This window comes from bacterium (genome assembly GCA_035505375.1).
Taxonomy (GTDB): Bacteria; Hydrothermota; Tepidihabitantia; order Tepidihabitantales; family Tepidihabitantaceae; genus UBA2258.
In genome coordinates this window covers 1-115343 of record DATJQV010000075.1, presented here as the reverse complement: position 1 = coordinate 115343, position 115343 = coordinate 1, and the positions used below count along the sequence as shown (strand labels likewise).

Sequence of the window (115343 nt, the reverse complement as noted above, 5' to 3'; positions counted from 1 at the left end):
ACTGGAAGCAGGTAGCGACCAAACTGCGCAAAGACTTCGACAAAGGCCGCGTCGCCTCGCCGGCGGTGAAACAGTTCTCGGACAGCTTGAGCGCGGGCAAGACAAAGGCCGAAGCGGCCAAGGCCATCTTCCTCTACGTCACCCAGAAGGTGCGCGGCGTCGATCTCGGCTACGGCGACGCCGGTTACGAGACCCACAAAGCGGCCGATGTTCTCACCTGGAAATACGGCGACTGCCGGGACAAGAACCGGCTCCTCATCAGCCTGCTCGACGCGCAGGGCATCCCGGCGACGCCCATCGCCATGAACACGAAAACTGATGTGCCCGTCGGCGTGCCCTCGCCAGACGCCTTTGACGGGCTCGCCACGTTGGCCACCGTTGATGGCAAGCCGATGCTGCTCGACCCCTTCGCCGAGTACCGTATCTACGGCAGCGTCCCGGACGACGACGCCGGAGATGACGCGCTGCTCCTCGACTCAACCAGCACGCAGCTTGGCAAATGCCCGGGCGCAGGCCCGAACCCGAGCGACCTGGCGGTCACGACCGCCGAGATGTCGCTTGAGCTGAACGGCGACCTCAGCGGAACCGTGACGACAGTGACCGGCGGCTGCTACGACAACTCCCTGCGCGACGAGTGGCGCGACCTGACTCCGACCGACCGCAAGCGGGACATGGCCGGGATCGCCTCGTCCATCAAGACCGGCGCAAGAATCGACTCCTTCTGGTTCTCGAACCTGGAGGACCTGACTGAACCGGCGACCGCGGGCTTCCACTTCACGGCACCGCGCTACGCCGTGACCCAGAAAGGCGAACTCTCGATGCGAGCGCCCACCCCGGCCGTGGTCACCGAAGAGCTGTTCGGGATCGCGTCGAACTCACGGCGCACGAACCCGGTAGAGACCAAGCCGGCGCGCGGCTACGAGTACACGTGCACCATCAAGCTGCCGCCCGGCGTGAAAGTGGATATCCTGCCGGACACCGTCGCCACGGTTGGGGCCGGTATCTCGGCGCAAGGCGGCTGGGCGAAAACAGCGGACGGCGTGAGCTTCTACTACACGGTGCATCTGATGAAACCGGACTACTCGCTCTCCGAGTTCAAGCAACTCAAGTCCGCAGCCGACGCCCTCAACCGCCCGCAACTCCGCGAGGTGTACTTCCTGCGCACCAGCGAACGGACACGCCCCGAACCAACGTTACAGCATTCTAAGCCCGCCACACCGACCTCTAAGCCGGAACAAGCGGGCACCCAGGGGAAACCGATCAAGTAGCAGTCCCATGACTACACGCGGCCGGCAGCTTCCCTGCCGGCCGTTTCTGTGCGTGGACTCCCGGTTCCGCCGCGCCAATCCGCAATCCGGCGCCTGGAATCTCAAGTCACTGCCGCCCGCCTCCCCTCCGAGCCCGAGTCCGGCGACCGGGACTACAGAGTCTGACCGTGCTGAGGTTGACTCCTGCCTCCATCAGCAGCATACTATTACGAGGATACATGAAGGCCTACGCATTCTCAGCCAAGGTTACACCCGAGGGCCAGGTCGAACTGCCCGAGCGGCTGCGCCGGCTGCTGGCCGCGGACAAGACGGCAAGACTGCTGGTCCTGATGCCCGAAACCCCTGACGCGGACGAACTGGCCGCGTGGGACGAACTGACCTCCGAACAGTTCCTTGCCGGCTACGCCGCGGCGGATGCGGTGTACGACCAACACTAAGCCATGGCACAATACGCGGCGGGCGACATCGTCCTCCTGCGGGTTCCCTTCTTCGACACACCCAATCCCAAACGGCGGCCGGCGATGGTGATACTGGACACCGGCGGCGACGACATCGTGGTCGCGCGAGTCACCGGACAGCTCTCGAACACCCCGCAGGACGTCACGCTGGAAGAATGGCACGTGGCCGGATTACTCGTCCCGTCGGTCGTCCGTCTTCACACGGTCGCCACGCTGCCGCGGAAAATCGTTGATCGGAAGCTGGGGCGACTCACTCCCAGCGACTGGTCGCTTGTTGTCCTGACCCTCCGGCAGGTCTGCAGAAACCTCTAGCCCGGTCCCGGTACTTCTTCACTCTCGGGACACAGGCCGAAGCCCGTCACGCTCACCCGCTCCCTCATGTCCCAATCCACTCCCCTTTTCCTCTTCTCTGCCTTCCAGCTTCCGCCTTCGCCGCTCCTCTTGACTTCGTGTCTTTGTGCCTTTGCGGCAATGTTCCGGCCTCTGCAACTCTACTTTCTGGTCTGTGCAAGGCTCTGTACCCACTCCCGCCTGCGCCACAGGGCGCAGCCGCCGCGGGTTTCCTTCAGTTCGTCGTGGTTGTCGCGAATCGCTTTGAGCAGGCCGGACGCGAGCGCCTGTTCGAGCGGCATGTCGGTCACGTTCGTGTCCGAATAGGGCGCGAACGGGCAAGGCTCAAGACTGCCGTCCGGCCCGACGTGGACGAAGCCACGCCCCGCGGCCAGGCAGCCGCCGAACTGCTCTTCGTCTCCCGGGAACACGATGAATACCGGACGCGACCGCACCTGCATCCCTTCGGAGAACTCGACCAGTTGCTGCCGCTGTGCGGGCAGGAGCGTCAGGTCTTCAGTGCCTGGCTCGGCCGGCGTGTACTCGACGAAGATGAACAGGCTGCACCCGTTCCCGATGAGCGCTTGGACCAGTCCTTCGGCCGTCACAGCCTCGAAATTCCGGCGCGTGACCGTGAGCGACACCCCGAAGAAGAGCCCGGCGGCCCGCAGCTTCCCGGCGGCAGCAGCCACGGACTCAAACACGCCGCTGCCCCGCCGCGTGTCGGTTTCCGGTTCCCAGCCCTCAATGCTCAACACCGGGATGACCTGCGGCTGGCCTCGGAACCGGGCGACAATCGCATCGTCCTGCAGCAGCCCGTTGGTGAAGAGCGGGAATGTGATGTCCGGGAACTGGCGCGTGACATCGAGGATTTGCGGCTTCAGGAGCGGTTCGCCGCCCGCGAGCATTATGACCGAGACACCCAGCTTCTGCGCCTGCGAGAAAAGGTCGGCCCACTGCTGGTCGGTGAGCTCGGGCCGGCGCGAGCCGTGCCGGGCTCGAGCATAGCACCCGCGGCAGTGGAGGTTGCAGCGGCTGGTGATGCTGGCGATGACGAGCGGCGGCACCTGAATGCCGCGCTCGCGCTGCTTGTCGCGCCGCCGGGCCGAGCGCGCCTGGGCGGCCTGGGTGCGGGCGAAGAAAAGCGCCTGCTTCGGGTTATTCCACGCCGCGCGCGCCGCGTACTTGAATACCCGCGCGACCTGGCTATCGAATCGACCCAGGAAGTCCGTGGCCATGTGGAGTCGGATAATACCTCAGGTGAAGCCGGAAGGCAAAGGCAGGGCAAAGCTCGAAGTGCGAAGTTCGAATGACGATTGAGTGAGGGCAAAACCCGAAGCTCGAAGACTGGGATCCGACTTCGTCATTTGCCTCCATTCTAGCTTCAATCGAGCCTCGGTATTCAAGCTTCGGCCTTTTCCTGCGCGCGCATGTCCTTGAATCCCTCCGGTTATTTGGCAATATCAGAGTGTGATGATAGACCGGCAGGCATGCTTACCAGGAGGAATCCCATGAAGACGGCAGTGCGCGTCGTGACGGCAGCCCTGCTTGCGCTCGTGCTCTTGGGCTGCGGTCAGAACGTCGTGGTCTGGCAGAAACTGATCGACCTCGGCGGAGATGAAACCGCCACCGCCATCGCCAGTGATGGCTCCAATTACTACGTCAGCTTCATCGCCACCAAGCCGGGTGGCTCGGACCACGCCGGCTGGTATGTTACCAAGCTGGACAAGAACGGCCAGGAAGTCTGGACGCAGAACTACAAGGGCTCGGCGTGGGCGGAATGCCAGGACCTCTGGTGCGACAGCCTCGGACACCTATACGCCGTGGGACGCACACGCGTGGATGGCAAGCAGCTCTGCCTGGTCTGCCGCTACGCCCCGGACGGCAATATCGCCTGGCAGAAGGCGCTGAGCGTCGGCGACAGAACCTGGGGTATGGGCATCTGCCCGGTCCCCGGGGACAAGATTGCAGTCTGCGGCGCGGCCGGCTCCGACACGAACACCGACTACATGGTCGCCGAACTCGAAAGGAGCGACGGCCGGACCGACTGGGTCAGGAACTACGACCAGAGCCACAACGACGTCGCCGCTCGCATTGACTGCGACCCGAAGGGCAACCTCGCGCTGGTCGGGCTGCGCAGCGACAACGCGGCCGGCGCGGACGTCACCCTCATGATGTTGAAACCGGATGGTGACACGCTCTGGTCCAGGCGCTACGACTCGGGCGGCGACGACGAGCCCGGGGACATTGTCTTCGACCCGTTCGGGAACATCCTCGCGACCGCGACCGCGGCCGTCGGCGACTCGGTACGCTGCGTGATACTCGAGTATGACGCTGCCGGCGGCGCGATAAGAAAGGCCGCCTACGGCGCTCAGGCGCAGGCGACCGGCAAAGGCATCTTCGTCACCAGGGACGCAGACGTCTTCGTCTGCGGCAAGCTCTACGCCGGCAGGCCGGTAGCCGGCAAGCAGGAGCCGGGCAAGCTGCTCGTGTTCCAGTACAAACCCACGGCGTTGTCGGTCTGGGAACGGCAGTACGCTGCCGGCTCGGATGCGGAAGGCGTCGACCTGGTCGTCAACGGCGACGCATACGTAGTCGCCAACGTCAAGAACAAGACGAACGACGTCCTGGTCTGCCGCATTGCCCGTCCGGCCGCGGCATCATGGCCTCCGGGCAGATGATCATCAAGCTTCAGGACTGGACTCCGCAGGTCGACCCGACCTGCTTCGTGGCTCCCAGCGCGACGATTATCGGCCAGGTTTCGCTCGGCCGCGGCGCAAGCGTCTGGTTCAACACCGTCCTGCGCGGCGACATGGCCCCGATAACCGTGGGCGAAGAGACGAACGTGCAGGACCTCTCGATGGTCCACGTTGACTACAACACGCCCACCGTCATCGGCAAGCGGGTCGTGGTGGGCCATCGCGCCATCATCCACGGCGCGACCGTCGGCGACGACTGCATTATCGGGATGGGCGCAATACTGCTGAACCGTTCCAAGGTCGGCCGGAACTGCATCGTCGCCGCCGGCGCCGTTGTTCGCGAGGACTTCGAGGTGCCGGACGGCTCGCTCGTGGCCGGGGTGCCGGCCGTGGTCAAGCGGCCGCTTACTCCCGACGAGACCGAACGCATCCGCCGCAACGCGACCGACTACGCGGCCCGAGCTCAGTTCTATCTAAGACAGAGTCTTGGGCAGCAAACGACCTGACGGGACCGGGCGGCGCACTCAGACCGCCGTCGCCGGCCACCATCGCCTTTTCCTGCCGTTGCTGCTGGGAATCTACGTGGTGTTCTCGCTCCTCTTGTTCGACCCCAAGCCGGCGACCTTCGGCGATAACGCCATCTACCTGACGCTCGGCAAGTCGCTGGCCGCGGGCAAGGGCTACCGGGACCTTTACCTGCCGGACGCGCCGGTACACACCCAGTACCCGCCCGGATTCCCGCTGATGCTGGCCGGCATCACGCTCCTCACCGGGGGTAGGCACAGCCCGACCGGGGCCACCCCGACCACCGTGCTGTTCGCGAAGCTCTTCGTCCTCCTCACCGGCGTGGGGGCGATGTTCTTCATCTACCGCCTCTGCCGGCTCACCTTCCAGGAGAAAGCCTGGCCGATCATGGCCGTTTTCGCCTCGATGCCCGCGTTCGTCGTGAACAACCACTGGGTACTCTCCGAGCTTCCGTTCATGCTCGCTACTTTTGCGGCCCTGTACTGCCTGGTGCTGGCCGAGGTACGGCCGAAAGCGACCGCGGCCCGGCTGCGGATTCTGGCCGGAGGACTGGCAGTGGCAGCGTGCTACATCCGGACGGCGGGACTGGCGGTGGTGCTCAGCCTGCTGCTTCTGTTCCTGGTACGCCGCCAGTACCGCGACCTCGTCATCCTGCTGCTCCTGTTCGCCGCCACGGTCGTTCCCTGGCAGGTCCTCAACGCGCGGGCCGGGCGCGGCCAGCCCTACCTTGAGCAGCTGCTGGCCAAGCACCCCTACTTTCTGGAACTGGGCCGCGCCGGTTTCGGTGACTGGGCGTCGCGCATCTGGCTGAACCTGCGAGACTACTCGAGCCGGGCCGTGCCGCGCCTGCTCTGCCCGACTTACGAGGGGAGCAACTACGAGGTCGTCTGCGGCATCATCGTATCGCTCGTGTCCGCGGTCGGGTTCGGGCGCGCGGTCCGGCGGATGGCGGCGAGGGGGCCCGGACAGCTTGGACCGCTCACGGCCTGCGCACTCTGCGCCATACCGCTGCTGCTCGGCTGGCCCAACACCTGGGCGTCCGAACGTTTTCTGCTACCTTTCCTGCCGCTGATCGTCATCTTCTTTTTCCAGGGTGTGGAATGGTTCGGGGCCAGACTCCGGTGGCGCTGGCTCGGCGCCACGGTCGTCGGCGTGCTCGTCTTCGCCAACACGGTCCAGATGACCTCGCTCGCGCACAAAGCCGTCAGGGACAACCTCGGCTACCTGCGCGGCGACCGGTACTCCGGCTATCCGGAAGACTGGCGCCGCTACTTCGAAGCCATTGAGTGGATCAAGTTACAGACGCCTCCGGACGCGGTCGTGATGGCGCGCAAGCCCGAATTCGTCTATCTCCTCTCCGGCCGGCGCTCCTTCTGCTACCCCATCACGCCCGACCACGCGAAGGTCAAGTCCGCCATCGAGCGGTCCCAGTACGTCCTCGCCGACAACTTCCGGTGGACCGAGACCACTCCCATGCTGCTCAGCCCCGTGCTCCAGGAAAACCAGGGCCTCTGGTCGCTGATCTTCTCCACTCCGCCGCCCGAATTCTACGTCCTCAGTGTCAAACCTGGCGCGCCGGCCGTAAGCCAACCGACGTCAGCGGGCCGCTGACCCCCGAAGAAACCGGCCATGACTGCCGCAACGCCGACCAGCAGGCTGCCCGGACCCGGATACTCCTCAGGCAGAGCTTCGGGGACCAGAAAGCCTGGCGATACGAAGCACGGACGTCACGCCCGGACAGCCGACAGCGGGCAGTCCGGAGCCTCACTCGCCGGGCGACGTCGGACCGCCGACCCTGGCCGCTTCCTCCTGCCCGCACTGCTCGGCCTCTACGTGGTGTTGTCGATCCTGCTGTTTGACCCCAAGCTTGGGACGTTCGGCGACAACGCTATCTACCTGATACTCGGCAAGTCGCTGGCCGGGGGCAACGGCTATCGGGACTTGTACCTGCCGGGCGCGCCCGTGCACACCCAGTACCCACCCGGATTCCCGGTCATACTCGCGGGCATCACACTACTTTGCGGCGGCGTCAACGTTCTGGCCGCGAAGCTCTTCGTCGTCCTCACCGGTATCGGGGCGATGTTCTTCATCTATCGCCTTTGCGAGCTCACCTTCCCGAAAAGGGCCTGGCCGATAATGGCGTTGTTTGCCTCAGTGCCCGCACTGGTCGAGAACAACCACTGGGTCCTGTCCGAGATGCCATTCCTCCTCGCTACGGTGGCGGCCCTGTACTGCCTCGTGCTTGCGGACCAGCGGTCAAGGGCAACGGCGGTCCGCCTGCGGGTGGGAGCCTGCGGGCTGGCGGTCGCAGCCAGCTTCATACGGACGGCGGGTGTGGCGGTAGTTCTCGGCGTGCTCCTCTTTTTTCTCGTGCGCCGCCGATACCGCGAGCTTGTCCTGCTCGTGCTGCTCTTTGCCGCCGCGACCCTTCCCTGGCAGCTCCACAACACCGGGGCCGGCCACACGCAGCCCTACCTTGAACAGTTGCTGGCCAGGCAGCCCTATTCGCTTGAACAGGGACGTGCCGGCATCTCCGACTGGGCGCTGCGGGTGTGGCAGAACCTGCGCGACTATGCGGCAACAGTCATCCCCCGAATGCTCTTTCCTACCCGCGACGACTCCTGGTACGAGATCATCTCCGGCATTATCCTGTCCCTGCTGGCGGCAATCGGGTTCCTCCGCAGCTTCAGAAAGCCGGCCTCGCAGACCCCTGTCGGACAGTTGGCCTCAAAGGCCCCTGTCGGACGGGTCGGCGCACTCCAGTCCTGTGCGGTCTTCGCCGCGCCGCTGCTCCTCTGCTGGCCCAATATCTGGGTGAGTGAACGGCTTCTCTTGCCCTTCCTGCCGCTGGTCATCGTTTTCCTGTTCTACGGGTTGGATTGGCTCGGGGCGAAGCTGGGCTGGAGACGGTTCGCGCCCGCATTCATCGGGGCGCTTGTGCTTGCCAATACGGTTCACATGGCCTCGCTGGCCGGCAAGGCGGTGAGCGACAACCTCGGATACCTGCGGGGTGATCGCTGCTCCGGCTACGAAGTGGACTGGCGCCGCTACTTTGAGGCTATTGACTGGATCAAGGCGCAAACGCCCGCAGACGCGGTGGTGATGGCCCGCAAGCCCGAATTCGTCTATCTCCTCTCCGGCCGGCAATCCTACTGCTACCCCATCACGACGGACAGCGCAAAGATCAAGTTATCCCTCCGGCGGTGCCAGTACGTCTTGGCCGACAACTTCCAGTGGACCCGAACCACTCCCATGTTGCTCATGCCCGTGCTCCATGACAACCCAGGTCTGTGGTCGCTGCTCTTCACCACGTCGCCGCCCAAGTTCTACGTCCTCAGTGTCGTGCAGGGGACGCAGGTCAGCCGACCGACCCCGGCCTACGGCCGGGAATAGTAAACAGAAGAGGGTGAAGGGTGAAAGACGGATCCGGGTTTCACTGTTCTGACTTCACTATTCACTCTTCCGGCGCGGCGGGTCTTGCCGCTAGCCGATGTTGACTTTGTGCTGCGCGACGGTTCCGCCGGAGATGATGACGAGCAGATACGTGCCGCGCTTCTGCCGCGCGCCGTCTTCGCCGGTCCCGTCCCAGACTACCGTGTGATAGCCGGATGACTGCTGCTCATTCACGAGCAGCCTGACCGGCCGACCGAGCATGTCGTAGACCTGGGCCCTTACCTGCCCGGCCTGGCTCAGCCGGTACTCGACCTGCAGGCTGCTTTGGCGCATCGCCGACTGCGCCCGGACGATGGTGACGACCCCGGCCGCCGGACCGCGCTGCGCTGCGCCGGCTCCGGCTTCGCCGACCGCGAAGACCAGCGCCGGAACGTGGCCGTCGGGCAGTTGGAGCGCCGTGACAATGTCCCTCCGCTCGGCCCGGCTGAGCGGCACCACGAGACACCCGGCAAGTCCGAGCGCCCTTGCCTGCGCGAGCAACTGGAACCCGGCAAACCCCGCCTCCATCAAGGCCGATTCCGATGTTGTATCCGGCACGCAGACCACGAAATAGGTCGGCGCGCTTCCGGGAATCCGGGTCGAGGCTGCCCGCAACTGCGGCCGGCGGTCGCCTATAGTCACCGGCTCCAGCCGGTGGTCGCGCGTCGTCACTTCGGTGTCGGCGAGCCGGTTATGATACCGGCCCACCTCGTCCTGCCCGACCACATAGATGCGGTCCGTGAGATAATAGTCGGCCATCGCGCTCGGCACGGTCAGCCCCTGCCGGCGATTGTAGGTGGCGTGCGGGGTCACTCCGTAGGCGGCCCAGCAGAGCTGCGACAGGTTCTCCTGTGAAAGCTCAACCGGGCTGAACGAAGAATCCTGACCCAGGTCGGCGACCACTGCCTCGAACGTATCGGGCCCGACCACGTGCGGCAGCGGCAGGCTCGAGTCCGTTGACCGGGCCACGCAGACGGTATCCAGCGGTGCCGCCGGGGCGCTGCCGAACACGTTCACCATCCGAATCGGGTGGGCGGGATTCCAATCGGCCGCGGCGTGGTCTGCCGCCCACTCCATCGGGCAGCTCACCACGTTGATTGCTGATTGTCCGCCATTCGACGTTCGACCTTCGTCATTCGTCATTCTCCGGAACGCGGTTCCGGCGAGCAGCCCGGCCTGAATCGCCATGCCGGTCTCCTCCGGCCGGCCGGCGGCGACACCGACCTCGAACGCCGAGCCGGAATTGTAGCGGTGGTCCCCGGCGCGGTACAGCGTCAGGAGAAGATTCGAAGGGTCGTACCGATACACATTCTCCGGCGTGGCCACGTAGAACTCACGGTACTCGCTGCCCGCGCGCGGCGCCCGGCTCATCGCCCACAGGACGTTGGCCATCACCTGAGCCGGCAGCGAATCGTCGAACCCGGCGTGGACCGAGTACCGGCTATTGGAGAGCTGCTCGAACGAATAACCGTGCCGGACCGGCGCGGGCAGGCTCTCCGCCTGGCCCGAGACAGGCAGCGGTGCGGAGAACACCACGGCAAACACTACCGCGCACAGGGCTCCGAACATACTCCTTAAAGCCTACCGGCCTCTCCACCTCAGTCAAGCCGCCGCAGACACCCTGAATTCGAAATAGATGGCCGGGGAGACACTTTTGTACCAAGCTCGAAGCTCGAAGGTAGAATGACGATTGAAACCCGAAGTGCAAAAGGCCCGATTTCGCACTTGAATCGGGCTTCGAGCTTCGGACTTCGGGTTTGATGCGTTCTTTCGTGCCTTCACTCTCGGGTCTGGGGAGACAGTCGCCGGAATCCGGCATGGGAGTCCAACACAAGGGCACAGAGTGGGTAAACCGCAGATGACGCAGATGTCGCAGATAGCTCAGACGAAGGACGGGGGACGAGGAGACGGGCGGACAAGGAAGGGACATCCACCGATTTCACAGATTACACCGATTGCCGGGCAGCGCTGTCCGACAGGGGCCGCCGCGGCCAACCTCGAATCCTGGACCCCTGTTTGTATTAGTCAAGTATTAGTCAAGTTATCAGTCAAGCAGGCCGCCGTCCGCAGCCAGAACAACCTCCAAGCTCGCCAAGGCAGTGGACTACTGCGTTCGGATGTCTTGCAGTTCCGCCCGCAATTCTGAATTCTGGTTTCTGGTCTCTGAATTCTGACTTCTGAGTTGTCCGGTGGCCGCCACTCTATCCCTCGATCCCTTCTTCTCTCCCGCTTCCGACGCCTGCCTGATCCGAACTCATCCACTGGACCACTAGACCACTTGAACCCCCGACCCCTCTTCTACCACTTCTGAATTCTGGTCTCTGGATTCTGAATTCTGGATTGTTCCCCGTCTCGCGTTTTGGTTTCTGATTTCTGGACTATCGGGTGCCCGCCACTGGATCCCTCGACTCCTCGACTCCTCGACCCCTCTTCTACCACTCCCGCATTCTTGTCTCTGGTTTCTGAATTGTCCGATCCTTCGCGTCTTGGTGGTGAATACCTGTCCCGTGCCCGCGTTTCGGCGACGCGCCTACTGCGCCAGCGTGTACTTGCCCGACTTCCTCGTGCCGATGCGCTTCACCAGCCCGGCCGCAAGCAGCGGTCGCAGCAGGTCCATCGCGCCCTGCCGGGAGACGCCCAGCCCTTCCCATATCCGGCGCGGGGCCAGCTGTCCCTCGTCGCGCAACATGCGCAGCAACTGCTCCTGCCTCGGACGGAGCAGAATCGGCTCGCTCCCGGACTCAGCCGAGATCGCCTGAATCCGGTCCCGCGCATTGCCGAGCGCCTTAAGCAGACCTTCGGCCGTGTACTCAAGCCAGCCGGTCAGATTGCCGCCGTGCTTGCGCACGTCCGCCAACTGCCGATAGTAGCGCGGACGGTCATGCCAGTAGTACTCGTCAACCGCGAAGATATGGTGGGTGTCGAAACCCCGCCGGTAGAGTTCCCACAAAGCCAGCAGCCGTCCGACCCGGCCGTTGCCGTCGCCGAACGGATGGATCTCCTCGAACCGATAGTGAAGGACCGCGGAGGAAATGACCGAAGACAGCTTACGCGCCGGCCCGTTCCACCAATCCAGGAGCGCGGCCATGAGTTCCTCCACCCGCTCCGGCGGAGGCGGCACGTGCCCGCCGACCCAGACCTGGATCCGGCGGAACTCGCCCGATTGTCCCTGGTCCATCACGCCGTGCGCCGCAATCGCGTGCAACCGCAGCACGTCTCGGCGCGTGACCGTCTTCTTCTTCGCGTGCGTCTCGATCAACCGCAGCCCGGCGAAGTAGTTCAGCACCTCCTGCCGGGACCGGTCCGCGATCGCCGGGACCTCGCGGCCCTCAGCCAGCGCCCGGACCTGGGCCTGGGTCAACGGATTGCCCTCGATGGCGGTCGAGCTGTGCGTATTGCGCACCCGTGCCTCCTGCTGCAGCCGGGGAATCCACGCCACCTGCACGGCCGAAGAGACCACCTGCTGGCGTAGCGCCGCAACCTCCTCGACCAGCGTCAGCAGTCGGGCCGAAACCGTGAACTTCGGCTCAAATGTCATCGGACAAGTCTAATAATCAGTCAAGTATTAGTCAAGTTATTGGTCAAGTCGCGGTCCGCAGCCGCCACCTGCAAACTGGTCACTGGAAACTCGCGGCGCAGCCGCGTGTATTAGTCAAGTTATCAGTCAAGCAGTCCGCCGACCGCTCTCCGCTTCGGATACCGGTCCGGCAATCTGAAATCGGCAATCGTCAATCGAAAATGGATTAACCGCCAGGCCGGAGAAGACTAACCGCAGATTGCGCAGATGACGCAGAGAGCTCAGACGAAGGACGAGGAGACGGACGGACTATGGACTGTGGACAGTAGACTCAGGACGAAGAACGATGGACGACGTACGAAGGACAGTGTCTCGCGGCCAGCGCCCGGCTGCTAAGTGCGGCTTCGCCGCCTGGGTGAACGTGTGGCCGGCCGGTCTGAAACGCTGAACCCGCCCGAGGCCGACTCCGCGCCCGCTTGCACGTCCTCCCACGGAATGGCCTTCCCGGCCCGGGCACTACCCCGCGCCCTCGCGATCCGTGCGACAAACCGCGGATCGTTCTCCAGCCGGTAGTCGAACCAGTCGTCCTCGCCGGCGAAGCCGATGAGCACACCGGCCGGACGGCCATGTCGGGTGATGACGACTTCCTCCTCTGCCGCCTCGTTCAGATACTCGGAAAGGTGGTCCTTTACCTCAGCCAGCGCTACTCTCTTCATCGAATTCTCCAGTCTTCTCAAGCCATTCCGCAGCGCGCGATTTCTCAACAACAGCCAGCACCACCACCTCATCCTCTCGCACGTCGTAGAAGACGCGCACGTCCCCGACGCGCAGGCGGTATTGCGGCTTCCGGGTCCCACGCAGCCGCTTGATACTGCTTCGGCTCAACCGGGTCGGCTGGTGCAGCAGGTGCCGGTTGATGGCATCCCTGACTTCGGCCCTGGTTCGGGCCGAGAGGCGGCGGTAATCATCGAGGGCTTCGGGCGCGAATGCGACCCGGTACTTCATTCTGGCCAGATGATAGCCAGATTCTCTCCGATGGCAAGCCGCGCACCCTCTCCCTCGATCTCTCGATTCCTTTCCTGGGCAACTCTGAATTCTGGTTTCTGGATTCTGGATTGTTCCCCGTCTCGCGTTTTGGTTTCTGACTTCTGAACCATCCGGTGCCCGCCACCCGCCACTAGATTCCTCGGATCCTTGAATCCTGGACCCCCTTCTGCGGGAATCGCCTATTGCGTCGCCGGGAATTCCCGCGCCGCGCCTTGACTCAGCACCCTTCGCCGGTATCCTAGGCCCGTGACCGCGCCCAAAGACTCCGGATACCTCATCCCCGCCGAGCGAATAGACAGTGCCATTCTGGAGATACGTGGCGAACGTGTCATGCTGGACGTCGACCTGGCCGAAGTCTACGGCGTCACGACCCGCCGACTGAAGGAACAAGTCCGGCGCAACCGGGAACGATTCCCCGAAGGTTTCATGTTCGAGTTGACACTCGATGAGAAGGATGAACTGGTCGCAAAATGCGACCGGTTGGTGGCGCTCAGGCACTCGTCAAGTCGCCCCTACGCATTCACGGAACATGGAACTGTCATGCTCGCGAGCGTCCTGCGATCCAAACGGGCGGTCGATGTCAGCGTCTTTGTGGTGAGGGCGTTCATACGAATGCGTCGCATGCTGGCCGACCAGCGACAGCTCGCCATCAAGCTCGCCGAACTTGAACGCAAGCTGGCCACGCACGACCGGAACTTCCAGGTGGTCTTTGCCACTATCAAACAGCTCATGCTGCCGCCTGCGCCAAGGAAGAAACGTATCGGATTCATCACCGACGACGACAAACCCGGCCACACCGGCTCAGGCTCGGACTTCGTCGCTCGCGATCGGCGCCGACGCAGGCGCTGAACCGCCATCCTGGCTCTTCGTCAGCGTATCTGAATTCTGGTTTCTGGTCTCTGAATTCAGCTCTATCCGATGCCGTATCCGTGTTCATCTGTGTCCATCCGTGGTTTCCTATTCGAACTTCCCCGGCCGGGCATTCTGAATTCTGGTTTCTGGTCTCTGAATTCTGATTTCTCCCATGCCTTCGCTAGGGGGCAGGCCCCGGGACTGCCCGGGGAATAGCCCGGTGTCTGAAACGGATTTCTCATCGGTCATTAACCAACAATGCCGGACAGGACTCCAATGTCAACACCTATCTGTAGTGGTGTGGATAACTCGGTGGATACAATAGGTGGTATCTGGCCGGAATGGCCAAATGGTGGATGAATGTGGACAGGATGTGGATAACTATGTGGATAATCAACCACTAGTGGTAGTGTACAGTGGTTGATACTACTAATGGTAGAAATTGTGAGTTATCCACATTATCCACATCCCAACAGCAGCAACAGGTTCTTTTGCTAATAATTGCTGTTGTACCGGAAGCGCGTGGATAACTGCGAAATGCAAACCTCAAACGCAGGTTGCAGGCTTCGGGCAGGGGGGGGTGACCGAGAGCCGCCAACGTCGACCATCGTGCTTCCGCAGCGGCCGGCGGAGGCGCATAGCATTGGGCAAGATGTCCTGCCTGGAGTTCCGAAGAGGCTAGCCCCCAGGCCCAATGCTTCCGCTCAACTTGCGGGCTAAGGCACTACACCACTCTGGTACACTCCACGTGATCAGCGAAGGTGTCCAAACCAGCGGACCTGGCTAGCCGGCCATTTCATGGCGGGCCCACACGAATCCACAACTCCGATGTTGACATCTAATACTAAGGGTAGTATCATGGGACGTTGTCCAGCGTCAAGAAGCTCGTCGCTCGACTTCTTTCGAGGCCTGCCGAGATGGCATGCCAAGACGTACGAGCGATACTCAAACACTTTGGATGGACTCTGCGAAGAACAAAAGGCAGTCACGAGATTTGGGGCGATAATGGTCGCCGGCTCGTCTTGGCCACACACAGCAAATCCTACAAGAAATCGTACTTAAAGGACATTATCACGACGCTGGACCTGGAGGCAACAGATGAACCGCAGGAATGAGAAGGACTTGGCCTACTACGTGAACCTGAAGTATCCCGTGCAGGTGCATGAGCAGGAGGAAGGCGGGTACTTCGTGTCAGTGCCGGACCTGCCCGGCTGTATGACTCAAGGCGAAACACTAGAGGAGGCAATGGCCAACATCAAGGAAGCGCGAGAACTCTGGCTGGAGGAAGCCTACCAGTCAAACATCGAGATACCACTGCCCGAGGAAGCAAGGGAATTCTCGGGCAAGTTCGTCGTTCGCCTGCCGGCCGCTCTGCATCGCCAGCTTGCGAGACAGGCAGAGGAGCAAGGAACGAGTCTAAACCAGTTTGTGGCTGTCGTACTCGCTCAGGGCGTAGTGACGCACGCGCTTGACGTTCGTCTGTCCAGAACTCTGTCCACCGCTGACCGTTTGAGAGATGACCTCGAAGAGATAGTGCTTCGTGATCCATGGAACGCCCGCAAGCAGCTCAGGGGTTTGGCCGGTGTATCATGCGGGGGCAGCGAGTTCGCACTCCCTGACCCCGGCAACATAAGTTTCCACAGGAAGGCGGCAATATGAGTGCAACCGCGGTCAAGCGGCCCGCACGCCCGAAAGTAAGCCCCAGGGAGTATGCCGAGTTCATTCGGGGGCTCGATCTGCTGAACATCGCGGCTCGGGCCCTATCCGCAGAGCTTCTCGTAGACAAAGTCGACTTCAAACGTGAGATGGACCTGGGGATCGAAGACAAAGTCTCATTCCAGATGGAGGGCGAGGCAACATGCAAGGTTATTCAGACCTGCGTTTTCATGGCGGCGTACAAGGATGAACCCAAGATACCTCTACTGCGAATCAGCTGCACATTCGAGGTCGTATACCGAGTCGCAAAGCCGATGACCAAGGACTACTTCCAGATCTTCTGCACGAACAACCTCCCCCTGAACACTTGGCCATACTTCCGCGAGTACGTACAAAGCACTGTCGTGCGCATGGGCCTTCCGCCGCTTGTCCTCCCGGTGGTACGTCGCTAGCGAGGACGCCTAATCGACGAATCTGCCACAGAGCGACAGCCCTGCCGCTCCCGGCGGCACTGACGACTGCTAGGTTCTACGGCACGCGCCTGACTGCGGCGAGCTTTCCGGCTATAACCTCCGCGTGATTGACTGGCCTATCGGTAAGAAAGAGGGTTCGTGATGGAACCGACACAACTGGACTGGATTGCCAACTTCATCTGGGGCATCGCCGATGACGTGCTCCGCGACTATTACAAACGCGGCAAGTACCGCGACGTCATCCTGCCGATGACGGTCATCAGGCGGCTGGATGCCGTGCTGGAGCCAACCAAGAAGGCCGTGCTCGACATGAAGGATCGCCTCGACAAGTCGAAGATCTCCAGCCAGGAAGCGCCGCTGCGACAGGCAGCCGGGCAGTCGTTCTACAACGCCTCTGCGTTCATGCTTCGCGACTTGCGCTCCCGTGGCCGGGCGCAGACACTCAAGGCCGACTTCGAGGCGTACCTCGACGGCTTCTCGCCTAACGTCCAGGAGATAATCGAGAAGTTCAAGTTCCGCAACCAGGTGCCGACTCTGGTGGAAGCCGACATCCTCGGCGGCCTGATTGAGAAGTTCCTCGACCCGTCCATCAACCTCAGCCCCAAGCCTGCGCTGAACAGTGACGGCTCTGAGCGCCTGCCCGGACTCGACAACCACGGCATGGGCACCATCTTCGAGGAACTCATCCGCCGGTTCAACGAAGAGAACAACGAAGAAGCAGGCGAGCACTTCACGCCCCGCGACATTGTAACGCTCATGGCCGACCTTGTGCTTAAGCCGGTGGCGGACAAGGTCGTGTCCGGCGCGTACCTCGTGTACGATGGCGCGTGCGGGACCGGTGGGATGCTAACCGTGTCCGAGCAACGTCTGCTCGATATGGCCAAGGACCACGGCAAGGACCCCTCGATTCACCTCTACGGTCAGGAAGTCGAACCCGAGACCTATGCCATCAGCAAGGCAGACCTGGTGCTCAAGGGCGAGGGTGAAGAGGCCGACAACTTCGTCTTTGGGTCCACGCTTTCCCATGACGGGTTTGCCAGCCTGAAGTTCGATTTCATGCTCTCCAACCCGCCCTACGGCAAGAGCTGGAAGAACGACATGGAGAAGATGGGCGGCAAGGACAGCATCAAGGACCCGCGATTCATCATCACTCACGCAGGCGACCCGGAGTATTCGCTCGTGACCCGTTCCAGCGATGGCCAGATGATGTTCCTTGCCAATATGCTCAGCAAGATGAAGGTCGGCACCAGGCTCGGCAGCCGCATCGCCGAGGTCCATAACGGTTCGTCGCTCTTCACCGGCGACGCGGGACAGGGCGAGAGTAACATCCGGCGTTGGATAATCGAGAACGACTGGCTGGAAGCGATAATCGCGCTCCCACTCAACATCTTCTACAACACCGGTATCGCCACTTACATCTGGCTCCTCTCCAACCGCAAACCCGAGCATCGCAAAGGCAAGGTTCAGCTTATCGATGCGACCCAGTGGTTCGAGCCTCTGCGAAAGAACCTCGGCAAGAAGAACTGCCGGCTCTCGGATGCTGACATCAGGCGGATCGCCGACACCTTCCTTGAGTTCAAAGAGACCGAGCAGTCCAAGGTCTTTCCGAACGAGGCCTTCGGCTACTGGAAGGTCACGGTCGAGCGTCCGCTGAGGCTCAAGGTCGAGTTCAACCACGCCAGCCGAGCGCGGCTCAAGTTTGCCTGCGCCAAGGCCAAGGACGAGGATCTGCCTGCCTTTGCCGACAAGCTGGCCGAATCACTCGGCTCAGGGCCGCACATGGACTTCAATGCCTTCCTGACAGAAGCACGCAAGGCAGCACTGAAGGAAGATTTCTACTTCCCCGTGAAGCGAGAGAACCTGCTCAAGAACAACCTGGCTGAGCGCGATGAGAACGGGGTGCCTGTCGTCAAGAAGGCGTACCCGCTCTTCAAGACGAAGGTGGATCCTCTGCGCGGTCTGTTCGAGGCCATGGTTGTCGGCAGGCAGTATGCCGTCGAGTACGAACCGGATACGGAGCTACGCGACACCGAGCAAGTGCCTTTGCTTGAAGACGGTGGCATCGAAGCCTTCATCCAACGCCAGGTCCTGCCTTATGCCAAGGACGCCTGGATAGACGAATCCAAGACCAAGATTGGCTACGAAATCAGCTTCAACCGCTACTTCTACAAGCCCCAGCCGCTTCGGACTCTTGAAGAGATCAAGGCCGACATCGCGGCACTGGAGAAGGAGACCGAAGGATTGCTCAAGGAGGCGTTGGAGTGACGCCGCGCCGGTTCTTTGCAGGCACGGTCTCAATGTACGCTGGCCCGCCGCCCCATGAGCTAGACGAAGCCCGAAAGCGGAGGAAGAGATTGCGGAGATGACGAAGGAGGCAACGCAATGGAGATTCTAGACGCGGCCCACGAAGTGCTGTCCCAAGCGCGAGTCGAGCTGCACTACCGAGAGATCGCCAAGAGGATTGTGTCGCAGAAGCTCTTTCTGCCAACCGCCAAGGACTTCGGGCATGTCGTGGGGTCGAGGCTATGCGCGGACACGAAGAGCAATGGTTCCGCCTCGCGCTTTCGGCACGGCTCACGAGGCGGCTTGTTCAGGCTGGCGTCAGAGCAGCCTGCCGACAGGGAGGCGGTCACGACCGTGCCACGCGGGCCGATGAAGATACTCGGTGCCGTAGAACATGTGTTGCGGTCCGTTGGACATCCTATGACGGCGAAGGAGTTGGCTGCAGAGATCACCAGCCAGAAGCTGTTCTCCTCGCGGAGCGGGAAGTTTGAGAACATGGTTCTTGGGCGCGTCTATCAGGACACCCGAGACCGCGTCGCGCGCGGCGAGAAACCCCGGTTCGTGCGTCTTGCCGGGGGAGCAGTGGGTTTGGTCGGCATGTCCACGCCCAGCCCAGCTTCACAGGCAGGCGCTCCTGCCACACCAATGGCTCCGGCCGGATTGCGCAGCCTGTCGCCAACGCAACTTGAACAACTGGTGGGAGATCTCCTTTCGGCAGTTGGCTACGATCGCGTCGTCGTGACCCCAGCGACGCACGACCGCGGAGTAGATGTCGAGGGACACCGTCCGCTGGATTCGGGCGGCACGGTCGCCGTCAAAGTGCAGGTGAAGCACTGGAAGGCCAAAGTGCAGGCTCCAGATATACAGAAGATCAGAGGGGCCGCAGGCCCGGCCGAGTGCATGGTTGTTACGTCTGGGGAGTTCAGCGCGGGGGCCATCAAGGAGGCCAACCGCCCCGAGATGAAAATGGTCAGGCTCATCGATGGTCGGCACCTTGAAAGCCTGCTTCTTCAGTATGGCGTTCCGATAGCGAAATAAACAGGCTTGAAAACACCCTACCCATCCTACAAGCCTTCCGGCGTGCCGTGGCTGGGAGACGTGCCGGAGCATTGGGATGTGTTGCCTAACCGCGCCCTCTTCGCCGAAGTCAAAGAGCGCGACCATCCAGACGAACCGATGCTGTCCGTGACTATCACGAGGGGCGTGATTCGTCAGCAAGCATTGCTGGCAGATAGCTCGAAGAAGGACGGCTCGAATCTGGACAAGTCCGCCTACAAGCTCGTTCGTCCCGGAGACATCGCTTACAACAAGATGCGGGCATGGCAAGGTGCGGTCGGAGTGTCCGACCTACGTGGAATCGTTAGCCCTGCATACGTCGTGCAGCGCCCGCGCGAGGGATCGAGTCCGCGCTATTTCCACTACCTCATGCGAACTCCGGTTTTCGCCAAGGAGGCGGAACGTTGGTCCTACGGCATCACGTCAGATATGTGGAGCCTCAGGCCCGAGCACTTCAGGATGATCGTATCGTGCAAACCGCCTCTGGCGGAGCAATCCGCCATCGTGCGCTACCTTGACCACGTTGACCGGCGGATTCGGAAGTACATCCGGGCGAAGCAGAGGCTGATTGCGCGGCTGAACGAGCAGAAGCAAGCCATTATCCACCAGGCCGTGACCGGTCAGATTGACGTCCGCACTGGGAAGCCGTATCCAAAGTACAAACCGTCCGGGGTCGCTTGGCTGGGAGGCATACCTGAGCATTGGAGAATTGCTCGGCTCAAAGACGCGGCGACCGTGCAGACCGGACTAACACTTGGGAAGCGCTACGAAGGAGTCACCATTGAGTCACGACCCTACCTCCGCGTGGCTAACGTTCAAGCCGGCCGCCTTGACCTCGGACATATCAAGCACATCAGCGTCCCTGTGAAAGAGGCATCCGGCGCGACGCTGCGTGCTGGAGACGTTCTGATGACCGAGGGAGGAGACATCGACGAGCTCGGCCGCGGTTGTGTGTGGCATGACGAGATTCCGAACTGCCTGCACCAGAATCACATTTTCGCCGTCCGTTGCAGACAGGACATCATGATTCCCGAGTTCCTTGAAGGCCTCATGGTGTCCATGCATGGGCGTGCCTACTTCCAACTGACAGCTAAGCAGACCACGAATCTCGCCTCTACAAACAGCACAACCTTGCGCGCGTTTCCGATTCTGCTGCCGGGGATTGCGGAACAGAAGAGCTTGCTTGAGCACATAGCGGCACAGACCGCTGCGCTGGATGCCGCAATAGCCCGAGTGGAGGCTGAGGTGCTCCTTCTACGCGAGTACCGGACTCGGCTTGTGGCGGACGTGGTGACAGGCAAACTGGACGTGCGCGAAGCCGCCACGAATCTGCCGGATGAGACGGAGGAAGTTGAGGAACCGGAGGCGGAAGCGCCGGAGGAATTGGAGGAGGCGAACGAGGAAGCTCTCGCAAGCCATGATGCGGAGGGCGAGGAGTGATGGAGTTCACTAGCGGGGACATCCTCCACGAGGATGCGGAGACGTTGGTGAATCCGGAGAACTGCGAACGGGCGGCTGTATGCGGAGATGAAGTAGATGACCGCTGAGCAGTTGAACGAGTTGCTTCTGACGGAGGAAGACGAGCATCTTGAGTTCAAGAAGGCCGAGCACGACTTCAACATCGAGAAACTGCGGAAGTACTGCTGCGCCCTGGCCAACGAGCGTGGCGGCAAGCTCATCCTTGGTGTTACGAACCTCAAGCCGCGCCGCGTGGTCGGTACTGATGCTTTCCGCGACTTGGAGCACCGCAGGTGCGACCTGACTCAGATACTGCACCTGCGGATTGACGGCGTCGAGGTTCAGCACCCACACGGACGGGTGGTCGTGTTCGATGTACCGTCCCGGCCGATCGGCGTACCGTTGCGGTACGACGGTGTCTACTGGATGCGCTCAGGTGATAGCCTGACCGCCATGACGGAAGACATGCTGCGGCGCATCTTCGATGAGACCGGGCCGGATTTCTCGGCAGAGATATGCCCCGGGGCGACGCTGGACGCGCTCGACCAGGTTGCCATCGAGCGACTGCGCGAGCGGTGGAACCGGAAGTCGGGACGCGCCGACCTGCTTGGCATGTCCACTGGGCAGCTTCTGTCGGACGCGGAGCTTCTGGTGGACGGACGCGTGACCTACGCGGCGTTGATCCTGCTGGGTACTCGCATGGCCCTCGGGCGGGACCTTGCTCAAGCGGAGATTGTCTTCGAGTATCGTTCCAGCGATGCGACCGGGCCTGCGCAGGACAGGAAGGAATACAGACAGGGGTTCTTCTCGTTCGATGACGAGTTGTGGAAGACCATCAACCTGCGTAACGACAGCCAGCACTTCCAAGACGGGCTGTTCATCTGGGACATTCCGACGTTCAGCGAGCGCGTGGTACGCGAGGCACTGCTAAACGCCGTGAGTCATCGCGACTACCGAATGGCCGAGTCGGTGTTTGTGCGACAATACCCACGGCGACTGGAAGTAGTCAGCCCGGGCGGGTTTCCCAGCGGCATCACCCGCGACAACATCCTCTACAGGCAGAGTCCACGCAACCGACGCATTGCCGAGGTGCTCGCGAAGTGCGGCCTGGTCGAACGTTCTGGGCAAGGGCCAACGTTATGTACGAGACTGCCATCCGCGAGAGTAAGCCTCTGCCCGACTTCAACGGCACCGACGAGCACCAGGTCATGCTTACGCTTCAGGGTGCAGTGCAGGACGAGGGATTCCTACGGTTTCTGGAACGTGTAGGCGCTGAACGTGTGCGTTCGTTCCAGACGGAGGATCTGTTGGTGCTCGACCTTCTGCGCCGCGGCGAGGTGGTTCCCGCAAACCTGGCACCGCGCCTGGCCGGACTCAGGGAGATGGGGTTGGTTGAGACTACAGGACGCGCCCGGGGCATGAAGTACCTGTTGGCAAGGAAGCTCTACGCGGCAATGGGTGATAAGGCCGGCTACACAAGGCGTCGGGGACTGGACCGGGCGCGGTTGAAGGAGCTGGTACTACAGCATCTGGAGGCCTTCAAGGGGCAGGGCAGCCCGCTCCGCGAGTTGCTCGGCGCGCTGAATGACCCGAGCCTGTCGCGCGCCCAAATGCAGACATTGCTCCGCGAGTTGAAGGCCGAGAACCGCGTTCATTGCCGGGGCAAGACCAGATCCGGACGGTGGTTCATTGGTCCGGACCCAGATGCAATCGAACAGCAATCCGGACGGCAATGACCCATGTACGGCGGCCCAGCCGCGATTCGGTAAGTCATCTTGCTTTAGGATGTTACGGCATATAGCCAATCCACGAGCGCGAGTGCTCTGGATGCAATTCGGATGCAATTCGGTAACGCAATCCCGACTGAGCGAGGCCGGATTAGTGGATGGCGACTCTAGTCGAAGCCAGACGCAGAACTTGATACTCATCCTGACGGCGGCAGTCTGTAGAAGCATGTCTATGGCCATGAGTGTCTATGAGTCAACGCATTGGTTTGAACTAGCTCTACTTGATGGTCACTTGATGGTGAGGTACTAATGCCTACCGATACCAGCGAAAAGGGCCTCGAGAGCCTGATTGTCGCGGCCATGACTGGCCGGCGCATGGATAACGCCGGCGGGGAACTGGTTGCTACCGAGGTCGGCACCATCGGCGGGACTGGGTATGTGCAGGGCGACCCTGCGCACTATGACCGCGAGCACGCGGTTGACCTTGTTCGCTTGCTGGAGTTCCTGAACGCAACCCAGCCCAAGGCGGTTGAGACGCTGGGTCTGGCTGAGGATGGCCCGAACCGGCTGAAGTTCCTTGACCGGCTGCGCGGGGAGGTCGCCAGGCGCGGCGTCATCGATGTCTTGCGCAAGGGCATCCAGCACGGTCCTGCTTCGGTGAACCTGTTCTACGGCACTCCGTCACTGGGCAACAGAGAGGCAGTGAGGCTGTTTGAGTCCAATGTCTTCAGCGTCACGCGCCAGTTGCGCTACAGCCGCGACGAGACGCAGCGCGCGCTCGACCTATGTCTGTTCATCAATGGCCTGCCGATAGCGACATTCGAGCTGAAGAACAGCCTGACCAAACAGACCGTGGACGATGCCGTCGTGCAGTACCAGCGCGACCGGAACCCGCATGAATTGCTGTTTGAGTTCAGCCGGTGTCTGGTGCACTTCGCGGTGGACGACCAGCAGGTGATGATGTGTACGCACCTGAAGGGCGAGGCCTCGTGGTTCCTCCCGTTCAACAAGGGCTGGAACGACGGAGCCGGCAACCCGCCCAACCCGAACGGGCTTAAGACTGCCTATCTCTGGGAAGAGGCGCTGACGCGCGAGGGCCTGACCAACATCATTGAGAACTACGCACAGGTAGTCGAGGAGAAAGATGAAAGGACTGGCCGGAAGAAGCGCAAGCAGATCTTCCCGCGATACCACCAGTTGGATGTGGTGCGCAAGCTGCTGGCGGCCGCTCTGGCGGACAGCGTCGGCAAGCGCTACTTGGTTCAGCATTCGGCGGGCTCGGGCAAGTCGAACTCGATTGCCTGGCTGGCCCACCAACTTGTCGGCCTGGAGCGGGAGGGGAAGCCGGCTTTCGACTCCACCATCGTGGTCACTGACCGCCGTCTGCTCGACAAGCAGATACGCGACACGATAAGGCAGTTCGCGCAGGTGTCTGCGATCGTAGGCGCTGTGACCGAAGGTTCGCAGCAGTTGCGCCAGTTCATCGAATCGGGCAAGAAGATAATCATCACCACGGTGCAGAAGTTTCCGTTCGTGTTGGAGGAAATCGGCAGCGAGCATCGCAACCGCCGGTTCGCCATCATCATTGATGAAGCCCACTCCAGCCAGGGCGGTCGGACCTCGGCCAAGATGAACATCGCGCTCTCGCCCGAGGGCGAGGAACCGGAAGAGGAGACGTACGAAGATACCATCAACCGCATCATCGAATCGCGCCGGATGCTCTCCAATGCCAGCTACTTCGCCTTCACGGCCACGCCCAAGAATAAGACTCTTGAGATGTTTGGCGTGCCATACGCCGAGGGCGAGGAGGTCAAGCACCGGCCGTTCCACAGCTACACAATGAAGCAGGCGATACAGGAGGGCTTCATCCTCGACGTGCTCAAGGGCTACACGCCGGTGAACAACTACTACCGTTTGGTGAAGACCGTGCCGGACGACCCCGAGTACGACGTGAGGAAGGCCGCAAAGAAGCTCAGGCGCTACATCGAAACCCACGAGCATGCCATCGAGAAGAAGGCCGAGATCATCGTCGACCACTTCCTGAACCAGGTATACTCACGGCACAAGATAAGCGGGCAGGCAAGGGGGATGGTTGTCACGGGCAGCATCGTGCGGGCGATCGAGTACTACCAGGCAATAGCCGGCTACATCAGCGAGATGAAACTGCCGTTCAAGGCTCTGGTCGCATTCTCGGGAGAGCACGAATTCAAGGGTGCGAAGTTGAGCGAGACATCCATGAACGGATCCCCCGGAAGTCAGATTGCCGAGCGGTTCCGCGAAGACCCGTACCGGTTACTGGTCTGCGCCGAGAAGTTCCAGACCGGCTATGACGAGCCGCTGCTGCACACGATGTACGTGGACAAGATTCTGTCGGGCGTGAAGTCGGTTCAGACCCTCTCGCGTTTGAACCGGGCGATGCCCGGCAAGTACGACACGTTTGTGCTCGACTTCACAAACACCACCGAGGGAATCCAGCGCGACTTCGCGCCCTACTACCGGACGACGATTCTGAGCGAGGAAACCGATCCCAACAAGCTGCACGATCTGAAGGCAAAGCTGGATGCAGCTCAGGTCTATGATTGGAGCCAGGTTGAAGACTTGGTGAAGCTGTACCTTGGCGGGGCTGAGCGCGACCGGCTCGACCCGATTCTCGATGCCTGCGTCGCCGTGTACAAGCTGAACCTGGATGAGGACGGGCAGGTTGGCTTCAAGGGCGGAGCTAAAAGCTTCGTCCGCACCTACGCATTTCTGGCAACCGTGCTACCCTATACCAATGCTTCGTGGGAGAAGCTGTCGATATTCCTGAACTTCCTGATACCGAAGCTGCCGGCGCCCGAGGAAGAAGACCTGGCCAAGGGTATCCTCGATGCCGTTGATATGGACAGCTACAGGGCGGAGATGCAGTCGACGCGGACCATTGCACTGCCTGACCAAGATGGCGAAGTCGGCCCGGTTCCAGTCGAACAGGGCGGACACAAGCCTGAACCGGAGATGGACAAGTTGAGTAACATCCTCAAGGCATTCAACGACCTCTTCGGCAACATCGACTGGAAGGACGCCGACAAGATTCGGGCCGTCATAGCACAGGAGATTCCGGCCAAAGTCAGCGCGGATAAGGCGTATCAGAATGCAATGAAGAACTCGGATAAGCAGAACGCCCGCATCGAGCACGACAAAGCCCTGAAGCGGGTGCTGGTTGAGCTTCTGTCCGACCACACCGAGCTGTTCAAGCAGTACAGCGACAACGACGACTTCCGCAAGTGGCTGGCCGACACCGTTTTCGGCCTGACCTACAAAGAGGACGCAGCCTAGCTGGGCATCGGACAAGTCCCCGGCGACGCAACCGGCGATTCCTGACGCGCGGCCTCGAATTTGACTCGCCCGCCAGCCCTCTCTAGAATCCGCCCATGACTCGGTTTCTTCCGAAGGGCCGCATCGATGAGAGGTCACTACAGGAGGCCTAGATGGCAGACAACGATCAAAAGAGCTGGGTCGAGTCGATTCCGCGCGAGGAGTTGACCAAGCTCCTGAAGTCCACGGAGAAGAGCGGGTACGAGAGTGGAGGTGTCTCCATGTTCGGGGCAGCGTTCCAATTCGCGAGTGCGGAAGGCGTTGCAGATAACGAGTCTGACGTTGGCACCGGTGGCGTCGTAGGACCGAAGTCGCTCTCCGAAATAGACGAGGATTGCGAGCCCGAGTTGCGCAAGGCATTTGTGGCAAAGGGACTCGGCCCCGAGACAAAGGCATACTACTTCACGTACTACGACAAGGCAGAGGCCGACGACTACACCATCGAGACAGACTCTGATGCCGCCGAGAAGGCGTTTGTCGACGCCTTCATCGCCTTCTGTTGGCCGCAATGGCAACCTTGGGAAGACCAGGATGACGAAACACTGAGGTTCTGGGCAGAACGGCTGTGCGAGCAACCGACGAAGCCTGCCGCGTCCACGTCGTCCGCGAAGCCAAAGACGAAGAGGCGAGGCAAGTAACTCAGCCGATCGCCCGCAGGATTCCCTGTCCGCCCGCCCATTTGACACGCCACGCTCCCTTGGCGCAAGTCAATCAGTCCTTGGTCCATAGACTCCGGTTCCGAGTCCCAATCCCTGCTGCCCGCCCCACGCGGTTCATTTAAGTGAACCCTCTCATTCTGGGTCCAAGATCGTCGATTGCAGATTGGTCGCAGGGCGACTAGAGATCGATCCGCCTATTTAACACGCCCGCCGCCTTGACTTCATTGTCGCGGCCATTACGATGTCCGCGATGAGGATGGCTGACTGTCGGCGTCGTCAGGAAGACGCGCGGCACGCGAAAGAAGTGACGCTGTGGACGGTTCAAACGGTCGGCGCATGGTCCAAGCTGCAGAAGGACGGTGTATTGCGGGCAGATGCTCGGCGGGTTCGAGGGAGACATCGGCAGGCCTACGAGTGGCTGGCGCGACAGATGGAAGAACGCCTCGGGTATCGTCCTTCGGGGTAATTCCGGGGACGCGATAAGACATTCCTGACGCCATAGAAACGCCAAAGGCCGAACCACGACCGCCGAATTGCCTGACACCGGTAGCTAGCTGATAGGACGAGGCTCCCAGGATTGGCCGCAGCGACCCCTGTCTGACAGTGCAGGATTCGAGGGGCCGAGTGGCGGTTAGCGGAGAGCGGGTAACGGGTTACGAGCGAGCGGTCAGCGGAAGTCAGAAGCTAGATGCGAGAAGCTAGAAGTACGGACGGTGGGAGAAGGATGGCGGAGAGCGGTTAGCAGAAGCGGGGCTATCGGGCGGGCGGACGGTCAGCCGGCGAGGAGTTGTACTACTTGGCGCCGACCAGTTGGGACAGGGGGATGACGTGGACGTTGGTTCTGTGCTGGACCACGGACATCCGACACCATGAAAATCCCTCAGTCAATGAAGGAATTTCATGGTTCTCGGCAGTCAGGTGAAGCAGAAGAGAGAAGCTAGAGGCGAGAAGTGCGGACGGCGGAGGCGGACGCAAGTCAAAGGTCAGAAGCCAAAAGCCGACAGCCAAAAGTACCAAGGTCCCGAGGGAATCAACCACAGATGAACACAGATGAACACGGATACGGCACCGGATAGAGATGAATTCAGAGTCCAGAGTCCAGAATTCAGAATGCCCGGCCGGGGAAGTTCGAATAGGGAACCACGGATGAACACTGATGAACACGGATACGGCATCGGATAGAGCTGAATTCAGAGACCAGAATGCAGGCAGACGAAGTCAGAAGCGAGAAGCTGGATGCGAGAAGCGAGAAGTTGGGGAAGAAGGACTTGGGGGTGGGGATTAGGGACGAGGGGCGAGGGACTGGAGACTAGAGATCGGGGGTCAGGACTCGGAGTCGGGGCTGGAGGGCTTGGACTTTGGGACTTTGGGGCCTTTGGCCGCGGCGCGGATGAACCGTTTCACCGGAGCGGCCTTTTTGGTGTTGACCTCCATCCATGCCGCGATGTCTTCGTCCTGCTGCAGAGCCGCGCGCGCGCCTTCGTCGCGCTCGACCGCCGCGGTAAGGTCCTGCAGCGCCTGCGGCACTTTGCCCTGCCAGAGCCGGGCGACGCCGGCGAGGAGTTTGGCCGCGCCCTGCGCCCGTGCGGCGTCGACGTCGCCCGCATCGGCCGAAGCGAAAGCCTCGATCGTGGCGGCATCGGTCAGCACCGCATCAAACTCACGCTGCCGGAGGTTGGCGAGCGCGCGGTTGTGGAATGCGTGGAACCGGAGTCCCGCGTCTTCGACTCCGCTGCCTTCGAGCGCTTCGAGGCACAGCGAGTAGGCCCGTACCGCCGCCGGGTACTCCCGTTTGGCGAGTTTCTCGTCGGCGGCGCGCAATGAGTCCCTCGCCGCGGCCCGCTTTACAATGGCCTCGGCACGGTCGGCTGCGGCCTCGGCCGCGGCTTGTGCCTGGCCCGCAGCCCGGGCCATCTTTTCAACCGCGGTCTGCGACTGGCCCGCGGTCCGGGCCATCTTCTCAGCCGCGGCCTCCGACTGGCCTGCGGTACGGACCATCTTCTCAATCGCGGCCTGCGACTGACCCGCGCTCTTGACCAATCCTTCGACCGCGTCTTGCGACCGGCCTGCGGTCCTGACCAGTTCCTCGACCGCGGCCCGTTCCTGCTGCGTCACCACGGTATGGTCGGCGAACGCATCGAGCTTTTCCTCGGCCCGGTCGAGCCGCTCGCGCAGCGCCGCCAGTTCGGACTGGACCGCCGCCACCTGGTCTTTCACGGCGTCGGGCCCGTCCGGACGCAGGGAGGCGATGTCGATCTCGAGCCGCTCGGCCCTGCTTTCGTCATCGGCCAGTTTTCGCTTGAGCCGCAGCACTTCGTCGGTCGTCCCGGCAAACCGCGTATCCCACGCCGCCCGCAGTTCATCGACTCGCGCCAGGCGCCGGCCCAGCGCCCAGATGCGCCACGCGACGAGCACGGCCGCGAACAGCACGGCGATGATAATCATCGTCAGCCAGTGCCCGAAGCTGCGGTTTGCGGCATCGAGCGCCTGCTTTGCCGCCGCCACTACGTCGGCCCGCGGGAACGTGTCCACCGGCGCGGCCGGCCGCGGCTGCGCCGCCGGTGAAAGTCCAAAGGACAAGGTACAAAGGACAAAGCAAGTCCGAAGTAGAAAGACCCAGTTCTCGCCCTTTGTCATTGCCGGCTTGCCTGATCCTTTGTCCTTACTGCTTTGTCTTTGGCTCGCGTGGCTCATGGAGTGACGTCAGGTCGTGCTGAGTCGCTGGACATACACGCTGCCCCGGACGCGATCGAGGTACTTCGTGAGCCGGTCGTTCAGCGTCTTCTGATACAGGTAGTTGCGGATATTGTCCTGCAGTTCGAGGTAGGAGAGCGTCCGGTCGGGCTGTTTGGCCAGCACTTTGATGACGTGGTAGCCGTGCTCGGACAGCACCGGTTCACTGACCGCTCCCGAGTCCATGCCGGCGACGACCTGGTTGAACGGCGGAGCCAGCCCGGCAGTCAGGAACTCGCCCAGCCGCCCGCCGGAGTCGACGGTCGTCGGGTCCTGCGAGTACTGGCGGGCGAGCGAGTCGAACGGCACGCCGGCCAGCGCCTTCCGTCGAATGCTCGCGGCGAGATTCTTCGCCCGGGCCGAATCGGCCGGCGTCAGCGGCACGCGGACCAGTACCTGACGGTAGCGGACGCTGTCCGGGGTCCTGGCCTCGAGCTGGACCACCAGGTAGCCGTCGGGCGTGGGGAACGGCGGCGAGGTCTGCCCGGGCTTGAGCTGGGACAGGACCATCGACAATCCGGGCGACAGTTGCGCGACATTCACCCAGCCGCGGTCACCGCCGCGCGCCGCGGTCTTCGGGTCGTCGGAGAATGAGGCGGCCACGGTGGCGAAGTCGCCGCCCCGGGTGAGGACGTCCAGCACTTCGACCATCCGGCGCTGGCCGACAGAATCCGCCGCGGGGCTCGGCGCGAACGCGATGAGGACATGGGCCAGCGTCACGCGCCCCGGCACGCGGGCGATGGAGTCCCGGTTCTCGTTGTAGAACCGCTCGGCCTCGGCCGGCGAGACGTAGATCTGGGTGAGGCCCTCTTTGTCCATCAGCTTGCGGGCGAGGAGCTTGCGCCGGGCGTCCGTCTCGTACCGCTGGCGCAGCGCCCGTTCGGTGTAGCCTTCGCCGGCGAGGGCCTGCTTGAACATGTCGTCGTTCTCGAACCGGCCCTTGACGGCGGCCATGTCCGCGTCGACGTCGGCCGCCACGTCGGAGGGCGCGACTTCGACCGACTCGCGCCGCGCCTGTTCCTCGAGCACGAGGTCGTCGATGAGGCGGCCCAACGCCGCATCCTCCAGCGCCGAGTCCGACAGCGCGCTGTCCGGCTGTGACAGCCGCAGGAAGGTCGCGGCCTGGGATAGTTCGCTCAGAAGAATCGGCTGGTCACCAACCACGGCGACGACGCGGTCCGCCGGCGCGGCCGCGGCCACCGTTGCCAGAAAGGTACCAAGGACCAGGGACAAAGGGCCAATCAGGCCGGAAAGGACAAGGCGCGGCAAGCCAAACGTGCGGGTTTCGCCGTCTGCCTTTCCGCTCTTCCTCATTGGTTTGTCCCTAGTCGTTTGAACTTGCTACTTTCCGGCGGGCCCGAAGTACGAGTCCGGCTTCAACTCGATCTTGGCCTTGCCCCGCAGCGAGGTAAGGATGCTGTCCACCACCGTCTGGCTGCGGCGGTAGGAGAGAATCGCATCGATCTGGTCCTTGACCTCGGGGAAGGTGACGTTCGCCTTCACCTTCTTCTTGTCCGTGAGCTTGATAATCTGATAGCCTTCCTGGCTCGGCACCACGCCGGAAATCTGCCCGGGCCCGAGCGCGAAGATGGCCTCGGCTACCGACGGGTCGCCGCCCATGCGCGGGTCGCCGATGCTCCGGGCGAAGTAGCGCGACTCCTGCCCGGCCTCGAGCGCCACGTCCTGCGACCGCTCCTTGGCCAGCTTCGTGAAATCGCCCCCGGATTTGAGGTCGGCGAGGGTCTGCACCGCCCCTTCGCTGTCGGACAAGACGATGCGGGAGATTTTCACTTCATAGGTGAATTCGTCTTTGTGCTGGTTGAAGTACTGCATCTCCTGGTCCTGGCCGACTTTGATCCCGGTCGTCAACCGGTCGAGCAGTTCGTTGACCAGGTAGTCGCGCTGGAGCCGGGCGATGTGGGCCTGCACCGCCGCCTCTTTGTCGATGCCGCGGCGTACCGCTTCCTGGTAGATGAGCGTGTTCGACACCCACTTGTCGAGTATCTTGGGCAGGTTGTCGCGGGTAATCTGGAACCCTTCCGGTGAGAGCGAGTCGAGTTCGGTGGTCGTCAGTTTGTCGTCGTTCACGGTGGCGATTACCGGCCCGGTCGTGACGGCCGGCGCGCTGCTCTTCGGCTGTTGCTTGTTGCCGCAGCCGGCCAGGAATGCCGCCGCCAGAACTGCGGCCGAGATGGTCAGATGTCGGTTGGTCATCATCGCTCCTTACGGTTGGGGTTTCCCCTTCGCATCATTGCTTACGGCGGCAAGCGCCGCCTGGTTAACGGCTATCTTCGACTTTGCCTTCAACTCGGCAAGGTATTCCCGCATTCGCTTCTCGCGTCCCTCGTTGAGCAACCGGTTGCGAATCGTGCCCGCGACCTGGTGCGTGTCCGGCGACGTGAAGTTGTCGCGGTGCTGCCCGAAGTAGTTCATCACGTCCGCATCGGACACGCTCAGTTTGTCGGAAATCTCTTTCTTGAAGAGCGCCTTGTAAAGGACGTCCTCGCGCTCGGTCGCGAGTTGGCGCGTGATGTCCCTGGCCTTGTCCAGGCCCATGTGCAGCCCGTCCTCGTACATCAGGTCCTCTTCGATTGCCCGGCGCACCGCGTACTTCTTCATCCCCGTGTCGAGCAATGCCGGGAACCGGGCCGCGACCGTGAGCAGCCGCTTTACCTTCACGAACTGGTAGTTGTCCTTGTAGGCGACCGCGATTTCTTTCTCGGCGTCGGTGATGGAATCCAACGGCTTGCACAGAATGTCGAGGCCCGCGGGGTTGTACTTCAGGCGCTGCCGCAGTTTGGCCATGTAGTCGTCGGCCAGCTCGCGCCGCCGGATCTGCTTGAACTGCGAAAGGAACGCCTCGCGCATGCTGTCGAGCGGCGGCGGGGGCGGGGTCGTCGGCCTTGTCTCCACGAGCATCGCGATCTGCCACTGACCTTCGATCTGGGTGGGCATGGTGTGCTGCCCCGGCTTGAGCTGCATCACCCTCGTCCGCATCGGCTCCTTGATGTAGAGCAGCGGGGTGAAATCCTCGTCCCCGGCCTTGATCGCAGTCGGGCGCTTCGAGTAATGCACGGCCAGCGACTCGAAAATCGCGCCCCGGTCCAGTTCCGCGGCCAGGCGGTCGGCCAGGCTCTCGTCCGGCACGGCAATCAGCTTCAGGTGCGCCTGGGTCTGCAACAGCTTGTACGCCGACTGGATCTCCGGCTCGGACACCTTGTTACCCGGCGCGGTGGTCGTGTCGTACAAGCGCTGCTCCATCAGGGCCTTCTGTTCCTGCTCGACCTGGTAGTCGACGTCTTTCTCCAGGCCCTCCCGCTTCGCCTCCTGGGCGAACAGCTTGCGGATGATGACGGCGTCCAGCACCTGCCTCTTCACCGAGTCCGCCCGGATGGGGTCCAGGTTCTGTGGCAACATGGCGGCGATGTCGGCCGCGGTAATCGCCTCGCCGTTCACCGACGCCACGACGCGCCGGCCCGGTTGCACGGTGCACGCAACCGCCAGCAACACTGCCAGCATGGGTAGGAGGAGATGTCTCATGGCGAGTGAGACTATAGCCGCCTGCTCACGAAAGTCAATGCGACGGGGCGGACGGCGGACGCGTTGCCGCCGACCGCGCTCAGCGTAGAGCTCTGCCGGCGGGCCGCTATTGTTGCGGCTTGGCGGGCAGCGGTTTGTCCGCCAGCTTCACCTTCAAAGTGCTGTAGTTCGTGTGCTTGGCACTCAGCGAGGCGGTCTTGGTGTTCTGGGCCAGAATGATGTCGCACGTCTGGCCCGGCACGAGGGCGGAAATCGCCAGGCCCTGGCCGGACGGGAATTTCAGCGGGTAGGTGAACTCCATGGTCGTGATGCCGGTCTCCTCGTCGTACTCGATTTCGGACTCACGGATTGCGCTTTCCGACTGCGGCGATTGGGCGTGCGCGTGACCGGCGCCGATCTGGTTCACTACCTCGTTCGAGCTGTCCGTGTAATAGCCGATTATCATGTTCGACTCGTTCATCTCGGGCGAGCCGAACCCGATCGCCATCCAGCCCCGCCCCTTGGTCTGGAGCCCGACGTATATCAGGCTGTCGTCGAAACCCCAATTGACGGTGAGCCCCGAGGCCTTGTCCAGGAAGGTCGCCGGGTACTCCTGCCCGTCGTCGTTGTCGATCTGGCCGTCAATCAGGACGCGGTCCTGCATCGTCGAATCGTACGGAATAACCGGAAGTTTCTGCGCCCGGCAGACCGCCAGCGCACCCAAGACGGCCAGCGGCAAGGCAAATCGGCTGAATTTCATGCGAGCTCCTTTTAGAATCAGTGGTCGCTGAGATTATAGACGACGCCGTGCCCACCGGTCAAGCACCAAGTCCAGCCGACCTTGACGCCGCGCACGCGCCATGGGAACAACTGCCAAGTCAAATGACCGAGAATTCCTGCTTCGGGCCAGCCCGGGGCTTCGTGGCCGTCTTTCTTGGAATCAGGATGCGTGCGCCATTGACCCGGCCTCTCGGGCGAAGGATAATCTCTGGTGTCCAATTGTCCGTCGAGGCGCGAGGAGTGCCTGATGAAGCGACTGATGACGAAGGTCTCGAGGTTCTTCACGCACAGTTTCATGTGGCTGGGCATCGGCTCGATTCTCTGGCTGCTGATGCGGTCGGGAACCAAGCCGAGCCGGCTGCGCTATCCATGTCAGCGGGCCGCGGCCGGCGCCGGTTCGCTGTGGTTGAGCGCCTTTGCCTTCCCCGGCATCTTACGCGGGCTGCGCGCGGTTGGTCTGAGCCTGCCGGAAGTCCGGCCGAGCAGGCCGGCCCGTAACCTGCTCATGACGGCAGGCGTGCTGGCCGTGGCGCTGTTTGCGGTTTACCGACTGGGACTTGGGACACGATCCCAATTGAGGACAATTGGGTCATGTCCCCACGTGCCGCCGCCGGTGCAGGCCGGCCTGCCGGCCTGGACCTCGGCTCGACCGGTCCAGTCTCACATCTTCGTGGTGGACAGTGTCCCGGTACCCGACAGCATGGGCACATACCACGAAGGCCTCGACACGCTCCTGTCGCTGCTCGCTCAGAACGGCACATGCCTGTACAAGTCGAGCAAGCATCTGCCGTGGTGTGACACCGCAGGCATCATCGGCAAGAACGACGTCGTGCTGCTTAAGGTGAACGCTGAATGGGACCAGCGGGGAATGCCCAGCACCGATCTTCTGAAGGGGCTCATCGCCCGCATCGTCGCCCACCCCGACACCTTTGCCGGCGAGATCGAACTGGTCGAGAACGGCCAGTGGCGCCAGTCCTGGGCGTACTCGGCGAACAACGCCGAACGGCATTCTCAGACCATGCAGGAAGTGGTCGACACCTTCGCCGCAAGAGGCTATCACGTGGGCGACTACAATTGGACCGCCATCGGCTACAGCGGCAACAACCATTGGGTGAACGAGTACAACCAGGGCGACACCGTATCCGGCTACGTCCGCGAGGAGTCGACAGGCATGACCTATGCCAAGTTCACGACCTCATACGGCACGCACGTCTCGACCCGGCTCGGGGTCTGGAACGATTCTTCGTACGAACCGGCGCGGCTGAAGTTCATCAACCTACCGGTCCTGAAGTGCCATCAGTACATGGGCGTGTCCGCATCGGTCAAACACTACATCGGGTTCCTGTCGTACGCGGACAGCGGAAACACCTCCATGCACCGACGCGCAATGACTCAGGGGCTGCTTGGCGTTGACTTCGGCAAGGCTCGGTTCCCTGACCTGAACATCATTGACGCCACCTGGGTGAGCGCGGAAATCACGACCGGGCCGAATGCACCCTACAACATGTGCACGCGCCTGAACACCCTCGTGGCCTCAAAAGATCCGATTGCGGCCGACTACTATGCGGGACGATACGTGCTGAGGCCCGCGAGCTGGTGGAACGGCCACTCCTCGCTGCACAACTACGGCCGCATGGACCCCGACAACCTGAACACGGAGAACCCAGGCAACGGCCACTCCTATTCCGACTCTACTCCCTGCTACGGCTTTCCATACAACGCCTTCCACCAGATGCTTGTCTCCAGCCGCGACCAGATGCTCCGCTACGGACACCAGGTCACGATGGACACGACCCAGATGACCATCCACCACTTCCGCTTTCCCGGCGCGGCGGTCAGCGAGTCGCCCAGAACCATGCCGGTGGTCGACGGGTTGATGGCGACGCCAAACCCGGTCAATGGCAGGCCCTCCGTCAGCTATGAACTGGGAACGCCCGCCTCGGTCCGGCTGATGGTGTTTTCCGCCGACGGTCGGAAGGTGGCCGAACTCGCTCAGGGAATGCTCCCGGCCGGCAGGCACAGGCTAATCCTGGACCGCGCGCTCGCGCCCGGCACCTATCTGCTAACGCTCGAAGCAGGCAGCGCCCGGGAGTCAACGAAGCTCGTCGTCCCCGGCCGCTGACCTGCGGCTCGGGCCTCACCCGAATCCCGCGCTCCGAACAGACCCTGGCTCGCGGCTAGTCCGCTGTCGTCTGGTTCGCCGGGCACTGCCGGAGCGCGGCGCGGGCTCGAAGCCGTCGGTCCGCGCCTGCTCACAAACAGCCAAGGCGGGCTTGCCGCCCGCCTTGACTGTTGTTCGACCGGCTGTTAGCGCTCGATAATCAGCTTCTGGGAAATGCTGAGTCCCATGCCTTCCAGCCGTACTATGTAGACGCCGGCCCTCAGGGCGCGAAGGTCGAGAAGGAGTGACCCTTCCCGGCCTGCCGCCGGCACATACTGACTCACGACTTCTCTACCCGAGACGTCAACCAGCGTGACTCTCGCGGGCTCGATTCGAGGCAGAGCGTACTTCAGGGTCGCGAATCTCGCACTTGCGGGATTCGGGAACAGCTCCATGCCCGAGCGCGTCGCCAACGCTGACTTCACGGCTCCGGGCCCGTCGGGACCTCCGCTCCCTGCACGTACGTACCGCCACAGTTCGCTGGTCGAGTTACCCTTGAACGCGAACAGCATGTTCTCCGTCGCGGTGATGTCGCCGCCCGAATCTACCTTCTTCCTCTTGCCGCTCGTGCCGACCAGCGGCACGGTGTCGAGCTCTGTCCAGGCCATGGCGGCCGGGTCGTACCTCCAGAACTCGTTGGTGCTGTTGCCCTTCAAGGCGTATATCGCGCCGTCGAGCCACGCTGCCGCGCTGCCCGGGCCTGCCGCCTCTTTCTTGCGGTTCCGCCCGCTGCGCTCGGGCATACCGGGCAGTTGCTGGAGACCCCACTTCTCGGTCGCGATGTCGAATGACCAGAGCTCGAGGAACTTGACGTTGTGAGCGTAGAGCGTGTGGTCGCCGTCGTAGACCAGCCACGAGCCGTCAGGCCAGTCCTTGCGACCGTAGCCCGGCGCGTCGGGCAGTCGGTTCCACATTCCCGTCGCTGTGTTGTACTTATAGAACTCGCCGCCGTTCCCCTTCAGCAGGTATACATAGCCCACGCCCTTCTTGACCGCGTAGGCCAGGCCAGCGCCACCCTCGATCGTGACGCAGCCTCTGGGCACGTCGGCCAATTGGGTCCACGTGTGGGTGCTGATGCTGTAACTCCAGAAGCTGAGGGTACCGTTGCCTTTGGTCATGTATATCTTGTCCCCGCCATCGGTCACGCCCCGGCAGCCGTCATCGGGCAGCGTTCGCTCGCGGCCCTTCGGAATCGGCGTGAGTGCGGTCCAGCTATTCTTGCGCGGATTGAATGCGTAGAAGTCGGCTGTGCTGTTCCCCTTGGCGGCGTAGACGAGTTTGTCGCCGGAGTTGTACGCCAGCCAGCCACCCGCATCTTCGTCCTTGCCGGACGGTGTCTTGGGCAAGGCGGATCTGGTACTCCAGCCCGGCGGCGCGACTATGAAGTCGTTGGTCTTCGCGTCGTTCGCATGGTCGGTGTCGCCCGGAGTGATGGTGCTGCACTTGGCAGTGTAGTACCCATCGGTCGCGGCCCATGCCGGAAACTGCACGGGCGGGTCGCTGTCCGGAGGGATTCCGTTTGGCACGTGGACCGTCTCCACGTAGGGCGGGGTGCAGTCGATACTGAACACAACGTCGAACCCGTTCTGTCCGGTGCCGCAGTTGTACACGTCGGACTGTGGGACCAAAGACCCGGGCGCCGGCATCCCGACCGGTGCGTCGATACTTGAGACGCCCATGTCCGGTGTGCCGGCTCCGTACTTCAGCGTCGCATAGTCATAGTTGCCAGCCGAATTCAGGCTGTACCCGGTCACGCAGACGTCACCCAGAGCGTCAACTGCGAGCGCCATCGGTCGGTCGTCGCAGCAGCCGTTGCTGTACCTGGCAACCCACGATTGGTTGCCGCTCGCGTCGTACTTTATGGTAGCGTACTCGCAGGTGTCTCCCGCCGCGTAACTGTACCCGGTCACGTAGACATTGCTTGAAGCGTCCAAGGCGACGCCGCACGCTCCATCGTCGCTGCCGTTGTCATACGGGGCAACCCACTGCTGGTGGCCGTCCGCATCGTACTTGACCGTGGCGTAGTCGCCGACCCAACTGCTGTCGTAGCTCACCCCGGTCACGTAGGAGTTACCTGAGGCGTCCACGGCCATGGCGTAGGCTTCGTCGTCGAATTTCACCGGGCCATCATAGCGGGCCGGGCTCGGCCACAGCCGGCCTAGGTTGGCATCATACTTGACAGTAACGTAGTCGCCGACCCCGTTGTCGTCGTAGCTCGTCCCGGTCACGTACACGTTCCCCGCGGCGTCAAAGCCCAGCGCCTCCGCGTAATCGTGGGTGCCGAAGCTTTCTCGGACGTCGTGCAGCGAGTCACCATCCGCAGCGTACTCGACTGTTGCGTAGCCGTACTGCCCGTTGACGTCCTTGCTGTACCCGGTCACGTAGACGTTGCCTGCGGCGTCCCAGGCCATGGCCATCGGTCCGTCGTCGTAGCCGTTGCTATATCGGCGAACCCATACCGCATGGCTGTCGCTAGCATTGTACTTGACCGTCGCGATGCCGGAGATCCACTGATCGTAGCCAGCGGTATCTGTCATGACGAGGCTGTTCCCGGTCACGTAGACATTACCTGAGGCATCCAGAGCAATGGCCTGTGCAGCGTCGTCGTAGCCGTTGCCGTACCGGGCATCCCACACCAGGCTGCCGCTCGCATCGTACTTGACAGTACCGAATTCGCTGCACCCTTTGTCGGCGTTGTAGCAGCGACCGGTCACGTAGACATTGCCGTGCGCGTCCACGGCGATGGCGCTGGGCGCGTCACCGGCGCCGACGCTGCCGTACCGGGCATGCCATGCCTCCGTGCCGTCCGCATTGTACTTGACCGTTGCGTAGTCGTCGTCGTTTGGTTCGCTCTGGCTCTGGCTGATCCCGGTGACGTAGACGTTGCCTGAGGCGTCAGTGGCAACAGCCCAGCCCATGTCTTCACGCAGGTTGTCGTACCGGGCGACCCAGGGTTGGCCGCCATGACCACAACGCGCACCGGACTTGGTGCCCGAAGACCCGTTGTTCTGAGTCCGATGGACGGCGCCCGAAGTTCGGGCATTCAAGGGCGGAGCTGCATGCGGCCTGTGCGTTTGCCAGTAGATCTGCCGCAGATCGAGCGGACCATGCCGCCAAGGCCGAGGCGATCCTCCCGGGACGGGATGGCTGGCCGGCCCGAACTGTGTGAAGACGGATGTTGACCCCTTTTGAGTCCAGGACTTTGATGCCGACGGGATCGTCTGGCCCATCAGCGTCGCGGACAGGAACAGCACGGCGAGCATCACCTCGAACATCCTTACTGTTCGCAGGGGACTCTCCGGCTTACGGTTTCCAGGCATTCTTACCTCCTTTTAGTGCGTCTTGTGCCCGGATACACGAACTCAGATAGCCCCTCAAAGCAGGTTGGCCGAATGCTCTGATAGGCACGTCTCTGCGCTTGGTCGCCCGGACTGAGACACCATGAAGAATGTTTCCACATTCCGGCCCACCCCATAACCGTATATCAATCCGAGAGTTAACCGGGCCGCGGCCTCGGGGATTAACGCGGCCTTGCTGACCAACATCGCTATATTGCAACTTCGGTGCCACGTAGCCGTGGCCTTGACGCGCGTGAGCTACCAGATGGTAAGGACGCTGAGTTGTCTCCGAACGGCTACAAGCAGTAGCCGCCCGGACGCCCCATAACCTCTACCGGTCTGCGAGAATCTTTCGCTTCATACGGGGCTCTGTGCGGCTCCACGAAACGGATACCGGACAATGGGGATGCACCGTCTCTTCATTAGGTGTCGTCGCGCGAACATTCGCCTTCCGGAGACAGGCAACGTTCGCTGCGACTCCTCACCGGGGTCGCAGTCTCCTGAGAGAAAATGGTGTCTCCGTCGGGCATCGTTTCCGCGTTTCCTGTCGTCTTGTTGCACGCTGAGCCTGAGAGTTCGGCTTGTTGCTGGATAGCAACAACTGCCTGCGGGTGTGCAGGTCGGGCGATGTCGCAGTTGCGGAGCACGCGTCCGACCAGAACGCCGCCGCGTCTCCCTGCCGCGACTGCTGGAATGGCAACCCGTGGAAACGCTGACGCCGCGCCGGGTTCGGGGCGGGCGAGCGAATGGGCGTGGTATTAGCGTCTCTGCGTCATGTACCGGTCAACAGCCGGCAGAGTTCCGACGTCGTCCTTACGGCAAGCTCGGCCTCCTGGGCCAGCGCCGGAATCCGCTCGGCCATTGACACCTCCAGGTGCCGTGTCAGCAGCACCGGGGTCATGCCGGCGCGACGGGCTCCGGCAAACTCGTCGCTGCCGCCGTCGCCGACGTAGAGACACCGGGCCGGCTTCACTGCCAGGTTCGTGGCCGCCAATTGGTAGATTGCCGGGTCAGGTTTCTTGAGTTTCACGCGGCACGAGAACAGCACCGTGTCGAACAACGGGGCGAGCGGCGATTCGGGCCAGGCCCGGACTTCGTCTTCTCCGCAGTTCGATATCAAACCCAGCCTGCAACCGAAGCGGCGCAGACCACGCAGGCCTTCGAGCGCCTCGCTTTCGACGTTCACCATGGCATGGCGGATACTGAGAGTGCGCGCGGCCAGCGCTTCCTCAATCTGCGCCTCAGTTACTTTCGGGTTGAGCCTGCGGGCCAGCCGCCGCAACCTTTCTCCGACGTCCGCCCGTCCGAAAACGTAGTCGTCCGGGTCGCTGGTCCAGACCTGATACCATTCGCCCGGGTCGACCCCGAGAATCTCAGAAACGCGGCGGCCCGGTGCTCTGGGCACCTCGAGCGAGATGAGGGTGTGGAACAGGTCAAAGACGACGGCAATCTCCTTCATCTCAGCCGGGGCCGCGTTCCTGTGCTTCCTGCCGCTCGGATCCAGGACTCTCATTGCCAGACGATAGCCCTGATAGACGGGTGTGTCAAGGCGCACGCGGAGAGCCGGGACTGCGACAAAAAGGGGGTTGTCCTCTTCCAGAAGGTGCTCATCCGCGTCGCGCGCGGCTGCGGCGTGGAGGGTAAGACGCCATCAGCCAGGCCTCGCAAATCGCCGCGGGATTCGCCCTGCAAGCCCCGCGGCAGACCAGCTCGCGGGTCGCCTTCTCAGTCACGTCCGCAGTGCCTTTCGGAATCGGCCCGCAAGCCTCCCTCCGAATCGGCCGGTAATTCACCCCGCCCATACCCTCGCAAGTCAGGTCGTGAGTCGCCATCCTTGTCGCGCCGCAAACCGGAGTCAGAATCATCGGGGAAACCGGCTTGAGAGTCCCTCCGCGGACCACCCCCCGAACCGTCCCGGGAACGGCTCCGGGGGCGATTCCGGAAGCTTCGTTTTCTATGTGCGCTATCGCTTAACAAGAACCATTACGGCAGTTTAGGCTTCGCGGGCCGGCGCAGACCGTCGTCGACTCGAAACTGTTGCACGCCAGTCAGTTCTGCACTACTATGAATCACGGCACAGGAATATCCGTGTGAGAGTTTTCATAAGGAGGAAGAATGCGTAGCGTAGTCGTCGTTGCCATCGCGCTGCTCTGCATGGCAGGCATGGTGATGGCCAATACCCCGCCGGCGCGGTCCACGTTGCCGACCGGGAATAGTGTAACGTCAGGGAACTACCACTCCCGGGTGAGTCCGGACATCGCTGCGTTGCAGGCGCAGGAGCGCATCGCTCTCGCCAATGGGGACGAGGCCGGTGCCCGTGACCTAGAGAACCAAGTGCAGGCAGCACTGATTCGGCAGCAGGGCGCCGTGCCGCACGAGGTCACGCCGATGTGCGCCCGCCCGCAGGCGCGAACCGAGGGCAACCTCGTGGCCGACCGGCAAATCTTCACGGGTCGTGTGAGCGCCTCGTCGGCCGACTACGAGATGGACGGCACGATGTGGGCCGCCTTCGCCTCGTACGGCGACTCGACGGTCTGGGTCTACAAGTCCACCGACCACGGTTCACACTGGGCCACAGTCCAGGAAATTTGGTGGCCCCCGAAACACATCATCAACAAGATCGAGCTGGTGGTCGGCTCGGGCGACTCCGGGTTTGTCTACGTGTTCGAGAACGTCCCCACCAACAACGGCGACCTCTACGTGGCGCGGTGCGCCAAGGACGGCTCCGGCCTGACCGGTTGGGCGGTTCTCGCCGGGGCGGACTCCATCACCGACTTCACCGCCTGCCGCGATTACTCGTACACCTCGTACTATCTCTACGCGATTGCACACAACGGCCTCGAGTCCGGCGACTTTCCGCGGAGCTTCATCCTGCGGTCCTTCGACTTCGGACAGACTTGGGCGGTGACGGACACGATACCCAACCGGGCCCTGCCACGCATGGCGTTCGGGGCGGGTTCCTGCGGTTGCATGGCTTGCGTGCCGAACCAGGCCTACTTCAAGGGCACCGTGGCTACGGGCTTTACACATAACTGGTCCTCGCCGGGCACGTGGTACATGGTGGATTTCCGTCCGGATACGTTCCGGATTAACGACGCGGCCATAGCGCCGGCCTTCACAACCCCGCCGGAAAGCGCCAACGTCTGGCTCGCTTACACCCACAACTACAATGGCACCAACGATTGGGACGTGTATTCGGCCTACATGAAAGATCCGGGCGTGAGCGCCAGCGACTCCTGGGTCGGCCCCACCCACGTCGCCAACACCACAACCCCGGAAGCTTACGTGGACCTGAAGAACTATGCGTCCTCGGGCAACGCCTACGTCAACCTGTCGTACGTGAAGATAGACACGGTCAACCATCACAACAATGTTTGGCTCGGCTATTCGGTCAACACCGCACCCACTACCTGGACTGCCCTGAGCGACACGTGGGTCAACAAATCGGGCTATCCCGGCTACGGCTTGACCGCGTTCCCAAGGATAGTCTACTCGCCGGGCGGACCGGGCTCCGGCGGCGGGCTCATATTCCCCGGCTATACGTACCCGAATGACGTGAATGGCTACTTCAACGCACCGTGGTTCAACGGCGCGATCGAGAGTCCTGCACAACCGGAACGGCCGGCGGCGGCATTCCGGGTTGCGCCGAGCGTGGCGCGCGGGCCGGTGCGAGTGAGCTGGAGCGGCAGCGCGACCAGGCTGGCGATCACCGACGTCGCCGGCAGAATCGTGCGGAGCATTGCGGCCCCGGCGGGCGGTTCGTTCGTCTGGGATGGCAAGGTCGCGGCCGGCACGTACCTCGTGTGCCTCACCACCACCGGCACGCGTACAACCACGAGGCCCGTAGTTATTCAGTAGTACGAAGGGACACGTCCACGGGGCGACGCGAGAACGCGTCGCGGGAGTGGCCCCAATCCGAGCTTCGAGAGGGCGGCTACGGCCGCCCTCTGCGTCTTGGGAAATGGGGACTGTCGCTGAGATGGCGGAAAACGAGCGCAGTTTCTCGGAGCGCTTGCGTCGTACTCAGCGCGGGACAGTCCCTGTTTCCCGCATGGACGTGTCGCCTACCCCATGGTCGTTGACACGGGCAGGACGCGGACTATGATGAGGCGCGCCATAAGCGCGCGGGAGGTAATAATGCGGAAGAGTATCTTTGTTCCGCTCGTGCCAGTTCTAGCGGCCGCGCTCGTCAGTGCCGCTCCTTTTGCGAGCCGGGTCGGTGTGCCCGCGCGGCCTGAGTGCAGTCCCTGCGATTCGATGCTCGTCAAGCTCGATTCCATCCCGTCTCAAGTCCAGTACCAGTGCATCGCCGTGCGTAATGACACGGTGTTCTGCGCGTTGCAGGGGTACATGGTCTATTACCGGGACCGGTTGACCGGGGCCGTAATCGATTCGTTCCCGACGCAGTCGGGCGCTTCGGTTATCGCGATCTGCCCGTTCGGCGACTCGATCTGCGTGTCGCGCATTGCCAGCCCCGAGTTCTGCGAGGTGTACACGCTGGACGGGACGTACGTGCGCAGCTTCTACCCGACCGGCGGCGTGGAGGTACGCGGCCTGGACTGGGACGGGTCGCATTTCTGGGCTACGTCGTTCAGCAGCGACCTCAGTATCTATCTGATGACGCCGGACGGCACAGTGACGAAGACCTTGAGCCGCTCGGGCGGATTCCCGTCGACGATCGCCCGGGACCTCAAGCTCGACCTGATGTTCCCCAACCGACTCTGGACGTCGCCCTCCACCGGCTCGCCGAACAAGCTGATGTACGTCGCGTTCGATACCAGCGCCAACACGTTCACGCCGCTGGACACGTTTCCGACCGGGCTGTCGTCCTACATGTCGGGAATCGGGTTCCGAAACGATTCGGTTGACGGCGGCTGCGTCTACGTCAGTTCAATCTCGCTGTCGTGGATCTATCGGTTCAGGGTGCACGCGCCGCAGACCGGAATCGAAGAGCCGCATGCCTTGGCTCAGGCCTTCGCGTTCTCGGTCGGGCCGAACCCGGCGACCGGGGCGGTCCTAATCGAATACTCTCTGCCCGGCATCATGCATGAGGCATCAAGCGCTACGCTGGCGATGTTCGACGTCAATGGCCGGCAGGTCCGCTCGGTCCGGTCGGCCGCGGCCGGCCCGGCCCATCGGCACGCGACGTGGAACCTCGACGATGATAGCGGCCGCCCGGTGGCGAACGGCGTCTATTTCTGCAAGCTGACTTCAGGCTGCACGACCCTGAGCCGCAAGCTCGTCGTCCAGCGTTAGCTCGCAATCCGACACCGCAGCGGCGGCCCAAAGGCCGCCGCCTTTATTCCCGGAACCCGCCGGGAAGAAACGAAAACCGCCGGTCGCCCGCCGGTGGCGTGAACTGCCGGGGGCCGGAGTCGAACCGGCACGACCCGAATCCGGGTCAAGGGATTTTAAGTCCCTGGCGTCTGCCAATTCCGCCACCCCGGCAAGACCATTGAAGATTCAAGATTGTAGATTGGAGATTGCGGAATGCAAATCCGAATCGTTAGAGCCGCCAGTTTGGTGATCGTAGTATGTCGATCAGAGAAGTCGAGGGACGGTTGCCCGGCCGAGCAATCGAAAATCGTCAATCTAAAATCGACAATGGAAAGAGGCGGCTTCGGGATTCGCACCCGAGTATAACGGTTTTGCAGACCGTCGCCTTGCTGCTTGGCTAAGCCGCCAGAAGGGAAATGACGCTTTGCGAGTGGCGATTGCCGAATGGATGATTCGCCCCATATTCGACATTCGTCAGTCGGCACTCGGCAATTCTAAGAGCGGGAGACGGGATTTGAACCCGCGACCCCTACCTTGGCAAGGTAGTGCTCTACCAACTGAGCTACTCCCGCATCAACCGGGCAAAGGTGAATTGAAGACAGTGAAGGGTGAAATGAGTCCCGATTCCCGTTTCACAGTTCACTGTTCTCCCCTCACCATTTCCCCTGAGCTATCCGGCCCCAATGGGAGTCGAACCCATGTCTTCACCTTGAAAGAGTGATGTCCTGAACCGCTAGACGATGGGGCCAATCTGGCCGGCATGACGCCTCAGGCATCACGCTTCAGCTAACGCGTCAGGCTCCCGACACCCGCCCGACTCCAGGTTAAATCTATCCCGCCGCAGCGGGTTGTCAATCCGCCAGTGCGTCCCGAAAGTCTTTGATCTCCGGCGCAGTGAGCTCCGCTTGCATCAGATCCTGACCTACCTTCGATCGGCGTTGGTCGACATAGTCGGATGCAGCCAGGGTCCCGGCTGAGCTCCGCTGGTCGCAGCGAATTATGAAAGCTCCCCAGTCGGCGTCGACCACCCCGTACTTGTCGCCGGGGTTGAGCGCGGCCAAAACGCCGGCAAACTCGGGGCCTTTCTTGCCGCGGCAGTCTTCAATCCCGCTGAACGAGTCGTTCTGCAACTCCACGCCCGGATTCTCCTGAGCATACTGCTCAAGGGTCTTTCCGGCCTTAATCGCCGCGAGCGCCTGCTTGGCCATGGTCAGCCAGGCCTGCTTCTCCTTGTCCTGACGTGCGTGCCAGGTGGCGGCCTGTTTGACCTTGTCAAATTCCTGAATCCCGGCCGGCTTCACGTCGGCGAGCGCGAATACATAGTAGCCGTTCGCCCCGCCCTGCGGCTGGTCAAAAACCTGGCCGGGTTTGGCCGTTTTGGCCCAGAGAAGGAGCTGGGACGGGCTCTCGACTTCGAGACCGGGCAGCTCTTTCTGGTCGCCGACCAGCGGTTTCGTCTTTTGCACGGTCAGGCCGAACTGAGTGGCGACCGAGTCGAACTTCCCCGCGGCGGCTTTCTCGATGAAGGTGCGCACGGAATCGCGGGCGGTGGCGAGCGCCTCGCTGCCCATCTTTACCCGGACCACGATGCGGTGGAACATGACCGAATCCTTCTTCAGGCTGTCGAGCTGGACGATCTGCCACCCGTACGTGGCCAGGAAGGGCGGGCTGAACTGGCGCGGCTTCAGCTTGGCCAGGGCGCTATCGGTCGTCTTGTCGAGCTGGGCGCGCGCAACCCAGGCAGCCGCTGAGTCGTACTCGAAGTCGCTGACGTCGAGCGCCGCGTTGCTGAACGTGTCGCCCTTCATGAGCCCGGCATAGGCGTGGTCGATGGATTGCCTGGCAGCGTCCGAGTCATCGCGGGTTATTGCCAGCGGGAAGAAGACGTAGCTGAGCTGCCTCGACTGCTTGCTGCGGAACGTCTCCTTGTGGGCATCGTACCAGGCTCTGGCCTCGGCCTCGGTCGGCTCGGACTTCTCCTTCAGAGCTTGCGGTCCGAAGTAGAGCGAGGTTGTCTTCCAGGTCGTATTGGCGGCGGTGAGCCCGTCCTGGATTTCGGGGCTCGTGGTACGATAGGCGCTGAGCACATCGATGCGGAATTTCTCTTTGGGCAGCATTTCCGCAATCTGCTGGAAATACCTGGTGAAGTACTCGCGATTGTCCGGCGACTTCATGAGCTGGTCGTACTTGTCGCGGTCGAACTTCCCGTCGGTCATCAAGTCGGGGCGATCGCGCAGGTCGGCCGGCGGATTAGCGCGCATGATTTCCATCACCTCGTCCTGGGTGACCTGGATATTCTCGGCCTTGAGCACCTTGGCCCAGGTCAACTGACTGACAAGGTACCGCCACGCCTGATCGTCGACCGTCTTGTAGTCATCGTTGTCCAAGTCGCGCAAGCGGTTCTGGCTCTTGTACTGATCGGTCATGTAGCTGACCGCTGCCCGCCACTCATCAGTGGTAACGTTGTGGTCGCCGATCTTGCCGACGTAGCCCTCGGGGTTCTGGGAGTGACGGATCGAGCCGCGGGTGCCGATCATCTTCCAGAGCTCGCTCATCAGGAAGCCGGCGATGAAGGCCGCGGCCACAATGAACATGACGACACGGATCTGCTTGCGCATATCGCTTAGCATAGGGGTGAATTCTATTGACATTGCCTCAGAAGTCAACGGTTGTCCGACCGCGCCTCCTTGACTTGGTTTCACGCGGTCTTATCATCCTGCGCGTGAGACTTCGGACCGGCCACACGATTTGGCTGCCGCTTGCGGGCGCCGCCCTGTATGTTGCAGCTTTTCTGGCCCTTTACCCGCGTACGACGGCGGTCGTTGACGAGGACGCCTATCTGACCGAAGCGCTGCTGTTCCGCTCCGGCCATCTCTTCTACGACGGCTCGCCCATCCCTGCCCCGCACATGACGGTCGAGTCGGGCGGCCACCTCACGAGCAAGTACCCGCCGGGCAACTCGCTCTTCCTGATGCCATTCACGCTCCTGGGCTGGCGTGGCGTATTCGTCTCGGGGATGCTGCTCGCTCTCCTCGGGACAGCGATCTTCTCGCTGACGTTGCGGCGGCTTGAGCCCGAAGCCGACCCGGCCGCCGCATTGCTCTACCTGTTCTACCCTGCAGTCGTGCTGATGTCGCGGACGGTGATGAGCGACCTACTGGCCGCCACCCTCGTGCTAGCCGCGTTCTACTGCCTACTGCGCCGGGGACGCTGGCTATTCGCTTCGGGGCTGGCGCTTGGCCTTGCCTGTCTAGTGCGGTACTCGAACGCCATCTTCGTGCTCGTATTTCTGGTCCTCGCCCTGCAGCGGGCAGGATCGCGGCTGCGGTCGGCCCTGTTCATGCTTGCCGGGATTGTCCCGTTCGCCGCGTTGATAGCCGCATACAACGCATTCGCCTACGGCTCTCCCCTATCCTTTCCGATGTATCTCACCGGCAACTTCTCCCCTGTCTACTTCCCGCACAACGCCTGGTACTACGGGACCGCGCTCCTGACACTCTACCCGCTCATGCTCCTTGCGCCGATCGCCGCTGGCAAAGGTCGCAGGCTGCTACTTGGCCTGCCCGCATATACGCTGGTTGCGCTCTACTGCTTCTTCTCATACACCTACGACGTCCCCAGCCTGGCGGCGCGGCTCACCGTCGGGATACGCTACCTCCTGCCCGCGGTGCCGTTCTTCCTCCTCGCATACGTGCTGGCTGCGGATCGCATGCTCGGGCGACTCCACGCGCGCCGGCTCGTGTACGCCGCCGTGGCCGGGATGGCGCTCCTGAGCGTCGCCATCCAGAAAAGTCACGACCGCCACCTGAAGGTGCAGGCGGCCTACCAACGTCTACTGCTGGACAATGTCCCCGATTCCGCACTACTGCTCTGCAATAAAGACGTGTCCGAGCTGGCAGGCTATGCGTGGGGCTGGCGTGACTACCGCCACATCTCCGAGTTCGGGGTCCCGGTCCCGCTGGACACGGCGCTCGCCGGCAGTCGACCGCTCTACGCTGCCCTTGCGGGCAAGCACGGGGACGACGACCTGGTGGAGTTGACGCTGTTCGATGCCCTGCTCGCCAGATTCCCTGAGCGCACCCTTATCACCCAGACACGAGCGCCCTGGTCCTTCAGACTCTACCGGCTAAGATAGGGGCAACCGCCCCGGTCAGGACTCTCGGGCTCCACGCTCGGGGCCGGAAGTTGGATGCTCCGGGACAAGCTGCCGGAGCCGGCGCGACGAGCCCATCCAGACGACTCCGGCGACGATTACCGACGCGAAAAGCCCGTACGAACCGAGGGTGATACTGATGGCCTGATTACCGGGCACCTCCGGCGGCGCAGTCTCAGCCAGAATGACGACCCAGAAAGAGTATGCCAGCAGGGCGGCGCCGAAGATTACCAGGTCGACATAGACGTTGCCCGAAAGAACGAAGGGGCACGGGCTCGGGCGCAAGAGTCGCAGGACCCGCTCGCGCTCGCTGCTGCCGGGCTGAGCCGTGCAGGGGGCAAACTCTGCCTCGAACAGATTGACCGCCCTCCGGCAGAGCACGGCCAGCACGCAGACCACCGCAACCAGCAATAGTGCGTAGATAACCGGCCGCACTGCGTAGAACTGCACCAAAGGCTCAGCCGCGAAGCTGCCGGCGATTGGAAACCGGAGTAACAGCCCTGGCCCGAATCCGGCGAGCGCCAGCAAAGCACTCGAGAATACAATTCTCAGGTAGAAGGTCGAGCGGGCCGCGCGCGCAAGTTGTTCGCGGAAGGCATCGCCGGCGATTTCAGACGAAACGAACATTGATTCAGAATAGGGAGGCCGGGGATAATGTCAAACCAGCGCGCAGGGCGGGCAAGTCAAGAGCCTGAGTTCAAAACGCCCCGACACCGCAACCAAGCCGGATCTAACCGCAGATGTCGCAGATGGCCCGGACAAGGACCAGAACCCGGAGACCTATCCACAGATATCGCAGATTACACAGACTATTCATGGATCCCGAGTCGGAGCCTCCGGTCTTCTGTCAGAAATGAACCCGTATCTGGCGTCATCGCGGGCGGCATTTGCCTACGGTTGCCGGGACCTCGGCGACCTCAGGACGGGCGGCGGAGAGAAACAACGTCGCGGAAACGACGACCCTGCACACTTGTATTACAGATTCAGGAACCGGATAATCCAGAATTCAGAGTTGACCAGGGACAAAGAAACAGGAACTAGAAGCTGACGTGAACCGCAGATTGCGCAGACGTCACAGATTCCTTCTACCCTTCATCCCCCACTGGATCACTGGACCGCTGTTCTTCCGAAGCTGCTGCGAACCCGACGACTGCAGGACAGGGACGGCTATCCAGGTCGATTCGACAGCGGCCGCACCATGATCTGTACTGCCGGCTGTCCGCGCCAAGTAGTGATTGCGCCAGCCACGTCGGTCAGGAGTACGTCTCCGCTGCGGCATAGGAATCTTACTTTCAAGGAGACGGTCGCGGCACCGCCTCTGAGTAGCTCGCCCTGTTCGTCGACCCGCGGCAGATCCTCAGCTACGACAAAGCTCTCGGCCCGCCGCCCAACCAAGTCTGCCCCGTTGTGATAACCGAGCAGCTTGGCGCTGGCACGGTTTGCCAGGACGACGACCCCGTCCTGATACACGGCAATACCGTCCGGCGACGATTCAACCAGGTTGCGGTAGCGTTCCTCAGAGGCGGCGAGGGCCTGTTCCGCTCGCTTCCGTTCGGTCACGTCGCGGAAAACGACCTGTACCGCGGGGCTTCCTTTCCATTCGATGCGTGCGTTGGCTACTTCAAGCTGCACGTAGCTCCCATCCCGTCGACGGAAATGGGCCTCGGACGCACTCGGCGCCTGGCCGTCCGCCAAAGCTCTCGCCATCCGATCGAGCATAGCGGGACGTTCCTCCGGATGCAGGAAATCGAGTACCTCCCGGCCGATCATCTGGTCCGGCCGCTCATAGCCCAGGATTCTAGCGCCAGCCGGGTTGGCCAGCACGACCTGGCCGTCCTGGTGCACCGCGACACCGTCCGGCGACAACTCGACCAACCTTCGGAATTGCTCCTCCGAATCTCGCAGCCGCCGCTCAATCCGCTTCCGATCCGTGATGTCGGTGACAATGCCGAGTATCGCCTTGGCGCCTTCATAGTCGATGAGCTTGGTCGTGATGATTGACTCGATGCGCTGACCTTCTTTCGTAACCAGCGTGTGTTCATACGGCCCCACGTCCTCGCCGCTGGCATGCCGGGCGTAGACCTTCCGGACCTGTGCCACGGACTCGGGCGCAATCAGGCCCGTGAAGTCGAACCCCGGGGCGTAGAACTCTTCCCGAGTGTACCCCATGACATCCGCGCCCTTCTGGTTGACATACGCCACACGACCCTGGCGATTGATGAAAATCATGTTGGGTGACTGCTCGGCGACGATGCGGAATTTCTCTTCGCTCTCGCGCAGCACCTGCTCCGCCTGCCTGCGCTGGGAGATGTCGCGGACGATGGCCAGCACCACCGTCCTGCCGTCCAGTTCCATCGCCGACGCGCTCACCTCTACCGGGATATGACGCCCGCTCTTGTGCAGGTTCACGGCCTCGGCCCGGAAGGCACGGACGCGGAGGATCGTGTCGGTGACCAGCGACAGCCAGGCCCGCGCCTCGACCGGAACCAGGTCCGATACGCTCATATTGACGAGCTCATTCCTTCGGTAGCCCAGCAGCTCGCAGCCGTTCCGATTTACGTCGAGGATCCGCCCGTCCACTGACTCGATGAAGACCGCGTCGTTCGCCGCCTCGAAGACCGCGCGGTACATCCGCTCCGACTGGTTGCGCGCTGCTTCGGCGCGAACCCGATCGGTGACGTCGCGCGTGACTAACACTATCCGGCGCTCACCGCCGAGTACTACAACTGACGCCGCGAGCTCAGCCACGAATTGGCCGCCGTCCCTCCTGCGCACGCGGATCGTCCTGGTCGCCGGCATGCCAGCGGCCAGGCTCGCCATCGCCTTGGCGGCCTCGCGGCGATCCTCGGGTACTACCACGTCGGCGAGTTCCACACCCTTAACATCCGCCGCAGCGTAGCCGTACAGCCGGAGGCACGCGGGGTTGGCTTCAAGCACGTGCCCTTCCATATCCGCAATCGCCACCGCGTCAGGTGTGTTCTCGAATAGCAGGCGGTACTTGTCGGCGGCTGCCTGAGCTATCTCCTCGGCGCGCCAGAGGCCGGTCACGTCGCGCCCGACGAAGACGACGCCGGCCGGTCTACCTGTCCGGTCGCGCCCGACCGTCGCGAACAGGTACAGCATCGCGTCTCCTCCACCCCGCACGTGGCACCGGACGCCTCCGGTGAAGTCGCGTCCATCGAGTATGGCCGCCAAGTCCACGACGCCCCGTTCAAACCCGCAGGCAGACACGTAGTGCTTCCCGAGCACTTCGTCTGCTCTGAACCCGGAGGTCGATTCCGCCACCCCATTCCAGTATACGACGCTCCCCAGCCGGTCTACGGCAAAGACGATGTCGCCGGTTTGGAAATCAACGTCGACATCAAAGGGAAAAGTGTTGTCTGGTTGTTTCGGAATCATGTGCCTAGTGATGGACGTCTGGCCGCCGAGCGGTGAGTTGCAAAGCAACCATGAGCATCGTCTTGGGCCGTCATCCCCTGTCTTTACGCCGACGCCGGTTCGGTTGTTGCTCAGTTGGTCGCTGTCTGCGCATCATGCGACAAACCGTGGCTCATCTCTCCCCACGGAGATCACTATCGGTACTATGTCGGCGGAGCGGGCAACCAGGAAGCAGGGGTTGAAGGACTTGAGAAACCAAGCCGGCCTGAATCCGTACGTAACGGCACACGTGTCGACCCCCGCGGCCGTGGCGGATTGGATGTCCAGTTCGGCGTCTCCAACCATGAGCGCGAGTTCCGGCGCTACCTGTATTCTGCTCAGTGAGACCCGAACCGGTTCAGGATCGGGCTTGTGTTTGCGACCCTCATCCCAGCCATAGACGTCGTTGAAGTAGCCCGCCAGACCGAGGCCTGCCAACGTTAATTCGGCCTGCGTCTGGTGTTTCGTGGTGACCAGCCCCAGTTTGACACCTGCGCTCTTCAGGTCTTGAAGCATCGCCTCCACACCCGGGTATGGCTTTGTGCTGTCGTTGTAGTGTTGTGCGTAGTAGCAACGGTAAGTGTCTACGAAACGGCGCGTGTTCTCGTCGTCTACCGGATAGCCTAGCTCACAGACGATCGACTCCAGCGGACGGCCGACCATGAGCAGTATCTCTTCGTCGCTCGGTTTGTTGCGACCGGGAAAGACCTGGTCCAAGGTGAACCGGATCGAATCGATGATGTCACGGCCCGAGTCGACGAGGGTCCCGTCAAGGTCGAAAAGAACGGCGTGATAATTGACGTTGGCCACGTCCTAGACCCAGAATGTGGGCAGCCCTACGACCCACCTTGCCTGGTGGTGTCTTGGGCACAAGTCGTTTCTAGTTCAATCACTCCAAGTGAGGCAATTCTGCCGCGCGGGCATTGTTGCTGTTTGAACCAACTGGCCGCTACTATCAAGCAAGATGTACTGTCGCTCTTTGTAAACAGTTGTCTGTTGGTTAAGTTCAACGCCGCCACTATCTGGCATTAGTCTGCCACAGAATAGTCCGAGTATCGCATTGTGTTGAGTGTATTATTATTATAACCTACATGGTACGCAACGAACGGTTCAGATCATCAAGATTACTATGTATCAAAGAAGATGCTGCTGATGTTGGGTTGTTGATATCGGTGCAATCAACACAAGTAGCAAATCTACAATGCGCTATGTCACCTTGTGGTGTTGAGACGTATGTTGAAACGTGGTTCAGGAAAATACTGACAGAGTAGTTCAACATCTCTATCAACGTGGTTCTCCACGACTTGTCTCCTTCAGCAGCTTATCCAGCCTGGCAGAAAAAGCCGGGTCCTTTACCTTGAGATCAGCCACGCGCTTGATCGCGTGCATGACAGTGGTATGGTCTTTGTTGTCGAAGAGCCCACCGATTTCCTTCAGAGACAGGCTGAGCTTCGACCGCAGCGCGTACATCGCCACTTGGCGGGCGAGAGCCAGTTGTTTGGTCCGGCCGCCGTTAGTAATGTCCTTGACCGTGACCCCGAATTGTTCCGCGCATGCCTTGATGATGTGGTTTTGGTCCGGCGGCTCTTCCTCTCTTACCAAGTCCTTTAGCGCCTCCTCGGCAAGGTTGACGGTGATGGGTCGGCCATCCAGCGAGGCAAGCGCCAGCAGCCGAATCCAACTCCCCTCGAGCGCGCGGACGCTCGTCCTTATGCGCGCCGCGATGAAGTAGGCCACCTCGTCAGGTAACTCGGCCCGATCCAGCGCCGCCTTTTGTTTTAGGATGGCAATGCGCGTCTCCAGTTCGGGCGGCTGAATGTCGACAACAAGTCCCGAACCAAGCCTGGAGGCCAACCGTCCCTCGAGTGTCGAGATGTCCTGTGGCGGACGGTCGCTGGTGAACACTATCTGGCTGCCCGTGTCGTGGAGCGAGTTGAAGATGTAGAAAACCTCCTCCTGCAGCCGCTCCTTACCTACAAGATAGTGAATGTCGTCGAGCACAAGGAGATCAAGGCCGCGGTATTTGTTCTTGAACTCCAGCCGTGTGTTCTTCTCTATGGCAAGGATGAGCTCGAGGAAGAGGTCATCGGCGGCAGTGTAGTAGACCTTGAGGTTAGGCTTTGAACCCAGCGCCTGGTTGCCGATGGCCTGAGCCAGGTGGGTCTTGCCCAAGCCTACGCCGCCGTAGATGAAGAGCGGATTGTAGCTGGCGCCGGGCTGCTCAGCAACGCTGCGCGCCGCCGCCACCGCCAGGCGATTGGACTCACCGACGACAAAGTTCGCGAAGGAGAGATGAGGCTGGAGCCGGTTCCCGCTCTGCCTCATGATCGGGCGTCGTGCCGGAGCGCGGCGAATCAGAACCTCGGGGTTGTCTGCCCCCAGCGGGCGGAATGACACGGACAATTCCAATGGCGATATGCTGGCGAGCGCGGCGCGGATCTCAGCCGAATAGTGCTGGCTCAACCAGTCGGCGAAGAAAGAGTTGGGAACCTCCACTTCGAGAGTACCGCCCGACACCGTGCGCCCCCTCGTCGGAGCAAGCCAAGTATCGAAGCCTTCTCGACTTACCCGTGGCCGCACGTAGTCGATGATGTCGGTCCATAGTTTTCCCGCGTCGATCTGGACTTCTTGCTCGGCGGGCGGTCGTATGTCGCTTTCAGCCACACCCATCTGCAGCCCCTTTCGGAGGTTCGCGCCTATACAAGCTCAGGCGACCACGGGCGAGTACTACACGTCGTCCGGTTGTCCACCAATCAGTCCACATTCCTACCAGAGACCGCGCCGGCGCCAAAACGCAACACGCCGCTGGCGCGTTAGGAGGCACAAGGGACTGATTGTAGGGTCGCTAGTCTGCCGACGAGGATTCTAGACCCTCGGTGCCCCGTGTCAAGCACGGTCTCGTGACGCAGCTGAAAAAGCGGGAGCGCATAGAGACGAACGTCAGGAGGAGTGGCGCTGCGAGAGGCAGGCGGCAGCGGCGACAGCCTGACCGAGCGCGATGCCGCCGTCGTTGAGCGGAACGGCTTGATTCCAGTACACCCGCTTGCCGAGAGAGCGCAAACCGGTTACTACGCCGCGAAGGAGCAGCGAGTTCTGAAAGGAACCGCCGGACAGGCAGACGGCCGCGATCCCATGGCGATCGCAGAGGAAGCCGGCGAGGGCGACCGCGGCCTGGGACAGCGTGTTGTGGAACCGCGCTGCGACTGTCGCCGGGCGCACACCGGCGGATGTTTCACGTGCAACATGTAGAAGGATGGGCTCAGGCCGGAGCAGAGCGGGGGAGGCCGACAGGTCGAGCAGGTCGGGCGAGTACCAATGTCCGCGTTCGCTTGACTCGGCCAGCGCCTCCAGCGCAGTCGGCGCTTGTCCGTCAAAGGACGCGGAGCGGCAGGCGCCGGTCATTGCGGCGGCGGCATCGAACAGACGTCCCATGGACGACGTCAGAAGCACCCCAATCGCACTGGTGGAACTGACACCGCTCCGTTCCCACGCGCGAGCCTGAATCAGATAGGTGCGCGCTACGCGGGCTGGGTCAGCCACCTCATCGCCCGCGTTCGCAAGGCTGAGGTAGCCTAAGTGTCCAACACGCTGCCAGTTAGCTCTGTCGCGAACGAGCAGAAATTCTCCTCCCCAGATTGCGCCATCTGTCCCGTAGCCGGTTCCGTCGAAGGCGATGCCGAGAACGGGGTATGCTATGTCGTGTTCCGCCATGGCAGACAGAACGTGTGCGTGATGATGCTGAACCCGCACCAAAGGCACCCCGAGGTCGCTGCTCAACTGCTCAGCCAGCCTTGCTGCCGCGTAGTCCGGGTGCAAGTCGGCTGCCACGACCTCCGGTTGTACCCGGGTCCACTCGGTATAACGCGCAAACGTGTCGAGCCAGAAACGCGTGCCGGCTGCGGTCGTGACCGTCCCGATATGGGGGCCTAGGAATACCTGGCCACCACGGGCCAGCGCGAAAGCGTTCTTGTATTCTGCCCCGACCGCGAGGACCGGATGTTTCACGTGAAACAGCCGACCCAGCCGGACAGGCTGCGGCGCGTAGCCACGCGCGCGTCTGACCGAAACGACCGGCGAAGGCACGCCCATGTCGGTGAGCACCACCGAGTCGTCGCAGCGGTTGGCTATCGGCCGGTCGTGCGTCAGGACCATGTCGGGTACGGCGCCCAGCTCACTTGCCAATTGCGCGTCGTCGGCGATGATGGGGTCTTCCTTATGATTGGCGCTGGTCATCACGAGCACAGCCGGCTTGCCCGACTCACGGCGGAGTTGCTCGAACAGGAGCACGTGGAGCGGCGTGTACGGCAGCATCACACCGAGGCGACGGTTGCCTGGGGCCACGGCGTTCGCGATGATAACCGTCGGGCGGGGCGACTTCGGCAGCAGCGCAATCGGCGCAGCGGCTGAAACCATGACTTCCTCGGCTGACCGAGACACGCGGCAGAACCGGCGGGCAACGACCACGTTCTCGCACATCAACGCGAACGGCTTGGCGGGCCGCCGCTTCCTCGCGCGCAGCAGTTCTACCGAGCGGCCGTTCGTCGCGTCGCATGCAAGCTGGAACCCGCCCAGGCTCTTGATGGCCACGATCCTGCCATCCAGCAGGGCGCACGCCGCCGCCTCTATGGGGGGGCGAGACGCCTCTCTACTTCGGGCTGCACGAACGGCGAGCGTGGGTCCGCAGTTTGGGCAGGCGATGGGCTGCGCGTGGTAGCGCCGGCTGGACGGGTCGGTGTATTCCCCTAGACACTGCGCGCACATCCTGAAGCCCGCCATCGTGGTGTTTGGCCGATCATAGGGAAGACGCTGGATGATCGTGTAGCGCGGGCCGCATTGCGTGCAGTTGGTGAAAGGATATCGGTAGCGGCGGTCATGCGGATCCCTGGCCTCGCGAAGGCAGTCCGGGCAGACGGCGAGGTCGGGTATGACGTCCACGCCGGTGCCGTCCTCGGTGCGACTCGTCCGGATGGAGAAGCCTCTGAACGGTCGAGTCCGTGAGCGTGCAATGCTGAACGACGTGATGACGGCCAGCGGTGGTGGATCCTGCCTAATCTGGTCGAGGAACCGACGAGCGTTCCTGCCCTGCGCCAAGATGACTACTCCGCGGCTAGAGTTGCGAACGAACCCGCGCACGCCGAGATCTGCGGCCAAGCGATAGACGAAGGGCCGGAATCCTAACCCTTGGACCTGGCCTCGGACTACAGCCCGGTAGCCGTTGACCAACAGAAGCCCCATCTACCGGCTAAGTTATTGAACAGACTGTGGTTACGCCCCGTTCCTGGTCGAGTCTATCCCTCTTTGGCGGGTTGTTCCGAGGCCGGCTTGGGCTCCAGGTCCTTCAGTTCCGGGTTCGGCACCGGCTCGATCAACTCTTCTTCGTCCTCCGGGAGTTCCAGGATATTCTTGTCGTCCTTCTTGTAGTCGAGAACCGCGAAGTTGAGCGTCATGCCCGTGAACCAGACCGACAGGCCGTAGGCAACGACCATGATTGCGATGAGGTAGAAGAGGACGCCCAGCAGCAGGGATGCGATATCCTGGCTCCAGCCGAGCGACGTGTAGCTGCCGGGAAGGTAGACCTGCGGGAGGCCGTAGAGGTTCAGCTCGGCGATAAGAGTCTGGTGGAACGGAATCGGGCACCAGTCCGGGACCGCCAGTTTGAAGTAGTACGCCGCATTTGCCATGACGTCTGCCAGCTTGCCGCCCATGAAGGCACCCGTGAGGGCGTAGCCGATTCTCCCGGCGGCGCTGGCGGCGAGCCCCAGCAGGAACGAGCCGAGCTTGGCCAGGCAGGCGGTGGTCGCCGTGTACCAGAGGAGTCGGGCGGGCTGTTCGTTGACGCAGGAGAACACCTCGAACAGGGTGTCGAAGGTGTCGGAGTGCGTGGTGCCTACGACGCTGGGACCGAGCACTAACGAACAGGCGAAGACTACGAGCAGGTAGACGATGAAAAGCGAAGCAATGAACCCGAGAATCGCCAGCAGTGCAACCACTATTTCGCCGACCGCCGGGATCGCGCCGACCAGGCTATAGATGAGCCCGAAGACACCGATCAGGGCGACAAACGCTAGGATCAAGAGCGGACTGGCCAGCACCGCCGCGCCGTTTCCCAGCGCGAACCGGAACGCCTCCTTCGACTCGTAGAACTCGTCGCCGCGCAACTGCTCGTAGGCGACCTTGGATACGGCCGTACCGGTTATCAGCAGCACACCGATGAACCACGCGACCCCGACCGCGAACACGACCCACGCGTACCAGGGGAATCCGTAGTCGATCGGCGACGGGAACGGCAGCAGCCGGAATGTCTGCCACACGGTCAGCAGGTCAGTGCCGGCAGCGGCGTAGGCGACGTAGGTCAGCAGCGTATACCCGGCAATACCGATCAGCAGGCCGAGGGACATCATCCAGACTTTCTTTGCCGAAAAGCCGAGTCGCAGGGCGCGAAAGACGTCTTTGTAGCCCCAGTGAAGTTTGGTCATCGAGAGACTCCTTTTTGGCCGGTCACAGCCCGGCCGGGCGGGGAAAGCTTCATGCTTCCGACGTGACACCGGGATGCGTAGCATGACTCTCTGCCCGGGTCAGGCGAACAGCTGTCGGCGCCGCTGCCCGGGGGCAGAGACGATGGTCGCACGCGGTCACGCTGGGCGCCGTCCACGGGCGGACGGCAGGGGAGCGAGAACCCGCGCAGACGACGGTTCTGCACACTGTTATGCTATTCACCGCGACCTTCTTGTCAAGGTGGAATCGCGGACCGCTCGCGGTGTCCAGTCGCTGTTCGGCCCGGGGTTGGGGAGCGTCTGCCCGAGGCACCCCATCGGGAGACGTGCGCCCTTTGCGAGGCGTGTCAATATTCGCCGCCGGCCAAGAAGGACTCTGTGCCCGGATACGACATGCTTCTACGTCGCCAAGCGCCGCGTCGGGTCTTGCACCCGTGACGGCCGGGCGTTATAATCCCGCTGCATCAGGAGCGGCCGGCGGCCCGGTTCGGGCGCCGGCACGGCAACCGAGCTTGAAGGCGCTACGGTGCCCGGGCCGAACGCGGTCCGATGCGGCCGACGTGGCAAAAGTACCTTTCTGCCGGCAAGCCGCCTGATGTAGGGGCGGTTCTTTATTTTGCGCGCAAGGAGAGGTCTTTGCACATTACCGAGCTTATCGCGCGGCGGAAACAGCCGCTGGTCTCAATCGAAATCACCCCGCCCGAAAAGGGGAGGTCGATCGCCGAGCTGTTCAGCTCGGTGGATCAGTTGCTGCCGTTCCGCCCGACGTTCATCACCGTCACCTATCACCAGCAGCGGATCGTCTACGAGGACGTGGGCGCCGGTCTTATCAGAAAGATCCCGCGCCGCAAGAACCCCGGTACGGTCGGCATCTGCGCTGCCATTGCCAACCGCTACAAGATTGAGACGGTCCCGCACATCATCTGTGGAGGGTTCGACCGCTACGAAACCGAGGACGCGCTCATCGACCTGCAGTACCTTGGGTTCACCAACCTGTTCGTAATCCGCGGCGACCCGGCGCCGGGCTTCAAAGAGTTTATCCCCGAGCCCGACGGCCACCGGTTTGCGTCGGAACTTGCCGCCCAGATTGCGGCCATGAACCGGGGCCGGTATCTGGAGGAGCTGGACAACGCGGTGCCGACCGACTTCTGCGTCGGCGCCGCCGGCTATCCGGAGAAGCACTACGAGGCGCCGAACCTCGCCGACGACCTGCGCCACCTGAAGGACAAAGTCGACGCGGGCGCCGACTACGTCATCACCCAGATGATCTTCGCCGCCAGGCCGTACCTCGAGTTTGTCGATCGGGCGCGCGCCATCGGCATCAAGGTGCCTATCATCCCCGGCATCAAGCCGGTCACGAACGCGAAGCAGCTCGTCTCGATACCACGCGAATTCCACGTTGACCTGCCCGAGGAATTGGTGAGCCGTATCACCAGCGCGGCCACCCCGGCCGAAGCCGCCCGCGCCGGCGTCGAGTTCACCACGCGGCTCTGTCGCGACCTGCTCCGGCAGGACGTGCCCGGCCTGCATTTCTACACCATGGGCCGGAGCCGGGCCACCGCCGAGGTCCTGAAGGCGACCTTCAGTTGAAGCGACGGCAGGCGGCCGGGACGCACTGGCTTGCAAAGTTCGGTCAAGAGCGCATCGTCGTTTTCGACGGCGGCCTTGGCACCGCGCTTCAGGCTCTGGGCGCGCCCGCCGGCGGCGACGAGCTGCTCGTCGAAACCGAGCCGGAGCTGGTGCGCCGAGTGCACGAACAATTTCTGGCCGCGGGCGCCGACGTCGTCGAGACGAACAGTTTCGGCGGCGCGCAGCATACACTGGCGGAGCGCGGGCTGGGGGAGAGGTGCTTCGAACTCAACCGCCGCGCGGCCGCGATCGCCTGCCGCGCCGCGCGGAGCTACGCCACGCCGTCCGAACCGCGGTTCGTGGCCGGCTCGGTCGGCCCGGGCTCGAAGCTGCCCAGCCTCGGGCAGATCACATTTGCCGAGTTGTTGTCGAGCTTCCGGCCGCAGATCGACGGACTGCTCGCGGGTGGTGTCGACTGCCTGATACTTGAGACCAGCCAGGACCTGTTGCAGCTGAAGGCGGCGCTGGCAGCCGTGCTCGGTGCCTTTGCGTCGGCTGCTCGCAGCGTCCCGGTCATAGCCCAGGTCACCTTGAATGAGCACGGCCGGACGCTGACCGGTTCCGACATTGCCTCCGTGCTTGCGGCAATCGAACCATACCCGGTCACTGCGATCGGGGTTAACTGCAGTCTTGGCCCGGCAGGCATGGCGGCAGCCGTGCGCTACCTCGCCGGCCACTCGTCGAAGCTACTATCGGCCATGCCTAACGCCGGTCTGCCGCGAATCGAGGCCGGGAAGGCGGTCTACGACCTCTCGCCTGAGGAGTTTTCCGAGCAGATGAAGCGGCTTGCGGAAGGGCCGGGCCTCGCCATCGCCGGCGGTTGCTGCGGGACCACGCCTGAGCACATCCGACAGCTTCGAGCTGCCCTTGACGGTGTCGCGCCGCTCAAGCCGGCTGACCCGGCACCGCGCGTCTCGTCACTCTTCAGCGCCCAGGACCTGAAGGTTGAACCGCGCCCGCTCTTCGTCGGCGAGCGGACGAACGCGAGCGGCAGCAAGCGGTTCCGCGAACGACTGCTGGCCCGCGATTTCGACGGCATGGTCGCGGTGGCGCAGGAACAGAAATCCGATGGCGCGCAGGTCATGGACCTCTCAGTCGCGGCTGCGGGCGGGGACGAGGTGGCAGACATGAAGGAGCTTGCGGTTCGCCTGAACTCGCACGTCGACCTCCCGGTGATGGTTGACTCCACCCGTTACGAAGCAGTGGAGGCGGCGCTTGAGCGCCTGGCCGGGCGCTGCATCGTCAACTCGGTCAACCTCGAAGACCCGCAAAGGGCCGGGAAGACAGTAGGTCTCTGTCGCCGAATGGGGGCCGCGCTCGTGCTGATGACGATCGACGACCAGGGCATGGCGATGACCTGCGGACGAAAGCTCGAGGTCGCAGGGCGGCTGTACGACCTGGCGGTCCGGCGCGGCGGCCTTGCCCCGCAGGACGTCTTCTTCGACTTTCTGACCTTCACGCTTGCCAGCGGGGACGAGTCGCTGCGCGAGGCCGGCGCCGAGACCTTGAAGGCGATTCGGGAAGCCCGCCGCCGTTTCCCCAAGAGTTTGACTCTGCTCGGAATCAGCAATATCTCCTACGGCCTCGCGCCGGGGCTGCGCCGGGCGCTGAACAGCGTCTTCCTGCACCAGGCGGTCGCACACGGGCTTGACGCAGCCATCGTTCACGCCGGGGGAATCGCGCCCCTGTCTTCGCTTGACGCCGAAACGGTCAGGCGTTGCGAGGACGTGATCTTCAACCGCCGACGCGGGCAGGGAACGCCCCTCGAAGCGTTGCTCGCCCTGGGCCAGCCGCCGAGCACCGGTCGTCGGGTACCGTCCAGTGCGCACGCTCCGCTATCGGCACAGGCCTGCGTGCTCGCCGGAGACCGCGCCGGGATCGCTGCCGCCATCGCCGAGCTGCTCAAGACCACGCCCGCAACCGAAGTCATTTCAAAGCAGTTGTTGCCGGCAATGGCCGAGGTGGGTCGAAGGTTCGAGTCCGGCGAAATGCAGTTGCCGTTCGTGCTCAGGTCGGCGGAGGCGGTGCGGGCGGCGTTCGATATCCTGAAGTCGCACCTGCCGGCGGGTGGCGACAAGGGACGCGGTACGTTGCTGATCGCGACGGTTCGCGGCGACGTGCACGACATCGGCAAGAACCTTGTGGACATGATCCTGTCCAGCAATGGATTCAAGGTAGTAAACCTCGGTGTGCGGCAGACGCCGGAAGATATCCTGGCGGCGGCGCGCGAACACCGGCCGGACGCCATCGGCCTCTCCGGGCTGCTGGTCGAATCCGCGCGCGCCATGAGGGAGTACGTGGAAGTCTTTGCCGGGGCCGGCCTCTCGACGCCGGTGATTTGCGGCGGCGCGGCCCTGAACCGCGCCTACGTCGACCGCGAGCTGCGGCCGGCGTACCCGGGTAAGGTGTACTACGCGAAAGACGCGATCCAGGGCCTGAGCATCATGCAGGCCATTTGTGGCCGAGACGGTAGTCAAGGGACGGACGCCGTCCAGCAGGCGCAAGTCGCGACACACAAAGAGGTCCCTGCCTCCACAAGTCCGGACGCGTCAGCGCCGGTGGCAAGGAACCTGCCCCGCATATCCGGCGCCTACGCGCGCGCCCTGACCAAGCTGGTCCACGTCGAAATCCGCAACTATGCGCCGCTGCTCGACCTTGACGCGCTGTTTCGGAAACGCTGGCGCATGCTCGGGCCCAAAGCGGACCGGGTGGCCTGGCGTGATGCCGAGTACACGCTCGACCAACTGCTCGCCACCGCGCAACGGCGAGTGCTGTGGCACGGAGCAATTGTCTACGGCCTGTTCGCCGCCGAGGTCAGCGGCAGCGAGTTGCGTGTCCTTCATCCCGGGACCGGGCAGGAACTGACTCGGTTGCGGTTTGCACCCGCCTTTGCGCGCCGCCTGCAACGCCGCCACGGGACGGCACGTATCCACGTCGCGCTCCAGGTTGTGTCGACCGGCGCCCAGGCGGCTGCAGAAGGTCGCAGGCTGGCCGAACAGGGCCGGGTTCACGACCAGTTTCTCCTGCACGGCCTGAGCGCCGAACTGACCGAGGCCCTGGCGGAATTCAGCCAGCGCCGGTTGCCGAAACTACCGGGCTGGCAAAAGACCGCTCGCTTCAGCCCGGGCTACCCGGTCTGGCCGGACCTCTCGGAACAACAGAAGGTATTCGCCCTGCTCCGGCCCGAGCGCATCGGGATTACGCTCAGCGACGGATTCCAGATGGTCCCGGAGTACTCGACCTCGGCCATCGTTCTCCCCGCGTAGTATCTCCTCACCGGAATAGAATCGGCCATCCCTCGGTAGATATGGTCGTATGGCAACCGTCCAAAAGGAGATAGCATGAAGCGAAGCATCCTTGCCGTGGCAGCACTGCTGCTGTTCCTGTCGAGCGCGACCTACGCGAGTACGGCGCGGCACGAGCGGCGGATGGAACGTCGTCACGCCTGGTTCTGGGGTCCGGTTCTGGTCTGGTTGGAGATGGGGCATCACCAGCATGAGATGCGGATGGAGCGCCCGTGCGAGCACGCCCGGCCGCCCCAGCACTGGGATAGAGAGAATCGCGGCCTCGGCTGGCGCTGGGGCTGGTGGTTTGGCCGTCACGAAGGCTGGGATAGAAACGACCAGCGCCACCCGGACCGCCACGGTTGGCAAGGGCCGCGAGACGGCGGGCATGAACACGGCCGCGGCGGCGACCGCGGCTAGCCGGACAGAGGCTCGGTCTGACACAGGGCGGGCGAAGGCCCGCCCGTACTGTCTTCAGGCCAGCCGAAGTCAGAAGGCAGAAATCGGGGCGCAGAATGCAGAATCTCGACTTTCTCTCCGGCACTTCTGACCTCTAGCTTCTTACTTCGCTCGTCCGTCTCCTTGACCCCCCGTCTTCTTTCCGCTACTCTGGCACGAAGTGGCCTTCAATACCATCCTGACCCACGAGCGGCCGCACCTCGACGAAATCGTGGCCATCTGGCTGCTCCGCAAGTTCGGCGAGACGCGGTTTCCCGGCATCGGTGCGGCGGCCGTTTCCTTCACCTCCATCCGCAAACTGGCCGAAACCGGCCTCAAGCCGGAAGACTACGAGGCACGGGGGACCTTGCTGCTCGGCATCGGCGGCGGACGGTTCGACGAGCACCCGACCGCGGAGGGAGGCCGGAAGCCGGATGAATGCGCGACGACCCTCGTCGCCAAAGAGCTCGGCGTCGGCGACGACCCTTCACTTGCCAAGATACTAAAGTTCGTCAAGGCCGCGGACGTCGATGGGAACGCCTCGCCGTTCGACATCTCCTACGTGGTCAAACTGCTGCACGGCCAGTACCCGGCCGACCCGCAACGGGCAATCGAATGGTCGCTCGTCGCCATCGAAGCCAAGTACCAGGAGCAGTTGCGCTTCTTCACCGTGGTCAAGCCTGAGTTCGACGCCAGGGCCAGAGTCGAAGAGATCACGATGGGGCAGAAGCGGCTGCGAATCGTGACCATCGACTCGGACGAGGAGGGAATCCACAAGTACGCCCGGTCGGAGTTCGGGGCCCGGGCGGCAATCGTCATTCAGCGGAGGGCGTCCGGCAGCGTCGCGATCTTCGGGAACAAACAGGCGGGCGTGGACCTGCGCGAAGCCGCCAAGCTGATACGCCTGGCCGAGCGGGAGGCAAAGGGTCTCGATCCCGCAGCCGACGACCCGAAGTTGCTCGAAGAGGGCTATTCACCCGGAGCGGAAGAGTGGTTCTACCACAAACAGGGGCAGATGCTCCTCAACGGCAGCCTTACCCAGGCGGACGTGCCGGCGACCAGACTCAGCCTCGAACGGATTGCCGAGCTGGTGAAGATCGGGGTCGACCCGGCACGGGTCAAGCCGCTTTGCCAGTCAACCGGCCGCTGCATCGGCGACGTCTGCGACTGGTATGCCTGGTCGCTGGCCCGCTGCGCCAAACTCCGCGTCCCCGCCTCCGACCGGTCCTAGCCCGCGCCGCGCCAATCCACAACCTGCAATCTAAGTTCTCGGTTGAAGATTGTCGATTGGAGATTGGGCGGGCTTGTATATGTCTTTGGCTACAAGACGCCGGGCCGGATTTCGGGCCTATCTGCTTGTGGTGGGAAGCGTTAGGCCATGGTCCGCTAAGTCACCTCCCCCGCCCGGGGGATAGTAGATTCAGTAGACAGTAGACAGGGGAGTTATCTCCACCGTAATTCCCGGATGAACCTCCACCGCAACTCCCCGGGTTGCTCTACCGGTTCCTCTCCGGTTAGCTTTCCCGGTTAGTCTATCCGTAACTCCACCGGTTCCTCTCCGGGTTGGTCGGAGCGTTGCGGCCCGGCTAACTCCGCGGGTTGCTCTCCTCGTTGGTCCCGAGGTAGCTCCGACCGTTGGTCTCCGGTTTGCTCGGAGAGCTGCTTCCCGGATTGTTCCTCCCACTGCCCTACAACTCCAATGGCGGGAACAGTTGAGAATCCAGCTCAAGGTGGAAGTTGAGATGCAGTTCAAGATACAGTCGAAGACAAGATGCAGTACACAACCCGAGATACGACGATGCTCACGATTAGAGCTGCTGCAGGAGGCGCTTTCCGGTGAGCTTTTCAGTGGCCGTTGACGGGCGCTTTCAGCGCCAGATGTCACAGTCTGCCCAGTTGGCAGTTTGCTGTGGACGACTGAGGCGATACCGACTTTGGGCCGCTCTCAGCGGATGGTCTGCCAGCGGCGGAAAACGTCGAGGATGGTCGCTCGAATCTTGGCGCAGACTGCGTCCATGAGCTTTTCGGCCTTTGCCGGGTCGAAGTCAGGATAGCCTTCGTTCTGCTTGTAGAGGATGATGGAACCGGGGAATGGGGTCGCAGCCAGGCCGGGCCGGGTGAGGAAGGCCATCTCCTTGCGATAGTCCTGTTTCCTCACTTGCTCGGGGTGGTCAACCTGCACCATCGCCGTCTCGTCGGTGCCCGCGTGCCCGCCCGCATGGCCGTAGACCCGCTTGATTTCATCGGCGCAGAGAATCCACCAATCGAGTACCGCGCTGTAAACCTCCTTCTCGCAGTAGAGCCGGGCGGAGACGGCTTTGAGCGCCTCGGTGTTGCCGCCATGGCCGTTCATGATGACGATTCTGCGAAAGCCGGCATCAGCCAGTCCGGAAGCGGCCTCGAACACGTAGCGTTCGAACGTCTCGGGCAGCACCGTGACCGAGCCGGGATAGGGCAGGAGCGACCGGGTGATGCCGTAGTTTACCCCGGGCGCGATGAGCGCGTTCACGTCGGCCGCGATACGGTTGCAGATTGACGCCGGGACCTGATTGTCGGTGCCGAGCCCGGTCACGCCGTGGGCTTCGACGGTGCCGACCGGCAGAAGCACAACGTCGGTCGTTTCCGGCACGATGCGTTTGAACTCCATCCAGTTCAGTTCTTCCAGCTTCCGGGTGCGCAGCGTCGTTTTCATCGGGTGAGAATAGAGTGAAGCTCGACGCCGGTCAACATCATCCTTTCCCGCTTGACTCGGCCCTTGTCTTGGCTACGCTGACTGGGCGAATGGCAGGGAGCGGGGGCAGTGAACGGGTATTGAGCGAGAAGCTAAAAGGAGGCAGATAGTGAAGAGACTGACGGTGATGGTGCTGACTCTGGCGGTGCTGGCCGGGACCGGGATGGCGACTTCGTTCCTCGGCCGCTCGTCCACCATGAACAAGCAGAACCAGTTCTTCGGCTGGACCAACTTCGGGTACAACCAGACAGCGACAAGCTACAACTGGTCGTCGGGCAAGTACGAGACTCCGGATGGTTTCGTGCCGACCAAGACGATTTCCTGCGACCTGACGCTGGCGTACGGGTTGGCCAACAACTTCGACATCGACGCGGTGTTCCCGCTGGCGATGAAGCAGAAGGATACGTTCAAGTCGCAGGGGCTGGGCGACCTGATGGTGTACGCGCGCTGGGGCGTGCTCCAGGACCCGGATAAGCCGCTCAAGGCCGCGCTCATATTCGGCGCCAACTTCCCGACCACGAGCAAGACCGCGGACCCGGCGCTGAGCGACCGGACGACCGACGTCGCGTTCGGTTTCTCCGCGACCACGAAGAAGCTCGGCAATTTCCTCGCCCACATCCGGGCAGCGTATTGGTACAACGGCTATCTCCCGGATTCCGTAGCCGACTCCCAGACCAAAGTCGGCGACATGTTCGAGTACAACCTTACCTTCGACTACTCCGTAACCAAGACAATAACGCCTGAACTGGCCTTCGTGGGGTCCATGCGTGACAATACCGTGTGGGGCGCGACTTGGGTCCCCCATACGCAGGTCAGCCAGCACACGGCCAACGTGCTGGTGATTTGGAAGCCGATCTCAATACTGACCATCCGACCCAAGGTGGGCCTCCCGCTGACGCCCATCTCCGAGGGTGGCACGCTGGCCAACTGGTCCGGCGGTCTTGACGTCTGGGTCTACGTGCCCTGAGAATCGCTAAGGCTCTCCTAGAGTCTCAGGAGTAAGGAGGATATGATGAAAAAAGGCGACAAGTACGTATGCGATTCATGCGGTCTGGTGCTGGTCGTGAGCGATGCCTGCGACTGTGCCGATTGCGGCCCGGTCTGCTGCGGCGAGCAGATGAAGGTCAAGAAGGCGAAGACGACCAAGAAAGCCAAGAAGCGTTAGCCAGAGAACTCAAACGCGGCCCGGCGTCAAGCCGGGCCGCTGTCGTTGTCTTGACTTCCGGCCGGGCGTATCCTAAGCTGGCAGCGTGACCGATTACCGCGCCGCCCGCATCATCGACGTCAATCTCAACCGACTGACCGAAGGCCTGCGGGTCGTCGAGGACGTCGTGCGTCTCGGCCTTGAGGACCGACGGCTGCTCGCCGGCGTCAGGAAGCTCAGAACCCAGGTCGGCCGCGACGCGCGGGTCTTGCGCAGAAGCGTCATTTCAAGCCGGCGAAGTGAAACCGACCTCGGGCGCGGCGACCGTTTCGACCGGACGAAGCGGAAGAATATCGAGGATGTGCTGCTCGCCAACTTCAAGCGGGCCGAAGAGTCGGCACGTGTGCTCGAAGAAGTTCTAAAGGTCGTGGAACCGGACTCATCCGGCAAGTTCAAGGCAGCGCGATTCAGGCTGTACGACCTTGAACGAGAAGCCGTGTCCAAAGGCGAAGCTCGAATGACGAAGCACGAAGCTCGATTGAAACCCGAATGAAGCGGAATGTCCAATTCGGGCTTTGGCCGGCAGTCGGCTTGACTTGGCGACAGCGAAATCTATACTCTGCCAGCATTGATGATTCCCGAACGTAGGAGGCAAGATGGCAAAAGATGACGAGAAAATCAGGGCTCTTGGCAGTGCCCTTGGGCAGATAGAGAAGCAGTTCGGCAAAGGCGCGGTGATGCGCCTCGGCCAGGACACGCCGGCGGTGAGCGTCGAGGCGATTCCGACCGGCTCCATCGGCTTGGACGCGGTGCTCGGCGTGGGCGGCGTGCCGCGCGGACGGATTGTGGAAATCTACGGGCCCGAGGGGTCGGGCAAGACGACGCTCGTCCTCAACATCATTGCCCAATGCCAGAAACTCGGCGGGACCGCAGCGTTCATCGACGCCGAGAACGCTCTCGACCCGAACTACGCCAAGGCGTTAGGTGTCGACCTCGACAACCTGCTGGTGTCGCAGCCCGACTCCGGCGAGCAGGCGCTGGAAATCGCCGAGATGCTGACCCGCTCCGGCGGGCTCGACCTGTTCGTCGTGGACTCGGTCGCGGCGCTGGTGCCGCGGGCCGAAATCGAGGGCGAGATGGGCGATGCGTTCGTCGGGGTGCAGGCGCGGCTGATGTCACAGGCGATGCGCAAGCTCTCGGGCGTGGCCGCTCGCTCCAAGACCTGCGCCATTTTCACCAACCAGATCCGCCAGAAGATCGGAGTGATGTTCGGGAACCCCGAAACCACGACCGGGGGACTTGCGTTGAAGTTCTACGCGACGATGCGGTTCGACATTCGGCGGATCGCCGCCATCAAGAAGGAGGAAACCGTCATCGGCAGCCGCACGCGCGTGAAGGTCGTGAAGAACAAGGTCGCGCCGCCGTTCCGCGAGGCAGAGTTCGACCTGATATACGGCAAGGGCATCTCGCGCGCCGGAGAACTCGTTGACATCGGCGTCGAGCAGGGTGTGTTCGGCAAGTCCGGTAGCTGGTACACGTACGGTGAAATGCGTATCGGCCAGGGCCGGGATGCGGCGGTTGATTTCCTGACCGAGAATGCCCAGGTTCAGGCCAAGGCCGAGGCAGAGCTCTATGGAAAGCTCAAGATACCAAAGGTCAGCAAGATAGTGCAGCGCGAAACCGGCGCGGAGGTCGAAGCAGACGCCACGAAGGCACGAAAGGCGAAGAGCTAGGCGGTCTCGGACAATAGTGAAACCAGAAACCAGATACCAGAAACCAGAAAGCCGGCTCCTGCTGATCCCGATTTCACTTTTCTGGTTTCTGATTTCTGATTTGTCTGGTCTGACTCCGTGCGGATAACCGCGCTTGAGCCGCAGAAGAGACACAAGCGGCGGGTATCGGTTTTCCTCGACGGCAACTTTCTGTTTGGCCTGTCCAGCGACACGGTCGGCGCGCTCGGCCTGCATGTCGGGCAGGAGGTAGACCGAACCGTACTCGACCGTATCGCCCGCGAAGAACAACTGTACGAATCCCGCCAGTATGCATTCCTTCTCCTTACGTACAAGGCGAGGACCACCAGCGAACTGACGCAGCGGCTCACGCGCAAAGGCTTCTCGCCGGACATCGTCGCCGCGACCCTGCAGCGGCTGGCGGAGCTGAAGATGATCGACGACGCCGGGTTCGCGCGGCGGTTTGCCGAGGACCGTATTTCCATCGGGCACAAAGGGAAGTGGCGGATACGCGGCGAACTGCTTAAACGTGGGGTGGCCAGGGAGCACATCGAAGACGCGCTAGCCTCGGCGCCGGACGAGAAAGCAGCGGCGCGCGAAGTGGCGGAAAAGTACCTGTCCCGCAACCGCCGGCTTGAGCCGGGCGTGCTCAAGCGACGCCTGTTTGCCTTCCTTGCCCGGCGCGGCTTCTCGCCGGACACGATTCGGCACGTCATCGACCTCGACGAGTCCGAATCGACCTGATAATCGGCTCGGCTAGCGCAGAGCGCAGAGACCAGAAACAAGGAATTCGGTTCAGGACATTTCTGGTTTCACTCTTCTGGTTTCTGACTTCTGGTTTGTCCCATTCCGCATGACGCGGTGTGCCCTGTTGCGTAGCCTGAGTTTCTCTATAAAATAACCGCAATGAATCACCGCGAGCTGCGTCGGACGTTCCTTGAGTTTTACGGCCAGCGGGACCACCGGGTCGTACCGAGTTCGTCCCTGATTCCGAGGGACGACCCGACCATGCTTTTTACCAGCGCGGGCATGGTCCAGTTCAAGCCGTACTGGGCGGGAACGGTCGAACTGCCCTATCGCCGGGCGACTTCCATCCAGAAGTGCCTGCGCGCGTCCGACCTCGACCAGGTCGGCAAGACTCCGCGCCACGGCACATTCTTCGAGATGCTTGGTAACTTCTCGTTCGGCGACTACTTCAAGCACGAGGCGATTCCCTGGGCGTGGGAATACCTGACCCAGGTCGTGAAGCTCGACGCGGAGCGCTTGTACGCTTCGGTCTTCACCGAGGACGATGAGGCCTACAACGTCTGGCGCACCAAGGTCGGCCTGCCGGCCAACAGGGTCGTCCGCCTCGGCGCCAAGGACAACTTCTGGGGCCCGGTCGGGGGCGGCGGAGCCTGCGGTCCCTGCTCGGAAATCTACGTGGACCTCGGGGCCGAGTTCGGCTGCGGCAAGGCGGACTGCGCGCCGGGCTGCGACTGCGACCGTTTCAGCGAAGTCTACAATATCGTCTTCCCTCAGTACAACCAGTTGCCCGACGGTAAGCGCGAGCCGCTGAAGAACCGCGGCATCGATACCGGCATGGGCATGGAACGGTTGGCCATGGTCTCCCAGAAGAAGAAGACGATATTCGAGACTGACCTCTTCGCCCCTATCGTGAAGGCGACGGCAAAGATGCTCAATATGGATGCGAAGGGCGAAGGGCGAGGCGTCTCGGGACACGATCCGAAATCCCCGGCGGATTTCGGTCATGTCCCTTCGATGCTATACGTCGCGGCGGACCACGCGCGCGCCCTGACCTTCGCCATCGCCGATGGCGTGATTCCCTCAAATGAGGCACGGGGCTACGTTCTGCGCAGCATCCTGCGTCGGGCGCTGCTCTTCGCCCACCGGCAGGGCGTAGCTGAGCCGTTCCTCTACAAGGTCTCGGGCGAGGTCGTCGAGTTGATGCGGCAGTGGTACCCGGAAGTCGTGGCCAAGCGCGAGCAGGCGGCGCTTATCATCAAGTCGGAAGAGGAGCGGTTCCTGCGTACCCTCGATGCCGGGCTGGAGCGCTGGCAGAACGTGCTGGACGCGCACAGGCGCGACGGACTCATTCCCGGCGACGACCTGTTCAAGCTGCACGACACCTTCGGGTTCCACATCGAGCTCGTGAAGGAACTGGCCGAAGATGCCGGAGTGAAGCTCGACACGGCCGGATTCGACCGGGCGATGCAGGAACAGCGCGAGCGCAGCCGCAAAGAGACATTCATCAGCACGACCGGTCCGGCGCACGAAGGTGCCGCCGACTGGGAGTTCGTCGGCTACGACAGCGACGAGGTCGACACCGAGATAGTGAGCTTCGCACCGTTGGACGGCTTGGGACACGATCCGAAATCCCAGGAGGATTTCGGTCATGTCCCGCGCTTGTATGAAGTCGTTCTCAAGAAGAGCCCGTTCTACGCCGAGATGGGCGGGCAGGTCGGCGACACCGGGAAGATTATCGGCGAGGGATTCGAGCTCGAAGTGCTGAATACCTACTACAAGCAGGGCGTGCCTGCCTGCAAGGCGAAGCTGGTGCGGGGGAGCTTGGGGGACCTCGGGACACGATCCGAACCGTCGGACGGTTCGGTCATGTCCCTCGGCAAGGTCTTCGCGGCGGTGGACACGGAGCGAAGGCGCGAAATCGAGCGGGCGCACACCGCCACCCACCTGTTGCATGCAGCACTGCGGAAGACGCTTGGCGATTATGTGAAACAGGAAGGTTCGCTGGTCGAGCCCGGACGGCTGCGCTTCGACTTCGCGGCGTTCGAGCCGATGGCGCGGGCGCAAGTCTTGGCCGTGGAGCGGGCGGTGTACGAGCAGGTCGTGGCCGACCGGCATGTCCAGGCCCTGCGCAACACGCCGCTGGACGAGGCGCGGGCGATGGGCGCGCTGGCGTTCTTCGGTGACCAGTATGGCGAGAAGGTGACGGTCGTGAAGGTCGGTGACTTCTCGATGGAACTCTGCGGCGGTACGCACCTGAAGAGCACGGGCCAGATCGGGCTTTTCCGCATCATCTCGGAAACCGGCGTGGCCGCCGGCATCCGGCGCATCGAGGCGCTGGTCGGCAGGGCGGCGTTTGAGAACGCGGCGTCCGAGCGCGCCATCGTGACCCAGCTCACTGAGCATCTGGGCGGGACCGAGGAGACGCTGGTCAAGAAGGTCGAAGGGCTGGGCGAGGAACTGAAGCGACAGGGCGAGAGGCTGGCCGGCCTGTCAGCACAACTGGCGCGCGTCGCCGGCGACGAGCTGGCGGCCAAGCCCGAGGACGTCGGCGGCTTCAAGGCCGTCGTGAGCCACTTCGCCAGGTTCGAGACCGGCGAGCTCAGGCTCGTATCCGACCGCGTGCGCGAACTGCTGAAAGAGAAGTACGCGGGACTGCTCACCGGTGGTGAGGGACCGCGCATCCGCTACGTCGTATTCGTCAGCCCGGACCTGCAGGCATCACTTCCCGCGGGCAAGTTGGCCAAGACGGTCGGCCCGGCAATGGGCGGCGGCGGTGGCGGCAAGCCGGACCTGGCCGAAGGCGGTGGCCAGCTCGACAAGCTCGGCGCGGGGCAGGAAGCGTTCCGGAGCGCGGTCAAAGCGCTCGCATCTGCGCAGGCCTAGCCTGCGGGTCCGGACAAACCAGAAGTCAGAAACCAGAAAAGTGAAATCAGAAATGCCCGGAGCCGGCTCTCTGGTTTCTGGTCTCTGATATCTGACTTCTGAATTGTCCTGCTCGGGTCGCGTGAACTAGGTTTTCTTTGGGGCGGGGGTCTTTGTCTTTTGCGTGTCGGCCGGCGTTGGTGTCTTTGGCTTCGGCTTGTGGGGGCGATGACTGTGCAAAGAGTCGGCGGCCGCCGTATCACCGGCCGCTTTCGTTTTGTTCTCCTGGCTCAGTTCCTTCAGCCGCGTCGACTTGAGCTGCGTGTCCATGCCGGCCGTATCGAACGGCAGCGGCCGCAGCGTATCCGTCGCGCTCACCGGCAGAACGTAGCTCGAGTCGAAGTAGGCGGGCACGCGAAAGTTCTCCTGAGTCATGAAGTCGAGCGCGTCCACATCCTTCTGATCGAGCAGGTAGCGACGGGTCTGCTTCTCGATCTCGCGATACACGGGCAGATAGCAGGATAGCGTCTGGTTGTAGCGAGTCAGCGTCACGTCCGCGCCTTCGCTGACCAGCACGGCGGTCTCCGTTCTCGCCGGTCTGAACCCGGTCCGCCGCAGGCCATCGATAACCTCGTGGATCTCGTCTGCGGTCAGGTCCGTATCCTCGCCGACGATCGCGAGCAGCCGATTGATGAGCATGTCGCCAAGCCGGGTTCCGCCCAGCCGCCAGGTCCGTGCCATGACGCCGCTTACAAGCTGGAGCGCGTGGCGGCAGCGGTCCGCGTCATCGTACAAAAGTCCGTAGCGCTTGCGCGCGAACATGAGCGCCTGGTCGCGTTCGGTCAGGGTCACCCCGCCGATGCTCAGCACGCCGATGAACGGCCGGAGGATATCGAACGCCATCCGGAAGGTGTCGAAATCGAACGCGATCGAGCGGTGGATGGGGATGCCCAGGAGGTTCGTGATGGTCTTGCGCAGCAGCTTGTCCCCGCCGATGGCGTAGACGTGGGTGATCTTCTCCATGTGCGTGAAGTCGGTGTTCGATTGGGCCGAAGTGGTGATGCCCGGCACCTCGACCAGCAGGTCGCGAGGAATCGCCACCAGGTTGACCGCAGGAATGCCGAAGTTGATGTGGCAGATGATGATAATGTCGGAGTGGGACTGCTCCTCACGCTTATTGCGCTGCCGGCCTTCGTTCACGACCGGGCCGATCGCGCGGGCGTCCTTGCCGATGATCAGGATGTTCAGCGTGCCGGCAGGGGTCGGCTGGAGTGTTGTCGGCGCGGCCCGGCGCGGCCGCGGCCCGAGCAGGTAGAAGCCGATGAGGAAGACAACTACGACGACACCGGCGACGATGAACCAGGCAGAATTCAGACGGCGGGACATAGCAGCGGAACGGACAAACCAGAATTCAGAAACCAGATACCAGAAATGCAAACACGGACAAAGGTGAAGTCAGAAATCAGATACCAGAAATCAGAAAGCCGGCTTCGGACATTTCTGGTTTCAGTTCTCTGATATCTGATTTCTGGTTTCTCCGCCGCCCGCATTGTAATGTCTTGTCTTCGCCGTTACCACCGACTTGACGACGATCCGAATCAGTTCGTCCACTTCCGCGAGCGGGCCCGCTAGAAGATCCGATGGCATCAGCTTGGCCTCTCTGAGGAGCCTGAGCCAGTATTCGGTCTCGCGCAGCTCCTTGAGTACGACTTGCATCTTGTGCACGAAGTCAGCCCGACTCTCGGCCCCGCGCGCCTCCTGGAAGTTGGCCCCGGCTGAAGTGCCCGCGCGTACCATCTGTCCCACAAGGTACCTTCCAGTCGGCGACCGCTGAAGACGAGGAGCCAGCGCGATCACATCTGCCGCGAAGTGCAGCAGCCTGCTGTCCATGTCCAGCCTGTCATCCAGTCTGTCTAGCGTATCCACTCGCCCCGCCGTGCGCGGTTCAGCATTCTACTTCTCAGTCCGGGCACACCCGAATCTGCTTTCAGTTCTCTGATATCTGATTTCTGGTTTCTCCGCGTCCGCCCTCACTGCGTTCTGTCCGAGCCTCGGTCAATTCTGCTTTCAGTTCTCTGATATCTGATTTCTGGTTTCTCCGCGTCCGCCTCAGCGTGTGGTCTTGATCCGTATCGGGTACCCGATGAACTTGAACCGCTTCCGGATTTCAGCGATAACGAATCGCTCGTACGCGGGCGCGAGAACGTTGGGCCTGGTCACCCGTAGCCGGAAAGTCGGCGGCCGCGTGCTCACCTGGCTGATCGCGACTACGCGACAGTCGAACCGCGGCTGGTTCTTCTCGAGCAACGGCAGAATCTTCTCGCGGAGCTTCGGCCCGGGTATCTGCTGTCCGCCGTTCTCCCAGACCCGGCGGGCCTCGTGCACTGCCTCGGTTGCACCCAGGCCCTGCAGCACCGACGTGAACAGGACCGGCGCGTAGTCCGCGAAACTCAGCTCCTTCTTTACCCAGTCACGCACCTTGTCTTTGAGCTTGTCCGGCACAGTGTCCATCTTGTTGGCGATGACGACCAGCCCCCGGCTCCGTTCCACGGCCAGGTTGACGATACGCTTATCCTGGTTGTTCGGCCCGTCGTGGGCGTCGAACATGACCAGGGCGACGTCGCAGTGCTTAATCTGCTCAATCGCGCGCGTGACCGAATAGTACTCGACCGGCTCGCTCACGCGCGGCTTGCGGCGGATGCCGGCGGTGTCGAGCAGACGATAGGCGTGTCCCTCCAGCTCGAACGACTCCTCGATGACGTCGCGCGTGGTGCCGGGCGTGGCCGTGACAATCGAGCGGGAGTGGCCGAGCAGATAGTTCATCAACGAGGACTTCCCGACGTTCGGGCGGCCGACGATGGCAAGCGACAACACGTCGGCCCGCTTCGCCCGCACAACCTCGGGCAACCGGGACAGGACTGCTTCCAGCAGCTCGTCTACGCCGGTCCCGGCTTCGGCCGAAATCGGGATGAGCGCTGCCCCGCCCAGCTTGTGATAGTCGGCCTCCTCGAACTTCCGCTTGATGTCGAGCTTGTTCACCGCGACGATGAACTCCCGGCCGGCCCGGCGCAGGCGCGTGGCGATCTCCGCGTCCAGCGGCTGCAGCCCGACCGAGCCGTCAACCACGAGCACGATGACCTTGGCTTCGTCCAGCGCAATCTGCACCTGGCGCTCGACCTCGCGGTTCATCTCCTCTTTCGAGTTCGGGACCAGACCACCGGTGTCCACGACCTTGAATCGGCGCCCCAGCCACTCGGCATCGCGGATGATCCGGTCGCGCGTAATGCCGGATTGCTGCAACGTGATGGCGACGCGGCCGCCGACGAGGCGGTTGAAGAGCGTTGACTTACCGGTATTCGGCCGGCCGACGATGACGACCATGGGTGGTATTATAGCAGAAAGCACCGCGCTTTCGAGGATTCCGAGGGCGGCGCGGACTCGTGAGGTGGCGCGTCAATTCTTGTCTAATTCTTCGCCACAAAGCTCGTCCGAAAGCTCGTTTCAGAGTTCGCCGGAAAGTACCTTAGAAAGCAAACTCGAAAGCTCACTTCATAGCTTCTTCAATGGCTCACTGCAAAGCTCGCTTCATCGCTTCGTGCATTGCTCATCTCAAAGCTCGGCGCATCGCTCCTCGCATCGCTCGCGGCAAAGCTCAGTCGAAAGCTCGCGGCAAAGCTCCTCTGAAAGCTCAACTCAAAGCTCACTTCAAGGCTTGTTTCATGGCTCCTCTGAACGCTTCCTCAAAGGCTAGCCCCCAGGCGACCCCTATATGCGGATTATCCGCAACGCGATAACGCTTAACCGACTGAGTGTGAAGAAGTTATGCCCAGCCGGAGAGAGTCACTAAGCCCTCAGTTCTTTTCGTCCTCTCGGTGAACCCGGAGTTCGCCCGTTCATCGTTCCAGATCTCCGGTCTTGACTCTTGGCTCTTGGCTGCTGCCTTTTGACTTCGTCCCCGCCGTCGTGTCCTAAGTCTTTCCCGTTCGGGCATTTCTGGTTTCTGGTCTCTGAATTCTGGTTTCTGCTTTGTCCGGTTCTCTCTATCCCCTAGACGGCTGGGGGAGTTCCTGCCCCCTATCCGGCCCTCGTTCCTGCGGCCGGCCCAACCCCGGAAACAGCAGCCGTTCCGGCCGCTGCAACGGAAACCGCTCCGGCCTCATGGTCTGGCATCGCACCGGCCTCCGGAACTCTCACCCCAACAGCACTTGGTTCCGGCACTGCACCTGCGCCCTGAACCGCACCCGGTCCTCGTATCGCAACGGCTACCGGCCCTGCTGCCGCAACGGCTCTCGTGCCTGCGCCCGCAACAGCATCTGTTCCAGACACCGAAACAGCGTCCGTTCCGGCCCACGTTCCCGCAGACGCAACGGCCGCCGTTCCTGCTTCTGCAACGGCACCCAGGCCTGCGCCAGACCCCTTCTTTCCATCGCTCCGGCCCGCGCTGGCCTTGACTCTAGCCGGCGCGCGCATAACATCCCTACTGATGCAAGGCCAGATCCGGCCGAACCCGACGCCTCCGTCGCCAGCGTCGCGCCGCCGCAATCAATGCGACTCCGCAGCGTGAGCAGGTTGACATCCGCTGTTGCATGTGGCATAGTATGACTGACGAAAGCCAGAGGTGAGAACATGAAATTCACACGCATCACGATTGACCCGCTCCAGATGGGCGGCGTGCCCTGCATTCGGGGCTTGAGGATTCCGGTCGCCACCATCGTGGGTATGTTCGCGGATGGCATGGCCGAGGTGGAAATACTCAAGGCCTACCCGGACCTCGAGACCGAGGACATCCGCGAGGCCATGCGCTATGCCGCAGAAGCAGTGCGCGAGCGCGAGCTGCCGCTGCTGGTCGCTGATGGAAGTTCCTCGTCGACAATGCCCTCTCGCCCGACGTGGCCGCGGCGTTGCGTCGGGCCGGACACGATGCGTCGCACGTCCGGGACAAAGGAATCCGTGACGCCGACGACGAGACAGTCTTTGCCTGCGCCGCCCGCGAAGGGCGAATCCTCATTTCTGCGGACACCGACTTCGGACAGATTCTCGCGCACCGGGCTCTCAAACAGCCGTCGGTCATCCTGTTCCGGCGTCGGACCGAACGGCGGCCCGAACGTCAGGTCGCGCTGCTGCTGAAGAACCTGCCTGGCGTCGCTGAGGCGCTCGAATCGGGCAGCGTCGTTGTTTTCGAGCAGGCCCGAGTCCGCATCCGTGCCCTGCCCCTGGCCGGGAGCACGGACGATTCCGACTGACCGCCCAGTCGCGCGCGGGCTTGACTATGTACGGCACGAGACTAACATTCTGACGCATGTCGATGCACCGTGTTGGAGGTTTGCCGTGGCTGTGAACGCGACAGCCAAAGCAGACAAGAGCCAGGAGCGTTTCCTTGCAGCATACAGCATACAGTATGCAGTATGCAGGGAGCGGCTCTTGGATGCTGTATGCTACATACTGTATACTGGCTAGCATGGCTGAGAAGATAAGGCAATTCGGGGACTTGACGGTGTGGCAGAAGGCCCACCAGATGGTGCTGCAGGTCTATCGAATCACAGGGAGCTTCCCGGCTGAGGAGCGGTTCGGACTGACTTCGCAGATGAGACGAGCCGCAGTCTCGGTGCCGGCCAATCTGGCGGAAGGCTTCAAGAAGCGCGGGGTCCGGGACAAGCTCAACTTCTACAATATCGCGCAAGGCTCGCTCGAAGAGCTGCGCTACTACCTGATTCTCTCAAAGGACTTGGGATACATGCCTGACAACCGCGAGATGGTCGAGAGTACCGAAGAGATCGCCAGAATGCTCCACGGTTTGACAAGATCAGTCGCAAACGGGACGAGGATCACGTCACAGTGACGACTCTCTTCCCCGTATACTGTATGCTGTCTGCTGCATGCTGCTCTGGGATGCTTCATGGCCTGATAGCGTCTATCGCCGGCGTGAAAGGACCGTCGTCTTGATGCCTGTGTGCTGTGTACTGCCTACTGCATGCTGCCTCAAGGCCGTGCGACTACCTGCGGGGCACTGAGTGAACTCGTTCAAGACCGGCTACCTGGAGCGCGTGCCGGTCAGTCAGAACCTGCTCAAGACCGTCAGACTGCTGGGCGAATACAAGGGCAGGCAGGACCTGTTCAAAGAGCAAGCACCGCAGGTTCTCGAAACGCTGAGACAAGTGGCCATCATCCAGAGCACTGAATCGTCGAACCGGATAGAGGGCGTTACCGCGTCCCCGGAGAGGATTCGCGAGCTGGTTGCGAGGAGAACCAGGCCGCGGGACCGGTCGGAGCAGGAGATTGCGGGCTACCGCGACGCGCTCAACTCGATTCACGCCAACCACGTCCGGATGGCGTTCAACGCGCCATCGGTGCTGGCCCTGCACGGGCAGGTGTTTCGGCTGGTCCCGGGACAAGGCGGGCACTGGAAGCGAAAGAACAACAAGATCGTTGCGGTCATGCCTGAGGGAATCCGGGTCGTGCAGTTCGTCCCGGTCGGCGTACGCCAGACGCCTGCGGCCATGGCGACGCTGCACGAGCGGTTCGACCTTCGCTGGGACCAAGGCGACATTGAACCGCTGTTCCTCATTGCCGCCTACGTCCTCGACTTCCTGTGTATTCACCCATTCAGCGACGGCAACGGCAGACTGGCACGCCTGCTCACGCTGCAACTTCTCTACCGTGCCGGCTACGAAGTCGGCAGGTACGTCAGCCTGGAGCGGGTTGTCGAAGACACGAAACCCGGCTACTACGACACGCTCTACCGTTCCTCCCAGCGCTGGCATCAGGCCAAACACGATCTGACGCCGTGGCTTGAGTACTTCCTCGGCGTGATGCTGGTCGGGGCGTACCAGGAATTTGAACGCCGGGTCGGCCTGGTCGCGACCGGACGCGGCAGCAAGACCGCCCTCGTGCTGGACATGCTTGAGCACATATCCGGCGATTTCTCGGCCCGCGACGTCCTTGAGCGCTGCCCCAACGTCGGCATTGACCTTATCCGCCGCATCCTGCGCAACGAACGCAAGGCGGGAAGACTCGGATGCCTCGGACGCGGCCCGGACGCGAAGTGGAAGCGGGTATAGGTACGATGCGCAATTATTGTGTACTGAACCGGCTTTCAGTACCTATATGCGCTGACGCCGTAGACTCTCATGCCTGATACCGGCAAGTGCGGTGTGGCCGATTAACGAAGAACGATGAACGAAGAACGAATCCGCCGAACCATGGACGACATCATGCGCCAGTTGCACAAGCTCGGCGTCGAGGTGAAGGAAGAAGCGGTCGAGCGGGCGTTCCGCGTGTTCGAGCGGCAGAGCGAGGTTGACTACTTCATCAACAAGAATGCCAAGGCCTTCCTCCGCGAGCAGTTCGACCTCTGGCTCTTCCAGTACGTCTTCTCGGGCGAGAGCGAATGGACCGAGCAGCGCATCTAGCAACTGCAGGTCCTCAAAGACCTTGCCCTCAAAGACTTAGCTTCGCCAAACCCCCGATGGAGGCTCGGAATGCCGGGAGTGTTCCATTGAGCTTCCATGACTAGTTCCGATATAAGCCGACTCGCCCAGTACTACCAAGCCGTAACAAAACTCACCTATGACGCTGCCAACAAACACCTGACGGATGTGTTCCAAGCGGGCGTGCATGACTATGTTGACATGTCGTTTCTGCAAAACGCCGAGACGCTCTTCAAGGGTACAGGACAGGCTACCATCAGGCCGCCGAGCGCGCGCGAAGAGCTATTCGACATCCCAGCGGCTGCTGAGCTACACTCGTCCGAAGGTCCGGCGAACAACGATCCGGCCGTCGCATTCGACCGACTTAAGCGACTCCACCAGAGACAGGTACTGAACCCATATGAACGCGAGATCGTTTACGGCTACCCCTTCCTAGTCGGAGTCGGCCCGCGAGACGTCCGGATATGCGCGCCACTCTTTACCGTTCGCTGCGCGGTTACAGTCGACCTACCGACTTCGGCGGTGAAGATCCGTCTAGTCAATGATAGTCTGACTTTCAACTCCCAGGTTTGGCCAAAGCTCCTGACTGAGCAGCAACAACACTACTTCGAGTTGTCCGTAAGGGACCTCAGAGTGCCATCGCTTCCCCTCGCGGATGCCGACTTCACTGAATTCGTGAGAACAGTGGCGAACGCAACATCCGCCTTCGCACCTCCACTCGACTGGGAGTGGACACTAGAAAAACTAACCCGGGGGCGGGCAGCAGCTGGTCCACGGCTGGACGTCATGCCCTGTGCAGCATTACTGCTAGTCGCGAATCCGCAGTATTACCTCCAGAGCAACCTTGCAGCTCTGGCGGATCCAGACTTGTCAGTAGAGGGCTCAGTGTTGGCATCAATGTTCGGCGACGCCTCGCAGCCGGTAGACGCTGCTGCAGAGGAGTCGCCTAGCGGCGAGGAGACAGTGGACTGCATCTTCCCCTTCGCAAGTAATCCGCCGCAACGCAGTGTTCTTTCGTGTGTAGATAGCCATCGACTAGTGGAAGTCCAAGGGCCGCCGGGCACCGGGAAATCTCAGACCATCTGTAACCTCGTGTGCCATCTGGTAGCGGAAGGAAAGTCCGTGCTTGTGACGAGCCAGAAGAACAAAGCCCTGGAGGTCGTCTCCGACAAACTGAACGAGCTCGGCGTGGAATACCTGTCAATGACCCTCCTGAGGGATGACGCAGAGTCCAAACGCCTTCTGCAGCAGAAACTGCAGGCCATTGACGCTCACCTGCAAACCAGCAGAGCGGAATTGCTGAGCAGGTCGTTGTCGAGCCTTGAGATGGAACGAGTCGGCCTCAGACACAATGCTGCTGAGTTGTCGAACAGTTTCTCTGCCGCCAGACAGCAGGAGCACCAAAGCGAACCGCTGTTCAGGTCATACCACGCGACTCGATCTGATGACGTCATGCCGTCCGACATCAGATTACCTGACATGGAGGACGAGCAGCTCGTGCAACGTATGCAGGATTACTTGCGGAGGTTCGCGTCGGGAAGTGCGGGATTCGAGCCCAGCAGTTGGTGGAGAGTGTTATCCTCCTGGGCTCAGTCGATGCCTCTCCTCAACGAGGAACCCACGACGGTTGCGAATGGCATGCTTTCGCTTGCCGGCATACTCGCCACCCTGGGAGAACTGCTGGCTGCCGATGGCGTAGTGCAGACGAAGACAGACCTGCTTGCTGACCAGGCGTTCTCGCCTAGTCTTGCCAGTCGCATACTTCAGGCAATAGGAAAGGTCGAGCCGCACGCTATACAATTCGCTCAGTGCCTGGAACTGATGCGACAAAGATACGATGATGTCGGGCTATTGCGGGAGCAGGCCGCCGCGCTCAGCGTATATGATGATGACATGCGCAGCACAGCTCGCGATGACCTCACGCGGATGATCAGTATTGCAGAGAAAGTAAGGGCCAACCGTGATTGCCGTTGGTACCACATGCGGAGACGTTGGCAGAGGATGCGAGCACGCGCCGAGATAACCGACCTAGCACGTCGTCTCCCCGTGGAACTCTGCCAGAACAGTTTCGTGTTGGCCGCGCGCGCTGGAGACACAACAACCCTATTGAAGCAGTCACGGAGGCTGCTCGACGTCTTAGCCCTTTCTGATCTCCAATCCGCTGTCGAGCTGGCCTTGCGAGAACAACCTTTTGATTGCCTGTCCATTGACGACCTACTCTCCGTCGCATCCGCCAAGGAGCATATTGATATCGTCACGAAGGCTCTGTCTGCGTTGGTGAAGGGTGACGAACTCGTAGCGGCATGCGCGAACATGAAGCCGATCGCCTCGGCATACGAGGTGCTTCAGTTGACGGAGGGTAACAAATACAAGAAACTGCGGGAAACTGCTGAGGTTATGCGGAGGCTCGCCCTCTCAATCGAGCAGTTTGCTGCGCTCAGGCAGGCGGAACCTGCGTTGGGCCCGCACTTGGCCGCGTGGCTCCGCGATGAGACCGCGACGCCACGAGTGCTGCAGCAACCGTTGGGCCGCGACCAGTTGCTTCGGCTCGTGAGAGCGCGTCGCTTCAACGAGGCCGTCCAAGCGGACTTGTGCTCTCATCCGCACGACACTGCGAGCGTTGCGGTCGCCATTAAGAAGAACGAGCACGATCTCGCCGAAAACACGGCAAAACTCCTGCGTCGGCGCGTCGACACAAACCTCGGCCGGCAGTACGCGTCTCGCGATGTGGGGCGTGATGTTGCCACGTTGCGCAAGGCACTGAGAAGGAGCAGGAGGAACTTCGAGAGCTTCGAACGGCTCAAGAACGACGTCAATTTCAGCAGAATCCTTGACGTGCTGCCTTGCTGGGTCATGAATGTGAATGACGTCTGCAGGGTGTTCCCTCTCGAACCGGGACTATTCGACGTGGTGATAGTCGACGAGGCGTCGCAATGCCACCTTATGGGAGCACTGCCGCTCTTGTACAGGGCGAAGTCGGCAATCGTGGTCGGTGACGAGAAGCAGCTTCCGAACTCAGACCTCATGTTCTTTCCAGTGCCTACCAACGCCCTTATCAAGCGTCGATATGGCATAGACGCCCTCCCAAAGGCGTTTGCCTTTGACGTGTTGGAATCATCCTTGCTGGATCTAGTCGCCCTGTGGCGCGAAAGGAAGGTGTTTCTCAATGAGCATTACCGCAGCCTGCCGGAGATCATCGCCTTCTCCAACTCGAGGTTCTATTCCAATCAGCTCAGGATAATGACCCATGGTGCCGCCGCACCGGTGGGTGGCGCCTTTGAGGTCATTCACGTGCAAGGGGCACTCGAAGATGAGAACTCAGTGAACCAGAAGGAAGCTGATCTGCTCATCGCTGATTTGACGCGCCGGATGCGTGACCCGGCGTACGAAAACATGTCATTCGGCGTGCTATCGCTCTACAGGGAGCAGGCAGCCTACATAAGGGCCAAGCTTGAAGATATCCTAATTGATGACAGCACGTTAGCGACGAGGTCTGCGCGCGAACCACTAATCGCGTCCACGGTCGATGGCTTCCAGGGTGATGAACGGGATGTGATCTTCTACTCTTTCAGGTACGCCCCAAACTCGCACCCAGGCGTCGTACTAGCCATTCAGCAGGCGAATCGAGGTGAAAGCCGCATGAATGTCGCCTTCACCCGAGCGCGCAAGAAAGTGATCTGCTACACAAGCATGGACGTCAGCGAGTTCCCTGCGGGTTTAGTTCGAGACTTCTTGATTCACTGTAAGAACCCGAACTGCGGTCCCATCCCAGCGCTGAGCGTGCATGACAGCCCGTTCGAAGAGGATGTGTGCATGCTCCTTGAGCGGCGGGGCCTGAACGTAATACCCCAATATCCCGCCTGCGGATTCCGCATCGACCTTGTTGTGACCGACGCAAGCGGACGGCGCTTGGCAGTTGAGTGTGACGGGCGGTTTCACTACGATGACGCCGGCGAGTTGAGGATCGAGGACATCGAGCGCCAGCACATCCTAGAAAGAGCGGGGTGGCATGTCTTCCGTGTGCCCTCACGTAAGTACTGGCACAGCCGCGACCAGTGCATTGAGCAGGTTGTCCGTGTCCTGGCGGAGTTACCGGCCCCAAGCTACCACGCTCAAGTGAGTCCCGCGCGCCAGGCACCCACGCAGACGCCATTCGAGTGGGAAGTCGCCCCGACGGCCGTAGAGGCTGTCGCCAAGGAAGTTAGGCCACAAGTCAGGTCTCGGCTCAGACCCGCCCCAGCTATCCGTCAGACCACAAGCCCAAAGGCCTCCGCGGAGGCTGCCGCCTGGTACGCGCTGGCCAGATGGGCGAAGATGGATGATCACCTGACTCCGAAAGCTCGGAACTTAGCCTTCACGATTGGACAATACCACGAGAGCGCCAGGAAGCTCCCCGCAGAGCTTGAGGAAACTGCTCGCGTTCTTTGGGAGGCTGCTGAAGCACTGGGCTTCAGGCATAACCCATGACGGTGTGTGCTACGGGGCGATTCCAGAAGCGCATCAGAAGGGAAGTGACGGAAGCCCGCCCGCGAACCGGAGCCGGTCTCGCCGCCTGCATCCCCGCCATCCGGCAGTTCCTGGAGCGGAAGTGATTGGAAGGTCGTGCCGTCACTCTGGAGTCAGTCCTATCCGAGCCAGCTTGGCCCTGCCCTGTGTGAGCTCTACCATGCAGGCAAGCCAGCCCCCAGAACTGAGCCGCAGATGACAGGGTTGTGTATGCGAGTAGCGTTCTGTTTCTTTTTCTAGGAGGACACTATGGCTGAGTCTAACGTCGCGCTAAGAGGCGAGAGAATGATGACCACGAGAGAGCTACGGTCGCACATTGCTGCTGCGATGAGGCTTCAGAATGTGGGCGTACTGCTGGGAGCCGGTGCCTCCCATGAGGTCGGCGGTAAGACGATGTCAGAAGTGTGGACTGACTTCGAGCAATCCAGTCCCGACGGCCTTCAATGGCTGATAGCCGAGGGGTTCGTGACCAAGTCGGATGGCGACGCTGCCGGCGTGAACGTCGAGACTTTGCTGGACACATTGAGGACTGCCGAGGCCGAGTGGGAGAGGCAGAAGGCCAAAGGTCTAGACAAGCTCAGGTTGCATAGGTTGGCGCTCTTGAGGACTCTGGTCTCGGCTACACTGCTCGACAGGAAGCTATTTGGGCATCCGACGCGTTGCGACGACGCAGAGTCATTATCCACGCACCGCAAGCTCCTGGGTCGACTGGTCGCATCGAGACAGCCAGGGCAACCCGCCCCGTGGGCTTTCACCCTCAACTATGACTTGGCCTTGGAGTGGGCAGCCGAGTCGATGCGTCTCATGGCGATTAACGGCTTCAGCGGACTTCACAATCGGACATTCGCACCGCACAACTTCGACCTTGCCTATAGGAACGTCCTTGCCCGCGGCGAAGCAAGGTTCGGTTCTTATCACTTCTATCTGGCTAAGCTGCACGGCTCTCTAACATGGAGGCTGAACCAGGAGGGCCACGTGCGCGAGGTAGCATGCAATGCTATATGGGGAAAGTTGAAGAAGCTGGTAGACAACGAGGTCGGTGCGGAATGGCCGGATCTCGTAGTCATGCCGGGGACGTCAAAGTACATGCAGACCACAGACTACCTCTTCGGCGAGTTGTTCAGACGCCTCGGCGACTTCCTAGCCAGACCACAGACAACGATCTTGATAAACGGCTATGGTTTTGGTGACGTTCACGTCAACCGAGTGTTGCTAAGCGCGCTGCAGAACCCGACGCTACAGATGATCATCTACGCACCTGAGGTTTCGTTTGATAAGGCTGCCAAGATAGACGAAGTGTCCCTGGATAAGGCAGGCTCAGAGCTCAGCAAGTTCGTCAAGCTCCAATCGCCGCAGGTGACTGTGGTGGGTAACGCTGATCGCGCGCATTTCGAGGAGTTCGTCCGCGACCTCCCTGAACCGACCCTCCTCGATGAGTTCAGCGAACGAGCTAGGGCCTTGCTAGCTCCACTTCTGAAGTTGTCAGCCGTCAACGAGACCACAGACGACGATGAGATGGAGAACGGCATCGGGCCACAAGAGGTACGGCGGGGACGCATCGACTTATGAGAGGCAGGTCGGCCGTAGGCTACGTTGTGAAAGTCGACGGGGCCACCATAGTCCTCAATCTGCTTGAAACACACAAAGGGCAGGTGGCCGCGCACGAGGGCGGCGTTTCTTCGGTAGCCCAACCAGGAGATTACCTGGGCATCCCGACGGGTGCCCTTCTAGTCATCGTGAAGGTGCAGTCCGTCGAGTTCATGGAGCCGCGCGAAGCACACACGCGCGGTGTCGGTACAACAGAGTCGTTCGACGAGCCTCTAAGACAAATGAGCACGGCGTCTATTGGGTATATCCAAAGAGAGAATGGAGCGCTGCACTTCGTGGCCGAATCATGGAAGCTGCCAGCGCTCGGCGCGGAGGCGTTCCCTTTGTCCGACGCAGAACTGCACGTGGCCCTACATGCACTGCCAGCGAACGACAGGCCGCTCAGCCTCGGATGGGATGCTCGCTCTGGAACTGCAGAGGTCGTCGTCGGCATCAACTCACTGCTCTCGCGGCACTCGGCCGTACTGGGCGGTACTGGCCAAGGCAAGACGCACTTCGTGGCAGCTCTAGCCCAACAGCTGTTCACTCTCCCGCGTTCGCGCATTATCATATTCGACGTGAATGGTGAGTACGCGCCTGCGGTATCTGGACTAGGGGTACGTGTTAAGGTAACCAAACTCGGAAGCGGCTATCGGATTCCCTACTACGCACTTGGCCGCAATGGTCTTGCGCGGCTGGTGCTGCCCAGCGACCGGGCACAGATGCCTGCTTTCCGGTTTGCGGTCGAGCATCTGCAATACGTTGTAGCGGACAAAGAAGGAGCGCGACTCACTGATCGTGACTCCAACGAGCTCTTTGACGACTGCCGGAACTCTGGCGCGGACCTCGCGCTGAAGGCACTCGAAGACATCAGGTCCAACAAGGCCAAGAAGGCGGATCAATGGCCTCACATGCGGGCGCTGTCCTGTCTTGCGGCTGAGTGGTACGTACTCAAGAGAGACAGAAACAACGTCCCGACACGGGATGCCTTTCTCTATGGACACGTCTGCTCGCTAGTCAATCGCATACGTGGACTCACGGAGGACCCCAGGTTCCTCGATGTGGTCGACGTTGAGGGAGGTGAGCCCTGTGACGCGCAGCTCGACTGGACATGTGAGAGCCGCATGATGGTAGAGAAGTTCTTCGGAAAGAAAAGGAGCGGCAAGAGGGGGTGGCGTGTACACCTCGTGGACCTAAGCTCAGTCACAAAGGACTTGATGCCATTTGTCCTAGGCTCACTCTTGGAAGCGTATGCATCCGAGATATTCAAGCGAGGTCCTGGAAAGACGCATCCCACGCTGCTCATCCTAGAGGAGGCACACCATTACCTAAGGGAGTTGCCCGGCGAAGAGGAGGGCGTCCGTCAGGCGCTGGCCTACGAACGGCTGGCCAAGGAAGGACGGAAGTTCGGACTCTCGCTGATGGTATGTACGCAGAGGCCAGGCGAGCTGTCGCCGACTGTCTTGGCTCAATGTGGCACTTGGTTCGTATTCAGGCTTACGAATGAAGCAGACCAGAAAGCGGTGTCCTCGGGTGCCGAAGTTGCGGACAAGCTGACACTCAAGGAGATACCTGGTCTGCCGAGAGGGCAGGCAGTCGTGATGGGCAACGCAGTTCCGTTCCCTCAACGAGTCTCGGTAGTGCGGCCTGACCCAGAACCCAAATCGGACGACCCGCGCTTCGTGAAGGAATGGAGTGAAGCAGGATGAGGAGACGCACATCATGTCCACCAACTCAATACTGAACGGCCCCGTCCGGGATCGCGCAAGGACCCAACTCGCAGCCCTTGGCCGATGGCTTGACGACTTCTTGGCGTCGCGGGCGCGGCCGTTCAGAACGCTTGTGCCAAGCAAGCTACCCACGACCGGTGGGATTTATGCCATCTCTATCACGCGTGGGCCTTACGCAGGAATCGTGTATGTCGGGACAACCAAGAACTTGCGCCAACGCCTGTACCAGAATCACCTGATGGGAGACAAGCACGCTTCGCAGCTTCGCAATGCCTTGGTGCACTTTGACTGCGCGTATGACCACGATGAAGCCAAGCGCTTCATGAGAGAGAGCTGTGGGTACCGTTTCTTCGAGGACACGAACGAGAAGGAGCGCCAAGTTAAAGAGGCCTTTGCCATAGCAGCGCTACGACCGGAGTTCTCTATCTACAAGGGTAAGGAGCATTGAGTCAAAGGACCATGACTGGAGGATTCGGTGGCGCTTCCTGATGCGCAAGCGCTGTACGTTGGGTTGTGTGGAGCCATCATGGCCAAGCACAGTGTGTGGGAGGGGACATGGGAACCTACAGTCGCCGAGTACCTGTACGCGCTCGGTCGATCCGAGGACATGCAATGCCAAACCGGACCGACTACGGCCAACTGCCCGCGACCCGAGACCAACAGCCATGAATGGCTGTGGGACTTCCTTCTCACTAAGGGAAAAGTTGGTGCCGACGGTTTCCAGTCAGTAGAACTTGCGTGTGAATACGAATGCCAAGCCAGCCTCCCTGCGATACGATACGACTTTCAGAAACTCCTGGCGTCGAAGAGCCCCAAACTCATCTTCGTTGGGTTTGCAGGGACGACCTATGAGAGGAGCGTGAGGCCCAGGTTGGAGGCACTCAAGAGTGACGTGAGGAACTACCCTCTGGATGAAGACCAGGAACTTCTGGCGGTCATCGTGAAGGAGCCAGGTCGCGGTGATCCCGCGGGTTCATTCGGCACTGCGTACGGGCTTGCCTTTACCACAGGCAGGGAAGCTGTGGAACTAGGTCCGACTGTGCTAATCCACTCTGCGGGAGAACCGGTCGGGAAGGCATCTGGCCAACTCCTTTCGGGGTAATGATGGACAGTGGGCTGGTTGATAAACACCGTTCTTTAGAACCCGCGAGGGAAACTCCCCCATTATCCGGTCGCTGGCTAAGTCGCCCTGACTAGAATCGGCGACGTCTCGGGCTGGCTCAAGGACGAGCTGGTCGGGTACGAGGTGAACGAGCGCCACGATGAGCCAGGTTGAGGTCAAGGTTGAGGTTGAGACCGGCTCGGCCTAAGCCTTAACCTTAGCCTTTCCTCATGGGGTCGCGTAGCTTCTATGAGGGCTGGGACTCGAACCGGCCGAATGTCGCCAACTTCATCAACATAGGAGTCGGCACGGACGCCCGGAAGTTTATCCTGCAATCGGTCGGCCGGGGCGTGAGGATTGAGCCGCTTCAAGGGCGACGCCAGCGGCTGAAGTTCCTCAACAACGCCGGGCTGCTTGCGAAAGGCGTCTATGGGCAGATTCAGGATGACGCGCAGGCAGACATCGTTCATCGTTGGTTCGTACAACGTTGTTCGTGGCCGGAAGCGATGAACGAATCCGCCGAGCAACGAACTTCGACGACCGAGTGATGGGCACGAATCGGGATGCTTGCCGAAGTAGACAGTAGACAGAATACAGCATTCAGGGATACGACCTGCATGCTGCGTGCTGTATGCTGCATACTGCCCGAAGTAGACAGTAGACAGGATACAGCACACAGGGATTCCGCCGTTTCTGGGTCGGCAGCATTCCGGAGTTCCTGCAGAAGGTCGGCGCGGCGAAGTCCCGGTAACGACACAGGTAATCCCTGGCGCTCGGCGCGGGCAGGGCCGCACCGATTGCAGAGCAGGCAGGGAAGGGTAAAATCGTAGCCGTGAAGACACCAATTCCAAAGCGGGGACAGTCCCGGCACCGCGAAAATGGGGACAGTCCCAGGGAGGGGACACGTCCACGGAGCGACGCGAGAAGCTTACTTCGAAAGCGGGGACAGTCCCTCGGAGCGCCTGCATCAAACACGGCGCGGTACAGTCCCCGTTTTCGCAGCATACCCGGCGAGCTGTGTCGCATCGTGACCGACGATGGCTTGGAACTCAGTGGGATGTACCAACCCGCTGGGACGAGGGACGAGGGACAAGAGACGAGGTTTTCGGGCCCTAATCCCCAGCCCCTAGCCCCTAGTCCCTTCTGCCTGGTTCATGTTCACGGGTGGGATGGGAACTTCTATGAGAATCGGTTCATAGACTACGCGGCGGACGCATGCCGACGGAGCGGCATCTCATTTGCGGCGTTCAATAACCGCGGACACGACTATATTGCAGACGTACTGAGGAGTCGGAGAAACCAGATATCAGAAACCAGAAACCAGAATTCAGAATTGCGCGAGCGGGAACCGGAGCTCGACTTTCCTCAGACAGAAGTTGCAGACATGCTGCGGAGTCGGAGAAACCAGAAGTCAGAAACCAGAAACCAGAATGTAGAACTGGAGACAAAAGAGGGAGACGGCTCAAGTCAAAAGGCAAAGGCCAAAAGCCAAAAGCCAAAGGTGGCGGAGCGGCTGGACTATGTGCAGGTGGGAGGGATGTTTGAGCGTTTTGGCGACTGCTTGCCGGATGTGAAGGCGGCGGTGGACTTCGCTGAGTCGCGCGGCTGCCGGAAGGTGTTTCTGCAGGGGCACAGCCTTGGCGCGATGAAGGTCGTCCATTACCTTGCCAGGACGCGCGACCCTCGCGTCGCCGGGCTCATCCTGCTTTCTCCGGCTGATACGCAGGGCTGGATTCATGAGAAGTTGGGCGCGACGTTCCCCAAGGCGCTTGCCTATGCCAAACGATTGGTTCGGCAGGGGCGGGAGACGGAGTTGATGCCTCCGCGGTTCTATGAGGGCCCGGTTTCCGCGCGGACTTTCGTTGAAGCCTATGGCCCGAAGTCGCTGACCGGCATCTTCAACATCAGCCGCACCGACCAGGAGGAGTTTCCGGAACTCGCGGCGGTCGAGGTGCCCGTATTCCTCGCGGTCGGTACGGTCGAGGAGTACTTTGTCGGCCCGGCGCAAGGCTTCGTCGAGGGGATTGCCGAGTGCCTTGATAACTGCCTGTCGTTTTCCGGTGTCGTCATCGAGGGCGCGCCGCACAATTATCTTGAGCATGAGCAGGCTTTGGCGGCCGAACTCGGAGATTGGCTGAGGCAGAGGATGGCAGAGCGATAGACCGCCATGGATGGACAAACCAGAAACGGGAGATCGGAGTTCAGGGTCGGGGCCGAAGTTGCCGACCACGGATTAACACGGATGAACACAGATGGATGCGGACCTTCGCTTCCGGTCACTAGACCCCTAGATTCCTTGAATCCTCGACCCCCGTCCTCCTTAATTCTGCATTCTGAGTTTACTATTGTCAGGAGCTGAGTGATGACCGACATATTTGCCGTATTGCGGGAGCGGGCGTTTGAGAGGATGGAGAAGGCGCCAGCAGAGGATTTCCTGGTCAGGGGCATATGGAGGGTGGAACTGGCGTTCAAGCCCAATCCGGCCGAGCGGACATTCAAGTACACGTTCTGGCTGGCGATGACGCGCGGGCAGGGCTGCTGCTACTGCACCGGCGACGACCAGCGGGGCCGCGAGCTGGTAGGACACGACGTGCGGGAACTGGTCGGAGAGAAGACGTGCATTTCCATCGCGGCATTGGATTCGCTCTACGCAACCATGGAGCGCAGGCCGGCGGCCAGCTTCCAGTTGGTCGGGACACCGATACAGAAGACTGACGCGCGGACCGAGATCATCCTGCATGAGGCCGAGCGACTGGTCTCGGGCATCTGCTCGCGCCCGGCGCGGGTGGTGAATGTCGGACTGGTGGGGAACATCGTGCGGGACCTGGTGGCGCGCGGCTACGACGTGCGGGCGAGCGACATGGAGCGCGACACGGTCGGCACCAAGGTTCACGGCGTGCTGGTCGAGGACGGCACCAGGACGTATGACCTTGTGCGTGAGTCCGACCTCGCTATCGTCACCGGCATGACCATCGCTACCGATTCGCTTGAGCTCATCGTGGAAGAGGCAAAGAAGGCCGGGACCAAGCTGCTCGTATTCGCCGAGACCGGCGCCAACTTCGGCGAGGAGTACTGCCGGAGCATCGGCGTGGATGCGGTCGTGTCCGAATTGTTCCCGTTCTATATCTTCCAGGGGACGAGCACAATCGAGGTATACCGCAGGGCATAGGACAAACCAGAATTCAGAAATCAGAAACCACAATGCAGAATTCTAGGAACGCGGATGGAGAAAGCAGAAGTCAGAAGCCAGTGACCAGAATTCAGAATGCCCGCAACGACATGCTGAGAGAATTGGGGCCGGTAGTTCTAGTTTCTGGTTTCAGTATTCTGAATTCACTATTGTCCGAGGCAGCGTATGCGCTTTGATGATTTCTTCGTGAAGGATGGCCGGTTCGTGGCGGATGGCGTGACGCTGGAGGAGATTGCGGCCAAATACCAGACTCCGCTCTACCTCTACTCAGCCACGGCGATCAGGACGAAGCTACGGCTGCTGAAGCAGAGCTTCCCCGCGTTCGACATCTGCTATTCACTTAAGTCAAATCCAAACCCGTCGGTCTGCGACATCCTGAGGCGTTCCGGTTCCGGCGCCGAGGTCAGCTCGCCGAAGGAGCTCGCGACGGCACTTGCCGCAGGGTTCACTCCCGAGAATATCGTCTATGTGGCGCCGGCCAAGAGTGCGGCCGACGTCGAGCAGGTGCTGCGGGCCGGCGTTCACGCAATCGTCGCCGATTCGGCCTCAGACCTCGAACTGATCGAGGCTGCCGCACGCAGCTTGGCGGTGAGGCCCCGAGTGCTCCTTCGTATCAACACGAAGGAGTCGCAGCCCGAAGCCAAGGAAGTGATGGTCGGCGGCCCGAGCAAGTTCGGGTTCGACGAGGAGCGCGTCGTGACGGACGTGACCGGAGCAAAGCTGGAAAACGCCAGAATCGCGGGAATCCAGGTCTACTCGGCAAGCCAGGTGCTGGACAAGGTGTGGCTCGGGACGCACATCGAATACGTGTTCAAGCTGGCGCGGCGGCTGAGCCTGGAAATCGGGTTCAAGCTGGAGACCGTTGACTTCGGAGGCGGGTTCGGCGTGCCGCAGAACGAGGGCGACACGGAGCTGGACCTGGCCGGGCTGGCCGAGGCCGTGTCCGCGTCGCTGGCGGCGTTTCGTGCTGAGAATCCAAACTGCCGGTTGCTCTTCGAGAGCGGGCGATTTCTCGTGGCCGAGGCAGGCGTGTTTGTCACCCGCGTGGTGCGGGTGAAAGAGTCACGGGGCCGGGTGTTCGCAATCTGCGACGGCGGCATGAACGCGTTTTCGCGGCCGGTGTTCATGCGCATCAGGCATCCGGCCCGACTTCTCAACCGGCTAGATGAGGGACGAGGGGCGGGGGACGAGGGACGAGGGTTGAGGCGGGTGGACGTGTGCGGCCCGATTTGCACGCCGCTGGATTGCATCGCCAAGGATGAACACCTGCCGATGCCGAAACCCGGCGACCTCGTGGGCCTGCTCAACGCGGGCGCATATGGCTATACGATGAGCCTGCTCGATTTCATGAGCCGGGGACGACCGACAGAACTAGTTGCAGACGCTGGCGAGTTACGCAGAGCGTAGCCGGTCCGACAACTCAGGATTCAGAAGCCAGAAGTCAGAACCAGCAATGCATCGGACAATAGTGAAATCAGAATACTGAAACCAGAAATCAGAATTGCCGACCGGGCTGCAGCTTCGCTTCTCGGTTCCATCATTCTGCATTCTGGTTTCTGATCTCTGAATTCTGCTTTGTCCGAACCGCTAGCGTATGATTCTCGCGCCGGCGCGGTCGAGCGCCGGAATGAGCAGCAGCGAGTCATAGGGCACACCCAGCCAGTCTTTCTCCTCCATGTATCCAGCCAGGTTCTGCGGCAGGGCGTTTCTCAGGCGCAGGGCGAAGTACCAGTTCCAGATGCCGTCGGTGAAGGAGAAGTCCGGCCGCGAGGAGAAGCCCATGCTGCGGAGCGGAATGCTCTCCAGCTCTGGTGAAAGTCCTAGCCACAAGTTGACCGCCGCAAGCGTATTCCGAGTGTGGTTGTTCGCGTAGTGGGTCGCAACGGCCATCAGTTCAAGGAAGCGGCCTACGTCATCGCCTCGCGTGGCGATGGTTGATTCGGTCGCGGCAACGACAGTGCCAGGGCGGTCTTCGAACCGACCCGGCGGCAGGATGTCGGTGCGGCCGATGGCCGGACACCCGCGGAGCGAGCTTACCCAGGTTGCCGCCGGCTCCTGAAGTAAGGCCGCGTCGAATCTGCCATACGAGAGCTCCGTTGCCAGCTCAGCACGGTCATCTGCCTGAATGAGCTGGACGTCTTTCGTTCCCAGTTCCCCGACGCCAAACCCCTGCCTGCTTGAGTGTGGAGTGCTGCCGGGTAGGGTTGTTGAGTAGATTATGCCATCGCATTCGAGCGCCTGCGCGAATCCCAGTGCTGCCATCGAGTACTGGCCCAGGTAGCCGATTAGCACCGGCCGGTTCTGCGCCTTGGCCCACGCGGCGAACTCTTTCCAGTTCCTGGCTGGAACAGAACGATTGACGACAAGCACGTCGCTGGCGCGTTGAAGTGGAGCTATGATTCTTACCGGCTGCCCCTGGATGACTGCCGCGAGCACGTCCTCGGATGCCAGGATCCCGACCTGCGCGCGGCCGGATAGCAGCGCGGCAAGGACCGCCGAATCGCTGCCGCAGTAGGCCAGGCGTAACTTGAGAGTGTTGCTCTTCCCGTCTATCAGCGAGTAACTCAGCCGTGGCTCGGCTTGCCTCAGGAACAGGCCGTAGCGGGCGCTGAAGTCCTTCGGGTACAGGCAGGCGTCGAACAGCGGCGCCGCGTGGTCATCGAGGTGATAGGCCACGGTCAATTCGGGCGCGGCCGCGACTGTGCCGGCAAGCAACAGCAGTGCGGCAGCGATTCTGCCTGCACGTTCGAGCGGTCGGGGGTCTTTCTTCACCATGTGTTCAGAAGCGTTGCGCATAGTCCGAGCCGGCAGGCACAGGCCAATATAGCGCAGGTCTCACGAGGGTCAATCGATGGCGGAAACGGCCGCTTGACTGTTGCACGCGGCTGCGCATACTTGAACCGAAGGCACCGACATCATGAGCGTCATTCCACCATCGGACCCGTTCGAAACGCTGGCCGCCGGATACGACGCCTGGTACGACGGCAAGGGCCGGCTGGCGTTCGAGATCGAGCTGGCCGCACTACGGCCGCTGATGGCTGATCTCCCCAGGCCCTGGCTCGAGGTCGGGGTCGGCACCGGCCGGTTTGCTCAAGCCCTGGGTATCCCGTTCGGCATCGACCCGTCCCCGGCCCTGCTCGCCCTGGCGCGTCAGCGCGGGATTGAGGTGCTGTACGGCGAGGGAGAGGAGCTGGTGTTCCGCGCCGCCAGCTTCGGCACTGTATTCCTGCTCACGACGTGGGAGTTTCTTTCAGACCCGCTAAGGGTGTTGCGGCAATGCCGGCGAGTGCTCAGGCCCGAAGGCCGGCTGGTCAACGCGTATCTCGACCGTGACGGGAAGTGGGGATCGAGCTACCTCGAACGGGGCCGGCAGGGCCATCCTTTGTTCAGCCACGCCCATTTCGATCGGTACGAGGATGTGGCGCGCCTGACCGAACAGGCCGGGTTTGAGATATTGAACACGGTATCGACCCTGTTTCGAGGCCCGGGCGAGACCCTCGCCATGGAAGAAACTCGCCCCGGCTTCGTGCGCGGGGCGAGCTTTGTGGTTGTTGTCGCGTCGCCGCGGCTAGTCGGCCTTGACTAGCTTCACCGACTTAATGTAACCAGCGCACTGCAGCCGGCAGTAGTAGACGCCGCGACCGACACGCTGCCCGGAGTTGTCGGTGCCGTTCCAGACAACCTGATTGGAGGTTGCCGGCAGCGTTCGGACCAGTCGACCGTCTACCGAGTAGATGCCGAGCTCGGCCGGAGCTGCGTGCGGCAGGCTGAGGCGGATTGTGGTTTGGGCACCAAGCGGGTTCGGGCTCACACGAAGGAGGGCGTTGGCTACGACACGTTCAGAGTCTTTCGTACCGGCGGACAGCGGTCCGTACAGCTCAATAGGATAGCCGGACGTCAGGTCCCGCCCCGCCAGTCCCGGGTAGTCGGGTGCGTAACGTTCAGCCCGGAATACGGAGTTCGTGCTGTCTTTCGGCACGTAGCCTTGGCGCTGGGGGCCACATCCCGTGACCGGGTTCACGTAGCGCCAGACAACGTGGGTGTCGGCGGTGACTTCGGCCAGCGTGCCCAGTTGACCAAGGCTGGTCAGCGTGTTGCCATTGGGCAGCCTCTGCGCGCCTCCCATGTACGGCGTGTAGAAGCTGCTCGGCGGGCTGGCGCGGTAGATCCAGCTCTGTGCGGTCGGGCCGAACGGCTCGTACGGCGACGGCCGCGGATAGGCGCCGGCGCTGTCGCAGGCGGGGATGAACTCCTCGACCGTGGAGTAGCTGCTGTCTTCAGGATGGCGTCCGCCGGTGAAGTAGCAGGGACGATCCCGGCCATTGTTGAAAACCATGATGTGCCCGGCACCGGGCAGACCGGGCTCGATCCAGCGAGCGTTGTGCTGGTAGTAGAACTTCTGGTCGGAAGCGTCCCCGGCGTCGTAGTTCCGGGGGTTGCCCCAGCGGTAGAGGATATCTCCGCCCATGCCCTGTCTGCCGCCTGAGTGCCCGTGCGCCTCTTCGGTCGTCGTGCTGTGGTCGATGACCATCACCTCGCAGAGCTGGCGCACGCTGATGAGTATCTGGTCGAACTGCGGATTGTAGTCAACCGCGTTGGTGTGGTTCCAGTCGGCCGAGCCCCAGCGGTCACAGGCGGCAAGAGCGTTTATGTCCACCAACTCCGGATGGTCGGCCACGACCCCGTAGTTCGCCTTGGTATGGTCGTAGTCCTGTACCAGGTGATCCCAGATGTGCCATTCCCAGACAATGCTGTCGGTGGACGGGTCCACTTCGATGATGTGGTCCGGCCAGAGCATGCCCTGCCAGAGCCTGGCCGGGTTGCGGCCCGCAGCGATGGCTTCGTTCCGGGTCTTGCGTTCCCAGGCAATCATCAGCACGTGGCCGTTCGGGAGCCGCTTGATGTCGTGGTGCAGGCAGTGCACGCTGTCGGAGTACGGGAAGGACCAGACGAGGTTGCCGTTCCAGTCGAACTCCTCGACACGACCGCCGGCGCCGGGAGTGCAAAAATACTGGTTACCGACGTTCGCAGAGCGCAGCAAGTCGCCATTCTCAAGCAAGTAAGCCGCAAGCCCGGGCATGAACCAGCTCCGCCACGAGTGGACGAGGCGTCCCTTGTCGTCGACCAGGTAGGTATGATTCGACAGGCACGGAGCAAAGATAGTGTAGCCGGCAGATGCCGCGCTGTCGTCCTGCAGCAGGCCGATGGTTGTCCTTTCGGCCGAGAGCTCGCGCACGTAGCCGCGGATGGAGTCATCGGTACTTATCAGGTCGTTCCAGGTTGGAACCCGCACGCCGACCGACTCGCCGAAATGGAGCGCGTTCTCGTTGCCTTCGTTGTCCGGCTGGCCCGTGGACCAGTTGCGAAAGCCGAAGGGTTCGGGCGTGACCCACCGCCAGCCGCTGTCCGGCTCATGCGAACCGGACGGCTGGTAGCCGCCAAGCCACGGTCCGGCCAGCGTGCCGGACCCGGGTCTCCGGTACCAGTACGCACTCGAATCAAGCAGAGAGAAGACGAAGTCGTTTTCATCCTGGGAGGTCAGGGTCGCGAGGTAGCCGCCGTCATTCTGCGCCTGGATGCGGGCGCCGTCCCACGTGATGCCGCCGGGCACGGCCACTGCCTCGTAATAGTGGATTGTACCGTCGGGATTCAGCCATGGTTCCGGTTGAGCGAGGGCAGGGCCGGCAAGAAGCGCGGACAAAACGACCCAGGCCGGTACGAGCTTGCCGGGAACCAGTTTCGTCATGACCGGCTACGCAGCCCCGTGCGCGTCAGCGGCCGCGCCGCTCCGCGCGACAGCAGGGTCGGGCGTTGGGAAACGACCGGCCCCGAAGAACGACAAGTGCCGATAGGCCTTGACATGAAACCGAGTCTCGTAGAGACAACCGATTCTAACTTCGGGCGCAGCCCTGTCAAGCTCGTCCGGGGCGGTGTCCGGGGCGGTGCTGGCCGAGGCCGGAAGTGACTGGAATTGAAGCCGGCCCCTCAGGGCCGGAACTTGCGGGCTGGTGAGGCATGTCTAACTGGCGCGCTTCGACGGCAGACCGGCGGCCAAGTCACTCGATGACGAGCTTGCGTTCTGCCGAGCCGCGACTCGACTCGAGCCGGAGCAGGTAGACACCCGGGGAGAAGGACGAAGTTCGAAGGACGAATGACGAAGCGTGGGAATCGGAGACCGCAGACGGGAGGGCGGACGATGAGAACACCTGCCGGCCGAGGGCATCATACATTTTCAGGGTGGCCGAAGCGCCGCCCGGCAGCGAGTATTCGATGCGTGCGATCCCGCCCGCCGGGCTGGGCGCCACCCGGAAAGCGATGTGGTCGGGCGAAGGCCGGCTTCCCTCGGCTATTCCGGACGTCACGTGGCCAAGGGAGTCGGTCTTAATCAGCAGAAGGCTGTCGGGCGTGCCGGCCGAGTCGCACGTGCCGGCGACCACGTAGCCGCCATCGGCGGTCTGCTCGACATCAACGCCGACCTCATCTCCCGAGCCGGGCAGGACCGAGGTCCAGACCGTGTCGCCTTGGGCGTTGGTTTTTACCAGCCAGGCCCGAGTGGAGTCAGTCCAGCCAATCTGCCCGGCGATCGCAAAGCCGCCGTCTCTGGTCGCACACATGGCTGTTGCCTGACGAGCCGCAAACGTGTCCGCGACGTGTCGCGTCCAGACCGTGTCGCCGCGGGAGTTCGTGCGCAGCATGTAGAGGGCGCGGTTGCCGGTCAAGGTGTCGAACATGTACCCGACTGCAAGAAAGCCGCTGTCCGCCATCTCCCGCACGTCGTTGAGCATCGGGCCGACCGGGCCGTTGTACAGCCTGGTCCAGACCGTGTCGCCGCCGGGCTTGAGTCGGACCAGGCGCACGTCGGTCGTAGAGTAGTTGGTCGCTTCACCGCAGAGGATGTAGCCCGAGTCGCTGGTCTGGGCAGCGCCAAAGGCCCATGACATGGACATGGTCGGTTCGTGGTAGTGGCGCGCCCATTGCTGGTTGCCGTCCGCCGACAGCTTGATGGCGCCCATGTTGTACGGGGACGAATCCGGAATCCGGCCGGCCACAAGGCAACCGCCGTCGAAGGTCGGCGTGAATGCAGAAAGCTGGCCGCCCCAGGCAGACCGGTACTCCCAGACCGAGTCACCTGACGCATTGTACTTGCGTACCAGGATTTTCGCGCCGGACTCGGCCAGCAGCGCGTAGCCGCCGTCCGACAGCCGGCAGGAGAGACCGCCATTTGCGTCCAGATTGAGGATGCGCTTCACTGAGGTCGTGTCGCCGCGGTAATCAGTGCGGGCGAGCACGACACCGAAGATGCTGGTGGATTCCTGCAAGCCGCCGCTGATGACGTACCCGCTGTCTGTGAGCTGGGCTACGGAGCGGCCCGCATCCTGTGTGTACCAGTGCCACTGGCGGTGGAAGGTGACCGTTGCCTGTGCCGGCCCGGGCAGCAGGAGCAGGGCTATTGCGATTCCAGTGATAGCGCCTATACGCACAGTTAGAGTCTAGCTGGCGCGGCCATGGCGTCAAGCCGGCAACGGGAAGCGGGGCCGGTTACTGGAGGACCAGTTTCCGGACTGCGGAGCTACCGCCGGACGCGAGCCGGAGCAGGTAGACACCCGGGGGAAAGGACGAAGTTCGAAGGACGAAGGACGAAGTGCGGGAACCGGAGACCGAAGACCGGAGACCGGATGATGCGAATACCTTCCGGCCGAGGGCATCGTACATCGTCAGGGTGATGCGGGACGCATCGTTGCCGGGCAGGGAGCAGGCGATGCGGACGAGACTGCTCGCGGGGTTTGGCTCGACTGACAGGACGATGCGACCGGAGACCGCGAGTGGCTTGTCCTCAGCAATGCCATATGCCACATAGCCCAGCGAGTCAGTCTTGATCAGCAGCATGCTGCCGCCGCCTGCGTCCGATGTGCCGGCAATCACGTAGCCACCGTCGGCGGTCTGCTCGACATCATTGCCTACCTCATGTCCGGAGCCGGGCAGGACCGCGGTCCAGACCGTGTCGCCCAAGGCGTTGGTCTTGACCAGCCAGGCGCGAGCTGAGTCACCCCAGTCCGCGACGCCGATGACGGCAAAGCCGCCGTCGCTGGTTGCGCACATGGCCGCTGCCTGAGCAGCCGCACCCGCGGGCGCGAGGCGGCGGGTCCAGACCGTGTCGCCGGCCCCGGCTGTGCGCATCATGTAGAAGGCATTGCGGCCCGAGGTGTCGAACACGTACCCGACGGCAAGGAAGCCGCTGTCGGACATCTCCCGCACGTCGCTGAGCATCGGGCCGACCGTGCCAGCGTAGATTCTGGCCCAGACCGTATCGCCGCCCGGCGTCAGCCGGACCAGTCGCAGATAGGACCCCATATAGTCATTCGCGTCACCGCAGAGGATGTAACCTGAATCGCGGGTCTGGGAAGCGCCGTAGGCAGAGGACGCGGAAACCGTTGGGTCGTAATAGCAGTGCCTCCATTCCTCGTGGCCATCCGCTGCCAGCTTGATGGCGCCCATGGAGTAGGCCGTGTCAGGAATCCGACCGGCCACAAGGCAGCCGCCGTCGAAGGTCGGCATGAGAGCAGAAATCGGGCCGCCCCACGCAGACCGGTACTCCCAGGCTGAATCACCTGCCGCACCGTACCTGCGTACCAGAATCTTCGTCGCGGACTCAGCCAGCAGCGCGTAGCCACCGTCCGGCAGGCGGCATGAGAAGCCGCCGATTGAATCCAGATTGAGGAAGCGCTGCACCGAGGTCGTATCGCCGAGATGGTCGATGCGGGCGAGCACCACGCCGTAGAGACCGGAAGATTCCTGCACCACCCCGCTGGTGATATACCCGCTGTCGTTGAGCTGCGCGGCTGAGCGGCCGTCGTCGGCCTTGTACCAGTGCCACTGCCGGTGAAAAGTCGTCGCTGCCAGCGCAGGCAGCGCGAGCACAAGCAATGCTCTGGCTACCCGGCCGGCAGCGACCATCTAAGGTTCGCTAGCGACGCAAGCGCTATTCCGTCTTGACCAGCTTCGTCGCGGCGCTGGAAGCTGGACCATGGAGCCGGCAGTAATAGATGCCGCGCGCGACCTGCCTTCCGGCATTGTCAGCGCCGTCCCAAACTACCTGATCGCCCGTGGTCGAGAAGCTTCGAATCAGCCGTCCGTCAACCGAGTAGATGCCGATGGCGGCCAGCGTCTTCTGCGGCAGACTGAAGCGGATTGCGGTGCGCCGGCCAAAGGGGTTTGGTCTCGCGGCCAGCCCGACGCGAACTCGGCCCGCGACCGGTGCTTGCGCCAGGCCAGTGTACTGCTTGGTCTGATAGACCTCGATCGGGTAGCCGGGCGTCAGGTCGTGGCCCTGCAGCCCGGCGTAGTTTAGCGGGTAGCGAGGCGATCGGTGGACGATGGTCTTCAACGTCCATTGGTCGGTGTGAGCAATCGTATCGCCCTGATTCAGCGGTGTAGTATCGATGACCGGACTTCTATACCACCAGGTCAGGACACTGTCCGCGCCGATCTCAAAGAACCGGCCCTTGGTGCCCTCGCAAATCAGTGTGTGGCCATTCGGCAGCCGCTGGGCGCTGCCCACCTGCGGCGTGTAGAAGGACGTTGGCGGCGTGGCGATGTACTGCCAGCTCGGACCCGTAGGGCCGTACCGCTGGCCGGGTCCCAGCGTCGGGTAATGGCCGGTAGAGTCCACCGGCGGGGTGAACTCGATAATCGTCGTGTAGAGCGAGTCCCTGCGCTGCAGGCCGTTGTCTACGACCATGATGTCGCCCGCGCCCCGCAGGCCGGACCGAATCCACTGACAGTTGTGCTGGGCGTGGAACAGCATGTTGCTGCTGTCGCCACGGCGGTAGGCTTGGGGGTTGCCCCACCGGTAGAGCAGGTCGCCGCCGTGGCCATAGCGGCCGCCGGTGTGAGTGGCTGCCTGTTTGGTTGTCGTGCCGTGGTCGAGGACCCAGATTTCGTTGAACCCGCGGGCGCTGAACATAATCTGGTCGAACGCCGAGTCATAGTCAAGGGCGTTCGCGTGAATCCAGTCGGCCGCCTGCGGTGAGTAGTTGGTGGTCCAGTTCAGGTCGATGAGCTCCGGGTGGTTACCAACGACGCCGTAGTTCAGCTTGGTCGAGTCGTAGTCCTGGACAAGGTGGTCCCAGATGTGCCATTGCCAGATGATGCTGTCGGTCGCAGTGTCGACCTCGATTACCTCCTCGGACCAGAGCTTGCCCTGCGTCAGCTTGGTCGTGTCGCGTCCCGCCGCGATCGCCTGCGCCTTTGTCTTCAGCTCCCAGGCAATCGCCGCCACGTGTCCGTTGGGCAGCCAGATGGCGTCGTGGTGTAGACAGTGGGTGCTGTCGGAATAGTCGAAGGACCAGGCCTTATTGGCGTTCCAGTCGAGGAGCGACACGCGTCCGCCGTTGAGGAAGCTGGGGTTGCTCAGGTTGCCGATCTGGGACAGCAGCCCGTTGGGGAGCAGGTAGAGCGCTCCCACAGTCTTGTCGGCGGCGCGCCAGCGGTGGATGCTGCGGCCATTATTGTCGATCAAGTAGATGTCGTGGCCGTTGTTGTTGCCGAACAGCGTGTAGCCCGCATAGGCCGAGGTGTCCCAGTACCGAAGCCCGACCGTGGTCGAATCGGCCGAGAGCTCGCGCACGAAGCCACGAATCGAGTCGTCGAGGCTGCTCAGGTCGTCCCAGTGCGGTGACCGTACCCCGACCGACTCGCCGAAGTGCAATGCGTTCTCACTACCACCCTGGTTGTCCGGCTGGCCCATGGACCAGTTGCGATAACCCATGCTCTCATTCGTGACCCAGTGCCAGCCGCTGTCCGGGTCAGAGTAGCCGAAGTACTTCGAGCCGCCGAGCCACGGGCCGGCCAGTTTGTTGGTGCCGAACCGCTGATACCAGTAGCGGGCCGAGTCAATCAGACTGAATACGAAGTTGTTTTCGGCCTGCGACGTGATGGTCGCGAGGTAGCCGCCGTGACCGAGCGCCGAATCCCAGGCGACGTTCCAATTGATGCCTGACGGCGTGTTTATCGCATCATAGTAGTGGATGCTCCCGTCCGGGTGGACCCATGGCTCGGGGGCTGCGCCGGCGAGGCCGGCGATAAGCGCGACCCCGACTAGAAGGGCCGCGAAGGACCATGAATACCTTCGTATCGTCATGACGTACTCCTTAGCTTGTCGTGCGTGCAATTCGGCGTGGGGTCTACTGCCCGGCAGTGCCGGACTTCGAGCGCGGCCGGACTCGGCGGCCTGCAAGCCGCTCACAGACCCTAACGGCAGATTGTCTTCCGGCTCGGCGTGAGAGATTCTAGCAATGTGCTCTGCCGCGTCAAGCCGCCTGGCCGGTTTGGACGTAGATAGAATCATCGGGTCATCCGGCGGTCGGGGTCACTCGGCCTTAACCAGTTTCATCGACTCGCTGAGACCCGGGCCTTGCAGCCGACAGCAGTAGATACCGCGGCCAACCGGCGTGCCTGCCTGGTCTGCGCCGTCCCAGACGACCTCTTTGCCGTTCACCGGTAGCGTTCGAATGAGTCGACCAGCCACCGAGTAGATGCCGAGCGCGACCGATGCCGAGTGCGACGGGCTCAGGCGAATCGTGGTCTGCCGGCCAAATGGGTTCGGACTGGCGTGAAGGCCGGCGAACCGCGTCGATGCGCCTCGGGACTCGCTGATTCCGGAGCGCGGGGTCTGATACAACTCAATGGGATAGCCCGGCGCTAGTGATCGGCCCGTCAGTCCCGGGTAGTCAGGAGAGTAACGTGTCGCCCGGAACACCACGTTCGGTACGCCGGTTGTCTCGCCCTGGTAAAGGGGTCCCGGGTCGACGACCGGGTTGATGTAGCGCCAGACGACGTCAGCGCCGGCGGTCACTTCAGTCATTGCGCCGTTCGTACCGTTGCTGATGAGCGTGTTGCCGCTAGGCAGGCGCTGGGCACCGGACATCACCGCCGCGTAGAAGCTGGTCGGCGGGTCGGCGTGGTAAGTCCAGCTTTGTGCGGCCGGGCCAAACGTCGTGCCGGGGCTTGGCCGCGGATAGTCGCCGGCGCTGTCGCAGTCGGCGATGAACTCGTCAACCGAAGAGTAGCTGCCGCCCGGACGTTGCACGCCGTTGTTGAAGACCATGACATGCCCGGCGCCGGGTAGCCCGGTTTCAATCCAGCGGGCGTTATGCTGACCGAAGAATTTCTGGTTGGTGCTGTCGCCGGCGCGATAGGCTGCGGGGTTGCCCCAGCGATAGAGTATGTCGCCGCCCATGCCCCGCCTGCCGCCGGTATGTCCTCGCGCCTCCTGGGTCGTCGTGCTGTGGTCAATCACCCACACCTCGCTGAAGTTACGCACGCTCAGCATTATCTGGTCGAACTGCGCGTTGTAGTCAACTGAGTTCATGTGGGTCCAAGAGGAAGCATAGGCTGGCACGTCCGGCGCTTGTACGTTCACGTCCACCAGTTCCGAGTGGTCGCCCACGACTCCATAGTTCATCTTGGTCGAATCGAAGTCCTGTATCAGGTGGTCCCAGACGTGCCATTCCCAGACGATACCGTCGGTGGCCGGGTTCACTTCAATCAAGCAGTCGGGCCAGAACGAGGGGCCGAGTTTGCCCGGGTCGCGGCCCGCGGCGACGGCCTCGCCTCTGGTCTTGTACTCGTAGGCAATCATCAGCACGTTGCCGTTCGGTAGCATCTTGACGTCGTGATGTTGGCAATGCAGGCTATCGGAATAGTCGTAGGACCACACGAGGGTGCCGTTCCAGTCAAACTCCTCAACGCGTCCGCCGAGGGAGAAGATCGGGTTTGCGACGTTGGCGGTGTGCAAGAGGTTGCCGTTCTGGAGCAGGTAGACCGACAACCCGGGGCAGTAGTTGCTCTGCCACGAGTGGACAAGCCGGCCCTTGTTGTCAACCAGGTAGGTAGAGGTGGACGATAGCGGCGCAAACAGGGTGTAGCCTGGGAATGCGGCACTGTCGTCCTGCAGCAACCCGATGGTTGTGGAGTCGGCCGAGAGCTCGCGCACGAATCCGCGTATCGAATCATCGCCGGCGTTGAGGTCGTCCCAGTTCGGGACGCGCACTCCGACCGACTCGCCGAAATGCAGCGCGTTCTCGTCACCTTCGTTGTCCGGCTGCCCCGTGGACCAGTTACGAAAACCGAAGGGTTCGGTCGTGACCCACCGCCAGCCGCTGTCCGGCTCATAAGATCCTGACGGCTGGTAGCCGCCTAGCCACGGGCCGGCCAGCGTGCCGGACCCGGGTCGCTGGTACCAGTACGCCGCCGAGTCAACCAGTGCGAAGACAAAGTCATTTTCCTCCTGCGACGTGATGGTTGCCAGATAGCCGCCGTGTCCCTGCGCCGAATCCCGGGCGACGTTCCAATTGATGCCTGAAGGCGTGCTTATCACGTCATAGTAGTGTATGCTCCCGTCCGGGTGCTCCCACGGTTCAGGCAGAGCGCTGGCAGTGCTGGCGACAAGCACGACCCCGCCCAGAAGGATCGCGAAGTACACAGATGACCTGCGCATCGTCATGCTCTACTCCTTGGCTTGTGGTGTGTGCGAATCGGCGTGGAGTCTACTGACCGGCGGTGCCGGACTTCGAGCGCGGCCGGACTCGGCGGCCTACAAGCCGTTTACAGACTCTGGCGGCAGATTGTCTTGCGGCTCGGTATGAGAGATTCTAGCGATGTGCTCAGTCGCGTCAAGCTGACCGGCGACTCACGGGCGGGGTGTTAGATTGGCGGGCCGCGTTGAAGCGTGCATCCGAGCTCGGATGCCCCAACAAGCCGGCCCGCGGCCTCAGCCGCTTCTGCCCATCTGCAATCGGCGTCGGCTCTCCCCGTCTTGCCGCCGTCGTCAAATCGGGTAGTCTCTAGGTTGATGCAGAGAATGGAGCTGTCCGCTTGACTTCGCAAGTCCGCCCGGCCCGGCTCGACGACGTCGACGATTTCCTGCGCCTGATACTGATGTCCGACAAGGCCTTTCTGCCCTCCCTGTTCGGAGAGGACTACGAACGCGTCATCCGGGGGATATTCGAAAGCGGAGAGGGATTGTTCGGATATCCGAACGTCAGGATTGTCGAAGTCGATAGTCGCGTGGCCGGAATGCTGCTGGCTTACACGTATGAGCAAATGGTCGCTGCCATGGCCCAGTGGGAGACCGAGGAAGAACAACCGCCGGCCGTCGACGAGCCTGCGACCCGGTCAGGCTGGGTCAATCCGGGCGAGTACTATCTGGCGAACATGGCCGTATTCCCGGAGTACCGCCGGAACGGCCTCGGCAGTCTGCTGCTGGCTGATGCCGAGAGCCGGGCGCGGCAGCAGGGCTGCAACCGGCTCGCGCTCGACGTCGAGGCCGAGAACCGGGATGCCATACGGTTGTATGAGCGCGCGGGGTTCGTGCGAGAGGCGAACGACCTGAAACTGATGGGCCGGTTCCAGTTCGCGCGATACAGCAAGCCGGTAAGCGGCGTCTAGCGCGCCCACAGCCTTCGGCTCACTGCGCCCTGCTTCCGATGCCATCAGCCCGTAACTGTCAAGTGCCGCCGACGTTCGTCCATCTACAATCGAAATCGTCAATCTAGAATGAGTTGGTTGGGTGACTGTCTGATTCTCCCGAGCGCAACCAGGCGCACAGACGATGGCGGTTTGACCTTGGAGGGGTTAGGACTAAAATAGTTCTATGAAAAGGACGTTTGTTCTTCTCCTGGGGTTGGGATTTGTTGCGTTCGCGGTTGCGACGTCGCCGATGCGGGGTGAGCAGACCCGCCTGCCTTGGCGCGAGCAGGTGCTCATGGATTCGCTGCGTCGGATTCCACCGAAGATGAGGATGGAGTGGCTGCACGAGCACGGCGAAGGACGGAGGACGGAAGACGGAAGACCGAGGACGATGTCTGACTCGGGTTCGGGCCTGAGGCTTGTCGGCAAGTGGGGCAGGGGGCCGGCGGCGGAGGTCACGGGCAAGGATACCTTGGTCGTGCTGACCTTGGGCAGCGAAGTAGCGCTGCTCAACTTCGCCAAGCCGGACAGCCCGCAGGTGCTATCTGAGATTCAGTTCCCGTCGCTCACGGCGCAGTCTTACCTTGAGGACTCGCTGCTCTATACCAGCAGCAACTCCGACCTTGAGGTCTGGAACATCAGCAGCCTGAGCAATCCGGTCCAGCGCGGCGTGCTCCCGGCCCCGGTCGGAGACTTCTGGATACGAGATACGTTCCTCTTCTACATCAGGAACGACACGCTCCATTGTCTCAGCATTGCCAGTTCGTCCAACTTGCATGACCTTGGCTCGTGCATTGAGTCAGGCTCGGTCACGACCGGCTCGGGCAATACGGTGGTCGTGTGCCAGAGCGGCGGTTTCGCGCTTGTGGACGTGTCGAACCCGGCCAGCCCGCATGAGATCGCCACGTACCCTTGCGGCAACGGACGCTCTGCCACGGCGAGGGGCAATCTGGTTTGTGCCAGCTACGAGGAAGCCGGCTATCCATACCCAGTCCGTTTCATCACGTTAGACATCTCGACACCAAGCTCGCCGCGCCTCTTGGCCAAGCTCGATGATTTGGGCGGCTACGACATCTTTCTCGACGGCCCGCTGGCGTTCGTGTCCGGTCGCGGCATCGGCGTTGAGAACCCGCAGCCATTCCAGATACTGAGCATCGCCGACTCCGCTCACCCAGCATTCATTGATTCATGCCGGACCACGGATAGGTCTCCGTATGGCGTTTGGGAGAACTCCACCTTGAACCGAGCGCTGGTGGCGGACGAGTACGACGGCTTGGCCATTGTTGATGTCTCCAACCTGAACAACCCCGTGCTGGACACTTGGGCGCTTTCGGCCGGAGAGGCTCGGGACGCATCCGTTGAGGGGACGCACTGCTACGTCGCAAGCGGGTTGGACGGCTTGAGAATTCTCGATGTCGCGGACCCACAAATGCCGACGTGCATCTCGGGGCTCGACACGGCGATGGGGGACAAAGAGTGCGATGCTGTCACGGCGCGCGACAGCTTCGCATACATGGGTTGGTGGCCTAACCCCCACTTCCGAACAGTCTCCGTGGCCGATCCTTTTCGCCCGCAGATCGTCGCCGGGTGCTCGCTACCCGGTTTCCCAGAGGATGTCGCGCTTCGTGACAGCTTCGCGTATGTGGCACAAGACTACGGGTTCCATGTGATCAACGTCGCCCGGCCTCGCGCGCCCGCCCTCGTCGGCACATGCGCGCTGCCGGACATGATGAATCACTATGGAATGGACGTGACGAATAGGTTGGCGTTCGTTGCCAACGGTGTTTCCGGCTTGCAGATAGTTAGCGTCGCGCAACCGGATAGCCCGGCAATCGTCGGCGCACTGACTCCACCCAATGGAGCCTGCGGCGTGGCGGTGATAGACACGTTCGCGTATGTCGCGTCCGGCAACCTCTACATCGTCAGCGTTGCCAGCCCGTCCTCTCCATACCTAATAGACAGCATGGCCCTGCCGAAATTCGGGGCAACTCTGGCGGTCTGCGACTCGTTGCTCTTTGTCGGAAGCTGGGATCCTTGGTCCTGGGGCCGCTATACGAACGATGTCCATCTCTTCGACATCGGGAATCCAACGATGCCCGTGTCCGTCGGCTCTCTCTTGGTGCCCAATACTGTCGACAAGTTGGCTTGGGCTGATCCCTACTTGTATGTCGCCTGCGGCGACGCCGGCGTGCTGATAGCCGAAACGGCGGCAGTGGGCGTAAAGGAGCCAGAAAGAGTATCGGGACCGCGGTCCGAGTTACGCGTGACGCCCAATCCCGCCGGGGAGATAGTCCGTGTCCAATTCGGCGAGCCTACGTGCATCAACAGCCGGCTGAGCATCTACGATGCTGCTGGCAGACAAGTGCTAGTGAAGAATATCAGGAAGGAGGTGTCATCCACTGAACTTGGACTAGCCGGGTTGCGGCCCGGTTTGTACTTCGTCCGAGTGGAAACCAAGACAGGAGTCCTGGTAAGCAAGGTAATCAAACGATAGGAGGCAAACATGAGGCAGGCTGCCTTAGTCGCAGTTCTGCTCGCATCGGGGTTCTCAATAGCTCTTGGCATCTCCAAGAGCTACGACGTAGTGCCTTTTGGTAACTGCGTCGCCGAAATCGCTGCCGTTCCAAACGGCGGCATCACGCAATACTATCGAAATACGCTTGATAGTCTGACACACATAAGCTGGTGGTGCGGAGACACGTTCAGCGGTGGGTTGTTCAACGTCGTCGTCGCGGACTCCGTCAATCCATCATATCCCATAGCTCACGCCTACAATGTTCCTGCCCGTCAGATGTGGGCATGGATGGACTTTCCGCTGACGAAGGACGCTCAGCCGGTTCGCGGCAGGACCTACAAAGTCACAATCACCAACCAGTACCATAACGGCGGGCCGATCTCGTTCGCCTACGACAGCCTGAATCCTTACAAGTATGGCAGTCTGACCGTCAACGGCACGAAGCATGACAGTTGGGACTTGGCCCTGCGGGTGGATGGGCTGCATGATACGGTGAGTTTGTACCCATGGGGTGCGACGTGTTTCCTCCCCGACTCGCGTTCGGACTGGGGCAAGTGGGCTGACAGCATGAAGCTCTCGGGGGCTACCTGGGGCACATTCTACGTCCGTTGGGACACGATAGAATCGATCGCGGGCACGTTCCACTTCGACAATGTGGACAGCGAGGTCAAGTACATCGATTCGGCGAGAATCGAACCGGTGGCCGTGCTCGTCGGGACGCCCAAGTGGGCCAGCTCGCGAATCGATACGATTGTCCGTACCGACACCCCCAACCCCGACACGATTGTCGACACGACGGTGTATGCACCCCCGCTGTACATGGACAGTGGGCCCAGCTCCAACTTCTGGGTGCGGTATCTCAACGCGTTGCTTCATCACGTCGATTCCTTACCTGATTCTGTCCGGATCCACATCCACACGTGGTCCATCTGGAACGAGCCAAACGAGGGCTGCGATTCGTGGCACGATCCCTCCAAGTCTTGGCCGGGCTGGACCGGTTGGTGGCGGTCGCCCGATACCGGCTACCAATCGGACACTACCTGGCAATACAGGTGTGCCCTCTACGTGCAACTATGCTCGCTGGCGGCGAAGACGATTCGGTCGCACACTGGACACGACACCGACAGGATCGTAATTGGAGAACTCGGACGCGTGGTGGATTCGAGCCCTGGACTTAAACTGGTGCGCGGCGTTGATTGGCTGAGGACCTTCTATGACAAAGCGTCCAGTAGTCACCGGTTCTGGAACGTCGTGTCGGTTCATCCCTATCAGCGCACCCTATTCTTCGACCCGGCGGAGTATGCGGACGACGCCGAGTCACTGCGTGCCGTGATACGAGCACACGACGACACGGCTCAGTTGTGGAACTCGGAGTTCGGCTTCGGCGTTAGCGACCGTAAGAATCCGAGCTATGTGGACTCGCTGCAAGAGGCCCGCAACCTCGGCCAAGCATGTGCATCAACCCCGGCGGAGGCGTGCTTGCCCGGTGGTACCTTCAACCGCATCTGCTGGTGGAAGTCGTGTGCCAAGTGCGGCTGGGGAGATTGGGGGTTGTTCGCCTCCAACATGGAGCCGAACGCCGGCTACTTTGCCTTCAAGCAGGTGACTCACACCCTTGACGGCAAGCGGCTCAACGGGCGCGTCATGATGGGCGGCGCGAAGGACGATTCGGTGCGGATCTACGAGTTCGAGAACCCGACTTCCCTCAAGAAGACCTGGGTCTGCTGGAAGAACACGGGCGAAGGGGAGGGCAGCGTCAACGTCTCGCTTCCCGCGACCACCGACACACTCACGGGCGACATCCTGCATTACAGTAACCAGCAGTACATGGCTTTGGCACCAGCGGGGACCAACGGCTGGCTTTCCTCGACGCTCGATGAGCGTCCGGTGTTCGTATCGGAAGAGGGATTCACGATCAAACGGCCGGACTTGGTTGTAGACAGTTTGCGGATGACGCCATCGACACTGGCCATCGGGTACCAGGAAACGGCGCACGTCTATTTCCACAATGCCGGCAACGACACGACGCCCCAAGGTCCGGTGGTCGGCGAATATGCCTTGGTCGTACTGCGGCACAATGGCGACTCGGTAGCTTACGTGCTGGACCCACGCCCGCTCGCCCCCGGCAACTCCGACTCCATCTCGATTATCGTTGGTTCGGTGCCGTGGAGCTGGCGCGGCACGGCGCTGTTTGACGCGACCGTGAACTACCGGCAGGGGTACGTCGAGTTGCACGGGATGGACGACAACGACGGCTATAGCCGGAACGCGGTCGTATGGCGACCGCCCGCGGAGTTGATTGGCATAATGTGTGGCTGTCATCACAACGAGCCGCTGCCGCTATTCAGGTTCGAGACGCACAGTCTTGAAGCCGATTCCGACGGGTCAGTGCCCGCAGAGTCGGCGCGTCTTGTCCAGTGGGCCTATCATGCTGCCGACACGGTGCCGTACGCCGGGGACACGACGGCCTGGTTCTGCGTGAACGATGCGGTCGCGCACGACACGAGTTGGCTCTACCTGTCAGGGCAGTCCAGGTACAAGTTCTTCGTGCAGGCGAAGGACTCGTGGAGTACGAGCGCCCTGGTTCCTGACAGTGCACATCAGTTCGTGTACTTCGACACGACTGGGCCGACTGGAAGCGTCGAAATCAATGGCGGTGCACGGTTCACGCCCATCTCGACCTGCACGCTGCGACTGACTGCTCACGATTCAGCGTCGGGGGTCTCTGGTATGAGATTCATGAACGTGCCCAAGGTCAACCTGGTGAAGGATGGCAGCTTCACCGTAACCGCCAACTCGTGGAGCTTCTACAACAGCGAAGTCGATACCAGCCTGCGCATGGCCGTGCTGACGGCCGCACCACCGCCTGCGACGGTGACCCAGTTCGTGCCGGCTGAGTCCATCACGGCCCATTCCGGTGACTCGTGCGTGCTGGAGGCAAGCATTCTGGCCCGCGTGCACGATGGCGGCGCAACCGGCGCGCTTTCGTTCTGGTATTGGTGCACGCGAGTGGATTCTCTCAACCTGCACGACACACTCTGGCAACTCGCCGATTCCGCTGGGTTCTCCGGCAATCTGCTGTCGCTGACCGGTCGGTGCGACCTCTCGAAGCGGTTCCGGTTGATGCCACCGGTTTCGGACTCGGTCTGGGTGTGGAAGGGCGGAATGGTGAAGGTCGAGGCCAGCGCGGAGAACGGCAACGGTAGCGTCTGGGTCGACAACGTGGCCATGAACACGTTCGCGCCCGAGTCGGGCTACGTCTGGTGGGCTCCGTTCGAGACCCTGGCCCAATGGAACATCGGTACGGGCGCAGGCCGGCACATTGTCCGCGCACTCTACCTTGACTCTGCGGGGAACGAGAATGCCACGCCCTATGCCGACACCATCATTCTCGACCCGACGCCACCGGTCGTACACATCAGCCTGCCCAGCCCCGGACAGCTTGTGTGCGGTACGGTGGAACTCACCGGCTGGGCATACGACCCGGTAGAGGTTTCCGGCGATACCTGGTTCAAGGTGCGCCATCTCCTCTTCAGAGAGGTAGATTCGACCAACTGGCTGCCCGTCTCGCCGGATTCAGTTTCACATACCCCAGCTTACCCCGATTCGCAGCAAGTCCTGGGTCCCGCGGTCCATCTCGGCTACTGGAACACGGCATCGATTCCGGATGGGACCTACTATGTACGGCTCACCGGCGCTGACTCGGCCGGGCACGTTTCCGCGTGCACCACTTGGGTCATCGTCTCCAACAGCGGTGCCGGTGGGGGCGGTGTCGGCGGGCCTGGCGGCGGCGGCTCGGGCATGGGCAGAGGGTCAGTCTACGTCGGCTCTGCCTCGGGCTACGTGCTGCACCTGAGTGATGACCTCGACTCGCTCGACTGCTTCCAGGTGACCGACTCAGGCTCACTAGCCTACGTCACCTCCATCCTTGAAGTCGGCAACGACAGTATCCTCGTGCTCGACGCCCGCAACAAGCGCGTCCACAAGCTGCACAAGAGCGGGCAGGGTCGCAGACGGCTGGTCTCAGGCCTGTCCGAGCCAATGGGCCTGACCAGGGACGACGACGGCAACTTCTGGCTGGTGGACAAAGGCCTGCACAAGATCGGCAAGTTCCGATCCAACGGGACTTTGGTCTTCGTGCGCGGCGGTCTGGGCTCCGACTCGCTCCACTTCCACTCACCAGAGGGCATCGCGGTCAAAGGCGGCCTTGTATACGTGGCTGACACGAAGAATGACCGCATCGTAGCGTATGACACGGCCGGCACTTACAAGGCAATCATCACCGGCGACTTCACTCGACCCACTGCGGTCCTACCATCGGACCAAGGCGCAATCTACCTGACCGACGGCAGTGACGGCAAGCTCAAAGGCATCACGCCCTTGGGCGGCAACATCGTCAGCATCAAGACGTCGGACTCCAGCAAGCTCAGGGGACTGGTGCTGAGCGAGAACAAACACAGCCTGTTCTCAATCGCGCCGCAACCGAACAAGGTCTACAAGCTGCGCATCCTGAGCGACGACAGCGCGCCCGGCGGGCAGCAGTCGGCGGGCAAGATCAACCTGCCCAAGGTCCTGAGTCTTGCTCAACCGTTCCCGAATCCGGCCAGGAACCGGCTCCGTGTTGCCTACGCCTTGCCCCGAGCGACTCGAGTCAGCGTGAAGCTCTACGACATCTCCGGAAAGCTGGTGAACACGCTGGCCAGCGGCGAGAAGAAGCCGGGATACTACAGCATCGTCTGGAACCGGCAGGACGCCAAGGGACGCACTTGTGCCTGCGGCGTCTATTTCTGCACCATGACGGCTGAGGACAAACGGTTCAGCAAGAAGATAGTCCTGACCGAATAGGACAAACAGCTCCTCTTCTAGTGACCGCTCGCTACCACGCGGGCGGTCGCCGGTTCTACGGTCGTGGCTGGCGGCCAGTGGGATGGTGCAGCGGTGTCGAAGACGTCCTTGTTGATCTTTCTGGGTCGGGGACACGTCCACGGGGCGACGCGAGGCACGCGTCGCGGATGTGTTCCCAGCGCGGGCGACGTACTGCGAGGTCGAGACGCCGCAGGAGTTGATGACCTCTTTGACCCTGGTCTCCATGGCGCACACCCGGGGAATGGTTGCTTCCTGGCGCACGGCCAGGTCTTCGCGCAGGTCGCCAAGCGTCTCCCCGAATCGTTTCAGATTGTGCTTTGCCTCCCGATGAACCGCTCTCTCCTTCAGGGCAGTCGCGCGGTTCATCCATCCGCTTCACGTTGGTAGCCACCCCATAATGCCTGAGACAGCTAATCTCATCAAGCACCGTCACTAGCAAGCCTAACTTATTGATGTTTAAGACGATAACTTGTGCACCGCATGGCTCACGCCAGCACTCGGTGCGTCACTCCCCCAGTCACTCCCCCAGTGATTCCCCCAGTCACTTACCGAGTGACTTACCGAGTCACTTGCCTGGTGAGTTGGAGTGCCCCCGGTAGCATGGACACCAAGGTAAGTGGGTGTAGCATGAGACCGGAGGTAATGAATGAGTCTGGAGAAGAGACCGCGAAAGAGCTATACGCGTGAGTACAAACTCAACGCAGTACGACTGACGATTGGTGG

General features: G+C 62.0%; 78 protein-coding genes, 4 tRNA genes, 2 pseudogenes and 1 riboswitch (1 of these 85 running past the window's edge). Of the genes and pseudogenes, 50 read left to right on the top strand and 34 right to left on the bottom strand.

Annotation, left to right across the window (positions count from 1 at the left end):
* The 3 genes from VMH22_12090 to VMH22_12080 all read left to right on the top strand — a co-directional run.
* Positions 1-1268, top strand: partial view of a DUF3857 and transglutaminase domain-containing protein gene (locus VMH22_12090; protein HTW92433.1) — the 3' portion only. 685 nt of this gene lie to the left of the window's left edge; 1268 of the gene's 1953 nt are visible here — the last part of the coding sequence; its start codon lies off the left edge, out of view; it ends in the stop codon at positions 1266-1268.
* A gap of 218 nt (positions 1269-1486) precedes the next feature.
* Complete coding sequence (locus VMH22_12085; protein ID HTW92432.1) at positions 1487-1705, top strand: hypothetical protein; 219 nt, start codon at positions 1487-1489, stop codon at positions 1703-1705.
* Positions 1706-1708: 3 nt separating this feature from the next.
* On the top strand, positions 1709-2038 hold the full coding sequence (locus VMH22_12080; protein ID HTW92431.1) for a type II toxin-antitoxin system PemK/MazF family toxin: 330 nt from the start codon (positions 1709-1711) through the stop codon (positions 2036-2038).
* Between the two features lie 179 nt (positions 2039-2217).
* Here the strand turns inward: VMH22_12080 and VMH22_12075 are convergent, their stop codons facing one another.
* Entirely contained in the window at positions 2218-3294 is a 1077-nt protein-coding gene (locus VMH22_12075) for a radical SAM protein (protein HTW92430.1), read from the bottom strand.
* A 273-nt stretch (positions 3295-3567) separates the two neighbouring features.
* On the opposite strand from VMH22_12075, the gene VMH22_12070 reads away from it, so the two are divergent.
* From VMH22_12070 to VMH22_12055, 4 genes are read left to right on the top strand one after another with little or no spacing between them, the layout of a single operon-like run.
* Entirely contained in the window at positions 3568-4737 is a 1170-nt protein-coding gene (locus tag VMH22_12070; protein ID HTW92429.1) for a hypothetical protein, read from the top strand.
* Positions 4734-5261 (top strand): gamma carbonic anhydrase family protein, encoded by a 528-nt coding sequence (locus tag VMH22_12065; protein ID HTW92428.1) that lies wholly within the window; start codon positions 4734-4736, stop codon positions 5259-5261. The genes VMH22_12070 and VMH22_12065 overlap by 4 nt, the downstream gene beginning before the upstream one ends.
* Entirely contained in the window at positions 5242-6891 is a 1650-nt protein-coding gene (locus VMH22_12060; GenBank protein HTW92427.1) for a hypothetical protein, read from the top strand. Before VMH22_12065 ends, VMH22_12060 begins: the two co-directional genes overlap by 20 nt.
* A gap of 18 nt (positions 6892-6909) precedes the next feature.
* Positions 6910-8673, top strand: a complete 1764-nt coding sequence (locus tag VMH22_12055) for a phospholipid carrier-dependent glycosyltransferase (protein HTW92426.1) — start codon at positions 6910-6912, stop codon at positions 8671-8673.
* 90 nt (positions 8674-8763) lie between these two features.
* On the opposite strand, the gene VMH22_12050 is transcribed toward VMH22_12055, so the two are convergent.
* The 4 genes from VMH22_12050 to VMH22_12035 form a co-directional block, all read right to left on the bottom strand.
* Positions 8764-10281, bottom strand: a complete 1518-nt coding sequence (locus VMH22_12050; GenBank protein ID HTW92425.1) for a nitroreductase family protein — start codon at positions 10279-10281, stop codon at positions 8764-8766.
* A gap of 961 nt (positions 10282-11242) precedes the next feature.
* Complete coding sequence (locus tag VMH22_12045) at positions 11243-12250, bottom strand: Fic family protein (GenBank protein ID HTW92424.1); 1008 nt, start codon at positions 12248-12250, stop codon at positions 11243-11245.
* A 371-nt stretch (positions 12251-12621) separates the two neighbouring features.
* Entirely contained in the window at positions 12622-12945 is a 324-nt protein-coding gene (locus tag VMH22_12040; protein ID HTW92423.1) for a type II toxin-antitoxin system Phd/YefM family antitoxin, read from the bottom strand.
* Positions 12923-13234 carry a type II toxin-antitoxin system RelE/ParE family toxin gene (locus VMH22_12035; GenBank protein HTW92422.1) on the bottom strand — a complete coding sequence of 104 codons (312 nt, stop codon included), beginning with the start codon at positions 13232-13234 and terminating at the stop codon, positions 12923-12925. The genes VMH22_12040 and VMH22_12035 overlap by 23 nt, the downstream gene beginning before the upstream one ends.
* 288 nt (positions 13235-13522) lie before the next feature.
* Between VMH22_12035 and VMH22_12030 the strand changes: the two genes are divergently transcribed.
* The 11 genes from VMH22_12030 to VMH22_11980 all read left to right on the top strand — a co-directional run bounded on the left by VMH22_12030 (position 13523) and on the right by VMH22_11980 (position 27257).
* A complete protein-coding gene (locus VMH22_12030; GenBank protein HTW92421.1) occupies positions 13523-14125 on the top strand; it encodes an ORF6N domain-containing protein in 603 nt (200 codons plus the stop codon).
* 1101 nt (positions 14126-15226) lie between these two features.
* Positions 15227-15787: a type II toxin-antitoxin system HicB family antitoxin gene (locus VMH22_12025; GenBank protein ID HTW92420.1), complete on the top strand. Its 561-nt coding sequence runs from the start codon at positions 15227-15229 to the stop codon at positions 15785-15787.
* The gene (locus VMH22_12020; GenBank protein HTW92419.1) at positions 15784-16236 is read left to right on the top strand and encodes a hypothetical protein; all 453 of its coding nucleotides are present in this window, start codon (positions 15784-15786) and stop codon (positions 16234-16236) included. The genes VMH22_12025 and VMH22_12020 overlap by 4 nt, the downstream gene beginning before the upstream one ends.
* Before the next feature lie 162 nt (positions 16237-16398).
* On the top strand, positions 16399-18522 hold the full coding sequence (locus VMH22_12015; protein ID HTW92418.1) for a class I SAM-dependent DNA methyltransferase: 2124 nt from the start codon (positions 16399-16401) through the stop codon (positions 18520-18522).
* A 117-nt stretch (positions 18523-18639) separates the two neighbouring features.
* Positions 18640-19578 carry a restriction endonuclease gene (locus VMH22_12010; GenBank protein ID HTW92417.1) on the top strand — a complete coding sequence of 313 codons (939 nt, stop codon included), beginning with the start codon at positions 18640-18642 and terminating at the stop codon, positions 19576-19578.
* A 6-nt stretch (positions 19579-19584) separates the two neighbouring features.
* Positions 19585-21036 (top strand): type I restriction endonuclease subunit S, encoded by a 1452-nt coding sequence (locus VMH22_12005; protein HTW92416.1) that lies wholly within the window; start codon positions 19585-19587, stop codon positions 21034-21036.
* 96 nt (positions 21037-21132) lie between these two features.
* Positions 21133-22323, top strand: a complete 1191-nt coding sequence (locus tag VMH22_12000) for an RNA-binding domain-containing protein (protein ID HTW92415.1) — start codon at positions 21133-21135, stop codon at positions 22321-22323.
* Positions 22324-22364: 41 nt separating this feature from the next.
* A complete protein-coding gene (locus VMH22_11995; protein HTW92414.1) occupies positions 22365-22790 on the top strand; it encodes a hypothetical protein in 426 nt (141 codons plus the stop codon).
* A gap of 300 nt (positions 22791-23090) precedes the next feature.
* Entirely contained in the window at positions 23091-26093 is a 3003-nt protein-coding gene (locus VMH22_11990; protein ID HTW92413.1) for a type I restriction endonuclease subunit R, read from the top strand.
* Between the two features lie 152 nt (positions 26094-26245).
* Positions 26246-26770, top strand: a complete 525-nt coding sequence (locus VMH22_11985) for a hypothetical protein (protein HTW92412.1) — start codon at positions 26246-26248, stop codon at positions 26768-26770.
* Positions 26771-27041: 271 nt separating this feature from the next.
* Positions 27042-27257, top strand: coding sequence for a hypothetical protein (locus VMH22_11980; protein ID HTW92411.1), 216 nt, complete (start codon positions 27042-27044; stop codon positions 27255-27257).
* Between the two features lie 857 nt (positions 27258-28114).
* On the opposite strand, the gene VMH22_11975 is transcribed toward VMH22_11980, so the two are convergent.
* The 5 genes from VMH22_11975 to VMH22_11955 form a co-directional block, all read right to left on the bottom strand.
* Positions 28115-29323, bottom strand: coding sequence for a hypothetical protein (locus tag VMH22_11975; GenBank protein HTW92410.1), 1209 nt, complete (start codon positions 29321-29323; stop codon positions 28115-28117).
* Positions 29324-29494: 171 nt separating this feature from the next.
* A complete protein-coding gene (locus VMH22_11970; protein ID HTW92409.1) occupies positions 29495-30838 on the bottom strand; it encodes a peptidylprolyl isomerase in 1344 nt (447 codons plus the stop codon).
* Between the two features lie 27 nt (positions 30839-30865).
* Positions 30866-31738: a peptidyl-prolyl cis-trans isomerase gene (locus VMH22_11965; GenBank protein ID HTW92408.1), complete on the bottom strand. Its 873-nt coding sequence runs from the start codon at positions 31736-31738 to the stop codon at positions 30866-30868.
* A 9-nt stretch (positions 31739-31747) separates the two neighbouring features.
* Positions 31748-33064, bottom strand: a complete 1317-nt coding sequence (locus VMH22_11960; protein ID HTW92407.1) for a hypothetical protein — start codon at positions 33062-33064, stop codon at positions 31748-31750.
* A 106-nt stretch (positions 33065-33170) separates the two neighbouring features.
* The gene (locus VMH22_11955) at positions 33171-33803 is read right to left on the bottom strand and encodes a DOMON domain-containing protein (protein ID HTW92406.1); all 633 of its coding nucleotides are present in this window, start codon (positions 33801-33803) and stop codon (positions 33171-33173) included.
* Between the two features lie 267 nt (positions 33804-34070).
* Between VMH22_11955 and VMH22_11950 the strand changes: the two genes are divergently transcribed.
* Positions 34071-35945 carry a DUF362 domain-containing protein gene (locus tag VMH22_11950; protein HTW92405.1) on the top strand — a complete coding sequence of 625 codons (1875 nt, stop codon included), beginning with the start codon at positions 34071-34073 and terminating at the stop codon, positions 35943-35945.
* 185 nt (positions 35946-36130) lie between these two features.
* Here the strand turns inward: VMH22_11950 and VMH22_11945 are convergent, their stop codons facing one another.
* Positions 36131-39031 (bottom strand): SBBP repeat-containing protein, encoded by a 2901-nt coding sequence (locus VMH22_11945; GenBank protein ID HTW92404.1) that lies wholly within the window; start codon positions 39029-39031, stop codon positions 36131-36133.
* A gap of 1063 nt (positions 39032-40094) precedes the next feature.
* On the bottom strand, positions 40095-40835 hold the full coding sequence (locus VMH22_11940; protein HTW92403.1) for an HAD family hydrolase: 741 nt from the start codon (positions 40833-40835) through the stop codon (positions 40095-40097).
* A gap of 602 nt (positions 40836-41437) precedes the next feature.
* On the opposite strand from VMH22_11940, the gene VMH22_11935 reads away from it, so the two are divergent.
* Positions 41438-43180, top strand: coding sequence for a hypothetical protein (locus tag VMH22_11935; GenBank protein ID HTW92402.1), 1743 nt, complete (start codon positions 41438-41440; stop codon positions 43178-43180).
* Between the two features lie 279 nt (positions 43181-43459).
* Entirely contained in the window at positions 43460-44578 is a 1119-nt protein-coding gene (locus VMH22_11930; GenBank protein HTW92401.1) for a T9SS type A sorting domain-containing protein, read from the top strand.
* A gap of 104 nt (positions 44579-44682) precedes the next feature.
* Here VMH22_11930 and VMH22_11925 read toward each other — a convergent pair.
* From VMH22_11925 to VMH22_11905, 5 genes are all read right to left on the bottom strand, one after another.
* Positions 44683-44770 (bottom strand) — tRNA-Leu (locus VMH22_11925).
* A gap of 164 nt (positions 44771-44934) precedes the next feature.
* Positions 44935-45006, bottom strand: a tRNA-Cys gene (locus VMH22_11920).
* 92 nt (positions 45007-45098) lie between these two features.
* Positions 45099-45171: transfer RNA gene (locus tag VMH22_11915), tRNA-Gly, on the bottom strand.
* Positions 45172-45274: 103 nt separating this feature from the next.
* Positions 45275-45347, bottom strand: a tRNA-Glu gene (locus VMH22_11910).
* A 103-nt stretch (positions 45348-45450) separates the two neighbouring features.
* Positions 45451-47229: a peptidylprolyl isomerase gene (locus VMH22_11905; GenBank protein HTW92400.1), complete on the bottom strand. Its 1779-nt coding sequence runs from the start codon at positions 47227-47229 to the stop codon at positions 45451-45453.
* Positions 47230-47321: 92 nt separating this feature from the next.
* On the opposite strand from VMH22_11905, the gene VMH22_11900 reads away from it, so the two are divergent.
* The gene (locus tag VMH22_11900; protein ID HTW92399.1) at positions 47322-48734 is read left to right on the top strand and encodes a glycosyltransferase family 39 protein; all 1413 of its coding nucleotides are present in this window, start codon (positions 47322-47324) and stop codon (positions 48732-48734) included.
* Between the two features lie 15 nt (positions 48735-48749).
* Here the strand turns inward: VMH22_11900 and VMH22_11895 are convergent, their stop codons facing one another.
* The 6 genes from VMH22_11895 to VMH22_11870 all read right to left on the bottom strand — a co-directional run bounded on the left by VMH22_11895 (position 48750) and on the right by VMH22_11870 (position 58645).
* Positions 48750-49379: a hypothetical protein gene (locus VMH22_11895; GenBank protein HTW92398.1), complete on the bottom strand. Its 630-nt coding sequence runs from the start codon at positions 49377-49379 to the stop codon at positions 48750-48752.
* Positions 49380-49919: 540 nt separating this feature from the next.
* A complete protein-coding gene (locus tag VMH22_11890; GenBank protein ID HTW92397.1) occupies positions 49920-52151 on the bottom strand; it encodes a PAS domain S-box protein in 2232 nt (743 codons plus the stop codon).
* A 132-nt stretch (positions 52152-52283) separates the two neighbouring features.
* Positions 52284-52979: an HAD-IA family hydrolase gene (locus VMH22_11885; GenBank protein ID HTW92396.1), complete on the bottom strand. Its 696-nt coding sequence runs from the start codon at positions 52977-52979 to the stop codon at positions 52284-52286.
* Positions 52980-53453: 474 nt separating this feature from the next.
* Positions 53454-54839, bottom strand: coding sequence for a chromosomal replication initiator protein DnaA (gene dnaA / locus VMH22_11880; protein HTW92395.1), 1386 nt, complete (start codon positions 54837-54839; stop codon positions 53454-53456).
* A gap of 270 nt (positions 54840-55109) precedes the next feature.
* Positions 55110-57404, bottom strand: a complete 2295-nt coding sequence (gene hypF, locus VMH22_11875) for a carbamoyltransferase HypF (protein HTW92394.1) — start codon at positions 57402-57404, stop codon at positions 55110-55112.
* Positions 57405-57457: 53 nt separating this feature from the next.
* Positions 57458-58645: a hypothetical protein gene (locus VMH22_11870; GenBank protein HTW92393.1), complete on the bottom strand. Its 1188-nt coding sequence runs from the start codon at positions 58643-58645 to the stop codon at positions 57458-57460.
* Between the two features lie 474 nt (positions 58646-59119).
* A riboswitch (SAM-I-IV-variant riboswitch) is annotated at positions 59120-59244 on the top strand.
* A 55-nt stretch (positions 59245-59299) separates the two neighbouring features.
* Here VMH22_11870 and VMH22_11865 point away from each other — a divergent pair.
* The 4 genes from VMH22_11865 (at position 59300) to VMH22_11850 (ending at position 65245) form a co-directional block, all read left to right on the top strand.
* Positions 59300-60253 (top strand): methylenetetrahydrofolate reductase, encoded by a 954-nt coding sequence (locus VMH22_11865; protein ID HTW92392.1) that lies wholly within the window; start codon positions 59300-59302, stop codon positions 60251-60253.
* Positions 60250-63558 carry a homocysteine S-methyltransferase family protein gene (locus tag VMH22_11860; protein HTW92391.1) on the top strand — a complete coding sequence of 1103 codons (3309 nt, stop codon included), beginning with the start codon at positions 60250-60252 and terminating at the stop codon, positions 63556-63558. The genes VMH22_11865 and VMH22_11860 overlap by 4 nt, the downstream gene beginning before the upstream one ends.
* Before the next feature lie 75 nt (positions 63559-63633).
* Positions 63634-63996: a hypothetical protein gene (locus tag VMH22_11855; GenBank protein HTW92390.1), complete on the top strand. Its 363-nt coding sequence runs from the start codon at positions 63634-63636 to the stop codon at positions 63994-63996.
* Between the two features lie 199 nt (positions 63997-64195).
* Positions 64196-65245 carry a hypothetical protein gene (locus tag VMH22_11850; protein ID HTW92389.1) on the top strand — a complete coding sequence of 350 codons (1050 nt, stop codon included), beginning with the start codon at positions 64196-64198 and terminating at the stop codon, positions 65243-65245.
* Between the two features lie 714 nt (positions 65246-65959).
* Here the strand turns inward: VMH22_11850 and VMH22_11845 are convergent.
* Positions 65960-66706: a creatininase family protein gene (locus VMH22_11845; GenBank protein HTW92388.1), complete on the bottom strand. Its 747-nt coding sequence runs from the start codon at positions 66704-66706 to the stop codon at positions 65960-65962.
* A gap of 148 nt (positions 66707-66854) precedes the next feature.
* On the opposite strand from VMH22_11845, the gene VMH22_11840 reads away from it, so the two are divergent.
* From VMH22_11840 to alaS, 6 genes are all read left to right on the top strand, one after another.
* The gene (locus tag VMH22_11840) at positions 66855-67712 is read left to right on the top strand and encodes a transporter (protein ID HTW92387.1); all 858 of its coding nucleotides are present in this window, start codon (positions 66855-66857) and stop codon (positions 67710-67712) included.
* 45 nt (positions 67713-67757) lie between these two features.
* Complete coding sequence (locus VMH22_11835) at positions 67758-67910, top strand: hypothetical protein (protein HTW92386.1); 153 nt, start codon at positions 67758-67760, stop codon at positions 67908-67910.
* An 85-nt stretch (positions 67911-67995) separates the two neighbouring features.
* Positions 67996-68442, top strand: coding sequence for a thiamine-phosphate pyrophosphorylase (locus VMH22_11830; GenBank protein HTW92385.1), 447 nt, complete (start codon positions 67996-67998; stop codon positions 68440-68442).
* Between the two features lie 103 nt (positions 68443-68545).
* On the top strand, positions 68546-69622 hold the full coding sequence (gene recA / locus VMH22_11825; GenBank protein ID HTW92384.1) for a recombinase RecA: 1077 nt from the start codon (positions 68546-68548) through the stop codon (positions 69620-69622).
* Positions 69623-69739: 117 nt separating this feature from the next.
* A complete protein-coding gene (locus VMH22_11820) occupies positions 69740-70363 on the top strand; it encodes a RecX family transcriptional regulator (protein HTW92383.1) in 624 nt (207 codons plus the stop codon).
* Between the two features lie 162 nt (positions 70364-70525).
* A complete protein-coding gene (gene alaS, locus VMH22_11815) occupies positions 70526-73249 on the top strand; it encodes an alanine--tRNA ligase (GenBank protein ID HTW92382.1) in 2724 nt (907 codons plus the stop codon).
* 126 nt (positions 73250-73375) lie between these two features.
* Here the strand turns inward: alaS and VMH22_11810 are convergent, their stop codons facing one another.
* From VMH22_11810 to VMH22_11795, 4 genes are all read right to left on the bottom strand, one after another.
* Positions 73376-74614 (bottom strand): LCP family protein, encoded by a 1239-nt coding sequence (locus VMH22_11810; protein ID HTW92381.1) that lies wholly within the window; start codon positions 74612-74614, stop codon positions 73376-73378.
* 120 nt (positions 74615-74734) lie between these two features.
* Entirely contained in the window at positions 74735-75154 is a 420-nt protein-coding gene (locus VMH22_11805) for a four helix bundle protein (protein HTW92380.1), read from the bottom strand.
* Between the two features lie 183 nt (positions 75155-75337).
* On the bottom strand, positions 75338-76609 hold the full coding sequence (gene der / locus VMH22_11800) for a ribosome biogenesis GTPase Der (GenBank protein HTW92379.1): 1272 nt from the start codon (positions 76607-76609) through the stop codon (positions 75338-75340).
* Between the two features lie 881 nt (positions 76610-77490).
* Positions 77491-77910, bottom strand: a complete 420-nt coding sequence (locus VMH22_11795; protein HTW92378.1) for a hypothetical protein — start codon at positions 77908-77910, stop codon at positions 77491-77493.
* Between VMH22_11795 and VMH22_11790 the strand changes: the two are divergent.
* The 14 genes and pseudogenes from VMH22_11790 to VMH22_11725 all read left to right on the top strand — a co-directional run bounded on the left by VMH22_11790 (position 77855) and on the right by VMH22_11725 (position 94177).
* Positions 77855-78073 (top strand): annotated as a pseudogene (locus VMH22_11790) (DUF433 domain-containing protein). The gene VMH22_11795 and the pseudogene VMH22_11790 sit on opposite strands and share 56 nt — an antisense overlap.
* Positions 78074-78096: 23 nt before the next feature.
* Positions 78097-78471 (top strand): annotated as a pseudogene (locus VMH22_11785) (DUF5615 family PIN-like protein).
* A 215-nt stretch (positions 78472-78686) separates the two neighbouring features.
* Positions 78687-79067: a four helix bundle protein gene (locus VMH22_11780; protein HTW92377.1), complete on the top strand. Its 381-nt coding sequence runs from the start codon at positions 78687-78689 to the stop codon at positions 79065-79067.
* 172 nt (positions 79068-79239) lie between these two features.
* Positions 79240-80286: a Fic family protein gene (locus VMH22_11775; protein ID HTW92376.1), complete on the top strand. Its 1047-nt coding sequence runs from the start codon at positions 79240-79242 to the stop codon at positions 80284-80286.
* A 114-nt stretch (positions 80287-80400) separates the two neighbouring features.
* Positions 80401-80637, top strand: coding sequence for a hypothetical protein (locus tag VMH22_11770; GenBank protein HTW92375.1), 237 nt, complete (start codon positions 80401-80403; stop codon positions 80635-80637).
* Between the two features lie 96 nt (positions 80638-80733).
* A complete protein-coding gene (locus VMH22_11765; protein HTW92374.1) occupies positions 80734-85122 on the top strand; it encodes an AAA domain-containing protein in 4389 nt (1462 codons plus the stop codon).
* 288 nt (positions 85123-85410) lie between these two features.
* Positions 85411-86730, top strand: a complete 1320-nt coding sequence (locus VMH22_11760; GenBank protein HTW92373.1) for an SIR2 family anti-phage-associated protein — start codon at positions 85411-85413, stop codon at positions 86728-86730.
* A 26-nt stretch (positions 86731-86756) separates the two neighbouring features.
* Entirely contained in the window at positions 86757-88457 is a 1701-nt protein-coding gene (locus VMH22_11755) for an ATP-binding protein (GenBank protein HTW92372.1), read from the top strand.
* A gap of 13 nt (positions 88458-88470) precedes the next feature.
* Positions 88471-88926, top strand: coding sequence for a GIY-YIG nuclease family protein (locus tag VMH22_11750; protein HTW92371.1), 456 nt, complete (start codon positions 88471-88473; stop codon positions 88924-88926).
* Positions 88927-88953: 27 nt separating this feature from the next.
* Positions 88954-89580 carry a hypothetical protein gene (locus VMH22_11745; protein HTW92370.1) on the top strand — a complete coding sequence of 209 codons (627 nt, stop codon included), beginning with the start codon at positions 88954-88956 and terminating at the stop codon, positions 89578-89580.
* Between the two features lie 230 nt (positions 89581-89810).
* Positions 89811-90128, top strand: coding sequence for a hypothetical protein (locus VMH22_11740; GenBank protein ID HTW92369.1), 318 nt, complete (start codon positions 89811-89813; stop codon positions 90126-90128).
* A 989-nt stretch (positions 90129-91117) separates the two neighbouring features.
* A complete protein-coding gene (locus VMH22_11735) occupies positions 91118-91741 on the top strand; it encodes an alpha/beta fold hydrolase (protein HTW92368.1) in 624 nt (207 codons plus the stop codon).
* Positions 91742-91942: 201 nt separating this feature from the next.
* Positions 91943-92749 carry a DUF364 domain-containing protein gene (locus tag VMH22_11730; GenBank protein ID HTW92367.1) on the top strand — a complete coding sequence of 269 codons (807 nt, stop codon included), beginning with the start codon at positions 91943-91945 and terminating at the stop codon, positions 92747-92749.
* Positions 92750-92935: 186 nt separating this feature from the next.
* Positions 92936-94177 carry a diaminopimelate decarboxylase gene (locus VMH22_11725; GenBank protein ID HTW92366.1) on the top strand — a complete coding sequence of 414 codons (1242 nt, stop codon included), beginning with the start codon at positions 92936-92938 and terminating at the stop codon, positions 94175-94177.
* A 180-nt stretch (positions 94178-94357) separates the two neighbouring features.
* Here the strand turns inward: VMH22_11725 and VMH22_11720 are convergent, their stop codons facing one another.
* Positions 94358-95566, bottom strand: a complete 1209-nt coding sequence (locus VMH22_11720) for an ABC transporter substrate-binding protein (GenBank protein ID HTW92365.1) — start codon at positions 95564-95566, stop codon at positions 94358-94360.
* 121 nt (positions 95567-95687) lie between these two features.
* Here VMH22_11720 and VMH22_11715 point away from each other — a divergent pair, with 121 nt between their 5' ends.
* On the top strand, positions 95688-96356 hold the full coding sequence (locus VMH22_11715; protein ID HTW92364.1) for a methyltransferase domain-containing protein: 669 nt from the start codon (positions 95688-95690) through the stop codon (positions 96354-96356).
* Here VMH22_11715 and VMH22_11710 read toward each other — a convergent pair.
* The 5 genes from VMH22_11710 to VMH22_11690 all read right to left on the bottom strand — a co-directional run bounded on the left by VMH22_11710 (position 96339) and on the right by VMH22_11690 (position 106274).
* Positions 96339-98516, bottom strand: a complete 2178-nt coding sequence (locus tag VMH22_11710) for an aryl-sulfate sulfotransferase (GenBank protein ID HTW92363.1) — start codon at positions 98514-98516, stop codon at positions 96339-96341. The genes VMH22_11715 and VMH22_11710 overlap by 18 nt on opposite strands.
* 310 nt (positions 98517-98826) lie before the next feature.
* Positions 98827-100251, bottom strand: coding sequence for a T9SS type A sorting domain-containing protein (locus tag VMH22_11705; GenBank protein HTW92362.1), 1425 nt, complete (start codon positions 100249-100251; stop codon positions 98827-98829).
* Between the two features lie 58 nt (positions 100252-100309).
* On the bottom strand, positions 100310-101725 hold the full coding sequence (locus tag VMH22_11700; protein HTW92361.1) for a T9SS type A sorting domain-containing protein: 1416 nt from the start codon (positions 101723-101725) through the stop codon (positions 100310-100312).
* Positions 101726-101750: 25 nt separating this feature from the next.
* Entirely contained in the window at positions 101751-103910 is a 2160-nt protein-coding gene (locus VMH22_11695; GenBank protein ID HTW92360.1) for an aryl-sulfate sulfotransferase, read from the bottom strand.
* A 228-nt stretch (positions 103911-104138) separates the two neighbouring features.
* Positions 104139-106274 carry an aryl-sulfate sulfotransferase gene (locus tag VMH22_11690; GenBank protein HTW92359.1) on the bottom strand — a complete coding sequence of 712 codons (2136 nt, stop codon included), beginning with the start codon at positions 106272-106274 and terminating at the stop codon, positions 104139-104141.
* 371 nt (positions 106275-106645) lie between these two features.
* Between VMH22_11690 and VMH22_11685 the strand changes: the two genes are divergently transcribed.
* The 3 genes from VMH22_11685 to VMH22_11675 all read left to right on the top strand — a co-directional run bounded on the left by VMH22_11685 (position 106646) and on the right by VMH22_11675 (position 114599).
* Positions 106646-107218 carry a GNAT family N-acetyltransferase gene (locus tag VMH22_11685; protein ID HTW92358.1) on the top strand — a complete coding sequence of 191 codons (573 nt, stop codon included), beginning with the start codon at positions 106646-106648 and terminating at the stop codon, positions 107216-107218.
* 205 nt (positions 107219-107423) lie between these two features.
* The gene (locus VMH22_11680) at positions 107424-109733 is read left to right on the top strand and encodes a T9SS type A sorting domain-containing protein (protein ID HTW92357.1); all 2310 of its coding nucleotides are present in this window, start codon (positions 107424-107426) and stop codon (positions 109731-109733) included.
* A gap of 9 nt (positions 109734-109742) precedes the next feature.
* A complete protein-coding gene (locus VMH22_11675; protein ID HTW92356.1) occupies positions 109743-114599 on the top strand; it encodes a FlgD immunoglobulin-like domain containing protein in 4857 nt (1618 codons plus the stop codon).
* The last annotated feature ends 744 nt before the right edge of the window (positions 114600-115343 follow it).

What these genes read in the sequence shown, in the direction of transcription:
- VMH22_12085 (HTW92432.1), top strand. Translation starts at nt 1,487, where the DNA reads ATGAAGGCCTACGCATTCTCAGCCAAGGTTACACCCGAGGGCCAGGTC.
- VMH22_12080 (HTW92431.1), top strand. Translation starts at nt 1,709, where the DNA reads ATGGCACAATACGCGGCGGGCGACATCGTCCTCCTGCGGGTTCCCTTC.
- VMH22_12075 (HTW92430.1), bottom strand. Translation starts at nt 3,294, where the DNA reads ATGGCCACGGACTTCCTGGGTCGATTCGATAGCCAGGTCGCGCGGGTA.
- VMH22_12070 (HTW92429.1), top strand. Translation starts at nt 3,568, where the DNA reads ATGAAGACGGCAGTGCGCGTCGTGACGGCAGCCCTGCTTGCGCTCGTG.
- VMH22_12065 (HTW92428.1), top strand. Translation starts at nt 4,734, where the DNA reads ATGATCATCAAGCTTCAGGACTGGACTCCGCAGGTCGACCCGACCTGC.
- VMH22_12055 (HTW92426.1), top strand. Translation starts at nt 6,910, where the DNA reads ATGACTGCCGCAACGCCGACCAGCAGGCTGCCCGGACCCGGATACTCC.
- VMH22_12050 (HTW92425.1), bottom strand. Translation starts at nt 10,281, where the DNA reads ATGTTCGGAGCCCTGTGCGCGGTAGTGTTTGCCGTGGTGTTCTCCGCA.
- VMH22_12045 (HTW92424.1), bottom strand. Translation starts at nt 12,250, where the DNA reads ATGACATTTGAGCCGAAGTTCACGGTTTCGGCCCGACTGCTGACGCTG.
- VMH22_12040 (HTW92423.1), bottom strand. Translation starts at nt 12,945, where the DNA reads ATGAAGAGAGTAGCGCTGGCTGAGGTAAAGGACCACCTTTCCGAGTAT.
- VMH22_12035 (HTW92422.1), bottom strand. Translation starts at nt 13,234, where the DNA reads ATGAAGTACCGGGTCGCATTCGCGCCCGAAGCCCTCGATGATTACCGC.
- VMH22_12025 (HTW92420.1), top strand. Translation starts at nt 15,227, where the DNA reads ATGAACCGCAGGAATGAGAAGGACTTGGCCTACTACGTGAACCTGAAG.
- VMH22_12020 (HTW92419.1), top strand. Translation starts at nt 15,784, where the DNA reads ATGAGTGCAACCGCGGTCAAGCGGCCCGCACGCCCGAAAGTAAGCCCC.
- VMH22_12015 (HTW92418.1), top strand. Translation starts at nt 16,399, where the DNA reads ATGGAACCGACACAACTGGACTGGATTGCCAACTTCATCTGGGGCATC.
- VMH22_12010 (HTW92417.1), top strand. Translation starts at nt 18,640, where the DNA reads ATGGAGATTCTAGACGCGGCCCACGAAGTGCTGTCCCAAGCGCGAGTC.
- VMH22_12000 (HTW92415.1), top strand. Translation starts at nt 21,133, where the DNA reads ATGACCGCTGAGCAGTTGAACGAGTTGCTTCTGACGGAGGAAGACGAG.
- VMH22_11990 (HTW92413.1), top strand. Translation starts at nt 23,091, where the DNA reads ATGCCTACCGATACCAGCGAAAAGGGCCTCGAGAGCCTGATTGTCGCG.
- VMH22_11985 (HTW92412.1), top strand. Translation starts at nt 26,246, where the DNA reads ATGGCAGACAACGATCAAAAGAGCTGGGTCGAGTCGATTCCGCGCGAG.
- VMH22_11980 (HTW92411.1), top strand. Translation starts at nt 27,042, where the DNA reads ATGAGGATGGCTGACTGTCGGCGTCGTCAGGAAGACGCGCGGCACGCG.
- VMH22_11970 (HTW92409.1), bottom strand. Translation starts at nt 30,838, where the DNA reads ATGAGGAAGAGCGGAAAGGCAGACGGCGAAACCCGCACGTTTGGCTTG.
- VMH22_11965 (HTW92408.1), bottom strand. Translation starts at nt 31,738, where the DNA reads ATGACCAACCGACATCTGACCATCTCGGCCGCAGTTCTGGCGGCGGCA.
- VMH22_11960 (HTW92407.1), bottom strand. Translation starts at nt 33,064, where the DNA reads ATGAGACATCTCCTCCTACCCATGCTGGCAGTGTTGCTGGCGGTTGCG.
- VMH22_11955 (HTW92406.1), bottom strand. Translation starts at nt 33,803, where the DNA reads ATGAAATTCAGCCGATTTGCCTTGCCGCTGGCCGTCTTGGGTGCGCTG.
- VMH22_11950 (HTW92405.1), top strand. Translation starts at nt 34,071, where the DNA reads ATGAAGCGACTGATGACGAAGGTCTCGAGGTTCTTCACGCACAGTTTC.
- VMH22_11940 (HTW92403.1), bottom strand. Translation starts at nt 40,835, where the DNA reads ATGAGAGTCCTGGATCCGAGCGGCAGGAAGCACAGGAACGCGGCCCCG.
- VMH22_11935 (HTW92402.1), top strand. Translation starts at nt 41,438, where the DNA reads ATGCGTAGCGTAGTCGTCGTTGCCATCGCGCTGCTCTGCATGGCAGGC.
- VMH22_11930 (HTW92401.1), top strand. Translation starts at nt 43,460, where the DNA reads ATGCGGAAGAGTATCTTTGTTCCGCTCGTGCCAGTTCTAGCGGCCGCG.
- VMH22_11905 (HTW92400.1), bottom strand. Translation starts at nt 47,229, where the DNA reads ATGCTAAGCGATATGCGCAAGCAGATCCGTGTCGTCATGTTCATTGTG.
- VMH22_11895 (HTW92398.1), bottom strand. Translation starts at nt 49,379, where the DNA reads ATGTTCGTTTCGTCTGAAATCGCCGGCGATGCCTTCCGCGAACAACTT.
- VMH22_11890 (HTW92397.1), bottom strand. Translation starts at nt 52,151, where the DNA reads ATGATTCCGAAACAACCAGACAACACTTTTCCCTTTGATGTCGACGTT.
- dnaA (HTW92395.1), bottom strand. Translation starts at nt 54,839, where the DNA reads ATGGGTGTGGCTGAAAGCGACATACGACCGCCCGCCGAGCAAGAAGTC.
- hypF (HTW92394.1), bottom strand. Translation starts at nt 57,404, where the DNA reads ATGGGGCTTCTGTTGGTCAACGGCTACCGGGCTGTAGTCCGAGGCCAG.
- VMH22_11870 (HTW92393.1), bottom strand. Translation starts at nt 58,645, where the DNA reads ATGACCAAACTTCACTGGGGCTACAAAGACGTCTTTCGCGCCCTGCGA.
- VMH22_11855 (HTW92390.1), top strand. Translation starts at nt 63,634, where the DNA reads ATGAAGCGAAGCATCCTTGCCGTGGCAGCACTGCTGCTGTTCCTGTCG.
- VMH22_11845 (HTW92388.1), bottom strand. Translation starts at nt 66,706, where the DNA reads ATGAAAACGACGCTGCGCACCCGGAAGCTGGAAGAACTGAACTGGATG.
- VMH22_11835 (HTW92386.1), top strand. Translation starts at nt 67,758, where the DNA reads ATGAAAAAAGGCGACAAGTACGTATGCGATTCATGCGGTCTGGTGCTG.
- recA (HTW92384.1), top strand. Translation starts at nt 68,546, where the DNA reads ATGGCAAAAGATGACGAGAAAATCAGGGCTCTTGGCAGTGCCCTTGGG.
- alaS (HTW92382.1), top strand. Translation starts at nt 70,526, where the DNA reads ATGAATCACCGCGAGCTGCGTCGGACGTTCCTTGAGTTTTACGGCCAG.
- VMH22_11810 (HTW92381.1), bottom strand. Translation starts at nt 74,614, where the DNA reads ATGTCCCGCCGTCTGAATTCTGCCTGGTTCATCGTCGCCGGTGTCGTC.
- der (HTW92379.1), bottom strand. Translation starts at nt 76,609, where the DNA reads ATGGTCGTCATCGTCGGCCGGCCGAATACCGGTAAGTCAACGCTCTTC.
- VMH22_11795 (HTW92378.1), bottom strand. Translation starts at nt 77,910, where the DNA reads ATGCAGGGCACGCCGCCCATCTGGAGCGGGTCAATCGTGATGCGTGTG.
- VMH22_11780 (HTW92377.1), top strand. Translation starts at nt 78,687, where the DNA reads ATGGCTGAGAAGATAAGGCAATTCGGGGACTTGACGGTGTGGCAGAAG.
- VMH22_11770 (HTW92375.1), top strand. Translation starts at nt 80,401, where the DNA reads ATGAACGAAGAACGAATCCGCCGAACCATGGACGACATCATGCGCCAG.
- VMH22_11765 (HTW92374.1), top strand. Translation starts at nt 80,734, where the DNA reads ATGACTAGTTCCGATATAAGCCGACTCGCCCAGTACTACCAAGCCGTA.
- VMH22_11760 (HTW92373.1), top strand. Translation starts at nt 85,411, where the DNA reads ATGGCTGAGTCTAACGTCGCGCTAAGAGGCGAGAGAATGATGACCACG.
- VMH22_11750 (HTW92371.1), top strand. Translation starts at nt 88,471, where the DNA reads ATGTCCACCAACTCAATACTGAACGGCCCCGTCCGGGATCGCGCAAGG.
- VMH22_11740 (HTW92369.1), top strand. Translation starts at nt 89,811, where the DNA reads ATGGGGTCGCGTAGCTTCTATGAGGGCTGGGACTCGAACCGGCCGAAT.
- VMH22_11735 (HTW92368.1), top strand. Translation starts at nt 91,118, where the DNA reads ATGTTTGAGCGTTTTGGCGACTGCTTGCCGGATGTGAAGGCGGCGGTG.
- VMH22_11730 (HTW92367.1), top strand. Translation starts at nt 91,943, where the DNA reads ATGACCGACATATTTGCCGTATTGCGGGAGCGGGCGTTTGAGAGGATG.
- VMH22_11725 (HTW92366.1), top strand. Translation starts at nt 92,936, where the DNA reads ATGCGCTTTGATGATTTCTTCGTGAAGGATGGCCGGTTCGTGGCGGAT.
- VMH22_11720 (HTW92365.1), bottom strand. Translation starts at nt 95,566, where the DNA reads ATGCGCAACGCTTCTGAACACATGGTGAAGAAAGACCCCCGACCGCTC.
- VMH22_11715 (HTW92364.1), top strand. Translation starts at nt 95,688, where the DNA reads ATGAGCGTCATTCCACCATCGGACCCGTTCGAAACGCTGGCCGCCGGA.
- VMH22_11710 (HTW92363.1), bottom strand. Translation starts at nt 98,516, where the DNA reads ATGACGAAACTGGTTCCCGGCAAGCTCGTACCGGCCTGGGTCGTTTTG.
- VMH22_11700 (HTW92361.1), bottom strand. Translation starts at nt 101,725, where the DNA reads ATGGTCGCTGCCGGCCGGGTAGCCAGAGCATTGCTTGTGCTCGCGCTG.
- VMH22_11695 (HTW92360.1), bottom strand. Translation starts at nt 103,910, where the DNA reads ATGACGATACGAAGGTATTCATGGTCCTTCGCGGCCCTTCTAGTCGGG.
- VMH22_11690 (HTW92359.1), bottom strand. Translation starts at nt 106,274, where the DNA reads ATGACGATGCGCAGGTCATCTGTGTACTTCGCGATCCTTCTGGGCGGG.
- VMH22_11680 (HTW92357.1), top strand. Translation starts at nt 107,424, where the DNA reads ATGAAAAGGACGTTTGTTCTTCTCCTGGGGTTGGGATTTGTTGCGTTC.
- VMH22_11675 (HTW92356.1), top strand. Translation starts at nt 109,743, where the DNA reads ATGAGGCAGGCTGCCTTAGTCGCAGTTCTGCTCGCATCGGGGTTCTCA.